The organism is Glutamicibacter soli (assembly GCF_052322135.1).
GTDB lineage: Bacteria > Actinomycetota > Actinomycetes > Actinomycetales > Micrococcaceae > Glutamicibacter > Glutamicibacter soli.
In genome coordinates, this window is the sequence record NZ_CM125969.1 from 2,851,356 (window position 1) to 2,963,996 (window position 112,641).

103 protein-coding genes, 1 pseudogene and 1 riboswitch (2 of these 105 running past the window's edge) are annotated in these 112,641 nt (G+C 65.0%); of the genes and pseudogenes, 37 read left to right on the forward strand and 67 right to left on the reverse strand.

Features of this window, described 5'->3' with window-relative positions; all coding sequences use genetic code 11:
• The 10 genes from ACTX90_RS13540 to ACTX90_RS13585 form a co-directional block, all read right to left on the reverse strand.
• On the reverse strand, positions 1-478 hold the start of the coding sequence (locus ACTX90_RS13540) for an NHL domain-containing thioredoxin family protein (protein ID WP_443442238.1). Its footprint begins 1,430 nt before the window's first position; 478 of the gene's 1,908 nt are visible here — the first part of the coding sequence; the start codon lies at positions 476-478; its stop codon lies beyond the left edge, outside the window.
• Between the two features lie 176 nt (positions 479-654).
• Complete coding sequence (locus ACTX90_RS13545; protein ID WP_424573370.1) at positions 655-1,395, reverse strand: hypothetical protein; 741 nt, start codon at positions 1,393-1,395, stop codon at positions 655-657.
• Entirely contained in the window at positions 1,388-3,472 is a 2,085-nt protein-coding gene (locus ACTX90_RS13550; protein ID WP_443442239.1) for a bifunctional copper resistance protein CopD/cytochrome c oxidase assembly protein, read from the reverse strand. The genes ACTX90_RS13545 and ACTX90_RS13550 overlap by 8 nt, the downstream gene beginning before the upstream one ends.
• 98 nt (positions 3,473-3,570) lie before the next feature.
• Positions 3,571-4,737 carry a Dyp-type peroxidase gene (locus tag ACTX90_RS13555; RefSeq protein ID WP_424573368.1) on the reverse strand — a complete coding sequence of 389 codons (1,167 nt, stop codon included), beginning with the start codon at positions 4,735-4,737 and terminating at the stop codon, positions 3,571-3,573.
• Entirely contained in the window at positions 4,730-5,299 is a 570-nt protein-coding gene (locus tag ACTX90_RS13560) for a copper chaperone PCu(A)C (RefSeq protein WP_047119904.1), read from the reverse strand. The genes ACTX90_RS13555 and ACTX90_RS13560 overlap by 8 nt, the downstream gene beginning before the upstream one ends.
• Before the next feature lie 94 nt (positions 5,300-5,393).
• Positions 5,394-5,978, reverse strand: coding sequence for a copper resistance CopC family protein (locus ACTX90_RS13565; protein ID WP_161447463.1), 585 nt, complete (start codon positions 5,976-5,978; stop codon positions 5,394-5,396).
• Positions 5,979-6,028: 50 nt separating this feature from the next.
• Entirely contained in the window at positions 6,029-6,637 is a 609-nt protein-coding gene (locus ACTX90_RS13570; RefSeq protein WP_183043069.1) for a hypothetical protein, read from the reverse strand.
• 141 nt (positions 6,638-6,778) lie between these two features.
• The gene (locus ACTX90_RS13575; protein ID WP_047119907.1) at positions 6,779-7,063 is read right to left on the reverse strand and encodes an HU family DNA-binding protein; all 285 of its coding nucleotides are present in this window, start codon (positions 7,061-7,063) and stop codon (positions 6,779-6,781) included.
• 272 nt (positions 7,064-7,335) lie between these two features.
• Positions 7,336-7,620, reverse strand: coding sequence for an HU family DNA-binding protein (locus ACTX90_RS13580; RefSeq protein WP_047119907.1), 285 nt, complete (start codon positions 7,618-7,620; stop codon positions 7,336-7,338).
• A gap of 169 nt (positions 7,621-7,789) precedes the next feature.
• Positions 7,790-8,782: an SDR family NAD(P)-dependent oxidoreductase gene (locus ACTX90_RS13585; protein ID WP_443442240.1), complete on the reverse strand. Its 993-nt coding sequence runs from the start codon at positions 8,780-8,782 to the stop codon at positions 7,790-7,792.
• A gap of 134 nt (positions 8,783-8,916) precedes the next feature.
• Between ACTX90_RS13585 and ACTX90_RS13590 the strand changes: the two genes are divergently transcribed.
• Positions 8,917-9,564 (forward strand): DnaJ family domain-containing protein, encoded by a 648-nt coding sequence (locus ACTX90_RS13590; RefSeq protein WP_443442241.1) that lies wholly within the window; start codon positions 8,917-8,919, stop codon positions 9,562-9,564.
• A 60-nt stretch (positions 9,565-9,624) separates the two neighbouring features.
• Here ACTX90_RS13590 and rpsN read toward each other — a convergent pair whose 3' ends face one another.
• From rpsN to ACTX90_RS13635, 9 genes are all read right to left on the reverse strand, one after another.
• Positions 9,625-9,930 carry a 30S ribosomal protein S14 gene (rpsN, locus tag ACTX90_RS13595; protein ID WP_047119909.1) on the reverse strand — a complete coding sequence of 102 codons (306 nt, stop codon included), beginning with the start codon at positions 9,928-9,930 and terminating at the stop codon, positions 9,625-9,627.
• A 3-nt stretch (positions 9,931-9,933) separates the two neighbouring features.
• On the reverse strand, positions 9,934-10,104 hold the full coding sequence (gene rpmG, locus ACTX90_RS13600) for a 50S ribosomal protein L33 (protein ID WP_022874359.1): 171 nt from the start codon (positions 10,102-10,104) through the stop codon (positions 9,934-9,936).
• A gap of 2 nt (positions 10,105-10,106) precedes the next feature.
• Complete coding sequence (gene rpmB, locus ACTX90_RS13605; RefSeq protein ID WP_047119910.1) at positions 10,107-10,343, reverse strand: 50S ribosomal protein L28; 237 nt, start codon at positions 10,341-10,343, stop codon at positions 10,107-10,109.
• Positions 10,344-10,673: 330 nt separating this feature from the next.
• Complete coding sequence (locus ACTX90_RS13610; protein WP_053799457.1) at positions 10,674-11,174, reverse strand: MarR family winged helix-turn-helix transcriptional regulator; 501 nt, start codon at positions 11,172-11,174, stop codon at positions 10,674-10,676.
• 287 nt (positions 11,175-11,461) lie between these two features.
• Positions 11,462-12,253: an ABC transporter permease gene (locus ACTX90_RS13615; protein ID WP_047119911.1), complete on the reverse strand. Its 792-nt coding sequence runs from the start codon at positions 12,251-12,253 to the stop codon at positions 11,462-11,464.
• Positions 12,254-13,180 (reverse strand): ABC transporter permease, encoded by a 927-nt coding sequence (locus ACTX90_RS13620; protein ID WP_113607529.1) that lies wholly within the window; start codon positions 13,178-13,180, stop codon positions 12,254-12,256.
• Entirely contained in the window at positions 13,177-14,316 is a 1,140-nt protein-coding gene (locus ACTX90_RS13625) for an ABC transporter ATP-binding protein (RefSeq protein ID WP_113607530.1), read from the reverse strand. The genes ACTX90_RS13620 and ACTX90_RS13625 overlap by 4 nt, the downstream gene beginning before the upstream one ends.
• Entirely contained in the window at positions 14,313-15,536 is a 1,224-nt protein-coding gene (locus ACTX90_RS13630; protein ID WP_443442243.1) for an ABC transporter substrate-binding protein, read from the reverse strand. Before ACTX90_RS13630 ends, ACTX90_RS13625 begins: the two co-directional genes overlap by 4 nt.
• Before the next feature lie 16 nt (positions 15,537-15,552).
• A complete protein-coding gene (locus ACTX90_RS13635; RefSeq protein ID WP_443442244.1) occupies positions 15,553-16,782 on the reverse strand; it encodes an ABC transporter substrate-binding protein in 1,230 nt (409 codons plus the stop codon).
• A 220-nt stretch (positions 16,783-17,002) separates the two neighbouring features.
• On the opposite strand from ACTX90_RS13635, the gene ACTX90_RS13640 reads away from it, so the two are divergent.
• The 4 genes from ACTX90_RS13640 to ACTX90_RS13655 all read left to right on the forward strand — a co-directional run bounded on the left by ACTX90_RS13640 (position 17,003) and on the right by ACTX90_RS13655 (position 22,033).
• Complete coding sequence (locus ACTX90_RS13640; protein WP_053799458.1) at positions 17,003-17,470, forward strand: Lrp/AsnC family transcriptional regulator; 468 nt, start codon at positions 17,003-17,005, stop codon at positions 17,468-17,470.
• Positions 17,467-18,846, forward strand: a complete 1,380-nt coding sequence (locus ACTX90_RS13645) for an aspartate aminotransferase family protein (protein WP_047119916.1) — start codon at positions 17,467-17,469, stop codon at positions 18,844-18,846. The genes ACTX90_RS13640 and ACTX90_RS13645 overlap by 4 nt, the downstream gene beginning before the upstream one ends.
• A gap of 108 nt (positions 18,847-18,954) precedes the next feature.
• Positions 18,955-20,013, forward strand: coding sequence for an ImmA/IrrE family metallo-endopeptidase (locus ACTX90_RS13650; protein ID WP_443442245.1), 1,059 nt, complete (start codon positions 18,955-18,957; stop codon positions 20,011-20,013).
• A 91-nt stretch (positions 20,014-20,104) separates the two neighbouring features.
• The gene (locus ACTX90_RS13655) at positions 20,105-22,033 is read left to right on the forward strand and encodes an acyl-CoA dehydrogenase family protein (protein WP_443442246.1); all 1,929 of its coding nucleotides are present in this window, start codon (positions 20,105-20,107) and stop codon (positions 22,031-22,033) included.
• Between the two features lie 19 nt (positions 22,034-22,052).
• Here the strand turns inward: ACTX90_RS13655 and ACTX90_RS13660 are convergent, their stop codons facing one another.
• The gene (locus ACTX90_RS13660) at positions 22,053-22,793 is read right to left on the reverse strand and encodes a glucose 1-dehydrogenase (protein ID WP_047119920.1); all 741 of its coding nucleotides are present in this window, start codon (positions 22,791-22,793) and stop codon (positions 22,053-22,055) included.
• A gap of 235 nt (positions 22,794-23,028) precedes the next feature.
• Here ACTX90_RS13660 and ACTX90_RS13665 point away from each other — a divergent pair, with 235 nt between their 5' ends.
• Positions 23,029-23,667: a TetR/AcrR family transcriptional regulator gene (locus tag ACTX90_RS13665; RefSeq protein WP_443442247.1), complete on the forward strand. Its 639-nt coding sequence runs from the start codon at positions 23,029-23,031 to the stop codon at positions 23,665-23,667.
• Positions 23,668-24,419: 752 nt separating this feature from the next.
• On the opposite strand, the gene ACTX90_RS13670 is transcribed toward ACTX90_RS13665, so the two are convergent.
• Entirely contained in the window at positions 24,420-26,276 is a 1,857-nt protein-coding gene (locus ACTX90_RS13670; protein WP_047119921.1) for an HNH endonuclease signature motif containing protein, read from the reverse strand.
• A 126-nt stretch (positions 26,277-26,402) separates the two neighbouring features.
• The gene (locus ACTX90_RS13675) at positions 26,403-27,932 is read right to left on the reverse strand and encodes a PucR family transcriptional regulator (RefSeq protein WP_052772468.1); all 1,530 of its coding nucleotides are present in this window, start codon (positions 27,930-27,932) and stop codon (positions 26,403-26,405) included.
• A 122-nt stretch (positions 27,933-28,054) separates the two neighbouring features.
• On the opposite strand from ACTX90_RS13675, the gene ACTX90_RS13680 reads away from it, so the two are divergent.
• The 3 genes from ACTX90_RS13680 to ACTX90_RS13690 all read left to right on the forward strand — a co-directional run bounded on the left by ACTX90_RS13680 (position 28,055) and on the right by ACTX90_RS13690 (position 31,534).
• Positions 28,055-29,557: a CoA-acylating methylmalonate-semialdehyde dehydrogenase gene (locus ACTX90_RS13680; RefSeq protein WP_047119922.1), complete on the forward strand. Its 1,503-nt coding sequence runs from the start codon at positions 28,055-28,057 to the stop codon at positions 29,555-29,557.
• Positions 29,558-29,562: 5 nt separating this feature from the next.
• A complete protein-coding gene (locus ACTX90_RS13685) occupies positions 29,563-30,927 on the forward strand; it encodes an aspartate aminotransferase family protein (protein WP_443442248.1) in 1,365 nt (454 codons plus the stop codon).
• A gap of 148 nt (positions 30,928-31,075) precedes the next feature.
• Positions 31,076-31,534 (forward strand): HtaA domain-containing protein, encoded by a 459-nt coding sequence (locus ACTX90_RS13690; protein ID WP_443442249.1) that lies wholly within the window; start codon positions 31,076-31,078, stop codon positions 31,532-31,534.
• Positions 31,535-31,592: 58 nt separating this feature from the next.
• On the opposite strand, the gene ACTX90_RS13695 is transcribed toward ACTX90_RS13690, so the two are convergent.
• The 4 genes from ACTX90_RS13695 to ACTX90_RS13710 form a co-directional block, all read right to left on the reverse strand.
• Positions 31,593-32,405 carry a shikimate 5-dehydrogenase gene (locus tag ACTX90_RS13695; RefSeq protein ID WP_443442250.1) on the reverse strand — a complete coding sequence of 271 codons (813 nt, stop codon included), beginning with the start codon at positions 32,403-32,405 and terminating at the stop codon, positions 31,593-31,595.
• A gap of 156 nt (positions 32,406-32,561) precedes the next feature.
• Complete coding sequence (locus ACTX90_RS13700; protein WP_047119925.1) at positions 32,562-32,765, reverse strand: CDGSH iron-sulfur domain-containing protein; 204 nt, start codon at positions 32,763-32,765, stop codon at positions 32,562-32,564.
• Positions 32,762-33,790, reverse strand: a complete 1,029-nt coding sequence (locus tag ACTX90_RS13705) for an iron-containing redox enzyme family protein (RefSeq protein ID WP_443442251.1) — start codon at positions 33,788-33,790, stop codon at positions 32,762-32,764. The genes ACTX90_RS13700 and ACTX90_RS13705 overlap by 4 nt, the downstream gene beginning before the upstream one ends.
• A 136-nt stretch (positions 33,791-33,926) precedes the next feature.
• Positions 33,927-35,039, reverse strand: a complete 1,113-nt coding sequence (locus tag ACTX90_RS13710) for a carboxylate-amine ligase (RefSeq protein ID WP_443442252.1) — start codon at positions 35,037-35,039, stop codon at positions 33,927-33,929.
• Positions 35,040-35,343: 304 nt separating this feature from the next.
• On the opposite strand from ACTX90_RS13710, the gene ACTX90_RS13715 reads away from it, so the two are divergent.
• Positions 35,344-35,835, forward strand: a complete 492-nt coding sequence (locus ACTX90_RS13715) for a hypothetical protein (RefSeq protein ID WP_047119927.1) — start codon at positions 35,344-35,346, stop codon at positions 35,833-35,835.
• 33 nt (positions 35,836-35,868) lie between these two features.
• Positions 35,869-37,308, forward strand: coding sequence for a phytoene desaturase family protein (locus tag ACTX90_RS13720; protein WP_443442253.1), 1,440 nt, complete (start codon positions 35,869-35,871; stop codon positions 37,306-37,308).
• Positions 37,309-37,315: 7 nt separating this feature from the next.
• Here ACTX90_RS13720 and ACTX90_RS13725 read toward each other — a convergent pair whose 3' ends face one another.
• Positions 37,316-38,290, reverse strand: a complete 975-nt coding sequence (locus ACTX90_RS13725) for a cation diffusion facilitator family transporter (protein ID WP_443442254.1) — start codon at positions 38,288-38,290, stop codon at positions 37,316-37,318.
• A complete protein-coding gene (locus tag ACTX90_RS13730) occupies positions 38,287-38,730 on the reverse strand; it encodes a transporter substrate-binding domain-containing protein (RefSeq protein ID WP_053799459.1) in 444 nt (147 codons plus the stop codon). The genes ACTX90_RS13725 and ACTX90_RS13730 overlap by 4 nt, the downstream gene beginning before the upstream one ends.
• A 328-nt stretch (positions 38,731-39,058) precedes the next feature.
• Between ACTX90_RS13730 and ACTX90_RS13735 the strand changes: the two genes are divergently transcribed.
• Positions 39,059-39,277, forward strand: a complete 219-nt coding sequence (locus ACTX90_RS13735) for a DUF2188 domain-containing protein (RefSeq protein WP_053798661.1) — start codon at positions 39,059-39,061, stop codon at positions 39,275-39,277.
• 167 nt (positions 39,278-39,444) lie between these two features.
• Positions 39,445-39,903: a hypothetical protein gene (locus ACTX90_RS13740; RefSeq protein ID WP_047119931.1), complete on the forward strand. Its 459-nt coding sequence runs from the start codon at positions 39,445-39,447 to the stop codon at positions 39,901-39,903.
• Positions 39,904-39,960: 57 nt separating this feature from the next.
• Here ACTX90_RS13740 and ACTX90_RS13745 read toward each other — a convergent pair whose 3' ends face one another.
• The 4 genes from ACTX90_RS13745 to ACTX90_RS13760 all read right to left on the reverse strand — a co-directional run bounded on the left by ACTX90_RS13745 (position 39,961) and on the right by ACTX90_RS13760 (position 44,574).
• Complete coding sequence (locus ACTX90_RS13745) at positions 39,961-41,373, reverse strand: aldehyde dehydrogenase family protein (protein ID WP_047119932.1); 1,413 nt, start codon at positions 41,371-41,373, stop codon at positions 39,961-39,963.
• 30 nt (positions 41,374-41,403) lie between these two features.
• On the reverse strand, positions 41,404-42,834 hold the full coding sequence (locus ACTX90_RS13750; RefSeq protein WP_047119933.1) for an APC family permease: 1,431 nt from the start codon (positions 42,832-42,834) through the stop codon (positions 41,404-41,406).
• Positions 42,835-42,945: 111 nt separating this feature from the next.
• Entirely contained in the window at positions 42,946-43,875 is a 930-nt protein-coding gene (locus ACTX90_RS13755; RefSeq protein WP_047119934.1) for an AraC-like ligand-binding domain-containing protein, read from the reverse strand.
• A 105-nt stretch (positions 43,876-43,980) separates the two neighbouring features.
• The gene (locus tag ACTX90_RS13760) at positions 43,981-44,574 is read right to left on the reverse strand and encodes a TetR/AcrR family transcriptional regulator (RefSeq protein WP_047119935.1); all 594 of its coding nucleotides are present in this window, start codon (positions 44,572-44,574) and stop codon (positions 43,981-43,983) included.
• 130 nt (positions 44,575-44,704) lie between these two features.
• Here ACTX90_RS13760 and ACTX90_RS13765 point away from each other — a divergent pair, with 130 nt between their 5' ends.
• The 4 genes from ACTX90_RS13765 to ACTX90_RS13780 all read left to right on the forward strand — a co-directional run bounded on the left by ACTX90_RS13765 (position 44,705) and on the right by ACTX90_RS13780 (position 50,401).
• Positions 44,705-46,627 carry a primary-amine oxidase gene (locus tag ACTX90_RS13765; protein WP_113607538.1) on the forward strand — a complete coding sequence of 641 codons (1,923 nt, stop codon included), beginning with the start codon at positions 44,705-44,707 and terminating at the stop codon, positions 46,625-46,627.
• Positions 46,602-47,069 (forward strand): hypothetical protein, encoded by a 468-nt coding sequence (locus ACTX90_RS13770; protein WP_146956053.1) that lies wholly within the window; start codon positions 46,602-46,604, stop codon positions 47,067-47,069. Before ACTX90_RS13765 ends, ACTX90_RS13770 begins: the two co-directional genes overlap by 26 nt.
• A 358-nt stretch (positions 47,070-47,427) precedes the next feature.
• Positions 47,428-48,873, forward strand: coding sequence for an NAD(P)/FAD-dependent oxidoreductase (locus ACTX90_RS13775; protein ID WP_443442255.1), 1,446 nt, complete (start codon positions 47,428-47,430; stop codon positions 48,871-48,873).
• Between the two features lie 37 nt (positions 48,874-48,910).
• A complete protein-coding gene (locus ACTX90_RS13780) occupies positions 48,911-50,401 on the forward strand; it encodes an aminobutyraldehyde dehydrogenase (RefSeq protein ID WP_443442256.1) in 1,491 nt (496 codons plus the stop codon).
• 9 nt (positions 50,402-50,410) lie between these two features.
• On the opposite strand, the gene ACTX90_RS13785 is transcribed toward ACTX90_RS13780, so the two are convergent.
• From ACTX90_RS13785 to ACTX90_RS13795, 3 genes are read right to left on the reverse strand one after another with little or no spacing between them, the layout of a single operon-like run.
• Entirely contained in the window at positions 50,411-51,529 is a 1,119-nt protein-coding gene (locus ACTX90_RS13785; protein ID WP_052772472.1) for a CDP-glycerol glycerophosphotransferase family protein, read from the reverse strand.
• Positions 51,530-51,549: 20 nt separating this feature from the next.
• Entirely contained in the window at positions 51,550-52,530 is a 981-nt protein-coding gene (locus tag ACTX90_RS13790) for a metal ABC transporter solute-binding protein, Zn/Mn family (protein ID WP_443442257.1), read from the reverse strand.
• 45 nt (positions 52,531-52,575) lie between these two features.
• Positions 52,576-53,853, reverse strand: a complete 1,278-nt coding sequence (locus ACTX90_RS13795; protein WP_047119941.1) for a YibE/F family protein — start codon at positions 53,851-53,853, stop codon at positions 52,576-52,578.
• A gap of 151 nt (positions 53,854-54,004) precedes the next feature.
• Here ACTX90_RS13795 and ACTX90_RS13800 point away from each other — a divergent pair, with 151 nt between their 5' ends.
• Entirely contained in the window at positions 54,005-55,183 is a 1,179-nt protein-coding gene (locus tag ACTX90_RS13800; RefSeq protein WP_183043067.1) for a CPBP family glutamic-type intramembrane protease, read from the forward strand.
• An 86-nt stretch (positions 55,184-55,269) separates the two neighbouring features.
• Here the strand turns inward: ACTX90_RS13800 and ACTX90_RS13805 are convergent, their stop codons facing one another.
• The 10 genes from ACTX90_RS13805 to ACTX90_RS13850 form a co-directional block, all read right to left on the reverse strand.
• A complete protein-coding gene (locus tag ACTX90_RS13805) occupies positions 55,270-56,400 on the reverse strand; it encodes a baeRF2 domain-containing protein (RefSeq protein WP_047119942.1) in 1,131 nt (376 codons plus the stop codon).
• A gap of 139 nt (positions 56,401-56,539) precedes the next feature.
• Positions 56,540-57,649: an NADH:flavin oxidoreductase/NADH oxidase gene (locus ACTX90_RS13810; RefSeq protein ID WP_443442258.1), complete on the reverse strand. Its 1,110-nt coding sequence runs from the start codon at positions 57,647-57,649 to the stop codon at positions 56,540-56,542.
• A gap of 82 nt (positions 57,650-57,731) precedes the next feature.
• Entirely contained in the window at positions 57,732-59,087 is a 1,356-nt protein-coding gene (gene mgtE, locus ACTX90_RS13815) for a magnesium transporter (protein WP_047119944.1), read from the reverse strand.
• Between the two features lie 419 nt (positions 59,088-59,506).
• Positions 59,507-60,916, reverse strand: coding sequence for an L-serine ammonia-lyase (locus tag ACTX90_RS13820; RefSeq protein WP_047119945.1), 1,410 nt, complete (start codon positions 60,914-60,916; stop codon positions 59,507-59,509).
• A gap of 177 nt (positions 60,917-61,093) precedes the next feature.
• Positions 61,094-62,416: a serine hydroxymethyltransferase gene (gene glyA, locus ACTX90_RS13825; protein ID WP_443442259.1), complete on the reverse strand. Its 1,323-nt coding sequence runs from the start codon at positions 62,414-62,416 to the stop codon at positions 61,094-61,096.
• The gene (gcvH, locus tag ACTX90_RS13830; protein ID WP_113608166.1) at positions 62,416-62,796 is read right to left on the reverse strand and encodes a glycine cleavage system protein GcvH; all 381 of its coding nucleotides are present in this window, start codon (positions 62,794-62,796) and stop codon (positions 62,416-62,418) included. Before gcvH ends, glyA begins: the two co-directional genes overlap by 1 nt.
• 59 nt (positions 62,797-62,855) lie before the next feature.
• Entirely contained in the window at positions 62,856-63,977 is a 1,122-nt protein-coding gene (gene gcvT / locus ACTX90_RS13835) for a glycine cleavage system aminomethyltransferase GcvT (protein WP_047119949.1), read from the reverse strand.
• Positions 63,978-63,987: 10 nt separating this feature from the next.
• Positions 63,988-66,834 (reverse strand): aminomethyl-transferring glycine dehydrogenase, encoded by a 2,847-nt coding sequence (gene gcvP / locus ACTX90_RS13840; RefSeq protein ID WP_443442260.1) that lies wholly within the window; start codon positions 66,832-66,834, stop codon positions 63,988-63,990.
• A 165-nt stretch (positions 66,835-66,999) separates the two neighbouring features.
• A riboswitch (glycine riboswitch) is annotated at positions 67,000-67,097 on the reverse strand.
• Between the two features lie 106 nt (positions 67,098-67,203).
• On the reverse strand, positions 67,204-67,992 hold the full coding sequence (locus ACTX90_RS13845) for an SGNH/GDSL hydrolase family protein (RefSeq protein WP_053798675.1): 789 nt from the start codon (positions 67,990-67,992) through the stop codon (positions 67,204-67,206).
• Positions 67,993-68,002: 10 nt separating this feature from the next.
• Positions 68,003-69,160: a serine hydrolase domain-containing protein gene (locus ACTX90_RS13850; RefSeq protein ID WP_443442261.1), complete on the reverse strand. Its 1,158-nt coding sequence runs from the start codon at positions 69,158-69,160 to the stop codon at positions 68,003-68,005.
• Positions 69,161-69,422: 262 nt separating this feature from the next.
• Between ACTX90_RS13850 and ACTX90_RS13855 the strand changes: the two genes are divergently transcribed.
• Positions 69,423-70,865 (forward strand): APC family permease, encoded by a 1,443-nt coding sequence (locus tag ACTX90_RS13855; protein WP_047119952.1) that lies wholly within the window; start codon positions 69,423-69,425, stop codon positions 70,863-70,865.
• An 87-nt stretch (positions 70,866-70,952) separates the two neighbouring features.
• Here the strand turns inward: ACTX90_RS13855 and ACTX90_RS13860 are convergent, their stop codons facing one another.
• On the reverse strand, positions 70,953-71,843 hold the full coding sequence (locus ACTX90_RS13860) for an RNase H family protein (protein ID WP_113608165.1): 891 nt from the start codon (positions 71,841-71,843) through the stop codon (positions 70,953-70,955).
• A gap of 116 nt (positions 71,844-71,959) precedes the next feature.
• Between ACTX90_RS13860 and ACTX90_RS13865 the strand changes: the two genes are divergently transcribed.
• Positions 71,960-72,271 (forward strand): putative periplasmic lipoprotein, encoded by a 312-nt coding sequence (locus ACTX90_RS13865; protein WP_047119954.1) that lies wholly within the window; start codon positions 71,960-71,962, stop codon positions 72,269-72,271.
• Positions 72,272-72,286: 15 nt separating this feature from the next.
• Here the strand turns inward: ACTX90_RS13865 and ACTX90_RS13870 are convergent, their stop codons facing one another.
• Both ACTX90_RS13870 and ACTX90_RS13875 read right to left on the reverse strand, forming a co-directional pair.
• Positions 72,287-73,405, reverse strand: coding sequence for a glutathione S-transferase C-terminal domain-containing protein (locus tag ACTX90_RS13870; RefSeq protein WP_053798679.1), 1,119 nt, complete (start codon positions 73,403-73,405; stop codon positions 72,287-72,289).
• A 137-nt stretch (positions 73,406-73,542) separates the two neighbouring features.
• On the reverse strand, positions 73,543-74,118 hold the full coding sequence (locus ACTX90_RS13875; protein ID WP_053798680.1) for an NADPH-dependent FMN reductase: 576 nt from the start codon (positions 74,116-74,118) through the stop codon (positions 73,543-73,545).
• Positions 74,119-74,277: 159 nt separating this feature from the next.
• On the opposite strand from ACTX90_RS13875, the gene ACTX90_RS13880 reads away from it, so the two are divergent.
• Positions 74,278-74,802, forward strand: a complete 525-nt coding sequence (locus ACTX90_RS13880) for a MarR family winged helix-turn-helix transcriptional regulator (protein ID WP_047119957.1) — start codon at positions 74,278-74,280, stop codon at positions 74,800-74,802.
• Here ACTX90_RS13880 and ACTX90_RS13885 read toward each other — a convergent pair.
• On the reverse strand, positions 74,799-76,634 hold the full coding sequence (locus ACTX90_RS13885; RefSeq protein WP_113608163.1) for an ABC transporter ATP-binding protein: 1,836 nt from the start codon (positions 76,632-76,634) through the stop codon (positions 74,799-74,801). The two genes, ACTX90_RS13880 and ACTX90_RS13885, sit on opposite strands and share 4 nt — an antisense overlap.
• 111 nt (positions 76,635-76,745) lie before the next feature.
• Here ACTX90_RS13885 and ACTX90_RS13890 point away from each other — a divergent pair, with 111 nt between their 5' ends.
• Positions 76,746-77,234, forward strand: coding sequence for a MarR family winged helix-turn-helix transcriptional regulator (locus ACTX90_RS13890; protein ID WP_047119959.1), 489 nt, complete (start codon positions 76,746-76,748; stop codon positions 77,232-77,234).
• A gap of 88 nt (positions 77,235-77,322) precedes the next feature.
• Here ACTX90_RS13890 and ACTX90_RS13895 read toward each other — a convergent pair whose 3' ends face one another.
• The 3 genes from ACTX90_RS13895 to ACTX90_RS13905 are packed head-to-tail and all read right to left on the reverse strand — an operon-like array spanning position 77,323 to position 81,368.
• Entirely contained in the window at positions 77,323-79,260 is a 1,938-nt protein-coding gene (locus ACTX90_RS13895) for an SIP domain-containing protein (protein WP_443442262.1), read from the reverse strand.
• 3 nt (positions 79,261-79,263) lie between these two features.
• A complete protein-coding gene (locus ACTX90_RS13900) occupies positions 79,264-80,322 on the reverse strand; it encodes a FecCD family ABC transporter permease (protein ID WP_053798685.1) in 1,059 nt (352 codons plus the stop codon).
• Complete coding sequence (locus ACTX90_RS13905) at positions 80,319-81,368, reverse strand: FecCD family ABC transporter permease (RefSeq protein ID WP_047119961.1); 1,050 nt, start codon at positions 81,366-81,368, stop codon at positions 80,319-80,321. The genes ACTX90_RS13900 and ACTX90_RS13905 overlap by 4 nt, the downstream gene beginning before the upstream one ends.
• A gap of 20 nt (positions 81,369-81,388) precedes the next feature.
• Between ACTX90_RS13905 and ACTX90_RS13910 the strand changes: the two genes are divergently transcribed.
• The gene (locus ACTX90_RS13910) at positions 81,389-82,186 is read left to right on the forward strand and encodes an MBL fold metallo-hydrolase (protein ID WP_047119962.1); all 798 of its coding nucleotides are present in this window, start codon (positions 81,389-81,391) and stop codon (positions 82,184-82,186) included.
• Between the two features lie 3 nt (positions 82,187-82,189).
• Here ACTX90_RS13910 and ACTX90_RS13915 read toward each other — a convergent pair whose 3' ends face one another.
• From ACTX90_RS13915 to ACTX90_RS13925, 3 genes are all read right to left on the reverse strand, one after another.
• Positions 82,190-83,245, reverse strand: coding sequence for an ABC transporter substrate-binding protein (locus tag ACTX90_RS13915; RefSeq protein WP_047119963.1), 1,056 nt, complete (start codon positions 83,243-83,245; stop codon positions 82,190-82,192).
• A 188-nt stretch (positions 83,246-83,433) separates the two neighbouring features.
• Positions 83,434-84,759, reverse strand: a complete 1,326-nt coding sequence (locus ACTX90_RS13920) for an FtsX-like permease family protein (RefSeq protein WP_443442263.1) — start codon at positions 84,757-84,759, stop codon at positions 83,434-83,436.
• Positions 84,756-85,493, reverse strand: a complete 738-nt coding sequence (locus ACTX90_RS13925; RefSeq protein ID WP_047119965.1) for an ABC transporter ATP-binding protein — start codon at positions 85,491-85,493, stop codon at positions 84,756-84,758. Before ACTX90_RS13925 ends, ACTX90_RS13920 begins: the two co-directional genes overlap by 4 nt.
• Before the next feature lie 130 nt (positions 85,494-85,623).
• Between ACTX90_RS13925 and ACTX90_RS13930 the strand changes: the two genes are divergently transcribed.
• Both ACTX90_RS13930 and ACTX90_RS13935 read left to right on the forward strand, forming a co-directional pair.
• Complete coding sequence (locus tag ACTX90_RS13930; RefSeq protein WP_052772476.1) at positions 85,624-85,884, forward strand: glutaredoxin family protein; 261 nt, start codon at positions 85,624-85,626, stop codon at positions 85,882-85,884.
• 64 nt (positions 85,885-85,948) lie between these two features.
• Complete coding sequence (locus tag ACTX90_RS13935) at positions 85,949-86,593, forward strand: YqaJ viral recombinase family protein (protein WP_231735906.1); 645 nt, start codon at positions 85,949-85,951, stop codon at positions 86,591-86,593.
• Between the two features lie 95 nt (positions 86,594-86,688).
• Here ACTX90_RS13935 and ACTX90_RS13940 read toward each other — a convergent pair whose 3' ends face one another.
• A complete protein-coding gene (locus ACTX90_RS13940) occupies positions 86,689-87,786 on the reverse strand; it encodes a mechanosensitive ion channel family protein (protein ID WP_052772477.1) in 1,098 nt (365 codons plus the stop codon).
• 204 nt (positions 87,787-87,990) lie between these two features.
• Between ACTX90_RS13940 and ACTX90_RS13945 the strand changes: the two genes are divergently transcribed.
• From ACTX90_RS13945 to ACTX90_RS13955, 3 genes are all read left to right on the forward strand, one after another.
• Positions 87,991-88,530 (forward strand): AMIN-like domain-containing (lipo)protein, encoded by a 540-nt coding sequence (locus ACTX90_RS13945; RefSeq protein WP_443442264.1) that lies wholly within the window; start codon positions 87,991-87,993, stop codon positions 88,528-88,530.
• Between the two features lie 94 nt (positions 88,531-88,624).
• Positions 88,625-89,623, forward strand: a complete 999-nt coding sequence (locus ACTX90_RS13950) for a PhzF family phenazine biosynthesis protein (protein ID WP_231735905.1) — start codon at positions 88,625-88,627, stop codon at positions 89,621-89,623.
• A gap of 61 nt (positions 89,624-89,684) precedes the next feature.
• Positions 89,685-91,148 carry an MFS transporter gene (locus ACTX90_RS13955; protein ID WP_047119970.1) on the forward strand — a complete coding sequence of 488 codons (1,464 nt, stop codon included), beginning with the start codon at positions 89,685-89,687 and terminating at the stop codon, positions 91,146-91,148.
• Between the two features lie 131 nt (positions 91,149-91,279).
• Here ACTX90_RS13955 and ACTX90_RS13960 read toward each other — a convergent pair whose 3' ends face one another.
• Positions 91,280-91,519 (reverse strand): hypothetical protein, encoded by a 240-nt coding sequence (locus tag ACTX90_RS13960; protein ID WP_053798690.1) that lies wholly within the window; start codon positions 91,517-91,519, stop codon positions 91,280-91,282.
• Between the two features lie 101 nt (positions 91,520-91,620).
• Positions 91,621-92,055: a hypothetical protein gene (locus ACTX90_RS13965; RefSeq protein WP_113608156.1), complete on the reverse strand. Its 435-nt coding sequence runs from the start codon at positions 92,053-92,055 to the stop codon at positions 91,621-91,623.
• Positions 92,056-92,208: 153 nt separating this feature from the next.
• On the opposite strand from ACTX90_RS13965, the gene ACTX90_RS13970 reads away from it, so the two are divergent.
• Positions 92,209-92,898 carry a TetR family transcriptional regulator gene (locus tag ACTX90_RS13970; protein WP_053798691.1) on the forward strand — a complete coding sequence of 230 codons (690 nt, stop codon included), beginning with the start codon at positions 92,209-92,211 and terminating at the stop codon, positions 92,896-92,898.
• 112 nt (positions 92,899-93,010) lie between these two features.
• A complete protein-coding gene (locus tag ACTX90_RS13975) occupies positions 93,011-94,243 on the forward strand; it encodes an acyl-CoA dehydrogenase family protein (protein ID WP_053798692.1) in 1,233 nt (410 codons plus the stop codon).
• A 59-nt stretch (positions 94,244-94,302) separates the two neighbouring features.
• Here the strand turns inward: ACTX90_RS13975 and hrpB are convergent, their stop codons facing one another.
• Genes hrpB through ACTX90_RS13990 form a run of 3 tightly spaced genes read right to left on the reverse strand, consistent with a single transcriptional unit; the run spans position 94,303 to position 97,658 of the window.
• Positions 94,303-96,876, reverse strand: a complete 2,574-nt coding sequence (hrpB, locus tag ACTX90_RS13980; protein WP_443442265.1) for an ATP-dependent helicase HrpB — start codon at positions 96,874-96,876, stop codon at positions 94,303-94,305.
• On the reverse strand, positions 96,873-97,307 hold the full coding sequence (locus tag ACTX90_RS13985) for an alpha/beta fold hydrolase (protein WP_443442266.1): 435 nt from the start codon (positions 97,305-97,307) through the stop codon (positions 96,873-96,875). Before ACTX90_RS13985 ends, hrpB begins: the two co-directional genes overlap by 4 nt.
• Positions 97,308-97,658 (reverse strand): alpha/beta fold hydrolase, encoded by a 351-nt coding sequence (locus tag ACTX90_RS13990; RefSeq protein WP_443442267.1) that lies wholly within the window; start codon positions 97,656-97,658, stop codon positions 97,308-97,310.
• Positions 97,659-97,811: 153 nt separating this feature from the next.
• Here ACTX90_RS13990 and ACTX90_RS13995 point away from each other — a divergent pair, with 153 nt between their 5' ends.
• From ACTX90_RS13995 to ACTX90_RS14005, 3 genes are all read left to right on the forward strand, one after another.
• On the forward strand, positions 97,812-97,934 hold the full coding sequence (locus ACTX90_RS13995; RefSeq protein ID WP_272926234.1) for a hypothetical protein: 123 nt from the start codon (positions 97,812-97,814) through the stop codon (positions 97,932-97,934).
• 515 nt (positions 97,935-98,449) lie between these two features.
• Positions 98,450-99,511 carry an L-glyceraldehyde 3-phosphate reductase gene (gene mgrA / locus ACTX90_RS14000; protein ID WP_113608154.1) on the forward strand — a complete coding sequence of 354 codons (1,062 nt, stop codon included), beginning with the start codon at positions 98,450-98,452 and terminating at the stop codon, positions 99,509-99,511.
• Between the two features lie 271 nt (positions 99,512-99,782).
• Complete coding sequence (locus ACTX90_RS14005) at positions 99,783-101,165, forward strand: NAD-dependent succinate-semialdehyde dehydrogenase (RefSeq protein WP_161447348.1); 1,383 nt, start codon at positions 99,783-99,785, stop codon at positions 101,163-101,165.
• 81 nt (positions 101,166-101,246) lie between these two features.
• On the opposite strand, the gene ACTX90_RS14010 is transcribed toward ACTX90_RS14005, so the two are convergent.
• The 3 genes from ACTX90_RS14010 to ACTX90_RS14020 form a co-directional block, all read right to left on the reverse strand.
• The gene (locus ACTX90_RS14010) at positions 101,247-102,389 is read right to left on the reverse strand and encodes an HTTM domain-containing protein (RefSeq protein ID WP_082123969.1); all 1,143 of its coding nucleotides are present in this window, start codon (positions 102,387-102,389) and stop codon (positions 101,247-101,249) included.
• 2 nt (positions 102,390-102,391) lie between these two features.
• Positions 102,392-103,180: a DUF5819 family protein gene (locus ACTX90_RS14015; RefSeq protein ID WP_047119979.1), complete on the reverse strand. Its 789-nt coding sequence runs from the start codon at positions 103,178-103,180 to the stop codon at positions 102,392-102,394.
• A 186-nt stretch (positions 103,181-103,366) separates the two neighbouring features.
• Positions 103,367-107,017 (reverse strand): choice-of-anchor G family protein, encoded by a 3,651-nt coding sequence (locus ACTX90_RS14020; protein WP_443442268.1) that lies wholly within the window; start codon positions 107,015-107,017, stop codon positions 103,367-103,369.
• Positions 107,018-107,480: 463 nt separating this feature from the next.
• Between ACTX90_RS14020 and ACTX90_RS14025 the strand changes: the two genes are divergently transcribed.
• The gene (locus ACTX90_RS14025; protein WP_161447340.1) at positions 107,481-108,146 is read left to right on the forward strand and encodes a response regulator transcription factor; all 666 of its coding nucleotides are present in this window, start codon (positions 107,481-107,483) and stop codon (positions 108,144-108,146) included.
• Positions 108,147-108,149: 3 nt separating this feature from the next.
• Here the strand turns inward: ACTX90_RS14025 and ACTX90_RS14030 are convergent, their stop codons facing one another.
• From ACTX90_RS14030 to ACTX90_RS14040, 3 genes are all read right to left on the reverse strand, one after another.
• Positions 108,150-108,863: an SH3 domain-containing protein gene (locus ACTX90_RS14030; protein WP_082123973.1), complete on the reverse strand. Its 714-nt coding sequence runs from the start codon at positions 108,861-108,863 to the stop codon at positions 108,150-108,152.
• Positions 108,864-108,966: 103 nt separating this feature from the next.
• Positions 108,967-109,458 (reverse strand): ferritin, encoded by a 492-nt coding sequence (locus ACTX90_RS14035; RefSeq protein WP_047119984.1) that lies wholly within the window; start codon positions 109,456-109,458, stop codon positions 108,967-108,969.
• A gap of 144 nt (positions 109,459-109,602) precedes the next feature.
• A complete protein-coding gene (locus tag ACTX90_RS14040; RefSeq protein WP_443442269.1) occupies positions 109,603-112,017 on the reverse strand; it encodes a Tex family protein in 2,415 nt (804 codons plus the stop codon).
• Positions 112,018-112,110: 93 nt separating this feature from the next.
• On the opposite strand from ACTX90_RS14040, the gene ACTX90_RS14045 reads away from it, so the two are divergent.
• The 3 genes and pseudogenes from ACTX90_RS14045 to ACTX90_RS14055 all read left to right on the forward strand — a co-directional run.
• Entirely contained in the window at positions 112,111-112,467 is a 357-nt protein-coding gene (locus tag ACTX90_RS14045) for a hypothetical protein (RefSeq protein ID WP_113606925.1), read from the forward strand.
• Positions 112,468-112,506: 39 nt separating this feature from the next.
• Positions 112,507-112,614 (forward strand): annotated as a pseudogene (locus ACTX90_RS14050) (RNA-binding S4 domain-containing protein); the annotation flags it as partial.
• A gap of 15 nt (positions 112,615-112,629) precedes the next feature.
• Positions 112,630-112,641, forward strand: the 5' portion of a protein-coding gene (locus ACTX90_RS14055) for an RNA-binding S4 domain-containing protein (protein ID WP_443444060.1). It continues 261 nt past the right edge of the window; 12 of the gene's 273 nt are visible here — the first part of the coding sequence; its start codon is at positions 112,630-112,632; its stop codon lies beyond the right edge, outside the window.

Genomic DNA, 112,641 nt, shown 5'->3' on the forward strand with positions numbered 1-112,641 from the left:
TGGCCTCGTGCTCGGCGATCAGTTCCTCGATCAGCGAGCCCAGGCCCTGGGCGTGGCCCTCGCCGGAAAGGTGCGCGACGATGTAGCCCTCGGGATCCAGCACCACCAGGGTCGGCCAGGCGCGCGCGCCGTAGGCCTGCCAGGTCACCAGCTCCGGGTCGTCCAGCACCGGGTGGTGGATCTCGTAGCGCTCGACGGCGGCGGCCAGCGCCTCCGGGTCGGCTTCGTGCTCGAACTTCGGGGAGTGCACACCCACGGTGACCAGCACGTCGGAGTACTGCGCCTCCAGCGGTCGCAGCTCGTCGAGCACGTGCAGGCAGTTGATGCAGCAGAAGGTCCAGAAGTCCAGGATCACGATCTTTCCGCGCAGGGCTTCGAGGTCCAGCTGCTTGCCGCCGGTATTCAGCCAGTTGCGGCCCAGCAGTTCGCTGGCGCGGACCTTGTAGTTGGCTCGGACCGAATCGGAAGTGGCGCTCATGGGCATCCTTTCGCAGTTGCCTGGGTGTGGCAGATTGTCTTCAATTATCCGCCACCGCACCGGTGGGGACTAAAGGTGTTAAGCAACGTTGAGTGCCGCCCCGGCAGGCGCCGGATTCGACTCCTGCGCAGTGCAACCCGCGCGCGCCTGGCGGTATTCCCCGCGCGCCTGCGGCGCTACTGCACCTGGGTCATCGTGGTGTCCAGGATGCTGGTAGCCACCTGGTTGAAGGTCTTGTCGTCCAGCGGCTGGGAGGAGACGAAGGAGACCATGCCGGCGTAGTTCCCGGTGGCGGAGATCAGCACCAGCGAATCCTGCGGGTACTTCCCGTTGCGCGTGTAGTACAGCGCCGAATCCACCGAGTCCACCTTCGGGTCGGAGAACTTCAGGGTCTCGGAGTAGTCAAGCCCGTTGATCTTCACGCTCCGGCAGTCAGCCAGGATGGCCGACACGTTCGCGAAGTGCTCCTTGAGCTCCTGGCGGTCCTGGTCGTTCTCCAGCTTGGCGACCTCGATGGAACCGGTGATGTTCTGCGACTCGTTGGTGAAGTCGGTGCGGGCCGCCTCGGTGCCCAGCTGCACCGGGGACCAGTTCAAGTCGTCGACCGGGGCCGCGCAGCTGCCCGGCAGCACCACGATGTCCTTGAGCGTATCAGTCGGCTTTTCGGCCAGCGCCTTGAGGTCCTCGCCCTGGATCTTCGCGGAGTTCGGGAAGCCCAGCTTGGCGGCGATCACGGCGCCTGCGGTGGCGGCGACCTCGGCGGTGCTCAGGTCCGGCACCTCCGGGCTCGGGGTGGCCGACTCCCCCGAGGCGATCTTGTGCGTCTGGTCCTGCGGCATCTCGGCCGGTTCGGCCGCGCAGGCGCTGAGGGTGAGCAGCAAACCCGCTGCCATCAGTGCGGTGAACTTCTTAGCCACGGGTTTCCTTCTCATCGATCTTCTTGTAGCGCTCGAACATCTGGTTGTATGCTTCCAGCTCGGCATCGCCGTCGCGGTCGGCCTTGCGGTCGTAGCGTTTGGTGTCCTTGTTGTCCTGGCGCAGCCAGGAGACCGCGACCATGATGGCAAGCACCAGGGTCGGGACCTCGCCGATCGCCCACATGTAACCGGCGCCCAGCTCCTGATCGGCGATGGCGCTGCCGCCCCAGGTGCGGCCCATGTTGCCGAAGTAGTCCGGGGCCAGCAACTGGGTGGTGCTCATCAGCGCGACGCCCACGAAGGCGTGGAAGGCGACGGTGGCCAGCAGCGCCACCAAGCGGATCGGGTACGGGTAGCGCTTCGGGACCGGGTCCGCATCGATCAGCGAGAGCGCGAACAGGTAGCCGGTGAGCAGGAAGTGCAGGTTCATCAGCTCGTGGCCTGCGTGGTAGACCATGGCAGGTTCCAGCACCGGGGAGAAGTAGAAGATCACGATCGACCCGGCGAAGTTCACCGCAGCGAAGATCGGGTGGGTGATCACCTTCGAGTAGCGCGAGTGGATGACGTAGTTGATCCATTCGCGCGGCCCGCGGGTGCCGTCGGTGCGCGGGGTGAGCGCCTGCAGCAGCAGCGTCACCGGCATGCCCAGCACCAGGAAGATCGGCACGATCATGGTCAGCGACATGTGGTCGATCATGTGCGTGGAGAACTGCACCTTGCCGTAGACCGCGACGGCGCCGCTGGTCACGTAGAACAGCGCGGCCAGGCCGACGATCCAGCTGACCAGGCGCAGGATGCTCGGCTTGTCGCCGCGGCGGCGCAGCGTGATGAACGCCCAGAGGTAGAAGGCCAGGCCGAACAGGCACACCGCCACCCAGATCCAGTCCATGCGCCAGACGGTGAACCAGCTGGACATGGTCGGCGCCTCGGGCAGGTCGTACCCGGTCAGCAGCCGCGCCGGGGACACCACCGGTGGGGCCTCGTCGCTGGTCGGCGGCGCGGTACGGGCCAGCACGGTGGCCAGTGACATCACCGCGGCCATGATGGCGACCTCTGCGGCGATCACGCTCCAGGCGGCCTTCAGGACGCTGTAGTCGCCCGCCAGCAGCTTCGGGATCACCCGGCTGCGGTGCATCAGGCCCAGCGCGCCGAGCATCAGCGTGAGCAGCGCCTTGCCCATCAGCAGGAAGCCGTAGGTGGAAAACAGCTGGCCGACCTCGGTCACACGGATGACCGCGGAGGCCACGCCGGAGCCGATCATCAGGAAGATCGCGCCGGTGGCGACCGCAGAGAAGCGCTTGAGCACCACGCCAGCCAGCAGCTGGCCGCGCTGCCGGCCCGGGGCTTCGCCACCCATGGCAGGGGCAAGCAGGCCGAGCATCATGATGCCGCCGAACCACAGGACCACGGCCAGCAGGTGCAGGCCGATGGAGTTCACCGCGGCGAAGTGGTCGTCGCCCCCGGAGGCGTGGCCGATGAACGCCAGCGGGATGATGCCGGACATCGAGAAGACCGCGGCGAGCCCCACCCCGGTCTTGGAGCGCACTGCCAGCGCCAGCGAGGTGGTGATCGCGGAAATCACGACCATCCACGCCCAGGCGCGGCCGGTGGTGATGCCCATGATGTAGTCCAGCATCGCCACGGAGTACTCCGGGCGCAGGTTGATCGGGATGCCGGCCAGGTCCCAGAAGGTCAGCATCAGCACCCCGGCGGCGGACAGCGTCCACACCACGCCGGCGCCCGCGGCGATGTTCATGCAGCGGGTGAAGGCCGGGTGGTCGTGGGTCTGGTCCTCGGCCTCGCCGGCGGCCGCGCGTTTGGTCTTCACCGCGCGCGGCACAATGGCCGCCGCGAAGACCAGCGCCGCCACGGCCAGCGCCATGGAGGTGTGGTGGATGGCTCGGGTGGCGGGCAGCGCCCAACGCACGAACGGCCCGGGGTCTCCCAGCAGGCTCGGCGCGGCGATTCCGGCGAGGAGCACCGCCACCACGAAGGTGAGTGCCATCGCCAGGATCCCCGGCAGGATGAAGCGGGTGACTTTTGGCGCGCTCTCGCGCTGTGCAGTATCTATGGCCATAACCTTTCCATCATCTCACTTGCCCGCGCCGGAGCGGAGGCCGCTGGGCGGTTTTCTGCCGGTCGGCGGTGCATCTCACACCGCCGGCCGGCAGCGGCCTAGCCCAGCAGCTGCTGGCCCAGGTACATGCCCGGCTCGATGCCCGGCAGGATCGCGTATAGCGCCGATCCTCTCGGGGTCAGCCAGGTGTTCAGCAAGTCCGCCTCGGCCAGCCGACGCTGCAGCGGGATGAAGCTGGTCGCCGGATCACGCTGGTAGCTGGCGAACAGCAGCCCGGAGGCCTCGCCGTCGACGAAGTTATAGCCGCGGCGGTGGATCGCCTCCTGCGCGCTGCGCGGCATCGCGAGCGCCACGTGGGAGTTCGCACCGATCACCGGCAGCCCCACCTCGTTCACGGCATCCAGGTCCACCGGATCCTCCGGCACGCTGCCGGTCAACGGCGAGCCGTCGGACTGCCGGCGCCCCAGCGCGAAGTCGCGCCCCGAGGTGGCGACCTCGTCCCAGCCTTCCAGGTCCATCTCGAACCGGCGCAGCGCCAGCGTGGTGCCATTGGCGATCCAGCTGGGCTGATCCGGCGTGCCGAACACTGCCAGCTCGCGGGTCTCCCCCTGGGGGTTGTTGACCCCGTCGACCTGTCCGAACAGGTTGCGGAAGGTGTTGCCGGAGCCGCGCTGGTGCATGAATCCGCGCTGGATGAACTGCTTGTCCGCCAGCCCGCGCAGGTTCTTGGACACCGCGCGCACCGCGTGAGCCAGCACCGTGGGGTCCTGGCCGCAGAACTGGATGAGCAGATCGCTCTGCCCGTACCGCTTGTGCAGCTTGTCCCCCGCGAAGCCCGGCAGCGTGCCGACCTTTGCGCCGCCCATGACATCCAGCAGGCTCTGGCCGACCCCGACCGTGAGGGTCAGGTCGCTGGGGCCGGCTGCCATTTCGGCCTCGGTGTCAGCCAGCACTCCGCGCCCGGCGGTCAGCCGCTGCGCGTCGTCGGTGATCATCTTCAGCAGCGAGCGCAGCTGGTCCTTCTTGCCGCCGTCTCGCCAGTTGAGGTTCCAGCCGACGAAGACCGCGTGGGCCTGCGGCGCGTCCAGGATCCCGGACTGGTACTTCCCGTGGAACGGGAGGTACTGCGGGCCCTGCTGCGCGGGCGCCGCGGCAGTGGCTGGCCCGGCCACGGCCTGCGAGGTGCCGAAGCCGGCGAGCACGCCGCCCAGCGCCGCGGCCGCCGAGGTGCCCAGCAGCATCCGGCGGGTTGGTGCATTAGCCATCGTGGTTCATCGATTCATGATCCATGGAGCCGTGGTCCATGCCGCCGTGATTCTCGTAGCTCTCCTTGGCGCCCGTGAAGTTGCGGACTTCGAACGGCACCTCGGTACTCGATCCGTCGCTGAAGCTCAGGGTCAGCGACGCGGTTTCCGAGGCGACCAGCGGGGCCTTCAAGTCCATGTACATCAGGTGGGTTCCGCCGGGCTCAAGGACTGCATCCTTGCCGGCCTCGATCTTCAGCGCGCCGTCCAGCTGCGACATCTTCGCGTCGGTGCCGGTACCGGTGGTTTCGTGGATCTGGATGACGTTGCCTGCCTGATCCTCGACCTTGGCCAGTTCGATGTCGGTGCTGCCGGCGTTGTGCAGCACGCCGAAGGCGGCGGTCATGCCCGTCTGGGCTGCCTTGGCCCAGGTTTCGCTGGCCTGCAGGGAAGATGCCTGGGTGGCCGGGCTTTCGGAAGCCGCCGCCCCGGTGGCGTTCGCGCCGTCCTGGGCGCAGCCGGTGAGCAGCAGTCCCAGTCCGAGCAGGGCGGCGGTGGTCTTCAGGGTGTTCTTGGTGTTCATGGGTTTCTCAAGCTTTCGGTGTGCAACCGGCGGCACGATTTTCCGGCGTGCGCAATCACGGCACGTCGGGCGCGCCGGTTAGGAATGGGGAAGATTATTTGGTGTTGCGCATGAACTTGACCAGTACGGCGATGACGCCGCCCAGCACCACGACGCCAGCAATGATCCAGACGACCGGGTTCATCCCGGCGCCCAGGTCCTGCACCGGCTGGACCGGCTGCACGGTGGGCTGATCCGCGCTCGGCGACGCTGGAGCGCTTTCCGAAGCGGTTGCGCTCGGCACGGCAGAGGCAGGTGCGTCGACGGTGAAGTTGATGGAGTCCTCCACCGGGTGCCCATCGGAGGAGATCACCCGCACGGCCAGGGTGTATTCGCCGGAGGCAAGCTCGGCGTCCGGCACCACGGTGACGGTGGTGCCCTTGGTGCTGGCGGTGGTCGCGACCTTCTTGCCCGCTTGGCTCAAGGCGACGACGGTCGAGTCGGTGCCCGAGAGCTGCTGCAGTTCCGCGGAGAAGGTCATCGTAATTTCCTTCGGCGAGCTCTTCACGCTCGCGCCGTTCTCCGGGCTGGAGCCGGTGAGGAAGTCGTGGGCGTTGGCCGCCCCGACGGTTCCCAAGGCCGCCAGCAGTGCGACCGCCGCGCCGGCGATCAGTCGGGAGATGTTGTTACGCAGTTTCACAGTGGTCCTTCCAGGTCCCCGGGGTCCGGGGAAGTACGTATTGATGGGGTTCAGGCGCTCAATACGAAGGAAGGCGGTCCGCGCCGTTCGGGCAACCTGCCCAGCTGCGCAAGCTTGAGTTGGAAACGCAGCGGGTAGTAGCCGGGAATCGGGCGCAGTTCCGGGACCGGAATGCGGATCAAGGACAGGAGCAGTCGGGCTGATCCCAGGGTAAGCACCCCGCGCAGCGGAACGAGCAACCGCTCGGCGCCGTTCAGCACGAGGATGCTGGTTGCGGCGGCCAGCACGTGGGCGTAGAGCATCGATTCGCTCTGCACCTGGGCGTATTGTTCGACGATCTGGCCCGAGAGATCCACGGGACCGTGATGGGCCGCGTGTTCCATTGCGGCCAGCGGCCCGGTCTCGCCATGGCTCATCACCGACAGCGACAAGTGGAACAGCCCTTGGCTGAGCACAACCACCAGGCTGGTGGCCCACAGCGAGAATTTGCGTCCCAGCATAGCCATGGCGATCACGGCCGAGACGCAGGTGATCAGCAGCATTACCATCAGCGACATCTTGGTCGGTGCCTGGTGCGCGTGGGCGGCGAACGCGGTCCAGGTGCACACTGAAGCCGCGAGCCAACCGCGCACAACGCGGATCGCTGGGTTCTTGGGCACGTGGTTCAGCCGTTCGTCGACGGGTAGGTGATCACCGCTGATTCTACGCGAAGTAGAAGATTGCCTCAAAGTCCGGGGCATGCCAAAGGCCCGGGTCCGCGACATCGCGTGGAACCGGGCCTTCAGGAAAGCTTGCGGTGCTTACTTCTTGGCGACAGCGGCCTTCAGCTTCGAACCAGCGGTCAGCTTCACCGAGTGGCCGGCAGGAATCTCGATGGCTTCGCCGGTCTGCGGGTTGCGGCCGGTGCGAGCTGCACGGTCGGTGCGCTCCACTGCCAGCCAGCCTGGGATCGAAACCTTCTCGCCCTGCGAGATCTGCTCAACGAAAACGTCGAAAACAGCATCCAGAACACCGTTGACGGCAACCTGGGAGTTTTCGGTCTTCGCTGCAACAGCGGCAACAAGTTCGCTACGGTTCATAGCCAATGTATGTCCTCCTGGACTAGTGGTCCAAGGCCCGGTTCAGACCTCGAACGCCGCGCGGTCGCACGGACTTATCAGTCAAGAACATACCAAACCTGAGGGAGAGAAACGCCCGAAAACAGCGTATTCTCCGGGATTTTTTCAGCTATTGCCCATTTTTTGGGCCCAAAGGCGGCAATTCTTGACCCGAACGGCGTTAAAACGCTTAACGAAGCCGCCCGCCGGGCCGAAGCGGAGCTTCGTTCCGGCGGGCGGCTGCGGGAAGGATCGGGGTACTACTTCTTGGCGACAGCGGCCTTCAGCTTCGAACCAGCGGTCAGCTTCACCGAGTGGCCGGCAGGAATCTCGATGGCTTCGCCGGTCTGCGGGTTGCGGCCGGTGCGAGCTGCACGGTCGGTGCGCTCCACTGCCAGCCAGCCTGGGATCGAAACCTTCTCGCCCTGCGAGATCTGCTCAACGAAAACGTCGAAAACAGCATCCAGAACACCGTTGACGGCAACCTGGGAGTTTTCGGTCTTCGCTGCAACAGCGGCAACAAGTTCGCTACGGTTCATAGCCAATGTATGTCCTCCTGGACTAGTGGTCCAAGGCCCGGTTCAGACCTCGAACGCCGCGCGGTCGCACGGACTTATCAGAGATGAACTTACCAGCAATAACCGTCAATTCCTGCATCAATCCGCGGATTGCATGGAGTTTCTCCTGCCATTCGAGGTGTGAAAGTTCACGAAATCAGCCGTGTGCGAACGGGTCGAATCCGTCGTTAGCCGCCGTGAACAGTTGCCAGGCGCGCTGCTGCAGTTGCTTGCTGCGGGTGCTCTTTGCGGGGCTGGCCAGTGTAATCGGGCCCTTCGAGACGTATTTGGGCCCCAGGTACACGCCGGTCGGTGCGGAGCCGAGGTCCGGGTTCAGCGCCGCCTCGACGATGGCGACCGCGCCTTCGTGTTTGCCCTGCGCGAAACCGGCCTGCAGCTGCCCCTGCAGGCGTTTGGCGTAGCCGGGCTCGTTGACGCCGGCGATCTGCGGAGTCAGCCCGGACACCGAATAACCTGGGTGCACGGTGATGGAGCGTGCCGGCCAGGACAGCTGGCGCAGGCGCCGGTCCAGAGCCAAGCCGAACCCCTGCAGCACGGCCTTGGACTGCGCATAGGCCCGGTAGGGGTGGTAGTCCCGCTCGAGTTTCAGGTTCTGCGGGTCGGCCTGCAGCATCAGGGTGGACATCGAGCCCAGCGCGATGAAGCGCAGCGGGTGGGACGCGAAAGTTGCTGCGAGCTCCCCCACGAGCCGCGCATGGCCGAGCACGTTGGTCGTCATCACACGCTCGTAGCCGAGCAGCCCGGGCTGGCGCGTACGCGGGGTGTGGATGATGCCGGCGTTGGCGACCAGCACGTCGATGGTGCGGCCGCGCAGTTCGGCGGCCAGACCCACCGCGGAGGCCATGGAGTCCGCGTCGAACTGCATGAATTCGAGTTGCGCCTGCGGCACGCGTCGGCGGATCTGCGCGGCGGCGTGTTCGGCCCGCGCCTGGTTGCGGCAGGCCATGAGCACGGTGGCCCCGCTCTCGGCCAGGGCCAGCGCTGTGAAGAAGCCCAGCCCGGCGTTGGCCCCGGTGACTACCGCGGTCCTGCCTCGGCCCAGGCCGGCCCAGCGGCCGCGGTTTGCATGGACGTCGCCCAGCGGTTGCGTGTACTGGGGTGCTGAATGTCTACCGGTGGCTTGCTGCATGGCTTCCACGCTACTATGCGCCCGCTGCGGGTTCCGGAAGGCTCGGGCCGGTTCGGCTGTGAATACGCCATGCCCGCCCGCACGGCGCAGGGGTCATCCTTGAACACGCGGTGGCACGGTGGGAAAATAGAGCCATGGGTGCCCCGAAACCTGACGAGAATGCGGCACTGAACGCCGCCCGTTACAAGTTGAGCCAATCGGCTGGCGAACAGTTGCCGGTGGACGAATACGCCGAGGCCACCGGCATGGCCCCGGTGGACGAATACGCCGAGGCCACCGGCATGGCCCCGGTGGACAAGGCTCCGAGCACTCCCCTGCAGTTCTACGCCGAGGACGAGGCCTGGGAGGTCGCGAACTCCGTGCTGGACGAGGCCTTTGCTCGCGGCGACTTCGACAACCTCGCCTTGGCGGGAAAGAATATCGACCACATCACCAACACCACCGATCCGGACTGGTGGCTGAAGTCGATGATGCACCGCGAGAAGATCTCCGGTCTCGGCCCGCCGGCGCTGACGCTACGAGTGGAGGACGAGCATATGGACCAGACGCTGGACCAGCTGCCTACCGAGGCGGCGGTGCGCGAACATATCGAGGACTTCAACCAGCGTGTTATCGAGGCCCGGCGCCAGCTGCTGGGCGGCCCTCCGGTGATCACCGCCCTGCGCGATGCCACCGCCGAGGTCCTTGCCTGGCAGCAGCGACGTCGCGCCGCCGCCCCGGCCCATGAGGAACAGCCCGACCAGGCCACGCGCCGCTGGTGGCAACGCAGGAAGCGGGCTTAACGGCGAAAGCCGCCCTCCCGAAGGAGTGCGGCTTTCGCTAAGTCAGAAGACTTGCAGGTCTTACCAGGAAGACTTGGTGATGCCCGGGAGCTCACCACGGTGTGCCATGTCGCGGAAGCGAACACGGGAGATACCGAACTTCTGGAAGGTACCGCGTGGGCGGCCGTCAATGGCGTCGCGGTTGCGAACGCGCACTGGGGAAGCGTTGCGTGGCAGCTTCTGCAGGCCAACGCGGGCTGCTTCGCGAGCCTCGTCGGTGGCGTTTGGATCGATCAGGGTCTTCTTCAGTTCGAGGCGCTTTTCAGCGTAACGCTCGACGATGACCTTGCGCTGTTCGTTCTTTGCGATCTTGGACTTCTTGGCCATGTCTTAGCGCTCCTCTCGGAATTCTACGTGCTTGCGGACTACCGGGTCGTACTTCTTCAGAACCATGCGGTCTGGGTCGTTACGACGGTTCTTACGGGTTACGTAAGTGAAACCGGTGCCGGCGGTGGACTTCAGCTTGATGATCGGACGTACGTCCTTATCCTTCTTTGCCATTTTTAGAGCTTCACACCCTTCGCAATCAGGTCTGCAACAACAGCGTCGATACCGCGGGCATCGATGACCTTGATGCCCTTGACCGACAGGGTCAGGGTCACCTTACGGCGCAGCGAAGGCACGTAGTAGGTCTTCTTCTGGATGTTCGGATCGAAACGACGCTTGTTGCGACGGTGCGAGTGGGAGATGCTATGTCCGAAGGCCGGAGTAGTACCGGTTACCTGGCAAACAGCTGCCATGATCACTCCTCAGTTAGTTAGTAGTAAAAATTCGACGGTACTCGCGCGTGCTGCCCATAAGTGAATATCGACAGCACATCTGCGTTATGAGTCCCGCCAACCAGTGAAACACCGTTATTACTGCACACTAGGAAGAAACCAGGCTGGGTGAGAACCAACCGAAGAGCCTTAAAGTATGTAAGACGGTGAACTTCGCAGCCGATCGAGCATTTTCCCCGTACTCAGTGGGTTGCGACATTCGGTATTACGGGCTATTCGTGCATGCCAAGATCCCAAAAGATGGCATTACGGCATGCGCGATTAACGCCAGATAAGCTTATCGAGAATTTCTCAGGGTTCCAAATCCTTGGAAGGGTCCTGCAGGATCCAATGCTCCGGGTCCATCCCCGCGGTCAACTTGCGGGTAATTCGTCGAAGATCGTTAATGTCCTTGTCACTCAGGGATTCGAAGAGCAGCGCACGGACAGTTGCCACATGGTGGGGTGCCATGCGCACCACAGCCTGCCAACCAGCGTCGGTTAATGAGGCGATTTTCACACGGGCGTCTTCTTCGGACTGCTCGCGTGCCACCCAACCGCGGACCTCCAGTTTCTTCACCACGTGCGACAGGCGCGAGAGCGAAGCGCTGGTGCGCGATGCCAGCTTGGTCATGCTCATCTTTCGCCCCGTGGACTCCGAGAGCATCGCGAGCATGTGGTAGTCGAAAAGGGTAATGCCATCCAGAACCTGCAGGTCCGAATCGAGGGCGGCAGGCAGCAGCGTCAACACCGCATTCAGCCCCAGCCATGCTTCGCGCTCCTGCTCCGAAAGCCAAACCGGTGTCTCGCCCATGAAGTTGTCCCCTCTGTGGTCGTGCATCGCTCCCGCAGCATCAGCGGTGCGACGGTATTAATTTGCGGGCCGCAAGCGACCCACAGCAGCCCTTCCAACATTCCAAGGATGCGAAGCACCTCGCACTAAGGGGGAAGCATTTTGTCACTCTCTTGGAAAGAACGGTGCTGAGGGCTCCATAGTATGCGAATTTCTCCTCGGGTGACAGCGCAGAACAACGACAGATTCTCGCCGGGACGCCACAGAGGGAACCCGGGCGTGCCAGGTTCCCTCTGTAGCAGGCGTGTTTAGACCTTTTCCAGTTGCTTCTTCTTGCGGTAGCTGATGATCTGCCCGATGATCACCACCAGCAGGGCGACGATGAACATCGCCGAGCCGATCACGTTGGCCTGGGCGGGGATGCCGCGGGTGGCCGAAACGTAGATGAACTTCGGGAAGGTCTGGAAGTTGCCGGAGTTGAAGTTCGTGATGATGAAGTCGTCGAAGCTCATCGCGAAGCTCAGCAGCGCGGCGGCCACGATGCCCGGAAGCAGCAGCGGGAAGGTCACCTTCCAGAACGCCAGCCGCGGCGAGGCGTAGAGGTCGGCGGCGGCTTCCTCAAGCCGCGGATCCAGCGAGGACACCCGGGCGCGGACCGTGACGATCACGAAGGACATGCAGAACACGGTATGCGCGATCACGATGGTCCAGTAGCCCAGCTCCCATCCAAGGTTCAGGAACTGCGCCAGCAGCGAGGCGCCGAGCACTACTTCCGGGGTGGCCAGCGGCAGGATGATCAGCACGTCGGTCAGCTTGCGGAAGCGGAACTTGTAGCGCACCAGGCCCAGCGCGATGCAGGTGCCCAGCGCGGTGGCGATCAGGGTGGCGACGATGCCGACCTGCAGCGAGTTGGCCAGCGACTCGCACACCGCCGGGGCGCCGCACGGGTTCGCCCAATTATCCCAGGTGAAACCGCGCCATTCGAGGTTGGTGCGGCCCGCATCGTTGAACGAGAACACGAAGATGTAGACGATCGGCACCAGCAGGTAGACGAAGGCCAGGCCTCCGACGACGGGAACAAACCAGCGTCCCAATTTCATTTACATCAGCTCCTTGGTGCCGAAACGCCGGATATAGATCGTGACCAGGACCAGGATGGAGACCATGAGCACGAAGCTCAGCGCCGCCGCCCCAGGGTAGTCGATGACCTTGAAGAACCTGGAATCGATCACCTGGCCGATCATCGTCGTATTGCGGTTGTTGCCCAGCAGTGCGGAGTTCACGTAGTCGCCGGCCGCCGGGATGAAGGTCAGCAGCGTACCGGCGAAGATGCCCGGGGCGCTCATCGGCAGCGTGATCCTGAAGAAGGAGTTCATCGGGCTGGCGTACAGGTCGCCCGCGGCCTCCAGCAATCGGGTGTCCAACCGGCCCAGGTTCGCGTAGATCGGCAGCACCATGAACGGCAGGAAGTTGTAGGTCAGGCCGGCGACGACGGCGAAGGGCGTCGCGGTCAGGTGCCCGTCGGCTGGAAGGATCGCCACGAACTTCAGCGCCTGGGCGATGAAGCCCTCGTCGGCCAGGATCTGCTTCCACGCCTGCGTGCGCAGGATGAAGCTGGAGAAGAACGGGGCGATCAGCAGCACCAGCAAGATGCCCTGCAGCAGGGGCTTCTCGCGCAGCCGCACCGCAACCAGGTAGGCCATCGGGAAGCCGATCAGCAGCGCCAGCACGGTGGCGATCAGCGCGAACCAGAAGGAGCGCAGCAGCTCAGGCCAGTAGGCCGAGAGCACCGTCATGTAGTTGCCGATCTCGAAGCCCGGCACGAATTCGCCGATCTCAGCTCCCGGCGGCTTCACGTACAGGCTCATCGCCAGCAGCACCACCACCGGCAGCGCGAAGAACAGCGCCAGCACCAGCAGCCCCGGGGCCACCAGGTAGATGCCGGTGCGCCCCTTGCGGCGCTCGGCGCGGATCTCGTCCTTGCTGCGCAGGTCGCTCAGGCCCGACTTGCTGATGGTCTGCGTCATTGCTCCACCCCCGCGTCCATGCGCTCGTCGCCGGCCAGGCCGAACGAGTAGTCGGCCTCCCAGTACAGGTAGACGGTGTCCCCCACGGCCGCCGGCTGCTGCCCGCGGTTCTGCGAGAAGGTGCCGATGCGCCCGATGCCCGGCACGTCCACCAGGTATTCGGTGGTGGTGCCGGTGAAGGACACGTCGATCACGGTGCCCGACAGCTCGTTGTGCGCCGCCCCGGAGGAGGTGCGGTCGATGGTGATCTTCTCCGGGCGCACGCCCACGACCACCTGCCCGCTGGTCTGCACCGCGCGGTCCTCGGGCAGCAGCACGCTGTGCCCGGCGACGTCGACCTCCAGCAGCCCGGCGCGCTTGCCGGTGACCTCGCCGCGCATCAGGTTCGACTTGCCCAGGAAGTTCGCGACGAACGCGGTGCGCGGCAACTCGTAGAGCTCGCGCGGCGGGCCCATCTGCTCGATCCGCCCCTCGTTCATGACCGCGACGGTGTCGGCCATGGTCATGGCCTCCTCCTGGTCGTGGGTCACGTGGATGAAGGTCAGGCCCACCTCGGTCTGGATGGTCTTCAGCTCCAGCTGCATCTGCCGGCGCAGCTTCATGTCCAGCGCACCCAGCGGCTCGTCGAGCAGCAGCACCTGCGGGCGGTTGACCAGCGCGCGGGCCAGGGCCACTCGCTGCTGCTGGCCGCCGGAGAGCTGGGCCGGCTTGCGGTTGGCAAGATGCGCCAGCTCCACCATTTCCAGCCCGGCCTGCGCCTTGGCCATCGCTTCGGGGTCCTTCTTGCGCTTCAACCCGAACGCGACGTTCTCCAGCACGCTCATGTGCGGGAACAGCGCGTAGGACTGGAAGACGGTATTCACCGGCCGCTTGTGGCTGGGCAGCGAGGTGACGTCCTCGCCGCCGATCGAGATGCTGCCCTCGCTGGGTGCCTCCAGGCCGGCGATCATGCGCAGCGTGGTGGACTTGCCGCAGCCCGAGGGGCCCAGCAACGCGAAGAACGTGCCGGAGGGGACCAGCAGGTCCAGGTCCTTGACGGCGACGAACTCGGCGAAGCGCTTCGTGATGCCGCGCAGCTCAAGGTCCGCCCCCGAGGTGCGGGTTTCTGGCAGGGTGGGTGCAAGATTGGCGTTCATACCCCGATCACTTCCTGGAATTGGTTCTGGAAATCTGTTTCTTCCTCCACCGACAGCTCGCGCTCGGAGCTGGTGTTGGAAAGGAATTCCTCGGTCGGGAAGATCAGCGGATCCTCCACGAGCTCGGGATCGAACTTCTCCATCTCCTCTTGGGCGCCGAGAACCGGGCAGAGGTAGTTCACGTAGGCGGCGACCTCCGCGGCCACGTCGGGCTGGTAGTAGAAGTCCATGAGCTTCTCCGCGTTCTTCTTGTGCGGCGAGCCCATGGGCACCTGGAAGTTGTCGCTCCACAGCAGGCCGCCGCGCTCGGGCAGCGCGAACTCCCACTTGCCGCCCTCCTCGAAGTTCAGCTGCGTGATGTCCCCCGAATAGGCCAGGCCGGCGATCGCGTCGCCGCTGATCAAATCCTGCTTGTAGGCATTGCCCTTGACCTGGCGGATCTGCCCGTTCCGGATATTACGGTCAAGCACTTCCAGGCTGCGGCCGAACTCGACCTGTCCCCAGGACCCGGCGATGTCCACGCCGTCGTCGAGCATCAGCATCGGCATCGTGTCGCGCATCTCGTCGAGCATGAAGATGCGTCCCTTGAGCTCCGGATCCCACAGGTCCTCGACGTTGCGCAGCCCCTTGGGGAACGCCTCCTTGTTCCAGACCAGGCCGGTGTAGCCGGACTGCCAGGTCAGGGACTTCTTGCGCCCCGGATCGAAGCGCACCTCCTGCAGCGCCGGCAGCAGGTTCTTGATGTTCGGGATGTTGTTGTGGTCCAGCTCCTGGGCGTAGCCCTGGCGGATGATGCGTTCGGTCATCCAGTCGCTGAAGACCATCAGGTCCTGGCCGATGTCCTGCCCGGCGGCCAGCTGGGCCTGCACCTTGCCGTAGTAGGAGTCGTTCGAGTCGATGTCCTCCGCGTACTTTGCTTTCAGCCCGCTTTCCTTCATGAAGCGCTGCAGCGACGGGTAGTTCTTGGCCTTCTCGTCGTAGTCCAGGTACAGGGTCCAGTTGGCCCAGTTCACCACGGCTTCGCTGTCCGACAGGTCGGTGGCCGGGGCCAGCGCCGCGGCGTTGCCCGAGCTGGTGCCCTTGGTCCCGCAGGCGGACAGCAGCCCGGCCAGGGCCAGGCCCGCCGCTCCTGCCAACACCGAGCGGCGCGAAGCCTGCGCCTGCTCGATGCCCTGCAACAGCCGTCGGCGCTGGTTATTGATAGCGCGTTGGCGCGTCATGCCATGCTCCTATGAATCATGCGCCGATGGCACTTTGGAAATCTGCGGCGAAACTCGATTCCTCGTCCGCCTCCAGCGACCGGAAGACGTGGGCCTTGGCCAGATCCTCCTCGGCCGGGAAGATGAGCGGGTTCTTCATCAGCGACGGATCGATCTTCTCCATCGCCTCCTTAGCCCCGGTGACCGGGCAGATGAAGTTCACATAGGCCGCCACCTGGGCGGCGATCTCCGGCTGGAAGTAGTAGTCCATCAGCTTCTCCGCGTTCGCCTTGCGCGGGGAGCCGACGGGAACCATCAGGTTGTCGCTCCACAGCGTGCCGCCGGCCTCGGGGATCACGAATTCCCACTGGTCGTCGTTCTCGAAGTTCATCTGGACCAGATCCCCTGACCATACGATGCCGGCGATGGCGTCTCCTGAGATGAAGTCCTCCTTGTAGGAGTTGCCCTTGACCTGTCGGATCTGGCCGCTGTCGATGTTCCCGCGCAGCACCTCCAGCGCCTTCTGGAACTCGTCCTGGCCCCACTGGCCGGAGATGTCCACGCCGTCTTGCAGCATCAGCAGGCCCATGGTGTCGCGCATTTCGTCGAGCACCGTGATCCGGCCTTTCAGCGCCGGATCCCACAGATCCGAGACGCTCTTCAGTCCCTTGGGGTACTTCGCTTTGTTCCAGGCGATGCCCGCGTAGCCGGACTGCCAGGTCAGCGAGTGCTCGCGGCCCGGATCGAAGTCCACGCCCTGCAGGCTCGGCAGCAGGTTGGAGCTGTTGGGGATGTTCGCCAGATCCAGCGCCTGAGTGTAGCCCTGGCGGATCACGCGCCCGGCCATCCAGTCGGTCAACGTGAAGATGTCCTGGCCGATGTCCTGCCCCGCCTTCAGCTGGGCCTGCACCTTGCCGTAGTAGGTGTCGTTGCCGTCGACGTCCTCGGAGTAGTTCACCGTAATGCCGCTCTGCTTGCTGAAGGCTTCGAGCGTCGGATAGGTCTTGGATTTGTCGTCGTAGTCCAGATAGAGCGTCCAGTTGGCCCAGTTCAGCGTCGGATCCGATGCGGATACGTCGGTCACGGCCGGAGCAGGGCCCACCGTGGCACCTCCGCCGCCACCGGTGCCGCAGGCGGCAAGCAGCCCGCCTAGGCCCAGTGCGCCGGCGGCGCCGAGCACCGAACGGCGGCTGAGGCTGCGCTGGCTCATGGCGTTGACCAGTGCTCGAATTTGTGGATCCTGCGGCGTCTTGTGCGAGTGCGACATCGGACCATCTCCCCCATTTCTCATCGCTGCATGTGCGATCGATCACACGATTCGTGTTGAGGAACATCCTGTCAGGTCGAGGGGGCGCTGACAAGACTCCGGCAAAAGATTCCACATTAAAATCCTCCCCATAGCGTCGAAAACTTTATTGATAAACCCCTTTCGCAACTGATTCGGTGGCGGTAGTGTCGTGGCTAACGCTGTTGAGACGAGGATGATCATGACACTGCCGCCACCGGCGAGCGCCGGCATCGACGAGATTTCCAAGGAGATCATCGAGCAGCTGCAGGAAGACGGACGCCGCTCCTACGCCGCCATCGGCAAGGCGGTGGGCCTGAGCGAGGCGGCCGTCCGCCAGCGTGTGCAGAAGCTCGCCGACAGCCAGATCATGCAGATCGTGGCCGTCACCAACCCGCTGGAGCTGGGTTTCACCCGGCAGGCGATGATCAGCATCGTCGCCGCATCGGACATCAGCTCCACCGCCGACAGGATCGCCGAACTGCCCGAGGTCGACTACTGCGTGGTCACCGCCGGCAATGCGGACATCCTGGCCGAGGTGATCTGCTCCAGCGACGAAGACCTTCTGCGGGTTATCAGCACCATCCGCGGCATCGAGGGTGTGCTCAGCACCAACACCTTCACCTACCTTTCACTCAAAAAACAGGAATACAACTGGGGAACACGATGAATACTCCACTTGGCACCGACCGCCAGCAAGCCGCCCGCGACCACCTCTGGATGCACATGGCCCGGCACTCCGGCCTGCACAACGGGGGCAAGGTGCCGATCATTTCGCGCGGCGAGGGACACATGATCTACGACGACGCCGGCCGCGGCTACATCGACGGCCTGGCCGGGCTGTTCGTCGTCAACGCGGGCCACGGCCGCGCCGAGCTGGCCGAGGTCATGGCCAAGCAGGCGGAGAAGCTGGCGTTCATGCCGCTGTGGTCCTACGCCCACGAGCCGGCCATCGACCTGGCCGAGCGGTTGGCAGGCTACGCCCCGGGCGATTTGAACCGCGTCTTCTTCACCACCGGCGGCGGCGAGGCGGTGGAATCCGCGTTCAAGCTAGCCAAGCAGTACTTCAAGCTCAAGGGCCAGCCGGGCAAGACCAAGGTCATCTCCCGCGCGCTGGCCTACCACGGCACCCCGCAAGGCGCGCTGGCGATCACCTCGCTGCCGGGGATGAAGACCCCGTTCGAGCCGCTGGTTCCCGGCACCTTCCGCGTGCCGAACACCAACTTCTACCGCGCGCCGGAGATGTTCTCCGAGAACGAGAAGGACTTCGGGCTGTGGGCCGCCGAGCGCATCCGCGAGGCCATCGAATTCGAGGGCGCCGACTCGGTCGCCGCGGTCTTCCTGGAACCGGTGCAGAACTCCGGCGGCTGCTTCCCGCCTCCCCCGGGCTACTTCGACCGGGTGCGCGAGATCTGCGACGAGTACGACGTGCTGCTGGTCTCCGATGAGACCATCTGCGCCTTCGGCCGCATCGGGGACATGTTCGCCTGCAACGACTTCGGCTACACCCCTGACATCATCACCTCCGCCAAGGCGCTGACCAGCGGCTACGTCCCGCTGGGCGTGATGATCGCCTCCGAGAAGCTGTTCGAGCCGTTCACCAAGGGCGACACCACCTTCTACCACGGCTACACCTTCGGCGGTCACCCGGTGGCCGCGGCGGTGGCGATGGCGAACCTCGACATCTTCGAACGCGAGGACCTGAACGGCAACGTGCATCGCAACGCCGACGCCTTCAAGTCCACCTTGGAGAAGCTCAAGGACATCGACATCGTGGGCGACGTGCGCGGCGCCGGCTACTTCTACGGCATCGAGCTGGTGAAGGACAAGTCCACCAAGGAAACCTTCAACGACGAGGAATCCGAGCGGCTGCTGCGCGAGTACCTCACCCCGGCGCTGTGGGAGGCAGGCCTGTACTGCCGCGCCGACGACCGCGGCGACCCGGTCATCCAGCTCGCGCCGCCGATCACCATCGGCCAGCCCGAGTTCGACCAGATCGAGTCGATCCTGCGCTCGGTGCTCTCCGAGGCGTCCAGCAAGATCTAGTTTCCACACCCTTCGGGCGCGGCCGGTGTAACCTGGCTGCGCCCGATTGGTGCTTTGTGGCCTGTGACACTACTGTGTGGATTAAGCAGCCATGGAAGCAGGAACGTCATGCTGGAACCGACCCGAATCACGCTCGCCCGCCACGCGGCGGGGTATAGCACCCTGGATCTCGCCCGCCTGGTTCAGGTCGGCGAATCCACCGTCCGCCGCTACGAAACCTGCGGCGCCCCCGAGGCCCTGGCCGGGCAGCTGGCCGGCGCGCTGGGCTGCGCCCCGGGCTACTTCCACCGCCCGCCGGCTGCCGGGATCGATGTCGAACGCATCTTCTTCCGCACCCCGCGGCGCATCAGCCGGGCGCAGAAAACCGCCTGCTCGGCGCTGGGCCGCACCGGGGTCGAACTCTACAACCTGATCACCGCCGACTACACGCTGCCGGACACCGAGGTGCCCGACTACACCGGGTTCGACCCGGAGGCCGCCGCCGCGCAGTTGCGCCTGGACTGGAACCTGGGCTGCGGGCCGGTGCCCGACCTGATCTACGTGCTCGAATCGCGCGGCGTGCGGGTGCTCAGCCTGGCCTCCGGGACCAGCTTCAGCTTCTGGGAAGAGGGGCAGGCGTTCATCTTCCTGGCCGCCGGGGACCGCGCCGAACAGCGCCACCAGCTGGCGCACGAGCTGGGCCACCTGCTGCTGCATTCCGCGCTGGGAGCCGACGGGCATGCGGCGGCCGAAGCCGAGGCGGAGGCGGAGCAGTTCGCCGCGCGCCTGCTGCTGCCGGCGCTGTCGCTGCAGGCGCGCATGGGCGACACCCTGCAACTGCCGCAGCTGCTTGACCTGCAGGAGCTGTTCGGCGTCCCGGCCCGGATCATCCTGTCCCACGCCCGCGAATGCGGCATGCTCGGCGACGCCAGCTACAGCTGGCTGGTGCAGGAACTGGCGCTGGAACCGGCGCCGCGCCGCGCCCCGCTGGCCTCGCGGGTGTTCTCCCTGGTGTTCCCGTCGCTGCGCGGCGAAGACCGGCTGGATACCGCGCGGATCGCCGACACCCTGGGGGTGCCTGCCCGCACCCTGCACGAGCTGACCTTCGGACACGCCTTCATGGTGCTGCCGGGGCTGCGGGACGCCGCGCCGCGGGGCATGCCCGGTCACCTGCGCGCGCTGTCCTAGCGCGGGCGCCACCCTAGCGGTGCACGCCTGCCCGGACTAGGCTGGGCATTCCAGGCGGTGGCCTGCCGCCCGGTCTCGAAAGGGTACTGCCATGGACATCAACGCCGCCAAGGCCCGCGAACTGGCCGAAGAATCCCGCGAACAGGGCTGGCAGCGGCCGAGCTTCGCCAAGGGCATCTACATGGGCGAGGTCGACTTCTCGCTCATCGAACCGCTGCCCGCCCCCGATCCGGAAGCCGCCGCCCGCGGCGCGGCCTTCATCGCCGAGCTGGAGACGGTGCTGGACGGGTTCGACCCCGGGCGCATCGAGGCGGATTCCCGGGTGCCCGACGAATACATCGCCCAGCTGCGCGAGGTGGGCGCGTTCGGCATGAAGATCCCCACCGAGTACGGCGGGCTGGGGCTGAGCCTGCTGGACTACGGCCGCGCACTGATGCGGGTGGGCTCGGTCAGCCCCGCGATCGGCGCCCTGCTCTCCGCCCACCAGTCCATCGGCGTGCCCGAGCCAGTCAAGTCCTTCGGCACCGAGGCGCAGAAGCGCGAGTACCTGCCGCGCTGCGCCGCCGGGGCGATCAGCGCCTTCCTGCTCACCGAGAACGACGTGGGCTCGGACCCCGCGCGGCTGGGCACGCGCGCGACGCTGAGCGCGGACGGCGCCTACTACACCCTGGAGGGCGCGAAGCTGTGGACCACCAACGGGGTGGTCGCCGAGCTGCTGGTGGTGATGGCCGCCGTCGAACCCCACGAGGCCTGCGGCGAGGTCCCGGCCGGCAAGGGCGGGATCACCGCGTTCATCGTGGAGGCCGACGCGCCGGGCATCACCGTGGAGAACCGCAACGCGTTCATGGGCCTGCGCGGGATCGAGAACGGCGTGACCCGCTTCGCGCAGGTGCGCGTGCCGGCCGCCAACCGGCTCTCGCGCGAGGGCACTGGCCTGAAAATCGCGCTGAGCACCCTGAACACCGGGCGCCTGTCCATCCCCGCGATGTGCGCCGGCGCCGGCAAGTGGGCGACGAAGATCGCGCGCGAATGGTCCGCCGCCCGCGTGCAGTGGGGCCACCCGATCGGCGAGCACCAGGCCGTCTCCTCCAAGCTGGCCTACATCGCCGCCAGCACCTACGCGCTGGAGGCGGTGTTCGAGGTCAGCGCGCTGCTGGCGGACGCGGGCATGAAGGACGTGCGCATCGAGGCGGCGCTGGCCAAGCTGTATTCCTCCGAGGTCTCCTGCCGGATCGCCGACGAGCTCGTGCAGATCCGCGGCGGGCGCGGCTACGAGACCGCCGCCTCCCAGGCCGCCCGCGGCGAGCGCGCGGTCCCGGTCGAGCAGCTGCTGCGCGATCTGCGCATCAACCGCATCTTCGAGGGCTCCACCGAGATCATGCACCTGCTGATCGCCCGCGAAGCCGTCGACGCGCACCTGCAGGCCGCCGGCGCGCTGGCGGTGGCCGACTCCACGCTGGCGGAAAAGGCCGCCGCGGCGCGCGAGGCCTCCGGATTCTACGCCCGCTGGCTGCCCAAGCTCGTCGCCGGCGCCGGCAGCCTGCCCGGCACCTACTCGGAGCACGGCCCGCTGGCCAAGCATCTGCGCTACATCGAGCGCACCAGCCGCAAGCTGGCCCGGCAGACCTTCGCCGGCATGGCGCGCTGGCAGGCAGGGCTGGAGAAGCAGCAGGTGTTCCTGGGGCACATCGTGGACATCGGAGCCGAGCTGTTCGCCATGGCAGCGGTAATCGCCAAGACCTCAGCTCTGCTGGATTCCACCGCACCCGAGCGCTTCTCCGCCGAGACCCTGGCGCAGGCGTTCTGCGAGCAGGCCACCCGGCGCTGCGAGGACCATTTCGAGCACCTGTGGGACGGCACCTCGCACGACGACAAGGTCGCCGAGGACCTGCTCGACGGGGCCTACCTCTGGCTTGAGGAGGGTGTGCGCGACGTGTCTGAGGGCACCGGCCCATGGATTGCGCCGTGGTCCGAGTCCGGGTGCGCGGACGTCCGCCGCCTCTACGGAACGGCGGACTAGCTGCCACGCACCTGGCCGGCTAGTATCTGGTCCCGGCGGAGATGCCTCCGTCGACCGCGTACTCTCCGCCGGTGCAGAAACTCGATTCGTCGCTGGCCAAAAAGAGGATCAGGCCGCTGACCTCCTCCGGCCGGGCGAAGCGCTCCAGCGAGTTGCCGGCCAGGTCCTCCTCGGTGAGCGGGCGCAGCGCCTGGGTCAGCGCCGTCGCGACCGCGCCGGGGTGCACCGAGTTGACCCGGATACCGAAGTCGGCCAGTTCCAGCGCCGCGGACTTAGTCAGCCCGCGCAGGCCCCACTTCGACGCGCAGTAGGCGTGCCGGTTCGGGTAGCCTTCCAGTCCGGCGGTGGATGACACGTTCACGATCGAGGAAGCTCCTGACTTCTTCAGCTCGCGCACCGCCGCGCGCATGCCCAGGAAGGCGCCGGTCAGGTTGATGTCCATGACCCGGTTCCAGCTTTCCAGCGTGGTGTCTTCCAGCGGCGCGTCGTCGTGGATACCGGCGTTGTTCACCAGCACGTCCAGCCCGCCGAATTCCGCCACGGCTTGCGCCACCGCGGCCTCCCAGTCCCCGGCGTCCGCCACGTTCAGGTGCGCGTAGCTGGCGCGGTCTCCGAGCTCGGCCGCCAGCGCACGTCCTGCTTCGTCGTTGATGTCAGCGAGCAGCACGGTGGCGCCTTCCGCGATGAAGGCGCGTGCGTGCGCGGCACCCATCCCCGAAGCCGCTCCGGTAATCAGTGCGCGTTTTCCTGCAAGTCTCATGCGTTGCTTCTTTCCGTGTGGAGTTGCCGTCGTTCCGGCGGGAAGGCCCGGCGCCCGTCCGGTCCTTGGCGGCACCGGAATACCCTGCAGCGGGAAGGACGCCCGCCGTCTTTCCGGTTCCGCACGCCCGGGCACGTGGTGTGTTCCACCAAACCATCCACCTGAGACACGGTCAATCCACCCGGCGCGGCGTCGAGTGACTAGACGAAAACCGGAATTTGTCTAGCATGGGGTCATGCCACCGTACCGAAATGCCGTTGCGACTCCGTCCCTGCGCGCACGCCAGAAGGCAGCGACCCGTGAGCTGATCATCGACGCGGCAGTGGTGGTTTTCGCTGCCAGGGGCTATGAGAACAGCCGGATCGACGAGGTGGCTTCCTGCGCCGGAACAAGCCGGGCGACTTTCTACCTGCACTTCCGCCGCAAGAGCGATCTGCTTTTCGAGCTGAGACACCGAGCGGAACAAGATTTCGAACCTGACTACCGGAAACTTATTTCGCTGCTGCGCGATCCCCGGGTTGAAGAAATCCAGCAGTGGCTGCTCCGGGGATTGTCCCGCTGGGCCGAAGCAGCGGTGCTGATGCGCCCGGTCTTCGACGCCGCAGACCAGGACCGGATGCTGGCCAAACAGCTGCTGCCGGAGACTCTTCCCGGCTCGAAGCCGCTGGCCCGGGCCCTGGTCGATGCCGAGGTGTGCCCCGATGAATCGACCGCCGACGCCATGGCCATGGTTTTCATGGCACCGCTGTTCATTGCTTTCCGGCGACGGGCGTTCGGCACGCCGGTCAATGAGGAACGGCTGGCGGTTCTCACCGCGCAAAGCTGGACCGCCATGGCCGTGGAACATCTTCGGCCGGGCTCGGCGAACCACTAACGAATGCCTTGGCCACTGCCTGGGACGCGGTCACCCCGTAGTTCTAACCAGCCGCCATCTGATCGGAATAGTAAACTTTTCAGAAAAACAAGATAGTGGGTCGGTGTCCATATCCATTTGTGCGAGCTACCGGCGGGAATAGGCAGGTTAGCGGTTCTCCGCTCGCGCGACTTTCCTTGATCGTCATTGCTTCGCTGGATGATTCGGTTCTCGCCAGAGTTGTCACGTTCTCCCGGGGGCGCCTCGGATCACTGCCATCGTCCCGTCTTCAGGAGCATATGCCCGTGTCCGGCAATCGAGCGATCTATTCGGGATGCCCGCTTCGTAGCAAGGTTTGCACTGACTGAGCGCGTCTTGCGGCCGACTAGCACCGCACTCACCGAATCGGCAGCTTCTACCGCTTCGGGCTTCCAGACGGCGTTTGGGGTCGCACCGTCGATGGTATCCACACCCACTGCCATGCGCGCTGTTGTGCCCTTCGAAGCCGGTCAAGCTTTGCGCCTTCGACTTTGCTCGGCCGGGGCGGTAGCTGGGCGCGATGTGTTCGTGCACCGATTCACTGCCGCGACGTTGGACCAGTTTACCCCCGGACGACGTGCACGGGCATTCCCCCGAATGGCTGGACGGGTTCGAGGGCACCGGCATGACCACGAGCGCCGGGTCCCTTCTGAAAAGTTGATCCGGGATTTTCCGAGTCCGGCCGTGCAACCCCGGTTCCGTTGCGGGGCCAACGTCAGCGATCCTTTCAGGACCTACGGGTCAGCGATGCTGGCGTCCAGTCTGCCCGCCCGCCACAGCACCGTGGCCTGCCGCGCCCACTCGGCCAACCGCAGGGCTTCAGAGGGCGAGAAGAAGTAGGTGTTGAACTGCAGGCGCTGCTCTGGGTCCAGCTCCCTGGGCAGCAGCACCATGGGACGCGAGCCCTTGACCTTCACCGCGTGGAACAGCCCGCAATGCCGGGCGATATGGTGGATTTCGCAATACAGGTCGCTGGTCTCGATGTCGGTGCGGCCGCCGAGCTCCCACTTGTCCAGATGGTCCAGCTCGCAGCGGTGCGCCGGCATGCTGCACCCCGGATAGGCGCAGCCGCGGTAGGCGGCGCGGATCGCCCGGGCCTGGGATTTGGAAAACAGCCTTTGGGTGCGCCCGAGATCCAGGATGCGGCTCTTGCCGTTGAGCACCACCGGGTACAGCCCGGCGTTGCACACCATGGCGCGTGCCTGGCCCGCCGGAATCGGGATGCCTGAGGTGCTGACCGCGAAGTCCCGGCCGGTTTCGAGCATCTTGTCGTAGTCCAGCAGCACACCGATCTGCGGGGTGATCACCGCGTGGCCGTCGGCCGCCAGGGCGCCCGGTCCGTTGGCCTGCAGCACCGCCATCAGACCCAGCAGATGCCGCAATTCAGGGCGCAGATCCTCGAAGGGACCGGGAACCGCCGCGTCATTCGCAGCCGTTCGCGCCGTGCCGCCAACTGCGCCGGGCGGGGTTCCGGAAGGTGCCTCGGCGTCCGTGCCGGGTTCGCGGTCTGCTTCCCGGCGGTTTCCGCACTCGTTGTCGTCATCCTCGGGGCAGATATCCGCATCGAAGCCGCTGGGGCAGTCGTCGTCGGGCGTTTCGTCTCCGGTGCCGTCGGTGAAGTGGTCGCCGGCGGAGTGGTCGCCGGTGGGGTCGTCGTCAGCGGAGTCGTCGGCTGCGGAGCCGGCCTTGGCCCAGTCCGGCATGGTGGACTCGTCGTCCCAGCCGGGGGCGGAGTCGTCGTCGGTGAGCGCGGCGGCCTGCTCGGCGAGCGCGTCGCGGTTGCCGGCCATGGTTTTAGGGTTGTCGACGGCGCGGAAGATGGCGTGCATGGTTTCGCCCTGCGAGGGCAGCAGCTTGACCAGGAAGCGCTCCAGCCCGTTGCGGATGCCCAGCGGGTAGACACCGATCTGCGAGAGCAGGGCCTCGGGCGGGCGCCGCTCCCCCACCGCCTGGGCGACCAGCGCGGAGATGTGCTTGCGCGCGGTGGCCGGCTGGCTGCGGATGAGTTCCAGCGAGAGCTCCTGGAGTTCGGCCCGGGTCTGCTCCGCCTCGGGCCCGGTCCCCAGGTCCTTGTCCGCGGCCCTGATCTTGCGGGCAGCGGAGATGACCAGGCGTGGGTCGGTGTCCGGATCGTCGAAAGCTGCGGCCAGCACCGGCAGCGCGGGGCCGGCCGGCTCGCCGGCGTCGGTGACCTGTGCGATCAGGCTGTCGGCGGCGGCCAGGCGGTCGCGGGCGGTGGAGACCGGCACGTTCAGCCAGCCGGCCAGCAGGTCCAGCGCCTTCTTGAAGTGGGTGCGTGCGACGGTGGTGCGGCCGGCGGCGGCCTCGACGTCCTGGGGCGTGGGCTCCAGGCCCCCGTCGGCGATGGCCTGCAGCGAGTCCGTGTCGAGCTTGTGGGCGCCGGTGCGGCGCACGGCTTCCGCGGCGCGCAGCTGGGCGCGGCTGAGCTGCTGCGCGAGGTGCTCGATGAGCAGCGCCGCATAGGCGGCGTGCCCAGCGGGGACGTCGGGGTCGGACAGGGCGCTCACCGCCGATCCGAGCAGCCTGTCCGCCTGGGACAGGTTCATCAGTGCTTCGCTGCTGGTGCTCATGGATCCAGCGTGCCCGGGCGGCGGCAGGCTCGGGGCGACAGTACTGCACGGTGGGGATAACCCGGTGCGCGGTGATTTCCGGCGTGCCTCGCCCTGTAACAGGCGTGCGGGCTTGGACACGTACGCTTAGCCGTGCATGCGGTACCAGAGCAGCGCCACCTGCAAGCTGGCGCGGGACTCGGCGGATTCCAGCGAGACCCCGAGCTTGTCCTCCAGCTTGGCCAGCCGGGCGTAGAGCGTGGGGCGCGAGAAATAGCCGGCCTTGGCCAGGGCGGACTTGTTGCCGCCGTGGGCCAGGTAGAGCTCCAGCAGCTGCAGCCCGTCCTCGTCGAGCGGGGAAAGCAGGCCGTCCAGCTCGGTGTGCGCGAAGGCGCGCAGCCTGGCATCGGCGCCCATCGCGGAGAGCACCCCGCGCAGGCGCAGGTCGGCGAAGCGGTAGTAGGGCTGGGCGCGGGTGGGCAGGTGCGGGACGATGTGCGCGACGTGGGCGGCCTCGTCCAGCCGGGCCAGGCAGGCGGCCAGCGGTCCCTCCGCGGCGACGCCGATCGCCACCGGCTCGGCCAGCTGCTCGGCCAGCCGGCGGGTGAAGCCCTGCAACGCGGAGTCCACCAGCTCGCGGGCGCGCACCGGCAGGATGACCGCCAGGTAGCCGGGTTTCAGCGACCCGGCGAGCACCCCCAGGTGCAGGGTGTCGGCCAGCTGCTCGATGACTTCCAGCGCGGCGCGCTCGGCCAGCTGGGTCTCCGTGGGGGTGCGCTCCCCGGCAGCCAGCGAGAGCACCAGCGGAACGTAGTAGGGCGCGGCGTCCAAGCCCAGGGACTGGGCGCGCACCGCGATCTCCTTGTCGCCGTAGCCGTGCGCGGCCTGCAGCTCGTGCAGCATCGAGGTTCGCGCCTGGTAGAGCAGTTCGCGGTCGTCGCGCCCGGAAAGCCGGGCGATGGTCAGCGCCTGGCCGGCGCGCTCCAGCACCAGCGCGGCGTTGGCATCGTCCTCCAGCGCGGCCGGGACGATGAGCCGGCCCCAGCGGCGGCGGGCCGCCCCCACCGGGGTTTGCAGCCAGTTCTCGGCGCCCGCCGAGCGCCCGGTGTGCTCCAGGTAGCCGACGAAGCGGGAGCGGGAAATCCAGTCGTCGAGATCCGCGTTCGCGTGGGCGAGGACCAGGTGGCGCACGTCCTCGAGCACCACCGGAGCGTCAAGCAGCTCGGCGGTGCGCTCGACGATGGCCTGCTCGTCGGCCTCTGAGAGCGAGAGTTCGGTGTAGATCTCGTGCACGCTGCGCGAGAACTGCAGGTCTGCCAGCTGCTGGGCGACCAGCTTCTGGTGGATGACCTCGGTGATGGCCACGAAACGGACCTTGCGGCGCAGCCTGATGACGGGGAACCCGAGCCCTGCCACCTGCAGTTCCGCTTCGCCCGGTGCCTCGATGATCACGCCCGCCGCGCCGGCGTCGCGCAGTTGTTCCAAAAAGCCGCGAACGTCGGTCACGTTGCGCAGCGTGGTGAGCACCAGCTCGCGGCCGAAGAGCAGGTCAACGTTGGATTCCGACTCGGTGACGTGCACCCAGCGCAGCTCCGCGTCCAGCCCGTCGGCGCACAGCAGCTGCGGATCGGCCTCCTGCACCACCGGCAGGGCCAGCACGTCGTTGACAGTCAGCATCCTCGCACCTTTACACATCGTCGCAGCGTCACGATAAATCATTACATACTGCCTGTGTCGCAGGCCATGTTCGTGCCCGATGATGGATTCAGGAATCCATTCAAGGACAACAAGGAGCCACGATGAACACGACGCTGACATCAACCCTGCAGCACTGGATCGACAACGCCAACTACGTTGCAGACGACCGCACCGGCAAGGTCTACAACCCTGCCACCGGCGAGGTCGCCCGCGAGGTGGCACTGGCCTCCAAGGCAACCACCGAGGCAGCGATCGCCTCCGCGCACGCAGCCTTCCCGGGCTGGCGCGACACCTCCCTGGCACGGCGCACCGCCATCATGTTCCGCTACCGCGAGCTGCTCACCGAGCGCAAGGGCGAGCTGGCGGCGATCATCACCGCCGAGCACGGCAAGGTGCTCGACGACGCGCTGGGCGAGGTCGCCCGCGGCCTGGAGGTCGTGGAGCTCGCCTGCAACGCGCCGTACCTGCTCAAGGGCGAGTACTCGGAGAACGCCTCGACCGGCGTCGACGTGCAGTCCATGCGCCAGCCGCTGGGCGTCTCGGCCATCATCTCCCCGTTCAACTTCCCGGCCATGGTGCCGCTGTGGTTCTTCCCGGTGGCCATCGCCTCGGGCAACACCGTGGTGCTCAAGCCTTCGGAGAAGGACCCGTCGGCCGCCAACTGGATGGCCGAGCTGTTCGCCGAGGCAGGCCTGCCTGCCGGCGTGCTGAACGTCGTGCACGGCGACAAGGAGTCGGTCGACACCCTGCTGAACGACGAGCGCATTTCCTCGGTCTCCTTCGTGGGCTCGACCCCGATCGCCCAGTACGTCTACTCCACCGGCACTGCCAACGGCAAGCGCGTGCAGGCCTTCGGCGGAGCGAAGAACCACATGCTGGTGCTTCCCGACGCAGACCTTGACCTGGCAGCCGACATGGCGGTGAACGCCGGCTTCGGCGCCGCCGGCGAGCGCTGCATGGCGATCTCCGTGGTCGTTGCGCTGGAGGGCATCGCCGATCAGCTGGTCGCCAAGATCGCCGAGCGCGCCAAGACCCTGCGCGTGGGCGATGGCACCCGCGGCTGCGACATGGGCCCGCTGATCACCGGCGAGCACCGCGACAAGGTCGCAGGCTACATCGACGCCGGCATCGCCGCCGGGGCCACCCTGGCCCTGGACGGCCGCACCGGTACGGTGGACGCCGACGGCGAAGGCTTCTTCCTGCACCCGACCATGTTCGACAACGTCACCACCGACATGAGCATCTACACCGACGAGATCTTCGGCCCGGTTCTGTCCGTGGTCCGCGTGGAGTCATTCGACGAGGGCGTCGAGCTGATCAACTCCTCGAAGTACGGCAACGGCACCGCGATCTTCACCAACGACGGCGGCGCCGCCCGCCGCTTCGAGAACCGCATCCAGGTGGGCATGGTCGGCGTCAACGTGCCGATCCCGGTACCGGTGGGCTACCACTCCTTCGGCGGCTGGAAGGCCTCGCTGTTCGGCGACCAGCACGCCTACGGCCCGGAGGGCTTCAAGTTCTTCACCCGCAACAAGGTTGTCACCAAGCGCTGGCTGGACCCGAGCCACGGCGGCATCAACCTCGGCTTCCCACAGAACGACTAGGACCAATGACTACCGAAATCAGCGACATCACCAGCGAGCAGATCGCAGCCGGCCAGCGTGCCCACGAACTTGACCGCGAGCACGTTTTCCACTCCTGGCAGGCGCAGGGCCCGTTCAACCCGATGACGATCCTGAAGACCGAGGGTTCGTACGTGTGGGACGGCGAGGGCAACAAGCTCATCGACCTCTCCAGCCAGCTGGTGAACACGAACGTCGGCCACCAGCACCCGAAGGTCGTCGCGGCGATCATCGAGCAGGCGGGCAAGATCGCCACGATCGCCCCGCAGCACGTGAACGACGCTCGCTCCGAGGCGGCGCGGCTGATCGCCTCGCACACCCCGGGCGACCTGGACAAGATCTTCTTCACCAACGGCGGCGCCGACGCCAACGAGCACGCCATCCGCATGGCCCGCGTGCACACCGGCAAGCACAAGGTGCTCTCCGCGTACCGCAGCTACCACGGCGGCACCCACCTGGCGGTGAACGTCACCGGCGATCCGCGCCGCGTGGCCTCGGACAACGCCTCCGACGGCGTCGTGCATTTCTTCCCCGCCTACCCGTACCGCTCCTACTTCAACTCCACCACGGAGGCCGAAGAGACCCAGCGCGCGCTGAAGCACCTGGAAGACACGATCATCCTCGAGGGTGCATCGAACATCGCCGCCTTGGTCCTGGAGTCGATCCCGGGCAGCGCAGGCATCTACGTGCCGCCGGCAGGCTACATGGAAGGCGTGCGCGAGCTGACCCGCAAGTACGGCATCGTGTTCATCGCCGATGAGGTCATGGCGGGCTTCGGCCGTTCGGGCGAATGGTTCGCGGTGAACCACTGGAACGTTGTTCCGGATCTGATGACCTTTGCCAAGGGCGTGAACTCCGGCTACGTGCCGCTGGGCGGCGTGGCGATCTCCCCGCAGATCTTCGAGACCTTCCGCGAGCGCGTCTACCCGGGCGGGCTGACCTACTCGGGCCACCCGCTGGCTTGCGCGGCGGCGGTTGCCACCATCGAAGCGATGGAGGAAGAGGACCTGGTTGCCAATGCCAAGCGCTTGGGCGATGAGATCATCGGCCCGCGCCTGGCGCAGTTCAAGGCCGACCACCCGTCGGTGGGCGACGTGCGCGGAACCGGCGTGTTCTGGGCGATCGAACTGGTCACCAACCGCGAAACCCGCGAACCGCTGGCCGCCTACGGCGGCAGCTCGCCGGAAATGAACCAGGTCATCGCCGCGGCCCGCGCCGCAGGCCTGCTGCCGTTCGCGAACTTCAACCGCCTGCACGTGGTGCCGGCGCTGAACATCCCGAACGACGTGCTCATCGAGGCGCTGGACAAGCTGGAACAGGCGCTCGTCGTCGCCGACGGCTTCGTCAAGTAGCCGACCCCGCACAGCTGGCAGGAATCCCCCTGCCAGCTGTGCTTTTTAATATTCGGTATTAACAATTCGCTGGCAGATGAATGGGCCGCAGGCTCCCGCTGGTGCTGTGAAATACTGGGGTCAACCGCAAATCTTTATGGAGGAACTCATGGCAGGCGACGCTTTCCAGCCGCATCTTCAGTGGGGTGTCAAGGCCTCGTTCGTTGGATACATTGCATCGCTGGCTGACGGCCGCATCGAGGCCTCGAATGGCGTGTGGCAGGTCGGCAACGCGCTGGCCTTCCCCGTGCACCCGGCGGTGGACGTTCCCGACAACGAGATCTGGTTCAACGGGCGCGTGTCTTTCTCGGGCCACGGCGGGATGATGAAGCTCGTGCTGAACGAACCGCGCATCGAGAACCAGGGCGAGTCGATCTTCCTGACCATCGACACCCCCGAGGGCCGCACCGCCATCGCGGAACTGACCGAGACCGGAGTTTCGCACGCCATGGGCATGACCCGAACCCGGTTCTCGGCCGTGGTGACTGAAGACGGCTCCAAGATGTTCAACGGGCAGTACCCTGCCGGGCAGGCGATGGAAGAAGTCGAAGTCACCCTGCGCGGCTAGAAAACGCCTATTACAGGGAAACCCTGCACCGCACGCGCGGTGCAGGGTTTTTCAGTTCCTACTGTCGGGAGAACTCGGAGGCGCGGATGACCTGATCCTCGCTGAGCCCATGTCCCGTGTACTTCTCGAACTGCGCGGCGGCCTGCAGGGCAATCACCTCGGCCCCGGTGATGACCTGCTTTCCGCGCTCCCGTGCGGCGGCGACCAGCGGGGTCTCGCTGGGGAACGCGACCACGTCGAACACCGTTTCCGCCGCGGCGATCTGCGCATCGCTGAATGACTGGATAGCGGCCTGTTCTCCGTCCATGCCCAGCGGCGTGACGTTGACCAGCACCTGGTGGCCCGGTTCCGGATCGGCATCGATGAATGCGTAGCCGTACTTCTGCGCCAGTGCCCCTCCCGCGGCGATGTTGCGCGCGAGCACCGTGAGGTTCTCGAAGCCGGCATCGCGGAATGCCGCGACCACCGCCTTGGCCATGCCCCCGGAACCGCGGACCAGCACGTTCGCCGACGGGTCCAGCTCGTGGCGCCCGATCAGCGTGGCGATCGCCTCGAAGTCGGTGTTGGAGGCGCTGAGGTGGCCGTCGGTGTTCACGATGGTATTCACCGAGTCGATGGCCGCCGCCGAAGGCTCGATGGTGTCCACCAGCGCCATGACGTCCTCCTTGAAAGGCATGGACACCGAGCAGCCGCGGATGCCCAGGGCGCGGACGCCGGCAATCGCACCGGCCAAGTCGTCGGTGGAGAACGCCTTGTAGATGAAGTTCAGCCCCAGTTCCTCGTACAGGTAGTTGTGGAAGCGGGTGCCGATATTCGACGGCCGGCCGGACAGCGAGATGCACAGGGTCATGTCTTTATTCAGGATGGGCATGCAGAGCTCTTCCGGAGTCGGGGGGACGAGGTCTTCACCTAATATACGGCGGCTGCAAGCGACCCCGGGGCATTAAAGATGTTTTTTGCGCTCCGAGTCCTCCGGCTCCATCGATCTGGCCGCATCAGCTCCGCCGGGCTTGGAGGGGACTCGCCGTCAGTCACGTGGCATTTCGAACTTCTTGAGTTTGTGCGTGCCGTCGCAGAACGGTTTGATGGCCGAGCTTCCGCAACGGCACAACGCCACGGTTTCACGGCTTGTCGGAACAGCTTCGCCCTCCGCGTCGAGAATCTCGAAGTCGCCACGGAGAATCAGCGGCCCCTGCGGGCAGACCACGATCTGCGCTCCCTCCGCGCTCATGCCTCGACCTTTACTTTCGGCTGGCGCAGGGACGAACGGCCCCGGCCCCACGCCTCAAGCTGGTGGGCTCCCACCAGCGCGTCGATGGCGCAAGCCGCCTGCGCGCCGAAGAACACCGCTTCGGCGATGCTGGGATCCTGCTCGATCAATCCGCCCGCCAGATCGCGACCGGCGATCTGCTCGTGGACCGCATCGGCTTCCACATGCTCATCGAAGTAGTCTGTCACCGGGGAGTCGAAGCCCAGGCGCCGGAATCCGCGTGCATACCTGGCATTGGGGATCGACGATGTCATCTCGTAGATGGCAAGGTGGCCGGCGATGCTGCCGCGCAATCGACGATGCAGGCCGAAGAACGACATCATGTTGACCGACGCCAGCGTGATGGCAGGCAGCGACTCGATATAGGCTCCGAACTCGGAGTCGAGCCCCAGCCCCCGCATGGTGGTCTCGAACAGCTCGGAGTGCATGGCGCCGGGCCTGCCTGCCCCGTACTCGTCGAACTGGATCTCCATCAATGCGGACTTTCCGCGCCCTGTCAGGCGTGGAATCGCCCACGAATGCGGGTCGGCTTCCTTGAGCTGGTAGATGGACTTGTGCATGACGAATTCACGCGCCTGCTCAACCGTCGCATGCCGGGATATGTAGGTCGAGACCGATGGTCCGTCGTCCGCGCTGGCAAGGGCGAAAAGTTGTCGAGCCGTATCCTGGGCAGATCCGAGCGAGAAACTTGGATCCCCGGCGATCTGCCGCAATCGTGCCTCAAACTGTTCTTCGATCTTTGCCCGAAGGCCCAGCAGAGGCGGGTTCCATTCCCAGCGTGCATCGATGCCATCGAATCCGCGGTAGTGCAGTTCGTAGAGGACGAATAGGACAATCTGGATGTCCTCGTTATGGAGGATGTCTTCCGAGTCCAGGACTTTGAAGGCCTCATGTTCCAAACCTGACAGATCGACATCGGGGTCGTAGGTTCTCAGCACCTCGAAAAGAGATTCGCTGATCCGGCCGCGGTCTTCTGGAAGCTCCACTTCTCCACCTGCTCCTTAATGCACACATACTGAAAAAACGACTATAGGCAATGGCCAACCGGTTGACCGGGCCGGGGTACGGATTACCAGAGAATTCACACGAGGCATTCGAGCCAGCTCGAAACGCGCCAGCCAGTCATGGGTTGCTGCGGAGTTCCGAAATCGTTTCCCGGGCGAATTCCTGCTGGGCGTCGTGGACGAGTGCCGTGCCTCCCCCGCGTGCCCAGCTTGCGCGCTGCCGTTGCGCGCCGTTCCCGACAGAGGTGATCCGCGCGAAGTAGTTCTGCACGAAATCGAGATCGCCGTTGTCCGCCAGATGTTCGCCGGCATAGTCGAGCAATTGCCCCAGCACTTGCTCCGGCTCCAGTCTGGTTTCGGTTCCCGCATCGAATAGCGGTCCTGACAGGCCCATTTTGGAGGCATGCCACAGACCGAGATCCAGCAGCCGGTCCTCCACGGTCTTGGCCACGCCTCCCTGCGCGAGACCGGTATCCACCAGAGCCCTAACCAGCATGGCTATGGCCACCGATTCGTCGGCCGTCAACTGCCCGTCGGCCGTGCGCACCTCTATGGTGGGGTTGCGCTCGGACAGGCGCACGGCCCAGCCGATATGTCCAGCGTCGAGCAGGGCGCCGGAATCGAGCATTATCCGGCGCATCCGCTGGTAGTGCTCCATGGAGTCGAACGCCGGAGGAACGCCTGTCACGGACCAACGGCGGTAATGCACCATCCTCCAGGACTCAAATCCGGAAAGCTCACCGTTCCAGACCGGCGAGTTCGCCCCAATGGCAGTCAGTGCTGGAAGCCACGGGCGCAGCACGTTCATGGCCTGCAGCCCGGTTGGGGCGTCAGGGATATGCACATGGATATGCAGCCCGTTGATGTAATGCTCGCGCACGATCCCCGGCACGAACTGGCGGATATCCTCGTAACGCTGCCCTTCGGACACCTCCGTCATTCCGGGAAGGAAGGGCGGCGTGCCAGTTGCTACTGCCGCCAGGCCTGCACCCGCACACGCTTCCTGCAGCTTCTGTCGACCCAACAGCAAGCTTTCCAAGGCATCGGATGCCCTGGTGCAAATTCCGGATACAAGTTCCACCTGGGGACGGAGGAGCTCCGGGACAAGCGTTGCCCCAGCCAGGTTCTCGCCCTGCAGATCCCCCAGTAAGCCGGGCGGGAGCGTAGCCAAAGTCGCGGTCTGGGGATTCACGAGGAAAAACTCTTCCTCGATCCCGAAAGTTCTGGGCATGCACTATCCTTCCGGGATGTCGATTCTGCTTCAGCTGGAGTTTATGCGGGCTTGCGGCTCGGCTCGGCATGCCGGCTCCGAATCACAGGAAACGCAAAGAAGAACGCAACATTTCCGCGAACTGCGTCTTCCTCCACATCGCCCGAATTCCACCAGAGCTGCCACGGGTTTCTGGTGATTTCCCATGAGTTCGCGTCGCATGCATAACATCGCCACCGGACTCTCCCTACGCTGGTGCACAAGGGACCGGATTAAAAGCTTTCCGGGTGGATGAAATCGCCTAGTTTCTTGAGGATGCCACGTAGTGAAGAAGCCAATTGATCACGAGAAATTGCATAAATACCTCAGTGAACACCATTTGGGTTCCGCTGCCGGGCTGGAACATTTCGCCAGCGCCAAACGGATGTGGGCCGATACTCAACATGCGGACGTCTTCCACTCCCTCTGGTTGCAGGTTAAGGAAGACCAGCAGGATCTCGAGCGCATCTTGCAAAAGCTGGGCCGTGAGCCCCACGGCCTTGCATTGCTTGCCGAGCCATGGGCTAAGCTTCTGGGCAAGATCAACTTGCTCAATCCCCTGCGGCAGCGCCGCAAGACGCTGGCTCAGACACAGCTCGATGTGCTGACCGGCCTGCTGAATGCCAAGCACAGCATGTGGCGCACCCTGCTGCTCATGGTTGGTGAAGAGCCGACGCTGGACCAAGCCTTGCTGAGCGATCTGAAGTTGCGTGCCGAATCGCAGATTCGCCAACTATCGGAGTTCAGCGACAGTTCATGGGCCGAGCGCTTTCGCTGAGTTTGACCGAACTGAGATACGGAAACAAATTATATGACACTGCGCGCCCATGTTATTGGCTCCGGCCCCAATGGCCTGACCGCCGCTGCGATCCTTGCCGAAAACGGAATCGAAGTGGATGTCTACGAACGGAACGAGGAGATCGGGGGTGCCGCCGCAAGCGCCCGGGCATTTGATGGCGAGGCCTTGATCGATCTGGGTGCGGCGGCCCATCCTTTTGCATACGGCAGCAAGGCGTTCCGGCACTTGGACTTGCAAAGCCACGGCCTGAGCTGGGATTTCCACGACATGCCGCTGGCTCATCCGCTCGATGACGCACCGAGCGTGTTCCTGCACCAAACGCTCGCGGCTACCACCGCCCAATTCGCAGCGGATCGGAAAATCTGGACGGCCCTGCACGGCCCCTTCGTCAAGCGTGCGCAGCAGCTGCTGGACAACGTGACCGGCCCGCTGTTGCGCGTGCCACCGAACCCTGTGCTGATGGCACGCTTCGGTCTGCGCTCACTACCTCCAACGGCCGTCATGGCCTCCAGCGTCTTGCGCAGCCGACAAGCCCGGGCCCTCTTCTCCGGAACCAGTGCGCACTCCATGCTTCCCCAATCCCATCCATTCACCTCGGGGTTCGGGATCATCTTCGGGTCGCTGGGCTCAAGTTGGGGCTGGCCGGTAGCGCATGGCGGCACCGGATCGATTATCCAAGCCCTGGGCCGCGCCGCGAAATCCCGCTCGGTACGCATCCATACCGGTCATGAAGTCAGGAGCCTCGGCGAGCTTCCGCCCGCGGACATCACGATCATGGACCTGACACCGCGACAGATCCTGTCGATCGCACGCGACAGGTTGCCGGCGCGTTATGCCCAACAGTTGTCCCGATGGCGATACGGAACTGCCGTATACAAGGTCGACTATCTGCTGGACGGACCAATTCCGTGGACCGATCAGCGCACACAACAAGCCTGCACGGTGCACGTCGGCGGCGATGCACCCGAGATCGCCCGGGCGGAGGGAGAGGTCAACCGGGGACGCATGCCGGACAAGCCGTTCGTGATGGTTGTCCAGCCTTCCAGCGCGGATGCCACCCGCGCTCCCGAGGGCAAGCACGTCATCTGGTCGTACGCGCACGTGCCCAATGGCTATGCAGGCCGTGCCGGTGCTCTTATCGATGCGCAGATCGAACGCTTCGCCCCGGGATTTACCGACCGCGTCATTTCGCGCCGCGAGAGCAGCCCAGCGGATTTGGAGCGCTGGAATCCGAACCTCGTCGGCGGCGATATCGGCGGAGGCTCGCTGCGCGGACTGCAGCAGTTCCTGCGCCCTACCGTCTCCCTCAATCCCTATCGACTAGCCCCGGACGGCTTGTATCTTTGTTCCTCGTCCACGCCCCCAGGAGGGGGCGTTCACGGCATGGGCGGTTGGCATGCCGCGTTCGCCGCCCTGCAGGACCACGGCATTCGTGCCACGGGTGCCCATTAGCAGGGCTTCACACCCTGGCCGGAGCCTTGCTTAAATAGTCCGGGATCGAACTCACGGGGATCATCACTACGTCGTAGGCCGGCCAATCGAGCTCCTCCAGCTCAGCACAGGCCTCAGCGACCTGCTTGACACCGACCTGCCCCGAATGCGGAACCACGAAAACCTCGATGTGCTGAACCTGGCCTAGTTCACGAGCCCTGACCGCTGATTCCTCGACCCAATTCATTCGGGCCAGCTGCTCCTCGATCCTCGACACCAGCGGATGCGGATCGGTGCCGTCAAGGTCGGATGCTCGGCTGTCGAGCAGGTCGGAGGTCGCTGAGCGTGTGCTGTCCCAGCCGTCCTTGAGAATTCCGAGCGAGATGACCAATGCGGCCACGGCATCCAGCCACCAGATTCCCAGACCAATTCCGGCAACACCCACGATGGAAGCTGCGTTGGTCTGCCAGTCGGCCTTGGCCATCTTTGAATCTGCGTACAGCAGCTTGTTGTGCAGTGGCTTGGCGACCTTGATCTTCAGCCGACCGAGGATGAGCGCGGGGATGACAATAACCGTCATCACCGCAATCATCGGCCACCCCTGCCAGATTGTGTGGCCGAACAGATTGACCGTTCCGATGGTGGGATGTTCCGTCTTAACCAACGCGGTAATCGATTCGTAGGCCAGCATGGCGCCTACCACCAGCAACGCCACGCCTGCGACGAGATGTCCGGCACCCATGGAACGGTGATAGCCGTACGGCTGGCGTGGCCTGCGTGGCTTGCGCGTCCAGCGCAGAGCGATGAGGAAGGCAAGCTGCGGAAGCACCGAGAGCATGTCCTCAACCCAAGCCGTCCTCATAGCCTGCGAATTCCCAACAACCAGGGCGACGACTGTGATCGTGCAAACCGCGTATCCAACGCTGATCCACTCCAGCTTGGCGGCGCGGCGCATCAGTCGCTTCTGTTCCTCGGGCAAATGGGTTCCGGGCGAGCTATTCATGGCATCTGTGTCCGGTCGAGAAAGCGTTCCACTTCAAAGAGGAAAGCATTCTCGCCGGGCGGCACCAGCATCACGATTTTGCTTTCCTTGCCATCAACATCCACGTGAGTCGTATAGGGCCGTGTCATCCCGACTTGTTCGGCCCACGGAGTCTTGGAACTGATCCCTCCGGCCACGAGGTCCAGATCACCGTTTTCCAAAGCCGAGACGAGTTGTTCCTCGCCTCCCACCGTCCATTCCACCTCAGCATCGAGATTTTCGGCGAAATTCTGGATGATCTGGATTTCGGAACCTTGCAACGGCCCGTTCGAAACCTCCACGAAGTCCGCATTCGGTGATACTCCGACGCTGATGGTCCCCGATCTGACGTCCTCAAGCGTTCCCTCGGGATCCACGGGAATCTGTGCGCCGCAGCCGGCCAGCAAGGGCAGCACGGCCATGCCCGGTAGGAGTTTCTGCAATGTCCTTGTCTTAACCCGCACTACTTTCTCTCCTTCTCGTGCCGTCCAGTGGCGACCGAACGGTGATGTGCTCAATGTAGGACGGAAAGCGAGACAGTTCATGCCCGATCTGGATATCAGAGGAAATATCCAGAATCCTCGATCATCGCGCGAGGGGTCTACTCTGGATATTCCCTGAACCATCTGGAAGCCCGGAAATCAGCATGGAATGGTGGAGGCAAGGCCGATCTTTTCCGGCGTCCCACCCAGTGACCAGATCTCACATCGAAGCAAACGCTTCCCCATGGCCCCCGAGAAAGGAAAGAGCATGAGCGCCAACCACTTCCAAATTCTGGCCAACAGCGAGGCCTGGGTCGTGACTCTCAGCGGGAAGCACCTGGCAACTTGCCGCTCACGAGCCGAAGCCTATGACATTGCCTGCAAAAAAGCCGAGGAGCTCGGTTCGGGCGAAATCTTCGTCCATGACGCGACCGGGGAACTCGAATTCCGTGAGAACATCCATACCCCACGGCGCGAAGACCGATAACCCGGATGCTGCTCGGCTGTCTGCGCCTGGCACCGAGAAACGGCAGCTCTTCGGCATGCTCGGCACGCGCCGGAAAGGTCCGATCGCCTCCGGGCACTTTCGATGCCAGCGGAGAAATCATCCAAAATGAGGTCGCACAAGGGAAAGTACCGTCATAACGTGGGGTTATGGAGGAGCGATACCTGAACGTGGATTTCATCACCCCGGTGCTGGGCTTCGGGGTGGCCGCCGTGCTGCTCATCGGAGGCGTGCCGCTGCTGCTGCACGGCTGGTACCGTCGGAAGAAGTTCGAGCAGCTGGCAGATGGCTACCAGACCTACAAGTTGCGCTCTTCCATCCGTGCCGAACTCGTCGCTGGCGGGTTGGTGCTGTCACTGATGGCGGCACTCGGCATTTTTGCGGTGCTCGGCTACACCTCATCGGCCCGGAATCTGCAGTCGAACATCGAGCAGCTCTACAATCCGGCGAAACTCGAGCTCGGCACGTTCAACGGCTCGTGGATGAGTGCGGACATCACGCTGGATGACGGCACGAGCTTCAGCAATGCGCGGGTGGACGTCCGCGCAGGCAACGAGCCATTCATCGAGGACCTCTGGTACCACTACCACCCGAAGCCCCGGGGATGACGCGTTAAAAAATGCCAGGGCGCCGAACCTTGCGGTGCGGCGCCCTGGCAGCGGTTGCTAGCCCTTGATGACCTGCGGCTGGGCCAGGGACTTCAGGCCGTCGAGACCGAATTCGAGGCCGTAGCCGGACTGCTTCGCACCGCCGAACGGGATGCGCGGGTCGATGGTGCCGTGGGAGTTGATCCACACGGTGCCTGCCTGCAGCTGGGCGGCAACTTCCAACGCCTTGGCACGGTCCGAGCCCCAGACCGAGGCTCCCAAGCCGACCTCCAGGGCATTGGCGTGCTTGATGGCCTCGGCGCTGTCCTTGACCTTGATGATCGGCAGCGCCGGGCCGAACTGCTCCTCGGTGACCAGGCGGTTGCCCGGGTCGATGTCGCTGATCAGGGTGGTCGGGTAGAAGTAGCCGGCCGCCGAATCATCCGGGTTGGCGCCGAGCAGCACGGTGGCGCCGGAGTCCACGGCGTCCTTCACCAGGTCGGCGACGATGTCGTACTGCGCCTTGTTCTGCAGCGGGCCGAGCACGTTGTTCTCGTCCAGTCCCACGCCCATCGGCATGGCCTTGGCGACCTCGGTCAACGCGGAGCAGACCTGGTCGTAGATGGATTCCGGCACGTAGAGGCGCTTGAGGGCGGCGCAGGTCTGGCCGGTGTTGATGAAGGCGCCCCAGAACAGGTCCTGGGCGATGGCCTGCGGATCGGCGTCCTCCATGACCACGCCGGCGTCGTTGCCACCGAGCTCAAGGGTCAGGCGCTTCACGGTGTCGGCCGAGGAGCGGATGATCGCCTTGCCGGTGCGGGTGGAGCCGGTGAACATGATCTTGTCGATGTCCGGGTGGGCGGAGAGCTTCTCGCCGACCTCGCGCCCGCCGGCCACCACGTGCAGCACGTCGGCCGGCAGGACCTCGTTGAGGATGTGGCCCAGGGCGATAACCGACAGCGGAGTGTATTCGCTGGGCTTCATCACCACGGTGTTGCCCATGCGCAGGGACGGGGCCAGCTGCCAGATCGAGATCATCATCGGCCAGTTCCACGGGCCGATGGCGCCGACCACGCCCAGGGCGCGGTAGTGCTTGGCGGCGTAGGTTTCACCGTCGTCGACCACGACTTCCGGGTCCACGTCGTAGGCGGTGGCGGCGCGCAGCCAGGCGGCTGCTCCCCCGACCTCGAAGCGGGCGTTCGGGCCGTTCAACGGCTTGCCCTGCTCGCGGGAGAGCAGTTCGGCCAGGGCCTCGGCGTTGGCCTCGATGTTGTCCGCGGCGGCGTTCAGCAGGCGCTTGCGCTCATCGTGCCCCAGCGCGTCCCAGGCCGGCTGGGCGGCGCGGGCCGCGGCGACGGCGGAGTCCAGGTCGGAGACGGACTTCTCCGCCACGCGGCCGACAAGCTCGCCGGTGGCCGGGTCGAGGACTTCGGTGCCGCCGGTCGCCGGCGAGATTGCCGCGAGCAGTTCCTGGGCATTTGCGTAGGCCATTGATTTGGCTCCTTTACGTGGGTGGTGTGGTTAGAGGACTGGGACTTGGTCGGCGTCGGTCTTGATGACGGCCTTGGATCGGGCCGCGGTGGTCACCAGGAATCCGATGATGCCCGGCACGATGACGATGGCCATCAGGATGTACCCCAGCATGCCCGGTTCTTCCATGCCGAGCAAAACGTCGAAGTTGATGACGATCTGGATGAAGATAAAGACCAGTGCGGCTCCGGAGAGCAGCGGGGCGATGACCCGGGTGAGCAGCGAATCGCTGGTGCGGTGCGTGGCGAAGTATCCGATGATCGCGAAGGAGGTCAGCGCCATGAGCAGCACCAGGCCGAAGGCCGCGGAATTGGTCAGCCAGGTGAACATGGTGAACACGATGAACATCGGGTCTTCGCCGGTGGAGATGACAGCGAAGACCGCGATCACGATCAGCGCCAGCATCGACTGGGCCAGCGAGCCGGCGACCGGGGCGTGGGTGCGGCGGGAGGTGCCGGCCAGGAAGGCGGGCAGTGCGCCGCCGCGGCCCATGGAGTAGAAGTAGCGGGCAACCACGTTATGGAACGCCAGCAGCGCGGCGAACAGGCTGGTGATGAACAGCAGGTTGGCCAGGTCCACGAACCAGGCCGGGCCGTGGGTGGCGAAGAAGACGAAGATCAGATCCGGGCCGAATTCGGCCGAGGCGCCGAGCACGTTCGAGGCGCCCTCGCCCACGGAGATCGCGAATGCGGAGAAGGCGTAGAAGCAGGCGATCACGATGACTGCGATGATCGTGGCGGTGCGGGCGGTGCGCTTGGGGTCCTTGACTTCTTCGTTGTAGATGGTGCCGGATTCGAAGCCCATGAACGCGGCGATGGTGAACGCCATGACAGCGCCCATGCCGGGTGCGATCGCGTCCGAGAGGTCGAAGGCGGCACCCGGGGCCGGGGCCTCCGGGGAGATGACGAAGGCCATCACGTTGTAGATGACAACCACCAGGAACTCGGCGGCCACCACGATGCCCAGCACCTTGACCGAGAAGTCCACGCGGTTCACGCCCAGCAGGCCGACCAGCACCCAGGCCGCCAAGGCCATGACCCACCAGGGGATCTGCGTGCCCATCATGGAATTCGCGAAGGAGGAAGCGGCAAAGCCGAACATGCCGTAGATGCCGATCTGCATCAGGTTGTAGCTGACAACCGCGATCATCGCGGCGCCCACGCCGGAGGCCCGGCCCAGGCCCTGGGCGATGTAGGCATAGAACGCGCCGGCGTTGGGAATGTGGCGGCTCATGGCGGTGTAGCCGATGCTGAAGACCAACAGGATCGCGCCGACCACGAGGAATGACAGCGGCACGGACTGCATGCCGGTGACCGCATAGTTGGTGGTGACGCCGCCGGCGACGGCGGTGAGCGGTGCACTGGCCGCGATGATCATCACGACCAGGGCCGGCACGCCCAGTTTGCGTTGTTCGAGTCCCATTGGATCCCCCATTACGAGTAGGTAACTCTAGGATCCCCCGGTATGGCGTGGATCACCTTGGCATTGCGTGCAGCGCTCTTGCGCTTGGGCGCAGGTTCGCCGCCTGTGCGTTCAGGCGGCCTGCTGCTGGCGGAAGCGGCCCGGGGTGAGGCCGAATTCACGGGAGAACATGCGGCTGAAGCCCGCCGCGTCGGGGATGCCCACCTTCGCGCCGATGCGCTGCACGGAGACCTGCCCGAGCAGCGGATCGCGCAGCAGCGTGCGTGCCTGCTGCAGCCGGCGGTGCCGGATCAGCGCGGCGACGGTACGCGGCTCGTGCTCGAACAGCGCGTGCAGCGAACGCACCGAAATGAAATGCGCGGCGGCGATGCGCGCCGGATCCAGTTCGGGTTCGTCCAGGTGCGCGTCGATGTAGGCGGTGATGCGCTGGCGCTGCGCGGCCTTGGAGTCGGCCTGGTTTTCCCCGCCCAGCGCGCCGGCCAGGGCGGTGGCAATCAGGTCAACGGTGTTGCGGGCCAGCGAGTAGCCGCCGAATTCGTCCCAGGCGGCCAGGTTGTTGCCCAGGTGGCGCAGCAGCGGGGTGACGGTGCCGGCCAGCGGGTGCTCGTGCTTCAGCGCGACAGCGGTGATCTGCCCGACCTGCTGCGGGGACAGCCTGAACTGGTCGTGCGGCACCAGCGCCACCATGACGGAGGCAGGCTTGTCGAAGGACAGGGTGTAGGGGCGCTGGGTGTCGTAGATGGCCAGATCCCCCGGGGACAGCACGGTTTCGCGCCCGTCCTGGATGAGCAGGCCGTGCCCGTCGAGCTGGTAGGAGACCTTGTAGTAGTCCCCGTCCCCGCTGGTGCTCAAGTCCTCGGTGCGCAGCACGGCGTGCGGCTTGGCGGTGATGCGCATCAGGCCGATGTCCCCAAGCATGTTGGCCCCGAGCGTGGCGGCGAAGTGGCCGCGGGAGACCTGTTCGCTGCGCAGCTGCACGAAGGCGTCGGAGATCAGCGCCGACCATGCGGAAAACGAGTCAACATGCTGCACCTGATACATCCACGCCCCCTGTGCTCTGCGCCCGCGACTGTGCCGGGCGACACGTTCGAGGGTAGCCCACAAAGACCGAAAAGTCACGGTTTTTCTTCCTACGTAGAGGAAAGATCAGCGGGCTTCGGCTAGCCGCGACAGCCCGGCCAGATGGTGCTCGAGCTGTTCAAGCAGCGATTGCACGGTATTGGCCTGCTCGTCGAGCACGCTTCCGGCCTGGGCGCCCATCAGGAAGTTGATCAGCGCATCGCGCGCCGCCGAAGCCTCCGGGTGCCCGGCGCCCAGCAGCTGCTCCAGCCAGGCATCCAGAGCGTCGCGCCAGCCCTGCATGGTTCGGGCATTGGCCTCGGCCAGCGCCGGATCACCCAGCGCCAGGTGCCAGAAGTGCACGGCAACCCGGGCCTCGTCGCGGCGCAGCTCGTCCAGCGGCAGCACCTCGTGGGCGAAGGCCTCGATGGCCGCCAGCCCTTCCAGCGAGCCGGCGCTGCGCTCGATCCGCGCATCGGTGGACTCGGCGACGTAGGTGAAGGTGGCCGCGAGAATCGCATCCTTGGTCGGGAAATAGATTTTCAGCCCGCCGTTGGCGTAACCGGCGGCCGCGGCCAGGTCGCGCAAATTCAGCTTCGCGATGCCCTCGCGGGCGATGAATCTCCACGTGACTTCTACGATCTCGCGACGGCGCTGGTCATGGTCGACGATTTTCGGCATGGCTTAAGCCTAGGCGCAATGACGCGTTTCACCGCAGGGCTTGCGTCGTGGGTCACAGCACCGTATTCTCTACACCCAGAGAACAAAAAATGTTGTGGATCACATCCCATCACCGAAGGGCTCCAGCATCATGACTGAAACCACCTCCGTGGACACCAACTTCACCCTGCTCGCCGAGCAGGAAATCGCCGCAGCCAAGGCGCTGCTGGTCGAGAACCGGCTGTTCACCGAGCACACCCGCATCGCCTACATGGGCCTTGAGGACCCGAGCGAGCAGAACGCCGACCGCCTGGTGCGCGTCATGCTCATGGACAAGCTGCGCAACGAACCCAAGGACGTGGTGCTGGACTTGACCCGGGGCGAGGTCGCTTCGGTCATCAACCTCGACCCGGCCGCGGTGGGACAGCTGCCGGTGCTGGTCGAGGAATTCGAGATGATGGAAGCGATCCTGGCCGAGGACGAGCAGTGGGCCGCCGCGCTGGCCAAGCGCGGGCTGCGCACCGACCAGGTGCGCGTCGCCCCGCTGTCCGCCGGCGTGTTCGAGTACCCGGAGGAATCCGGGCGCCGCATCCTGCGCGGCCTGGCCTTCCGCCAGGACTTCGCCGAGGACTCCGCCTGGGCGCACCCGATCGACGGCCTGGTCGTCTACATCGACACCATCGCCGCGAAGGTCGACCAGCTGCTGGACTTCGGCAATGTCGAGATCCCTGCCACCCACGGCAACTACACCGATCCCGAGCTGACCGGCCCGGTCCGCACCTCCCAGAAGCCGATCGAGATCACCCAGCCGCAGGGCGCCAGCTTCACCGTGACCGAGGGCAACCACGTCGAGTGGGAGAAGTGGTCGCTGGACATCGGCTTCGACATGCGCGAAGGCCTGGTGCTCTACAACATCGGCTTCGACGATGCGGGCGAGCGCCGCCGCATCCTTGACCGCGCGTCCATCGCCGAGATGGTGGTCCCCTACGGCGATCCGTCGCCGGTGCGCAGCTGGCAGAACTACTTCGACACCGGCGAGTACCTGGTCGGCCGCTTCGCCAACTCCCTGGAACTGGGCTGCGACTGCCTGGGCGAGATCCACTACATCTCCCCGGTGATCACCGACGCCGACGGCAACGCGCAGAGAATCACCAACGGCATCTGCATGCACGAGGAAGACGCCTCGATCCTCTCCAAGCACTCGGACGACTGGTCGGGCGTGAAGTACACCCGCCGCAACCGCCGCCTAGTGATCAGCTTCTTCACTACCGTGGGCAACTACGACTACGGCTTCTACTGGTACCTGTACCTGGACGGCACCATCGAGTTCGAGGCCAAGGCCACCGGCATCGTGTTCACCTCCGCGATGCGCGACGAGCGCTTCGCCTCGGAGATGGCCCCGGGCCTGGGTGCGCCGTTCCACCAGCACCTGTTCGGCGCCCGCCTCGACTTTTCGCTGGACGGCGGGCCGAGCCAGGTCATCGAGGAAGAAGCGGTACGCCTGCCGATCAGCGAGGAGAACCCGCGCGGCAACGCCTTCACCCGCAGCCACACCGTGCTAGCCACCGAGAAGCAGGCGGTGCGCGACGCGAATCAGGCCGCCGGGCGCACCTGGGTGGTCACCAACCCGGAGAAGAAGAACTACCTGGGCAAGCCGGTGGGCTTCAAGCTGCTGCCCCAGGGCCTGCCGACCCTGCTGGCCGCCGAAGGCTCCTCGGTGCATCAGCGCGCGCAGTTCGCCTCCAAGGCCCTGTGGGTCACCCAGCGCAACGCCGCCCACCGCTACCCGACCGGCGACTTCGTGAACCAGAACCCGGGCGTGGACGGCATCGGCTCCTGGATCGAGGACGACAAGAGCATCGACGGCGAGAAGATCAGCCTGTGGCACACCTTCGCGCTGACCCACTTCCCGCGCACCGAGGACTGGCCGATCATGCCGGTGGACACCGTCGGCTTCAAGATCCGCCCCGAGGGCTTCTTCGACCGCTCGCCGGTGCTGGATGTCCCGGAGCCTGCCAAGCACGGCTGCTGCGCCACCACCGAAGCCGATGGCTGCTGCGGTTCTAACGGCTAGCGCCGCCCCGGCAGCACCGGCCCGGGTGCAGCTCGGGAACCGCGTGCTGGGCGCGGCCGTGCTCGGCTCGGCCGTAGTGCATCTGGCGGTACTGGCGCTCATCCCGCACGCGCCGCTGTGGACGGCGCTGTTGCTGGCCATGACCGCCTGGTGCCTTAAGTGCGCCTGGTGCGTGCTGCGCGGCGGGAACGCGCTGGAACTGCTGGGCATGTGCGCGGCCATGGGAGCGGCGCATATCGCGATGGTTGTCGGGATGCCTTGGTTCACCGGGCATCACGATGGGCACTCGGGGCACCCAGGAAGCCATGCGGTCCCGATGCTGCTGATCGCGCTCATGGAGTTCGCGCTCATGTTCGCCTCGGCGCTAGTGGTCCGCCGCCGGCATGCCGGGGCGGCCAACGCGGCGAATCTTCCGGTTCCCGCCGCGCTCAGCCGACCTTGATACCCAAGCCCCCGAGCTGTTTCATTCGAAACAGCCCGGGGGCTTTTGCCTGCCTGCAACAGGGCACATCTGAAGTCGCTAAAAGACTGGCTCGTCACAAACCGACCAGTTGGTCGGGTTTGGCTTGACACCGCTACCGCGGAACGATTGAATATGTAATGAATCACATTCTATTCGTGATCTTGACCTTGAGAAGAGGGATACCCTTGACTGCCCCTTGGCAATCTTCCGAGATCACCCGCGCTCAGTTCACCGCGAAGGCCCAAGGTCCCCTGGTCGTACCACTGGAATGCGCCACGCACCGCGCCTGAACCCGCATTCCTTCCCGACCCCATACCTTTCAGACCAAGGACCATCCATGGCTATCACCAACCCGATTTCATTCGACCGCCACGAGGCCAAGGCCTCGCGCGCGCACATCTCCGCCTCGCTGGCCGACGCCAAGCACACCAGCTACTGGCTGGACACGGACAAGCGCCCGGCGCCGAAGTCCGCGCTGCACGGCAGCGTCGACACCGACCTGCTGGTGGTCGGAGGCGGCTACACCGGCCTGTGGACTGCGCTGCAGGCCAAGGAGCGCGACCCGCAACGCGAGGTCGTGCTGCTCGAGGGCCAGCGCATCGGCTGGGCCGCCTCAGGACGCAACGGCGGCTTCTGCGAAGCCTCGCTGGTCCACGGCGAAACCAACGGCGAGAACCACCTGCCCAGGGAGAACGCGCTGCTGGCAAAGCTTGGCGCGCAGAACCTCGACGAGCTGCAGGCAACCGTCGAACGCTACACCATGGACGTTGACTTCACCCGCGACGGCGTGCTGAACGTTGCCACCGAACCCCACCAGATCGAATGGGTCACCGAGGAAGCCGGATCCGAGGGCGTCGAGGTCCTGGATGCCGCCGGTACCCGCACGCTCATCAACTCCCCCGATTTCCTGGCCGGCGCCTGGGACAAGGACAGCTCCGCGCTGGTCCACCCCGCCAAGCTGGTCTGGGAACTTGCCCGGGTTTGCACCGAGCTTGGCGTGAAGATCTACGAGCACACCCAAGTCACCGAGCTGGTCGAGGACGGCGCCACCATGCGCGCGCTGACTGCCGACGGACAGGTGACCGCGAAGCACGTCGCACTGGCCACCAACGTCTTCCCCTCGCTGCTCAAGCGCCACCGCGCCCACGTCATCCCGGTCTACGACTACGCATTGATGACCGAGCCGCTGACCGAAGAACAGCGTGCCGCCATCGGCTGGGATCCGATGGTGGGACTGGCTGACATGAACAACCGTTTCCACTACTCCCGCCCGACCATCGACGAGCAGGGCGGATTCCGCATCCTGTACGGCGGCTACGACGCGGTTTACCACTTCGGCGGCAAGGTGCGTTCCAGCTACGACACCAACCAGGAAACCTTCGAGAAGCTCGCCTCGCACTTCTTCGGCAGCTTCCCTCAGCTGCACGAGGTGAAGTTCTCCCACGCCTGGGGCGGGGCAATCGACACCTGCTCGCGCTTCTTCTCCTTCTTCGACCTGGCCTACGGCGGCAAGGTCGCCTACTGCGCCGGCTTCACCGGGCTGGGAGTGGGCGCCACCCGCTTCGGCGGCAAGGTCATGCTGGACCTGCTCTCCGGCGCGAAGACCGAGCTGACCGAGCTGGAACTGGTGCGCACCAAGCCGATCCCGTTCCCGCCGGAGCCTGCCGCCTGGGTCGGCGTGAAGCTGATGACCAGCCACCTGGTGAAGGCCGACCGCAACGAAGGCAAGCGCTCGCCCTTCCTGAAGCTCATGGACAAGATCGGCATGGGCTTCGATTCCTGAGCCCGCCGCCAGCCACTACCTATCCAAGGAACCACCTATGACTACCTTTGAATTCACCGAGGGCCACCAGTTCATCAACGGCGCGTTCGTGCGCGGCGAAGGCCCTGCCATCACCCGCACCAGCCCTGCCACCGGCCAGAAGCTGATGGACGTGGACACCGCCACCGCCGCCCAGGTCGACCAGGCAGTGCAGGCAGCGGCCGCCGCGTTCTCCAGCTGGTCCAAGCTCACCCCGGGCGAGCGCTCCGACCACCTGCTGGCCCTGGCCCGCGAGCTGCAGGGCAAGGCCGACCTGCTGGCACAGGTGGAAACCGCGCAGACCGGCAAGACCATCCGCATGTCCACCGAATTCGATGTGCCGGGCTCGATCGACAACGTGAACTTCTTCGCCGGAGCGGCCCGCAACCTGCAGGGCCTGGCCGCCGGGGACTACGCCGGAAACACCACCTCGATGGTGCGCCGCGAGGCCATCGGCGTGATCGGCTCGATCAGCCCGTGGAACTACCCGCTGCAGATGGCCGCATGGAAGGTGCTGCCGGCGATCGCCGCGGGCAACACCATCGTGCTCAAGCCCAGCGAGCTCACCCCTGGCACCACCTTGCTGTTCGCGCAGGCCGCCAAGGACGCGGGACTGCCCGACGGCGTCATCAACGTGGTGGTCGGCGGCGGCGTGGAGGTCGGCGAGCCGCTGGTGCGCCACCGGTTGGTGAAGATGACCTCCTTCACCGGGTCCACCGCGGTGGGCCTGAAGATCATGTCCATGGCCGCCGAGAGCGGCAAGCGCGTGCATCTGGAACTGGGCGGCAAGGCGCCGTTCGTGGTTTTCGACGACGCGGATATCGAGGCAGCAGCTCACGGCGCGGTGGCCGGTTCCACCATCAACGCAGGCCAGGACTGCACCGCCGCCACTCGCGCCTACGTGCACTCCTCGGTGTTCGAGAAGTTCACCTCCCGCGTGGCCGAGCTGATGGACGCCATGGTGGTCGGGGATCCGACCGACGAGGACACCGACATGGGCGCGCTGATCAGCGAGCAGCATGCGGCCAAGGTCGCGGCCATGGTCGAGCGCGCCGTCGCCGCCGGGGCCACCGCCCTGGCCGGAGGCGTGCGCGTTGACCGTCCGGGCAACTTCTACCGCCCGACCCTGATCACCGGAGCGGCGCAGGATTCGGAGATCGTGCAGGACGAGGTGTTCGGCCCGGTGCTGGTGGCGCTGCCGTTCGACACCGACGAGCAGGCCATCGAGCTGGCCAACGACACCCCCTACGGCCTGGCCGCCAGCGCCTGGACCAAGGATGTGAACCGCGCCATGCGCGCCAGCGCCGAGATCCAGGCCGGCTGCGTGTGGATCAACGAGCACATCATCATCGTCTCGGACATGCCGCACGGCGGCTACAAGGCCTCGGGCATGGGCAAGGACATGAGTCAGTACTCCTTCGACGAGTACACGAACGTCAAACACGTGCTGATCGCCCATGACACCGCGGCCCACCGCAAATGGCAGGACACGGTGTTCAAGCAGCGCTAGCCCGAAGCGTCAGACACTGCGCAGCAGCTGGCCCAGTTTTTCCGTCGCGCCCCCCGGTTCGGTGGTGGCGAAGAAATACTGGGCCAGCTGCTTTTGCCGTCCGGACACCCCGGAGGCCGCCAGCGCGGCCACGCGGTCGGCCAGCCCGTTGGCGTGGCCGAGCAATTGGTCCGCCGGCAGGCCCTGGCGCAGCTTGCAGTCCCGGTCCCCGGCCAGCAGCAGCGGCACATTCAGTGCCACCGCGTCGTAGGACATGGCCGAGATGTCGCAAATCGCCACGTCGGCCCAGACCAGCGACTGGCCGGCGTCCGCGGTGGGATCCAGCAGCGAGGTGTAGTTGGACTTCAATGCGGTGATGGACTTGCGGGCTTCGCCCGACACGTCACCGGTCTTGGGGTGCGGGCGGAAGCGGACCTCGAAGCGGTCGTCGGCCTGCAGTTGGGCGAGGATCCGCTCCCCCAGCGCGGTGATGGAGGAATAGGCCATGGCCTGGGAATCGCCTTCCCAGGTCGGCGCATAGAGCACCCGGATCCTGGCGCTCGGGCCGCTGGGCGTCAGCGCATCAAGCTGCGGGCGGCCGATCTGCACCAGGTGGGCGAGGTCGAAGCGCGGGATGGCCTCGCGGATGCGCTCGACCGCCGCCGGGCCGGCGACGCAGGCGTAGTCGTAGGCCTTGAGCTGGTTGGAGACCATGGAGGCCTTTTCGCTCTCGCCGTGGTTCAGGTGGATGTGCGCCGGGCCGTTGAAGCGCAGCATGGTGAAGTTGCGCTGCGAATTGTTCACGTAGCAGATGGCCTTGGTGCCCATCGCGGCCAGCTGCTTCTCGATCTGCTCCATGGAGCGGGTGAACAGCAGCGGCAGGCTGGTCGAGTCCAGCGCCTGCCGCGCGCTGAGCGCGTCCATGAGCACCACCCCGGTGCTCATCCCCTGGTCGGCCAGCCGTTCGAAGGTCTCCAGCCAGGTGTCCAGCTGGTAGATCTGGCCCGGGCCTTCAGCGAAGAACAGGACCACATCCGCCTGTTCCAGTCCACGGGAGGCTTCGGCGATCTGGGCTCGCACCGAGCGCTCGGCCAGCAGGGACTTGGCTTTTCCAGCGGCTTGATTGATTGGGGATGGAATCAACGGCATGCGTTAAGTCTACGTAAGCGCTAGCCCTTCAGCGCGGAGGCAAGGGATTCGATGTTTCCCTGCATCCATTCCAGGTAGGTCGAGCCGTCGGTGATCGTCTCGGTCAGTTCCACCACGGGCACCCCGGCGTCTTTCGCCACCGAGCTCAGGGCCTTGGTTTCGGTGCCTTCGGTCTGCACGTTGTAGACCATCACGTCCGCGCCCTTGCCGGCCAGCAGGTCCTCGGCGTTCTTGAGGGTCAGCGGGGCGATGCCCTCGCCTTCCTCGATGGCTTCGCTCAGCCCGGCGGGGGTCTTGTTGACCATGCCGGCGTCCTCCAGCAGGTGGAACGGCACCGGTTCGGTCATCAGGTAGCTCTTGCCCTCCAGCCCGGCGGCGGACAGCTCGCCAGCCAGTTGCTCGATGTCGGCGTCGAATTCCCGGGCGTTGCGCGTGTAGTCGGCGGCGTTGGCGGCGTCCTGCTTGCCCAGCTCGGCGGCGAGGGCATCGGCCAGCGCGCTCATGGAGTCCAGGTCGTACCAGACATGCTCGTTGTACTCGGCGTGCTCGTGCCCGTGCTCCCCGCCCTCGTCGTGGGCGTGCTCATCGGCTTCGTCCCCGTGGCCTTGGGCTTCCTCGGCGGCGACCGGCGAGGAGTCGACCACATGCAGCAGCGAGAGGTTGTCGCGCTGCTCCTGGGGCAGCGACTGGACCAGGGTGTCCATGAAGGAGTCGTATCCCCCGCCGTTGGCCAGCACGATGCTGGCCTGGGAGAGGGCGAGCTTGTCGCGGGCCGTCGGCTCGTAGGAATGCGGGTCCTGCGCGGTGGAGGCGATGATCTCGCTGACCTCCGCATGCTCGCCGGCTACCGTCTGGGCGATTTGCGCGTAGACGTTCGTGGTGGCCACGATGCTCGGGCCCGAGGTCTCCGGCGCGCTCTGCGCATCGGAGGAGCATCCCGACAGCAGCAGGCCGGCGACGGGAACGAGGGCAAGTGAGGCGAGAATTGAGCGGTTTTTCACGAGGAAGCTTTCTAGTTCAGGTTCGCTATTGAGAACTATTCTACATTACTCGTGAGAATGATTCGCACTTAGCGCCGCCCGGCGGCCGCTGCCGCCCAGCGATTTGCCGTGTGCTCCCCCGGTTCCGGTGGCCTTGACCACCAGCACCGCGATGGCGGTGGTCACCGGAATCGCCAGCACCAGGCCGATGGAGCCGATCAGGATCCGGATGACTTCCTCGGCCATTTCCCCGGAGCTGAGCGTGGTGCCGAAGCCCTGGTTGCTCAGCGCGGCGATGGCCAGCACCGGCAGCGCCGCGCCGGCATAGGCGAAGGCGATGGTGTAGACCGTGGAGGCGATGTGGTCGCGCCCGATGCGCATGCCGCGCAGGAAGAGCTCGGTGGCGCTGGCCTTCGGCGCGGACTCTGCCAGCTCCCAGACCGTGGCCGACTGGGTGATGGTCACGTCGTTGAGCACACCCATGCCGCCGATCAGCACGCCGCAGATCAGCAGGCCCGGCAGCGAGATCTGCGGAGCCACGGTGGACAGCGTCATGGCGGCCTCGTCGTGCGCCCCGGTCAGCGCCGCCGCGTCGGTCAGCCACAGCGCCAGTCCGGCCGTCACCCCCAAGCCGAACAGCGTGCCCAGCAGCGCGGTGGAGGTCTTGGCATTCAGCCCGTGCGCGAAATACAACGCCACGAACATGATGGCAGTCGAACCGGTCAGGCCCACCACAATCGGATTGCCGCCTTCCAGCAGCGCCGGGACCATGAACACGATCATGAAGGCGATGCCGCCGACCAGCCCGATCATGGCGCGGGCCCCGCGCCATCCTGCCACGAGCACGACCACTAGGCCGTAGGCGATCGCCAGCAGGGCCATCGGGAAGGTGCGCACGAAGTCAACGAACACGAAATCCGTCCCGGAGTTGGAGCCCACCTTGGACAGGTCCAGGTAGCGCAGCGAATCCCCCGCCCGCGCTTCGCGCGACTGCAGCGTCTCCTGCGGGATCTCCAGCTGGATCTCGGCGCCGCCGTCATCGGGCATCACGTAGGTGACGGTGCATTCGAGCACCTTGCCGCCCACGTCCTCCAGGCCCTGCGAAGAAGGGCAGTCCTGGAACACCGAACGGGTCACGGTGCCGGTGGCCATCACCGCGCCGCCGGTGGTGTCAGTGGATCCCGACAGGGCGAACTTGTCGTAGTTCCCCTGCGGCCACAGCGCGATGACCATGACCAGCGCCAGGGCGCCGACCGGTGCGAGCAGGGCCCAGAGGATGATCGAGGCACGGCGGCGTCGCTTGGGGTCCTGCAGGATGGGTTCGTCGTGATGGTGGTGGCCCACGGGTGCGTTCTCCGCATCGCTCGAGTCGAAGTTGTCGTCCCCAAGTCTAATCAGCCAGTGGCAAGCCCGGATGCCTGCCCCTTCGGAATGAGCGCAGAGATCCTCCGGAAGGTTCATGCGTTTGGGTGGGCCTCACCGGGAGAATGGAAGCATGAGCATGACATCAAATGCGGGGCTTCCGGCCCCGACGGAAAACGTTGATGAACCGCGCTACGAGTTCCACAGGCTCCTGCGGCGCGACGAGAACTACCGCTGGTGGCGTCCGCTGGCGCTGCTGGGCACTGCCTCCGGATTCTTCGCGGTGCTCTCCATCGTGGTTGGCGTCATCGCCTTCGTGATGATGATGTCCAATCCGGCGTTCTGGAGCGGCGACACCGCGGCGCTGGAGCAGCTCACGGTGATGAACATGGCTGACCCGATGATGTTCTCCATCGTGATGATCTCGCTGATCGTGATGATCCCCTCGGTGTGGTTCGCCTACCTGCTGCTCGGAGCCAAGCCGGTCTGCCTGCTGGTCTCGGTCGCCGGGAAGATCCGCTGGGGCTGGATGGGCACTGCGTTCGCGGTCAGCGGCATCGTGTACGCCGCCTACTTCGCGCTGACGTTCATCCTGGACGCCCTGGATGCGGGCGGCGGCGTCGAGGTGCCTGCCAGCAGCATCCCGCCGAGCCCCTTGTTCTACGCCCTGCTGGTCATCCTGCTCACCCCGCTGCAGTGCGCAGCCGAGGAACTTGTTTTCCGCGGGGCGTTCATGCAGGTCATCGGCAGCTGGCTCAAGCACCCGCTCTTCGCGATCCTGCTGCCGGTGCCGCTGTTCACCGCTGGGCACCTGTACGACGTCTACGGCCTGCTGGACGTGGCGATCTTCGCCATCGCCGCCGGCTACCTGACCTGGCGCACTGGCGGCCTGGAAGCCGCGATCGCGATCCACGTCGTGAACAACACCTCGCTGTTCCTGCTCGGTTCGGTCGGCCTGGTCGACCTGAACGCCGAGGGCTCGGACCTGGTTTCGCTGCTCATCTCCGGCGCGATGACCGCAATCCTGACGGTCCTGCTGGTCAAGCTCGCGCAGAAGAAGGACATCCAGCGCAGCGTCGGGCCGGCGCCGCGCCGCCGCGCCGAGCAGCACCTGCTGCAGCCGTGGCCCATCGCCTACCCGATGGGCCCGCAGCAGCAGGCCTACTGGGCGCCGCAGGAGAACGGGAACTTCGCCGGACAGCACCAGCCCGGGCCGGACGGATTCCCGCAGACGCCGATGGAACCGGGGCAGCCCGGAGCGCAGGGGCCGGACGGACCAGCCGGACAGGACCCGGACCGGAACTACCGGTAGCCGCCCCGCATACGCGACGGCAGGCATAGGCAAGCGTGGGATCGCCGAGGCGTTCCCACGCTTGGTTGGTTAAGTGCGGTTGGCTCCTAGGACTTGGCCCACCGAAGCAGCGCGGCGATGCCGGCACCGTCGGGCATGGCCATGTCCGGGACGTAGCGGATCGTTGCGTCGGTCAGGGCAGTGGCCCGCAGCAGGACTTCCGGGGCCGGCCATTCGCCGACTACCAGGTCTGCGTGATCATCTCCTTCTTGGTGTGCGACCCATGGCTCGGCGCTCAGCGCGCGCAGGGTGTGCTCGTCCTGGTACTGGCCGACCAGCACCACTTCGGCCTGGGCCGACTGCAGTGCGGTGACGACTTCGTCCAGCCCCACGGCCAGCAGCGACCTCCCGTTGCCTGCCTGCGCCGTGACCTTGGCCTCCAGGTCCGCGACGGCCGCCGATTTCACCTCGTCCACGAGTTTCGAAATATGCTGCTGCACCTGCTTGGTATCCGCGCCGCCGGTGCGCGTGTGGGCGTCGATGACTTCCACATAGTCCTGCAGGTTGGCCGGCAGCGCGCTGGCGACCGCTTCGCGGGCCTTGATGTCCCCGGAGAGGACGATCAGCCGTACGTAGTTGTCGCGGCACATGTCCTCAATCAGCTCGGCGACTTCCTCCGTGTTCCGCCGAATCATTTCATCCGCAGCGGCCTGGGCCTTGGGCTGGTCGTATTCCCCGGGCACCTTGCGCGCGTGGCGGACTTCCTCCGGTGCGCCGACGATGCCGCGGCTGGCGATGCGTTCGGGTGAAGTGGTGTTGTAGAGATGGACTTCTCCGCCGTCGCGTCCGACCTCTGCCACGAGGTAGGAGAACGAGCCGCCGCGGGATCGCGCCAGCGCAGTGAAGTTCGGGAACGGTCCGACGTCGACCGACGGCGATTCAACCTTCAGCCCGGGGAGCAGTTCGTTCAACAGCACCTCGCCGTCATGCACTGCGATGAAACGGGCTACCGGTGCGCGCATTCCCTGCGCTGGCTCAAGTGCACCGGTGACGGCGCTGATATCCCCAGCGCTTGCCTGCTGGCTTTTGAGCAGCTTCGCCACCTTGTCGGGAAGATTATCTGCTGCCTCTTGGGCGGATGTGTTTCCCAGCGAAGCATCGACCAGTGCGGTGCTCCACGGGCCGGGCTTTCGGTAGAGCGAAGCGTCGATTCCATTAGAATCCGCGCGTAGTGCCATGCTGACTCCCTTCCGCACGCGACTCTCGCCGCGATGCGACTTGATCCGTGGCACTAACCTAACATCACTATTCAGATGCAGGAAGAGGTAAGCGCAAAGTAAGCCGCGGATCCGCGCAAATCAGCATGGCCCCCTCAATCTACCAGCGGCCGCGCCAGTACTGCGCCGGGGATGCCATGGCCGCGCCCAGCTTCTTGGAAGCCCGGTTGGGCCACTGTGGGTCGCCCAGGGCGGCGCGTCCCACGCTCACGCCGTCGGCCTGGCCGGTCACCAGGATCTGCTCGGCCTGCACTGGATCGGTGATCCCGCCGACGGCCGTGACGAACGCGTCCTCGGGCAGCGCCTGCTTGACAGCTTGGGCCAGCGGCACCTGGTATCCCGGTCCGCTGGGACCGCGGAAGGGCCCGATCCCCGCGCTGGACAGGTCGAAGGCCCGCACGCCCGCCGCGTAGAGTTCCGTGGCCAGCCGCACCGTGTCATCGATGCGCCAGCCGCCCTCGACCCAGTCGTCTCCGGAGAACCTGATGCCCAGGGCCTTCTCCTGCGGCCACACGGCCGCGACTGCCTGCACGATCTCACGCAGGTAGCGGGTGCGGTTCTCCCAGCTGCCGCCGTATTGGTCGGTGCGCTGGTTCACCAGCGGGGAGAGGAACTGGTGGATCAGGTAGCCATGCGCTGCATGGATCTGGATCAGGTCGAATCCAGCTTGGTCCGCACGCTTCGCGGCCTCGGCCCAGTCCTGCACCGAGTCGGCGATCTGCTGCCCGGACATCTGGGCTGCCGGAGCCAGTCCGTGCAGGTCGCTCGGGGTCGAGGTCAGAGTCTGCCAGCCGCCGTCCTCCGGGGCGAGGCTTCCGGTCTTCCCGGCGTCCTCGTATTCCTTGAGCCAGCCGTAGGTTGAGGCCTTGGCTCCGGCGTGGGCCAGCTGCACGCCGGCGGCGGCCCCCTGGGAATGGATGAACTCGGTGACCGGCTTCCAGGCTTCGGCCTGCTGCTCGTTCCACAAACCGACGTCCAAGTCGGAGATCCTGCCTTCGGGCGCCACCGCCGTGGCCTCGGCGATGACCAGCCCGAATCCGCCCTGGGCGTGGGCGCCCAGATGGACCAGCTGCCAGGCGGTCGGGATCCCGTCGCGCTGCTCGATGGAGTACTGGCACATCGGCGGGAGCACCGCGCGGTTGCGCAGCGCCAGGCCTTCTCCGGCGCGGGTAGGGATGGTCGTGGGAGCGAAGAGTTTACTTTGAGGCATGCTAGGTATGACGTTCCGGCCCGGCCGCTTATTCCGCCGCCGAGATGCGGCGTAACATTTCGCCCCGGCGCGGGCCGGAGCCTCAGCCCAGGACCAGCACCGCGATGCTCAGGTAGACAACCAGCCCCGCGGCGTCGACGAAGGTCGAGATGAACGGGTTGGAGAACACCGCCGGATCGGCCTTGATCGACTTGCCGATGATCGGCATGATGCCGCCGACCCCTGCCGCCACGGTGCACAGCACCATCAAGGTCAGGCCAATCACCCAGGCGACCTGTTCCTCAAAGATCACCCGCGTCAGCAAGAAGCCAAGCAGCCCGAGGCTGAGCCCCAGCACGAAGCCCACGCGGACCTCGCGCAGCAGCACGCGGCCGATGTCGGAGATCCGCACCTCCCCCATGGCCAGGGCTCGGGTGACGGTGGTCGCCGCCTGGTTGCCGGTGTTGCCGCCGATACCGACGATCAGCGGAATGAACAGGCTGAGCACCACCATGGATTCAAGGGTTTCCTCGAAGCTGGAAAGCACCTGCACGGTCAACGTGGCGCCGATGGCCAGTACAAGCAGCCAGAGGATGCGCGAGCGGACCATGCCGCCGATCGGGGTGCTCAGGTACGGCCGGTTCAGCGGTTCGGAACCGGCGGTGCGTGCGGTCCGCGCCTCGTCGGCGTCGTCCAGGATCTCCAGCGCCTGAGCCCAGCTCAGGACCCCGACCAGCTTTTCTTCCTGGTCGAGCACCGCGCCGATTTCGAGCTGGCGGTTGACCACACGGCGCGCGGTCTGCACCGCGGGATCCGCGACCGTCGCGGTGAACATCGGGGTGAGCAGGTCCCCGACGAGGCTCTGCGGATCAGCGGCGATGAGCTGGCTGAGCTCCACTCCGCCGAGCAGGCGGCGCTCGTGGTCCACCACGAGCACCAGGTTTGCGCTGGTGCGCTCGGCCACCTGCTGACGGACGCGCTCAAGGGTCTGCTCTGCGGTCAGCTCCGGGTAGGTCTTGATGTAGCGCGTCGAGACGAAGCGTCCCGTGGAGGCCGCGGAGTAGCCCAGGAGCACGCGGGTTTCTTCGCGGGTCGTGGAGTCCAGTGCCTGCAGCAGGCTGGAAGCCACCGTGGCAGGAAGCTCGTCGAGCAGCGCCGCCCGCTCGGTGGCTCCGATACCGGCCAGCGTCTGGGCAACCGCGTCCTGCTGGAGGCCCTTGATGAGGTCGGCCTGCAGCGGGGCGTCGAGCTTTTCGAACACCCTCAACGCCCGCGGCTTGTCCAGCAGGCGGAAGGCGATGGCGGCTTCGGAGAGGCTGAGCGTGTCCAGGTGTTCGATGATTTCCGCCGGTTCCAGCCGGCGAAGCTGCGCGGCCAATGCGCCGAGCTCCTCCGCTTTCAAGGCTGCGTGCAGTTCCCGAGAATTAGTTGAGAAGTCTACTTTTGGAGTGGTGTACATGGCAAGTCGTCCAAACGTGTTGTTTGGCGCGGAAACATCAGCATTCTGCCCCGTAAGCCGAAGGCCGGAAGCATCAAAAAAGAGGAGATAAATCTCCTGATTTGGCTGGTGTTCTGCGCACGTGAATGAGAGCCGGTCGCGAACTCGCAGACGTGCACGCAGGGAAGCCGAAAGAGGCTTGGGCGCTACGAATCGTCCCGGAGAGATCGCGTGAACATAGATCGGCTAGGGCCGTCGTCCATGTGATCACCTCCTTGCGGACAGGGTGGCGCGTGGGCCACCGTCTATCTCCAGTTCTATCATCCTTGCCTGCTGATGTCCCGCCATGGTGCCTGAGCTCATAGGGTCCGGAAGCCCGACAGGGCGGAGCTTCGATGAAGCTCCGCCCTGCCGGCGCATGGTGCACGATTGTCAGTGCGTCAGCATTCGACGACGTTGACGGCCAGTCCGCCCATCGCGGTTTCCTTGTACTTGTCGCTCATGTCCTTGCCGGTTTCCCGCATGGTGATGATGACTTCGTCGAGGGTGACGTGGTGTTCGCCGTCGCCCATCAGCGCCATCTTCGCGGCGTTCACTGCCTTGGAAGCGGCGATCGCGTTGCGTTCGATGCATGGGATCTGCACCAGTCCTCCGATGGGGTCGCAGGTCAGTCCGAGATTGTGTTCCATGGCGATCTCCGCGGCGTTCTCCACCTGTGCAGGGGTTCCGCCCAGGATTTCGGCCAGCCCGCCGGCGGCCATGGAGGAGGCCGAACCGACTTCGCCCTGGCATCCGACCTCGGCGCCGGAGATCGAGGCCTGTTCCTTGTAGAGCACGCCGACCGCGCCGGCGGTGAGAAGGAAGTTCACGACGGCGTCGTGCTTTTCTTCCGCGTTCCAGTACTTGGCCCCCGGGGCGTAGTGGGTTGCGTAGAACAGCACGGCGGGGATGATGCCGGCGGCGCCGTTGGTCGGGGCGGTCACCACCCGGCCGCCCGAAGCGTTTTCCTCGTTGACGGCCAGGGCCACGAGGTTGATCCACTCCTGCCAGAACACCGGATCGCGGTCCTTGTCTTCCTTGCGCAGGCGCTTGTGCCATTCAGGCGCGCGTCGGCGGACCTTCAGGCCGCCGGGCAGCACGCCGGTTCGCTCGAGGGCGGAGTTCTTGCACTCCTCCATGACCTCGTAGATGTGGATCAGGCCGGAGCGGATTTCTTCGCGGGTGCGGTAGGTTTCCTCGTTGGCCATCATGATTTCAGCGATCGACTTGCCCGTTTCGCGGCAGTGCTCCAGCAGCTTGGACGCGGTGGTGAACGGATAGGGCTGCTGCTTGAGCTTCTTTTCCAGGCTCTTTTCGATGCGTTCCTCGGCGCCTTCACGCACAATGAAGCCGCCTCCGACGGAGAAGAAGGTCTCATTGGACAGTTCGGCGCCCTGGGCGTCGAAGGCGATGAACTTCACGCCGTTGGTATGGCGGGGCAGCACGGTCAGCGGGTGCTGGATCATGTCCTCGACCCGGTAGTCCAGGTCCTTGCGGTGCCCCAGCTGCTCGGCCAGGCGCAGCACGCCGCTGGCGTCCATGTCCGCCAGGCGGGAATCAACCTGGGTCGGCAGGATGCTTTCCGGCTCGAAGCCTTCCAGCCCCAGCATGATGGCGGTGAAGGTTCCGTGCCCGCGGCCGGTGGCGGCCAGCGAACCGTAGACGTCAACGCGGATGCTCTCCACCGCGGGGAGCTGCCCCTCGCGCACCAGATGCGCAATGAAAGCGTGGGCCGCACGCATTGGTCCCACGGTGTGGCTGGACGATGGTCCGATGCCTACCGAGAAGAGATCGAATACGCTTACCGCCATAGCGGATCACATCCTTAGATCTTGGGATCCGGGTGAAACCCGGATCGGCTTGTCTGTCATGCAGGGTTCTTCCCCCTGCCGTCCTTCTTGTGCCGCGTATTTTCGGCAGTAGAGAGACTGAGGGCCCGAAAAGCGCTTTTTCGCCGCTTTCCGGGCCCTCATCTTCGTTTGAAGATGCTACTCGGAAACCTTGGCCAGCTCCGGGTACAGTGGGTGGGCTGCGGCCAGCTCCAGAACCCGGGCCTTCAACTCCGGCAACACCCCGGTGTTGCCTTCGGCCCCGGCAATCAGGGTCTGCGCAATGATCTCCGCAACCTCGGCAAACGCCTCCTCGGAGAACCCGCGGGTCGCCAACGCCGGGGTGCCGATCCGCAACCCGCTGGTAGTCATCGGCGGACGCGGATCAAACGGCACCGAATTGCGGTTCACCGTGATCTCCACCTGCGCCAGCAGATCCTCGGCCTGCTGCCCATCCAGCTCGCTGTGGCGCAGGTCCACCAGCACCAGGTGCACATCCGTGCCGCCGGTCAACACGCTGATGCCCTTGGCGGCCACATCGGCCTGGGTCAACCGCTGCGCCAAAATCCGCGAACCGGCCAAGGTGCGCTGCTGGCGCTCCTTGAACTCCGGCGACGCGGCGATCTTGAACGCCACCGCCTTGCCCGCGATCACATGCTCCAGCGGGCCACCCTGCTGGCCAGGGAACACCGCCGAGTTCAGCTTCTTGGCGATCTCCGCATCACTCGACAGGATGATGCCGCCGCGAGGGCCTGCCAGGGTCTTGTGCGTGGTCGAGGTGACCACATGCGCATGCGGCACCGGCGACGGGTGCAGCCCCGTGGCGACCAGGCCGGCGAAATGCGCCATGTCCACGAACAGGTACGCACCGACCTTGTCCGCGATTTCGCGGAAGCGGACGAAGTCCAGCTGGCGAGGGTAGGCCGACCAGCCGGCCACGATCATCTTCGGCTGGTGCTCGATGGCCAGGCGCTCGACCTCGTCCATGTCCACCAGGTTCGTCTCCTCGTCCACGCCGTACGGGACGATGTTGAACAGGCGGCCGGAGAAGTTGATCTTCATGCCGTGGGTCAAATGCCCGCCGTGGGCCAGGTTCAAGCCCAGCACGGTATCGCCCGGACGCACCAGCGCGTGGTAGACCGACGCGTTGGCCTGGGCCCCGGAGTGCGGCTGGACGTTGGCGAACTTCGCGCCGAACAGTTCCTTGACGCGCTCGATGGCCAGGGTCTCGATGACGTCGACCTCTTCGCAGCCGCCGTAGTAGCGGCGGCCCGGGTAGCCCTCGGCGTACTTGTTGGTCAGCACCGAACCCTGAGCCTGCATCACGGCCTGGGCCGTGTGGTTTTCCGAGGCGATCATTTCCAGGCCGCGCTGCTGGCGGGCCAGCTCGGCATCGATACGCTGCGCGACCTCTGGATCCAGCTCGGCCAGGGACTGGGTCAGCGATGCCGGTGCCAGTGATTCATAAGTCTTGTTGCTCATTACTCGACGTTTCCACCGTTCGCGCTTGCGTAGTCGGCTGCGGAAAGCAGCGGGCCTTCGGACTCGACCTCGACGGTGAACAGCCAGCCTGCGCCGTATGGATCCTCGTTCAGGATGGCAGGGTTGTCCGCTGCTTCCTGGTTGACCTCGACGATGGTGCCGGTGACCGGCGAGTACAGGTCGGAGACCGACTTGGTGGACTCGACTTCGCCGCAGGTCTCGCCGGCGGTGACGGTGTCGCCGACCTCTGGCAGGTCTACGTAAACAACGTCGCCCAGCGCGTCGGCAGCAATCTGGGTGATGCCGATCTTGGCTGGGGACGATGCGTCGATCCACTCGTGCTCGGCCGAGTAGCGCAACGATGACAGAACTTTACTCACGATTTTTCCTCTCCCAAGGGGAAATAGGGGGCGTTAGGCTATGCCCTCTTTGTTTAACGTTACTTGGCGCGCGTGTAGAACGGCAGTTCCACGACAACAAATGGCAAAGTCTTACCTCGCAGGTCGACTTCCAGCTCGGTGCCCACTTCGCTGAAGGCCGCATCGACATAGCCCAGGCCGACCGGGTAGCCCAGGGTCGGCGAAGGCTGGCCGGAGGTGATCTCTCCGATGACGGCGCCGTCCTTGACGATGGCGTAGCCGCCGCGGCCTGCGCGCTTGCCCAGGCCCTTCAGGCCCACCAGCTTGCGGGCAGGGGTCTGCTCGCGCACTGCCTCCAGCGCGGAGCGGCCGACGAAGTCCTCTTCCTTCTTGAAGGAGACCACCGCGCCGAGGCCCGCGTCGAACGGGGTGCGCTCCAGCGAGAGCTCGTTGCCGTACAGCGGCATGCCGGCTTCCAGGCGCAGCGAGTCGCGTGCGGCCAGGCCGCACGGAACCAGCTCATGGTCCTTGCCGATCTCCACGATGGTGTCCCACAGGCCGGCGGCGTCGGCGTTCTTGATGATCAGCTCGAAGCCATCCTCGCCGGTGTAGCCGGTGCGGGCCAGGATGGCGTCCACCCCGCCGAGCTTCGTGTAGGCGGCCGAGTAGTACTTCATCTCGGTGACGATAGCTGCGCCGGCCTCGTCGGCGGCGAGCTTGGCCACGATGGCCTCGGCGTTCGGTCCCTGGACCGCGATCAGCGATTCATCAGCGGAAGCGTCCTGCACCTGCGCGTCGAAGCCCTCGGCGCGCTTGGCCAGCTCGGCGGCGACCACCGGGGCGTTGCCGGCGTTCGGCACCACCAGGTACTTTTCGTCTTCCATGCGGTAGACGATCAGGTCGTCGATGATCTTGCCAGCTTCGTTCAGGATCAGCGAGTACTTGGCCTTGCCGACCTTCATCAGGGCGAAGTTGCCGGCCAGCGCGGTGTTCAGCGCGCTGGCTGCCTGCGGGCCGGAAACCCAGACCTCGCCCATGTGGGACAGGTCGAACAGGCCCGCGGTGGAGCGCACCGCCTTGTGCTCTGCCAGTTCCGAACCGTACTTCAGCGGCATGTCCCAGCCGCCGAAGTCGGTGAAGCTCGCGCCCAGGGCTTCGTGCTTGCCGTGCAGCGCGGTGTGCTTGGTGATGGTTTCAGTCATTGCGATGTTCCTAGACTTCGAAGGCTTCTGGAGCAGGGCAGGAGCAGATGAGGTTGCGGTCGCCGCCGGCGCCGTCGATGCGGCCCACCGCAGGGAAGTACTTGTCCACCTTGAGGCTGGCGACCGGGAAGGCTGCCTGCTCGACGGTGTACTTGCGGTCCCAACCACTGTTGACCACTGCCGCCACGGTGTGCGGGGCACGGCGCAGCGGGGATTCGGCCAGCTCGTAGACGCCGGCCAGCACTTCTTCCATTTCCTGGCGGATGGTGATCATGGCTTCGATGAAGCGCTCGATCTCTGCCAGGTCCTCCGACTCCGTCGGCTCCACCATCAGGGTGCCGGCGACCGGGAAAGCCAGGGTCGGTGCGTGGAAGCCGAAGTCGATCAGTCGCTTGGCCACGTCTTCTGCGGTGACGCCGGTCTTGGCGGTGACTTCGCGCAGGTCCAGGATGCACTCGTGCGCAACCAGTTCCTTGTTGCCGGTAAACAGGATCGGGAAGTGCTCATTCAGGCGCTTGGCGATGTAGTTCGCGTTCAAGATCGCGTGCTTGGTGGCGCTGGTCAGGCCCTCGCTGCCCATCATCGCGATGTAGGCCCAGGAGATCGGCAGCACACCGGCCGAGCCGAAGGCGGTGGCGACCACTGGCACGCCGTCGCGCTCGGAGTAGGTGCCCGAGGCGTCGCCCGGCAGGAACGGCACCAGGTGCTCGCCCACGCCGATCGGGCCGACGCCCGGACCGCCGCCGCCGTGCGGGATGCAGAAGGTCTTGTGCAGGTTCAGGTGCGAGACGTCGCCGCCGAACTTGCCCGGCTGGGCGAGACCCACCAGGGCGTTCATGTTCGCGCCGTCGATGTAGACCTGTCCCCCGGCGTCGTGGATCTTGCCGCAGACCTCGCGCACGTCGGCGTCGTACACGCCGTGGGTGGACGGGTAGGTGATCATGATCGCGGCCAGCACGTCCTTGTTGGCCTCGATCTTGGCATCCAGGTCGCCGGCGTCGATGGTGCCGTCGGCTGCGGTCTTGACGACCACAACCTTCATGCCGGCCAGCACTGCCGAGGCGGCGTTGGTGCCGTGGGCCGAGGCGGGGATCAGGCAGACGTTGCGCTGCGACTCGCCGCGCGAAGCATGGTAGTCGGAGATCGCCAGCAGGCCTGCGTACTCGCCCTGGGACCCGGCGTTCGGCTGGATGGAGACGCCGGCGTAGCCGGTGATCGCGGTCAGGCGGCCTTCCAGGTCGGTGATCAGCTCGCGCCAGCCGGCGGTCTGCGCTGCCGGGGCGTACGGGTGGATGGAGGCGAACTCAGGCCAGGTGATGGATTCCATCTCGGCGGCCGAGTTCAGCTTCATGGTGCACGAGCCCAGCGGGATCATGGTGCGGTCCAGGGCCAGGTCGCGGTCCGAGAGGCGGCGCAGGTAGCGCATCATCTGGGTCTCGGAGGAGATGGTGTTGAAGATCGGGTGGGTCAGGTAGGCGCTGGTGCGCACCTGGCCCTCGGGGATCTCGAAGCCTTCCGGTGCTGACAGTTCCACGCCGAAGACGCCGGCCAGGGCCTTGACGGTGGCGGAGGTGGTGGTCTCGTCGGTGGAGATGCCGACCTGGGTGCCGGAGACCTTGCGCAGGTTGATGCCTGCATCGTTGGCCTTGGCAATGACTTCCTCGGCGTCCTTGACGGTCACGACCACGGTGTCGAAGAAGGCCTGCGATGCCAGTTCGAAGCCGCCGGCGACCAGGGAGCTGGCCAGCACGCGGGCGTGGTTGTGGGCGCGGGTGGCGATCTGCTTCAGGCCTGCAGGGCCGTGGTAGACGGCGTACATCGAGGCGCAGATGGCCAGCAGCGCCTGGGCGGTGCAGATGTTGGAGGTGGCCTTCTCGCGGCGGATGTGCTGCTCGCGGGTCTGCAGGGCCAGGCGATAGGCGTTGGTGCCGGCGTCGTCGGTGGAGACACCCACCAGGCGGCCCGGCATGGAACGCTCAAGTCCCTTGGCCACGGCCATGTAGGCGGCGTGCGGGCCGCCGAAGAACAGCGGCACGCCGAAGCGCTGGGTGTTGCCGACCGCGATGTCGGCTCCCTGCTCGCCCGGGGCAGCGATCATGGTCAGCGAGAGCAGGTCGGCGATCACGGTGACCATCGCGCCGGCGGCCTTGGCGGCGGCGATGACCTCGGCGTGGTCGGCGATCGAGCCGTCGTTGCCCGGCTGCTGCAGCACGATGCCCGAGATGTCGCCTTCCGGCAAGCCCGCGGACAGGTCGGCGACCTCGACCTCGAAGCCCAGCGCATCGGCACGGCCCTGCACGACCTTGATGGTCTGCGGGAAGATGTTGGAGTCCAGCACGGTCTTGCCGTTGGACTTCTTCTTGTTGGCGCGGCGCATCATCAGCACGGCTTCGGCGGCGGCGGAGGATTCGTCCAGCAGCGAGGCGTTGGCGATCGGCATGCCGGTCAAGTCCATGACCATGGTCTGGAAGTTCAGCAGGGCTTCGAGGCGGCCCTGGGAGATCTCAGGCTGGTACGGGGTGTAGGCGGTGTACCAGGCCGGGTTCTCGACGATGTTGCGGCGGATGACTGCCGGGGTGATGGTGTCGTAGAAACCCTGGCCGATCATCTGGGTCTTCATGACGTTCTTGGATGCCAGCTCACGCAGGTGGGCCAGTGCCTCGGTCTCGGTCAGTGCATCCGGGATGTCCAGAGCGGCATCTTGGCGGATGTCGGCGGGAACTGCCGTGTCGATCAGCTCGTCCAGGCTGTTGTAGCCAAGGGTCTGGAGCATGGTCTCGACGTCGGACTGACGCGGGCCGATATGGCGGGACACGAATTCGCTGTTCGTGTTAGCAGAAGTCTGCGTGATGGTCATGGTGCAGGTGTCTCCATGGGGATCTGTCTTGGCGCATGCCAAAGGAAGGTCGCTGTCCCTCCCCATCCCTGTTGCACAACCTGAGAGTTTTACGCAGCCGGCCTACCAAACCGGTTGCTTGCACCTTCGGTGAACCGGAACAGGCCGGTTACTTTCCAGAGTTGCCTCTTGATGGCGGTACGGGTGCCTGAGAGTTTCCTGGGGAGGAATTGCTCCTACGGCGCCCGTCCATGGTGTGAACGGGACTCTCCCGCCATCCTTCTATGGCGTCGGTTGCGGGCCAATGACCCACAACACACCTCCCATGGTACCCGCCCCGGGGCCAACTGCAAACAATCTTTCGGCCCCGGAGCCCCTGCATGACGCGCGCTAGCTGCTTTCCGCGCCCAGCCGGATGTAGTCCGGGTATTTTGCGCTCAGGCTGTCCCCCGAGGAAGTGCCTGTCAGGCGGCGTTTGACCCATGGAGCCAGGTATTCCCGGGCCCAGCCGAGGTCCTGGCGCAGTTTCTGACCGCGGGCGTTCACCGCAGCCGCTGGCAGCACCGGAACTTCGATGTCGGAGGACCAATTGCCCTCGGTGACGCCATGGGTTCCGAGCACGTCCAGCACCTTGGCGGCCATGAGCGTGTGGCCGGCGGTGCCCATGTGCAGGCGGTCCACGGCCCAGTAGCGCACGTCCGAGAATTCGCGCCAACGCCAGTAGTCGGCGACCAGCGTGTTGTAGCGGTCGGCGATCTCGCGCACCTTTTCGTTGTAGATCGCGGTGCGCGGGCGGGTCTTGGAGAACAGCGGCGAGTCGACGGTGTCGAAGCCGGTGAACAGCAGCACGGTGATCCCGGCATCGGCGAAGCGCTTGACCATGCTGTCGTAGCTGCGCATCAGCGCCTCGAGGTCGGCCTTGGGCCGCAGGATGTCGTTGCCGCCGGCGTAGAGGGAGACCACGTCGGGCTTCATGGACAGCGCCTGGTCCATCTGCTGGTTGATCACCTGCCCGATCTTCTTGCCGCGGATCGCGAGGTTCGCGTATTCCCAGTCGCCGCGGGCGCACAGCACCTCGGCCACCCGGTCCGCCCAGCCGCGCACTTGGTTGGGGCGCAGCGGATCGTCGTCGCCAACGCCTTCGGTGAAGGAGTCCCCCATTGCCAGAAACTTTGCCATGCTCTTCCTCCTAGCCCTTGGCCTGCATCATTTTGCCGATAACCACCTGGCGCGCCAGCTGGCTGAGCTGCACGCCCGTGGAAATGCTCTTCTCGCCCTCGTTGCGCGACGGAATGTAGGCGAAGCCGAGCTGGTAGGCCGGATCGGCGAAGGCCAGCGAGGAGTTCGCCCCGTCGTGGCCGTAGGCGAAGATCGAACCATAGTCGTTGCGGGCGGTGGCCTTCATGAATCCCAGGGCAAAGGCCTGGAGCAGCCCGTTGGTGCGGTCGTGCCCGTAGACGAGCTCCGCGGATACCCGGGACCAGGTGTCCTCGCTCAGGAACCCCCGGGCGGCGCCAAGTGAGGGCACCGGGCCGAAGGAGGCCGCGTAGATGGCCGCCAGCGACTGGGCATCGGCGACGCCGCCCATGGAGGCCGGGCCGAGCCTGCGGACCTGCCGGGAGTTGGCCAGCTCGTGCCAGTTGTAGACCGGACCGCTGTCCAGCGCGAACCCGGAGGCCGAGTTGACTGCCAGGCCTGCCGGGGAGAAGGGGTCGAAGAATGCCGGTTCGGCCGGGGCGGCGGGGAGCACGTCACGGTAGCGCGGTTCCAGCGAGTCGTCCTGCCCGATATACGCGTCCACGCCCAGGGGCTTGCGGATGCGTTCCTCGAAGACCTCTTTCAGCTCTTTGCCGGTGACCCGGCGGACCAGTTCCTCCATGAGCACACCCATGGTGATGGCGTGGTAGCCCACGATGTTCTGGCCCAGCGGCCAGATGCTCGGCATGGTGGCGAGGATCTTGGCATATTCCGAGGAGTTCAGCAACACCTGACTGGGCACCCCGCCGGGGACGCCCAGCACTCCGGCCTGGTGGCTGAGCACTTCCCCGACGCTCAGTTTGCCCTTGCCGTGGGTGCCGAATTCGGGCCAGTAGTCGGTGATCGGGGCGACCGGATCGATCAGCCCGTCCTGGACCAGCAGGGCGATGACCAGTGCGCTGAGCCCTTTGGTGCAGGAGAACACGCAGGTGAGCGCATCCCCCGAAAGGTGCTCCCCCACGCTGTGGCTCAACACCAGGGCGCCGCGGTGGTACACGGCCAGCTGCGCCGAGTAGCCGTCCTCCACTGCGGCACGGCCCTGCAGCGCCTGCGCGAGCGGGGCAAAGTCGTCAGTTATGACCGATTCCATCTAAATCCTTCGAAAGCATGTCTCTTTGCAACTAACACTAGTAGCCGCAGCGGAAATTCGCGTTCTCCGGCGAAATCATGCCTGAACCATAAGTTCCTCAAAGAGCCATTCTCAATAAACGGAGGAATAACCTCCGAAAAGGCCGGAACGACAAGCATTTATTGCTGTTAGCATAGTGATCGATTTCGCCCATTGAATAGACGACGACAAAATATGTCGCATTCTTCAGCTCGAATCGAAGATTGGAAAGGCTCATCCGCCTATGACTGCAACCCGAGAAGACTCAACTCCAGGCGGACAACCCGCCGAACTCAAGCGGGTCATCGGCCCCAAACTCCTGATGTTCCTCATCATCGGCGACATCATCGGCGCAGGCATCTTCGCGATCACCGGCAAGGTCGCCGGACAGGTCGGCGGCGCCGCCTGGCTGCCGTTCCTGATCGCCTTCGCCATTGCGACGCTGACCGCCTTCAGCTACATGGAGCTGGTCACCAAGTATCCCCACGCGGCGGGCGCTGCTTTGTATATTCACAAGGCTTTCGGCATCCATTTCGTCACCTTTCTGGTGGCCTTCACGGTGGCCTGCTCCGGCATCACCAGCGCCGCGACCTCGGCCACCCTGGTTGGGCAGAACCTGCTGATCGGCTTCGGCCAATTCATCGAGGGCGTGCCGACCACACCCGAAGCCGGTATGTTCGCCGCCATCGCGATCATCGTGATCCTGGCCCTGATCAACCTGCGCGGCGTCGGGGAATCGGTCAAGTTCAACATGGTGCTCACGGTGATCTCCCTGGGCATCATGGCAGTGATCATCTCCATCGGCATCGGCGCCATCGCCAGCGGCCACGGCGACATCAGCCGACTGGTGGTCTTCGAGGCCCCCGAGGACCGCAGCCTGTTCGCAGCGGTCACCATGGGCACCGCCATCGCGTTCTTCGCGATGGTCGGCTTCGAGGATTCGGTGAATCTGGTCGAGGAAACCAAGAACCCCAACAAGACCTTCCCGCGCATCATGCTCATCAGCCTGGGCATCTGCGCCGTGATCTACATGCTCGTCGCGGTCACCATCATCATGGTGATCCCCACCGGCGACCTGCTGAACCCGAAGAATCCTGACGCGGGCATCCTGCTCGATGTCGTGCGCATCGGCGCCCCGGGCCTGCCGGTGGACGCGATCTTCCCGTTCCTGACGGTCTTCGCCGTGGTCAACACCGCCTTGATGAACATGCTCATGGCCAGCCGCCTGCTCTACGGCATGGCCCGCCAGGGTGTGCTGCCGCAGGTGCTGGGCAAGGTGCATTCCAAGCGTCGCACCCCGACGCTATCGATCATCTTCACCACGCTGCTGGCCATCGCGCTGGTGGTCTACGTGAACCTGGATACCGAAAGCGGGATCGTCGGCTCGCTCGGCGGCACCACCGCCCTGTTGCTGCTGGTGGTCTTCACGATGGTCAATATCGCACTGCTGGTGCTGCGCCGCGACAAGGCGCCGGAGGATTCCTTCCGCGCACCGACGATCATCCCGATCCTCGGCGCCGCCACCAGCGCTTTCCTGATCGGGCCATGGGCCCGCTCGCGCGCGGACTGGGTGCAGTATGAGATTGCGGGGCTGCTGCTGGCCCTTGGCGTCGCGCTCTGGGCGGTCAACTGGCTGGCCAACCGCATCAACTACAAAAAGGGCAACATCTCCTCGGGGCACTTCTAGCAATCCGCCCCGGCAAAACGGCAAAGGCACGAACCGTGCGGGGTTCGTGCCTTCGCCGTTTGGGGCGGGATGCCCATCGCCTTGCGGCTACTGCTGGACGGTTTCCTGGCGGAAGCGCAGCTTCCAGCCGCTCTCGGTGCGCTGCCACCATGAGGAGACCACGAGGATCGTCGAGCCCTCGACCTTCATGCGGTAGGCCAGCAGGGCCAGATCCCTGTCGACCTCGCGGGCGGTGAGCACCTGCACCTCGCCGGTGGCAGGCAGCTGCGCCCCGGCTTCGAGCTGGGTGCGCACCGTGGCGACATCCAGCAGCCCGCCACCGCGGGTGACTTCCTGGTATCCCGGATGCAGGAAATCGCTCAGCTCGGCGAAGCTGGTGCGGATCTGCGGGTCGAGGAAGCCCAGTTCAAGTTCATAGATCGTGGCAGCCGTATCCTGGGCGGACTTGGGAGCGGTTGCTTCAGCGGGGGCGGCAGGGGCTGCGGTGGAAGCTGCCGCGGCAGATGCCGCTCCGGCGGTGTAACCGGGGCCCGGGTCCGGCGCAGTGCCTTGCTGGTGCGCGGTGGCGGCGGCACGGGCACGGTCGTCGGCAGCTTCGTTCAGGTCATGCCCGGCGTGGCCCTTGACCCATTCAAAGGTGTACTTGCGGTCCTTGATCGCCGCATCCAATTCCTTGAGGATCTCCTGGTTCAGCACCGGTTTGCCGTCGGCCTTTTTCCAGCCGCGCTTTTTCCATCCCGGCATCCACTTGCTGATGCAGTTGATGGCGTACTGGGAGTCGCACAGGATCTTCAGTTCCTGCTCCGGGTACTGGGCGGTGGCGCGGAAGAGTTCGAGGACCGCCTGCAGCTCGCCCATGTTGTTGGTTCCATGGTCCCAGCCGCCGGAGGCCCAGTTCGCCTCGTCGATGTACCAGGCCCAGCCTGCCGGGCCGGGGTTTCCTAGGGCTGATCCGTCTGCCGCTGCGGTGATCGTCATGGCTTTAATCCTGCCACCTGACCTCCCCCGCCGCCTAAAGAGACGTGCGAAGGCTCCGGAGTCCTTGCGCCGCGCCAACGCCGCGGCGCTGGCGATGGTCCGTAGGATGGTGAACTGTGAAAAAGATTCTGCCGCTCCTCGTTGTTGCGACCCTGGGCCTGGCCGCCTGCTCGGGTCCGTCGCCCGACGACCTGCGCCGCAGCGATCCCGAGGGCAGCACCGCGTGCATCCACTACGGCGGCAGCCTGACCGCCCCGGGCGATATCGGGCAGACGAATCGGCAAAAGGCCGCCGAGCATGGCTCGGCGGCCTCCACCGATTCGATCCGCAACGCGGTATCGACAGATGCATCAGGTCAGCCCGTGATCACCGACGACGAGGCGTTTGCCGCGGCGTGCGAGCAGCAGGGCTTCGACTTCAAGAGGTAGCCCGACCGCTGCCGGCTATTTTCCTTCCAGCGGGTACAGCGGGTTGTGGCCTGCTGCGACGCGTTCCTCGGTGCGGACTTCGCCCGGAGCGGTGCCGCCCAGGAATGGGCCGTTGTCCGCCAGCTCGTCGCGGTTATGGGATTCGAGCCAGTTGGACAGGTCCGGGCCTTTGGGCACGATCTGCGTTGGATTGATGTCCTCGTGGACCTTGTAGTAGTGGTCCTTGATCTGCTCGAAGTCCACGGTGTCGCCGAAGCCCGGGGTCTGGAACAGGTCGCGGGCGTAGCCCCAGAGGTTCGGCATCTCGATCAGCTTGTTGCGGTTGGCCTTGAAGTGTCCGTGGTAGACCGGGTCGAAGCGGGTCAGCGTGGTGAACAGGCGCACGTCGGCTTCGGAGATGTAGTCGCCCATGAGGAAGCGGCGGGTGGCCAGGCGTTCTTCGAGGTAGTCGAGGGTGGTGAAGATCCGGTCGTAGGCGTCCTCATAGGCGGCCTGCGTACCGGCGAAGCCCGCACGGTAGACGCCGTTGTTGACCTCGGTGAAGATGCGCTTGATCAGCGGGAGCATCTCGTCGAGCTGGTCCTCCATGACCAGGTCCGGGGCTCCTTCGCGGTGGAACTGCTTCCACTGCGTGGAGAAGTCCCAGGTGATCTGCGGGTAGTCGTTGGTGACCACCGCGCCGCTGGGGATGTCCACGATGGCCGGGACGGTGATGCCACGGGGATAGTCGGCGAAGCGCTTGAAGTAGTTCTCCTGCAGGCGTTCGGTGCCCAGCACCGGGTCCTTGCCGCCCTCGTCCAGATCAAACCGCCAGCTGCGCACGTCGTGGGTCGGACCTGGCAGGCCCACCGAAATCGCATCCTCCAGGCCCAGCAGGCGGCGCACGATCAGCGTGCGGTTGGCCCACGGGCAGGCGCGGGCGGCCACCAAGCGGTAGCGCCCTGCTTCGACCTGCCAGAGCTGGGCGCCTTCGCCCAGGGCCGCATTCGGGTGCCCGATCTTGCTTACCGGCTCCCCGTGGGAGAACGCCTCCGGCCGCGGATCGGCAACGATGCGGTCCTGGATGTAGTTGGTATCGCGCGTGAATTCACTGCCCGTGACGTACGCGCCCTTGGTTGAATAGTCCTGCGACATGCTCGATCCTCCACAATCTTTGGCTTGGTTGCCCGCTCTGGGGCAAGTTCTCGGGTGATACGGCAAACGGCGGGAAGGCCTGGTACAAGCTTCCCGCCGTTTGCACTTGAACGCTAGGCCGTTCAGGCAGCGTGCAATTAGGCGCTGACGGATGCGGCGGCGCGCACCGAATTCATGGCTTCGGTCCAGGCCAGCAGCTGCTCGAACATCGGCTGCACCGAAGCGGCGCCCTCCGCGGTCGGCTTGAAGTTCGAGAAGTTCTCGAAGTCGGTGAACAGGGAGAACAGGCCGGTCTTCTGCACGTGGGCTACCTGCAGCTCGGAGAGGATGCCGCGCAGGTGCTCGATGGAGCGGGCGCCCAGGGCCGAACCGTAGCCCACCAGGCCGGCGGCCTTGTTGTTCAGCTCGACGTTGATGTAGCTCAGCGCGTTGGCCAGCGCAGGGGAGACCGAGTGGTTGTACTCCGGGGTGACGAAGATGTAGCCGTCGAACTCGTTCATCTTGGCGGCCCAGGCCTTGGCATGCTCGCCCTGGTAGTTCTGGTAGGCGGCCGGGAAGGCTTCGTCCAGCACCGGCAGGTTGAAGTCCGCGATGTCTACAAGCTCGAAGTCGGCGCCGCCAAATGCCTGCGCCTGCTCCAGCACCCACTGGGCAACGCTGATGTTGTTGCGGCCTGGACGAGTAGAACCGGTAACGATGGCGATCTTCGACATAGTATTTTCTCCTTGGGGAAGTTCGTGCGCCGAACTCTTTAGTTGATGCGTCATCAACTCTTGCTAAATCCAACAATACCAGAGATAATTGATACGTCAACAAATGAGCGCGGACCCGCAGCATGCCGGGTACGCCACGTAGAGAAGGAGCGCCCACGGATGGCTGCCGATGAGACCCGCTGGCTCGATGACAAGGAACAGGCCCTCTGGCGGATTATCCGCGAGTTCCTGTGGCAGTTCCCCAGCGCCATGGACCGCCAGTTGAGCGTGGATTCGAGCATGCAGACCGGCGAGTACTCGGTGCTCGCGGTGCTCTCCGAAGGACCCGCCACCTCCCTGCGCCCGGCGGACATCGCCGACAACCTGCGCTGGGACCGCTCGCGGCTGTCCCACCTGCTGCGCCGCATGGAAGCCAAGGGCATGATCACCCGCTGCTCGGATTCAACCGACCGCCGCGGGCAGCAGATCGAACTGACAGAGGCCGGATGGAAGACCATCCGCGAAGCCGCCCCGAGCCACGTCACCTTCATCCGCGAAAAGCTGTTCGACTCGCTGGACCAGCACGAACGCGCAGCGCTCGAAACCGCGCTGCCCAAGATCCTCGGCGCCCTGGAGACTTGCGAGTCCGACCCGTCCTGCAAGGCGTCCGTCCCCGGCGGCCCGCAGGACTGCGAAGAGGACTAGCCGACCCTGTCGGCGAACTCGCTGTTCGCCACGAGCCGGGCGAAGCGCCCGCCCTGCTCCACCAGCTCGGCGAAGGTTCCGGATTCGACAATCCGCCCGCTATCGAGCACCACGATGCGGTCGGCCCGCAGCACCGTGCTCAGCCGGTGCGCGATCAGCAGCGTAGTGCGCCCGACCGCCAGCTCGTCCAGCGCCTGCTGCACCAGCGCCTCGGTGACGGTATCCAGCGCACTGGTCGCCTCGTCGAGGACCAGCACCTTGGGCCGGCGCAGCATGGTGCGCGCGATGGCAAGGCGCTGCTGTTCCCCGCCGGAGAAGCGGTGTCCGCGCTGGCCCACCGCGGTTTCCAGCCCGTCGGGCAGCGAGCGGATCAGCTCGGCGATCTGCGCCGCTTCCAGCGCCTGCCACAGCTCGGCCTCGCTGGCCCCCGGCGCCGCCCACAACAGGTTCTCCCGCACCGTGGTGTGCAGCAGGTAGCTTTCCTGCGCCACCACCGACACCGCCCGGGAAACCTGCTCGGGGTCCAGCTCGCGCAGGTCGACCCCGTCGAGCAGCACCCGCCCCGAGGTCGGATCCAGCAGCCGCGGAAGCAGCGAGCCCATGGTGGATTTGCCCGACCCGGTCGCCCCGACCACCGCTGTCATGGTTCCCGGCTCCAGCACCAGGTCCAGCGCCTCCAGCGTCGGCGCGGCAGCCCCGGGGTAGCGGAAACCTACCCGCTCCAGCACCACTTCCCCGCGCATCGCCGCGGGATCCAGCCGGCGCGGATGCTCGGGCAGCGGCAGCGCCTGGTCGGTATCCAGGTATTCGAAGACCCTGCCGAACAGCGCCATCGCGGAGATCCACTGCACCGAGATCTGCATCAGCCCCATGACAGGCCGGAAGATGCCTGCCTGCAGCCCGGTGAAGGCCACCAGCGTGCCGATGCTCATCCCGTCGCCGGTGGCCGGCAGCCCCGCCACCAGGTACAGGACCGCGGGAATCACCGCGAAGATGATGCTCATGGCCGCCATGCGCCACCGTCCGGCCAGCGCGCTTTTCATTTCAAGGTCGATCAGCCGGTGGCTGGACTGCGCAAAAGCCGACGCGTCGGCGGCGCCGGTGCCCATGATCTTGGACAGCCGCACCCCGGAGATGCTCAGGCGTTCCTCGATCAGCGAGGTCAGGTTCGACATTTCACGCTGGCGCCGGCCCGTGACGGCGCGGCGCAGCCGGGCGGTCTGCCGGGCCAGGATGATCGCCGGCGGCAGCACCACCAGGGAGATCAGGCTCAGTTTCCAGGAGATCGCGACCATGGCGCAGGCCGTGGCGACCACGGTGGTCAGGTTGGAGGCGATGCTGGTCGCCGAGTTCGTGATCACCGACTGCATCTGGCCAACGTCGTTGATAAGCCGCGACTGCACGTCGCCGGATTTGGAGTTGGTGAAGAATCCCAGCGACTGCTTCTGCAGGTGGGTGAAGAGCCCAGTGCGCAGCCCGTGCATGACCCTCTGCCCCATCAGGGTGGCGCGCCAGGTCTGGACCACCTCCAGCACCGAGGAGACCAGGGCGATCAGCACCAGTCCCCCGGCGCCGGCGAGCAGCAAGTCCACCTCCCGGTTCGGGATGGCGACGTCGATCAGCTCGCGGATGATGAAGGGCTGGGCCAGTCCGATGAGCGAGGAGGCGACGATCAGCAGCACCACCACGATGACCGTGCCCAGATGCGGGCGGAAGAGCGCGGCGATGCGCTTGACGGAGACCGGGTGCTCAGCCAGCCACTTCTTGTCGTCGGCGCTGCGCGCCGCCGAAGCCGGCGGCCTTCCGCCGCCCATTGGCGCCATCGGGTGCATGGGTGCTCCCTTCCACTGGTTGTTCCACTGTGGATTACAGAATAGCAGAGGTTACCTCACTATGTGGTTACATCTTGAAACTGTTCGGGAAAACACACTATCCTTGACCCTATGCACACCGATGAGTCCAAGCCTGACTTGACCGATCTATTCCTGCAGGCGTCCCGGACCATCCGCGGCCGCTGGCGCGACAGCCTGATCCCCGCGGGCGTCACCCCGCACCAGTCCCGGGTGCTGTCCATCCTGGGCCGCGCCGAGGAGCAGGGGCTACGCAACTCCCAGCTGGCTGAGCGCCTGCACATCGCTGCGCGTTCGACCACCGAGGTGGTGGACCAGCTCGCGGCCAAGTCACTGGTGCTCCGCACCCCGGATCCGGGCGACCGCCGCGCTACCTTGATTGTGCTCAGCGACGCCGGCCGGGAGCTGCTCGGCGAGCTCTCGGCGCTGCGCAAGAGCAGCATGGACGGCTACTTCGACAAGCTCGGCGCCGAGGACCGCGAGGAGCTCACCCGCCTGCTGGGCATCCTGAACCGAGAGAACCCCCGCCCTCCGCGCGCCGGGACCTGCAAGCCGGGCACCGCAGACCGGACCGCCAACTGACCCCGTCCCGGCGTGGAATGCGCAGAGGCCCCCGCCTGCCGGCGATGTTTCCGGCGGGCGGGAGCCCCTTCCAGCGTGCGGAGGAAGGCTAGTTCTCCTGCTTGCCCCGGCGCCAGTAGCCCATGAACGCCACCTGCTTGCGGTCGATGCCCGCGTCGCGCACCAGGTAGCGGCGCAGCTCCTTCACGGTGCCAGCCTCCCCGGCGATCCAGGCGTAGAACGGGGCGGACTGGGCCTGGCCGGTTTCCCACAGGATGTCCTCGTCCACGTTGATGTCCTCCGGGTCCGCGGTGGTCTGCACCACGCCGGCGCCCGGGATGGCCACGGCGCCGCGGACCGCGTCGCGCAGCAGCGAGCCGTGCTCCGCGGTGCCGCGCGTCAGCCACTGCACGGAAATGCCCGAGCGGGTGGTGGTGCCCAGGATGTCGGTGGTTTCCGGCACCTCGATCAACGCGTGACCGGTGACGTTGGCCGGCAGCGATTCAAGGATCGCGCAGATGGCCGGGGCCGCGGTCTCGTCGCCGGCCAGCACGATGCGGGACGCGGCACCCGGGCGGAATTCGATGCCGCCATAGCTGTCGTCGGTCAACGCCTTGTTCGGACCCAGCAGCAGCAGCGGGTCGCCCGGCTGCGCGCGGTCGCCGAACTCGGTGGCAGGACCGCCCTGCAGCCGCCCGTCCACCACCTTGCCGTGCAGCACGAAGTCGATGTCCAGCTCCGGGGTCGTCCCCAGGTTGTCGCGGTGCCCGGCTTCGCGGAACGCGCGCACGGTGTAGGTGCGCATGTAGCCGCGCTGCGCGGGGTCGATGGCCAGCCAACGCTGGTACCAGCCCAGCTGCTCGGCTGGGCTGGTCAGCGCATCCGGGCGCAGGCTGGCGATTTCGCTGTTCGGCCCGAAGCCTGCCTCCGGCGGCAGCAGCAGCTTGATGCGCATGTCCAGCGGGTGGCTGTTGGTGCCGAAGTCCTCCAGGTCCGCGCCGCCCACGGTGAGCCGGCGGAAGGACGGGGATAGCTGCTGGCTGCGCAGGACCGTGGTCTGGAAGGCCAGGGTCTGCAGATGCTCGCGCGCCGGGCGGGCGAGGTTCGGGTCCGTCTCGGCGACGGCCCGGGTGGCGGCCTGCGCCTCCTCCTCGACCACCGCGGAGTCCTGCTCCAGGCCTTCGGCCAGCGCCCGCGGCTCGTTGACCGGCGCGTCGCCGCGGAAGATGCCGTTGGCGGCGAGCACCGATTCGGTGCGCAGCACACGCTGGCGGCCGATGGGCAGCACCAGCGGGGTGCCTGCCACCGGGTCCGGGATGACGCGGCTGGGCATGCCGAACACCGCCTTGACCGTCTTCTCCGTGACCACCTCGGTGGGGTGCCCGGCGGCGTAGATCTTGCCGTCCTTCAGCGCCACCAGGTAGTCGGCGTAGCGGGCTGCCAGGTTCAGATCGTGCAGCACGATGACCACGGTGATGCCGCGGGTGCGGTTCAGCTCGCTGACCACGTCCAGCACTTCCAGCTGGTGGGCCACGTCTAGGAAGGTGGTGGGCTCGTCGAGCAGCAGCAGGTCGGTTTCCTGGGCCAGGGCCATGGCGATCCATACGCGCTGGCGCTGGCCGCCGGAGAGCTCGTCCACCGGGCGGTCGGCCAGGCCGGCGGTGCCGGTCAGCTCCATGGCGCGGTTCACCGCCGCCTCGTCCTCGGCCGAGAAGCGCTTGAACAGGCCCTGGTGCGGGTAGCGGCCGCGGCTGATCAATTCGCGGGAGGTGATCCCGTCCGGGGCGGTGGGCGACTGCGGCAGCAGGCCCAGGGTCTTGGCGACCTCCTTGGCCGGCTTGGAGTGGATGTCCGCACCGTCCAGCAGCACCTGTCCCCCGGCCGGCTTCAGCAGCCGAGACAGGGCGCGCAGCAGCGTGGACTTGCCGCAGCCGTTGGCCCCGACCACGATGCTCACCTGCCCGGCGGGGATGTCCAGTGACAATTCATCGACGATGGTGACCTTGTCGTAGGCCAAGGTCAGCCCGCTAGCCTGCAAAGTGGCCATGGGTTATCCCCCGTTTCCAGTAGAGTTGGCGCGCACCAGCACCCAAATGAGGAACGGTGCGCCGAATGCGCCGGTGATAACGCCCACCGGCAGGTTGATCTGCGCGAACAGGTTCGCGGCAAAGAAATTGGCGACCACTACCAGTGTCGCACCGGTCAGCCCGGCGAGCGGCACATGGATCGCAGAGCGGGACAGCGCGGCGGTGATCGGGCCGGCCAGGAAGGCAACGAAGGCCAGCGGCCCGGTGACGGCGATGGGGATCGCACCCAGGGCCACCGCGGTGAAGACCAGCAGCACGCGGGCCCGTCCCACGTGCAAGCCCAGCGCCGCCGCGGCGTCCTCGCCCAGCTCCAGCAGCTTCAGCTGCCTCAGCACCACCGGCAGCAGGAAGATTCCCGCCGCGCCGACGCCGATGCCCAGCACCGCCGCGCGTTCCCAGGTGCTGGCGGACAGCGAACCGGTCAGCCAGCGCATCGCGTCGCTGGCGGTGTTCACCTCAGTCTGGGTCAGCAGGAACTGGATCAGCGCCTGCAGCATGGCCCCGATGGCCAGGCCGGCCAGGATCAGCCGAGAACCGGTGCGCTGGCCCGAGGCCGACAGCCAGTAGATCACCGCGGCCACGGCCAGGCCCCCGGCGAGCGCGAAGGCGCTCAGCTTCCAGTCGTTCACGCCGAAGACGATCATCGCGGCGATCGCGGCGGCCGAGGCGCCGAAGCCCACGCCGATCACGTCGGGGCTGGCCAGCGGATTGCCCAGCCAGCGCTGGAAGAGCGCGCCGGAGATGCCCAGCCCGGCCCCGGCCAGCGCCCCGACCACCAGCCGCGGCAGCCGGTCCTCCATGAGGATGAAGCTGGTGCCGGGCACGCTCGCCCCGCCCAGCACCTGCAGGACCTCGTCCACCGGGAGCCGGTCGCGGCCCCAGAAGATGTAGGCGGCGGCGGTGGCCAGCAGCACCAAGAGCATCCACAGCGCCGCGATGCGCACCCGCGCGGAGCGGCGGGCCGCGACGCCGGTGGGCCGCCCCGGCTCGTGCCGCCGCGTGGACTGCTCGATGGCGCTCATAGCTTCACCGACTTCATGCCGCTGCGCATCATGATGATGAAGATCGGCCCGCCGAGCATGGCGCACATGACACCGACCTGGATCTCGCTTGGCGGGAGGACCAGCCGTCCGGCGGTGTCCGCGAGCAGCAGCAGGATCGGCCCTGCGAGCAGGCTGGCGGGCATGATCCAGCGGTAGTCCCCGCCCACCAGCAGGCGCACCGCATGCGGGATCATCAGGCCGACGAAGGCGATGGGCCCGGCCACGGCGGTGGCGGTGCCGGCCAGCAGCACCACGCCGACCGAGCCGAGCAGGCGCGCACGGTTCACGTTGATGCCCAGGGCGATCGCGGTGTCCTCGCCCATGGCCACGGCGTTGCAGGCGCGGGCGGTGGACAGCACAACCAGCGCGCCGACGGCGATGACCGGCACTGCCAGCAGGTAGGTTTCCAGGCTTCCGCCGGACAGCGAGCCGATCTGCCACATGCGGAATTCATCCAGCGTGGACTTGGAGATCATCAGAATGGTGTTGGTGATCGAGCCGACGCCCACGGCCAGCGCCGCACCGCCCAGGGCGAGCTTGATCGGGGTGGCGCCCTCGCGCCCCACGCTGGCGACCACGTAGACCAGCGTCATGACCAGCGCCGCGCCGAGGAAGGCCGCCGCCATGACCAGCGGCAGCGAGGCCGCCCCGGCGAGCGCGACCACAACCACCACGGCCAGCGAGGAGCCGGCGTTCAGGCCCAGGATCCCGGTGTCCGCCAGCGGGTTGCGGGTCAGCCCCTGCAACCCGGCGCCGGCCAGGCCCAGGGCGGCGCCCACCACGATGGCCCCGACGGTGCGCGCCATTCGTGATTGCACCACCACTTGGTCCCCGTCTGCGGGGTCGACATTGGACAACGCGGCCAGCACGCTGTCCAGGCCGACGTTGCGGGCCCCGAGCAGCAGCGAAGCGAGGACGGCAGCTGCCAGCACCAGCACCAGCAGCGCGAGGGCACCGAGTTTGCCTCCCAGCCCGGGGCCGGAACGTTGCGCTGCGGGGCGCAATGTACTTTCGGTTGCGGTCATTGCTTCCTACACTCGTTGTCATGGATCATGTTTCTGCGCCCACAGTTCTGGCGCCCGGCATTGCCGTGCTGCGTGCCGACAACCCTTCGGAAATGACGCTCGACGGGACCAATACCTATCTGCTGTTCGCCCCCGAGGCGAGCCTTGCGCCCGGGACTCCGGTGATCGTGATCGATCCCGGCCCCGAGCTGGAGCCGCACCTGCAGGCGCTGGCCGCCTACGACGTGCAGCTGGTGCTGATCACGCACCGCCATCCGGACCACACCGAGGGCATCGACCGCCTGAGCGAACTGACCGGGGCCCCGGTGCGTGCCTTCCTGGAGCAGTTCTGCCGCGGGGCCGAGGTGTTCGCGGACCGGGAGGCCATCGAGGCTGCCGGCACCGCGGTGCGGGTGGAATTCACTCCCGGGCATACCTCGGACTCGGTCTGCTTTGTGCGCATCGGCGCCGAGGAGCACCTGTTCACCGGGGATACCGTGCTGGGCCGGGGCACCACCATCCTGGAGCACCCCGATGGAACGCTGTACGACTACCTGTCCTCGCTGGAGCGCCTGCTGGAGCTGCCGGACATGCCGCTGCATCCCGCCCACGGCGAGCAGCACCGGCAATCCCACCCGCTGCTGGAGGGATACCTGGCGCACCGGGAGGACCGGCTGAACCAGGTGCGCGCCGCGCTGGAGAAGCTCGGCAAGGCCGGGGCGGACGCAAAGCCAGCAGAGCTGCTGGATCTGGTCTACCCCGACCTTGACCCGCGCCTGGCCGGCGCGGCGAGTCATTCCCTTGAGGCGCAATTGCACTACTTGTCGCGAACTGCCTAAGGGCTACTTGGCGGCCGCCGCGTTCTCGGCGGCCTTCACGATATTCGGCACCACGTGCTCCAGCGCCCATTCGATGGACAGCGGGGAGGCCGCGGAGATGGACAAGGTGGCCTGGTCGGTACCCGGCAGGGCCACCGCGTCATTCTTCACGGCGGGGATCTGGCCGTACAGCGGCTGGGCCTTGACGATGTCGTCCACGGTGTTTCCTGCCACGGCGGAGGCGAAGACGACGTCCGCGTCCCATTCGTTGACCTTTTCCGGGGAGACGGTGAAGTAGAAGGCGTCCTTGGCGGCGTTCTCATCCACGTACGGCGCCTGCTTCATGCCCAGCGCGGTCAGGAATCGCGGACGGGTGTCCCCGGTGGAGTACACGTAGGAGGTCTCCGGCGAGGAGAGGTCGGCCGCGATGAAGGTGGAATCCTTCAGCACCGGGTTCTGGTCCCCCACGGCCGCCATCTTGCCCTCGATCTCCGAGATCAAGGCGGTGGCCTGGTCCTGCTTGCCCAGCATCTGGCCCGCCGCTTCGGTGGCGTCCTGCCAGCTGGTGGTGTAGTTGGCTTCGATCGGCCCGACGACCTTGGCGATCTTTTCCAGCTTTTCGTATTCTTCCTGCGTCATGCCCGAGTACGGGGCGAAGATGACGTCCGGCTTCAGTTCGGCGATGCCGGTGAAGTCGATGCCGTCGGCGATGTCGAACTGCTTCGGGGCCTTCTCGGAGCCGATGGACGCGCCCAGCTCGGCCAGCGCGGCGTCCTTCCAGTCCGTGGAGTTGTTGGCGTTCTGCCCGTAGGTGTCGGTGTCCATGCCGGCCGGCACGGTGTCCAGTGCCAGCAGGGTGTCGGCGTTGACCCAGGAGATGGTCGCGATGGTTTCCGGCACCTCGGTGATTTCGGTTTCCCCGTAGATGTTCTTGATGGTCACCGGGCTGAAGTCTGCCGAGGCCGACGGCGCGGCCGAGGAATTGGCGCCGGGTTCGGCGCTGGAGCCGCAGGCGGTCAGGCTCAGGGCGAGGATGGCGGCGGAGGCGGCGAAGATGCCGGTGCGGCGCGAGATATTCATGGGCGGGGTTATCCAGACTATGCGAGGTTCCGTGAACTGTGAATTCGAATAGGTAAGGCATGCCTACCCGAACCACAGGTCACAATACGCGTTTTCGTCCGCATTACGCAACACGGTTAATCCCTAATCGGAGAAAATCTGGGCTTTTCGGGTATCCGTCCCCTACCTTGGAGCCCCGGAAATACCTGCTAGGCGCGCTCGGCGAGCAGCCGGCGGGGGTTGGCCACGCTGATGGCCGCGCGGATCAGCACCAGGCCCAGCACCACGGCCAGGATGACCACCAGCACCGTCAGCGGCTTGATCAGCACCGCAACGCCGGCCAGCGGCAGGACCAGCACCACCGAGGCGATGGCAAAGCCGATCGAAGCGGTCAGCGCCGGGATCATCAGCGATTTGGTACGGGCCGCATTCATCACCTCGTAGCCCATGCCCAGCTTGTGCAGTCCGTCGTAGAGGTCCGCGCGGTCCAGGGTGCTGGCGCTCTGCGAAATCGAGGCCGACGCGGCCACGCAAACAAAAGTAATAACCAGGGTCAGCAGCACGCCGGTGAGGATGTCCTGCGGCAGGTAGTCGAACCAGGTGCCGGTCGACTCCTGACCGTTGCCCATGCTCATCAGCGCCGCCCCGCTGCCGCCGACCACGGCGACGAAGGAGGCCATCGCGACGCCTGACACCTGGCGCCAGGATTCGCCGGGGTTCTCCAGGATCATGCGGGCCGCCAGCAGCTGCTCCGGCTTGACCGCCTTCTTCAGCTTGCTCCGCCCGACCGTGGCCACCAGCCACGGCCCTGCCAGGTTCAGCACCAGCAGGCCGAAGCCGAAGCCCAGGATGATCACCGCGATGATGGTGCCGAATTCCTGGCTCACCACACCGATGTTGGTGAAGACGAAGTAGAGCAGCGCCACCGAGCCCACCGTGACCAGCACCCGGATCCAGCTGGGCACCGGCACGCTTTGCCGGGTGGCCACGGCCAGCGGGGTGATGATGAGCTTGCGCAGCCCGGCCAGCGAGCTGATCACCGCCAGCAGCACGATGATTACCACCGCGATGGCCACCGCCCACCAGGGCAGGTAGATGGCGTCACCCAGCGGCGCGCCCTGGAAGCGGGTCATCGCCACCAGCGGCGAGGAGGCCAGGTACAGCACCACGCCCGCCAAGGCCCCGGCCAAGGCGGTGCCGGCGGCCTGCAGCAGCGAGACGCTGCGGATCTGGCCGCCGGTCGCGCCCAGCAGCCGCAGAGAGGACAACGCGCGGTCCTGCGTGCGCGCCGACAGCCGGGCAGCGGCCGAGCCGAGCACCATCAGCGGCACGGCCAGCAGCACCACCGCGAATCCCGCCAGCGGCAGGTAGGTCGCCTGGGCTTCGCGTTCGAAGCTGGTGAACGAGTAGGCGCCGCCCAGCACGATCAGCAGCATCGCGCTGACCATGGCGTAGGCGCTGACGGTCAGGATCTGCGACGAGCTGCGCGTCGAGGAGGGACGGCCCAGCATCCAGGCCAGGTGCACCGAATTCATGACCAGGCTCCTGCCTGGCGCTCCTGGCGCGCCGTGCCGTCCAGCAACCGGCCGTCGCTCAGGTGCACGATCCGGTCGCAGCGTTCGGCCACCGTGCGGTCGTGGGTGACCATGACCAGCGACTTGCCGGCGCCGACGGTGCAGTCCAGCAGGGTTTCCAGCACCTCGGCGCCGGTGGCCGAGTCCAGCGCTCCGGTCGGCTCGTCGGCGAAGACCACGCTGGCACCGGTCACCTGGGCGCGGGCGATGGCCACACGCTGCTGCTGGCCGCCGGAGAGCTGCCCGATGCGGCGCTCCTCCATGCCCGCCAGCCCCAGCTGCGCCAGCGCCCGGGCGGCGCGGTCCATCGCGTTGGAACGCGGCACCGCGTTGATCATCAGCGCCATGGCCACGTTCTCGATGGCTGTCAGCTCCGGGATCAGCAGCCCGGATTGGAATACGAAGCCGAAGGCCTCGCGGCGCAGCTTGGTGCGGGGCTTGTCCTTGAGCGATTCGATCTGCACCGGGGCGCTCCCCGGCAAATTCAGCGTGATCTGCCCGGAGTCCGGCAGGTCGATTCCGGCCAGCGCGTGCAGCAGGGTGGACTTGCCGGATCCCGACGGGCCCATGATGGCCAGCGACTGGCCCAGCTGGATGTCGAGGTTCACGTTGTCCAGGGCAGCGGTGCTGCCGAAGTTGCGGTACAGGCCGCGGGCGGAGATGACTGCCGGGCGTCCCAAGGAATTTTCTAGCATGCTTCCATGTTTTCAATGTCGGCGGCCGGGCGCATCGTCTCGGGGAGCGAAACCGGCCGGCCCGGGCACATACCCTGGTATGAGGCCCGCGCCTCGCGCTCCATCCCCCGGCAGGAGGAACACCGGATCCATGAAGCTGGAACTGTACTCGCAGCCGTTCTGCGCGCCCTGCGTCAGCACCAGGTCGCTGGTCCGCCGCGTCCAGCGGCTGCTGCCGGACCTGGAGGTCGAGGAAATCAACGTGGTCGAGCAGGTGCGGCGCGGCGAGGAGCTGGGCATCACTTCGACCCCGGTGATCCGCCTGCTGGTCGACGGGCAGGAGCGGTTCCGCGGCGGGCAGCCGCCCACCCTGAACCAGCTGCTGGCCGCCATCGCCCGCGCCAGCGACTAGCCTCACGCGGGATTGGATGCGCAGATGCACGGTTGCGCTCCTTTTGTGGGGGAGAATAGAGCACGTGATTACAGTGCCCGGTGTCAGCCATGAATGCTTCGAACGAGTTCTCGCCGATTCGTCCAACCGCATCGAGTGGCTCCGGGCCCGGTCGCAGGGCATCACCGCGACCGACGTGGCCAAGCTTTCCACCGAGAAGTCGATCAAGAACGCCGCATGGGACAAGCTCTACGGCAACGGCTTCTCCGGGAACCCCTACACGGACCACGGCCGCAAGCGCGAGCCGGTGATCGCCGCCTGGGTCCAGGAGAACTTCAACATCTTCCCTTCCACCCAGCTGTTCCACGCCCAGCACTCCCGACTGCACTTGGCCACCCCCGACGGCCTCGGGTTCGACGCGGCAGGGGTGCCGGTGCTCGCGGAAATCAAGACCACCAACAAGCCGTTCAAGAAGATCCCGAAGAACTACCTGCGCCAGGTGCTCTGGCAGCAGCACGTCATCGGTGCCGAGCGCACCCTGTTCGTCTGGGAGGAGCACGACAACTTCGTCCCGCTGCGCGACACCCCGGAGTACCTGTGGGTCGAACGCGATGACGACCTCATCCGGGACCTGATCGACAAGGCCGAGTCGCTGATCTCGGCCCTGCGCGACGCCACCGCCCGGCAGCAGCGCTACAACGACTACGGGCCGGCCGCGCTGCGGCTCTAGTCCAGGCCGGCCGCCTCAGCCGTCCTCGTAGCCGCAATGGCCCCGTGGAACGCACCGCAGAAGCGGCGGTTCCACGGGGCCATCTGCATATATCGCTACACGGTCGGGGCGTTTGGCAGCGTGCGCGGATCCGGCAGGCATTCGGGATAGCTCTGCACCAGTTCGCCCAGCAGCTTCTCGCGGACCATGTTGCGCAGCTCCCACAGGTCCGAGGGGTTGCGCGCCGATAAAAATATGGTCAATGTCTGCAGGCCGCCCTGGACGTCGGTCACGTTTAGGGCATTGGTGCGGCCGTCCCACCAATCGGAGGATTCAAGCAGTTCGGTGGTGCGCTGGCGCAGGTACTCGATCGGGGCGTTCAGCTTCAGCTGCAGCACCACATTGCCGGAGATCTCGCTGCTGCGGCGCGACCAGTTCTCGAACGGGGTGGTGGTGAAGTAGGTGGAAGGCAGGATCATGCGACGCCCGTCCAGCAGCAGCACCACCACGTAGGACAGGGTGATTTCCTCGACCGTGCCGCGTTCTTCTTCCACCACCACGGTGTCCTCCACACGGATCGAATCGGTGAACGCGATCTGGATGCCGGCGAAGACATTGGCCAACGTGGACTGCACGGCCAGGCCGACAACCACCGAAGCCAGGCCGGCGGAGGCGAGAATACCGGCGCCCAGCGCCCTGACCTGCTCGATGGACAGGAGCACCGCCCCGATCGCCAGCACACACAGCACCGCGGTCAGCACCCGGCGCAGCAGGCCCACCTGGGTGCGCACCTTGGCCAGCTTGCGTCCCGGACCGAACCTGACTTCCACCCGGGTCAGCACCGAGGTCTCGATGACCTTGACGACGCTGATGATGAACCAGGTGAGGAAGAAGATCAGCAAGGCGAGGATGACAAACTGCCAGGCGTTGTACCAGGGCCTGTCCCGGTAGAAGATCGAGAACACCGATTTGACGACGATCGAGGTCATCGTGGCGAAGAACGGAGTCCTGGTCGGTTTCACGGTCCCGGCCGGAATGCCCATGCGCGAAAGGATGCGGCGCGCGACGCCGCTGAAGACGACCGTCAGGATCCCGGCAACGACTGCACCAATAGCTATAACCACCCAGAATTGCAACGATTCGGGTAGGAAGCTTGAGGCCTGAATGACATCTTCAACAGTTTCGTCGATGGGTGCGGTAGGTGTTGGAGTCATCCTTAAAGCATGTCATAGGGCTCTGGCCGGGAGCTGTGTAGCCGCTTGTGTCATTCCGAACTTCTCGGCCTCCGTCACAGATCAATATCGGTATCGTTCCGTTTTCTCCAGACTCTTGCCTTTTCCCCGGCCGCGGCGCTTTAGTAGTGTGACCGGCCACGTGAATCGGCCGGCTGGCGCAACCACAGAAAGCCGGTGATCACCGTGCGCCGAACAAAATTCGGAATCGTCGCCGCCACGGCGACGGCAGCCATGCTGGCAATGACGCCCGCAGCAGTAGCAGTACCCACCTCCACCGCAGCCTCGACCTGCGCAACCGTTTACTGGGGTTCCTTGGCCAAGACCAAGACCTTGTCCACCACGTCCGCCCTGACCAACGTGCGCACCGGCCAGCACACGTGCTACGACCGCATGGTCATCGACCTGAAGTCCAAGCCGGCCGGCTACACCGTGAAGTACGTCGACAAGTTCGTCGGCATCGCTTCCGGAATTGAAGTGAAGACCACCGGCGGGGCGAAGCTGCAGATCCAGCTCCATGCCCCGACAAGCACCTCGTACAATCCAGGTGCCCAGGTCAAGACCCTGAACTACAAGACGTTCAAGCAGCAGGTCTGGCTGGGAAGCTTCGAAGGGGAAACCCTGCTCGGCGTCTCCACCCGGGCACGGCTTCCGATGCGTGCATTCCTGCTCAACGGCCCGGGGACATCCTCCCGGCTCGTGATCGACGTCGCCCACCAGTGGTGACCGCAAAAAATATTCGGTGCGGTTCGGCACTTTTTGCATGACGTTCCGCGTAACACCCCGTCAACCTGCTGACGAATGTGCCACGATGCTATGTATGAGCAGCACATTTGCCTATCAGCAGGTTGACGTTTTTGCGGCCACCGAATTCAACGGCAACGGCTTGGCCGTGGTCTTCGACGCCGACCATCTCAGCGACGACCAGATGCAGCGTTTCGCCAAGTGGGTCAATATGGCCGAGACCGTGTTCTTCGTCGAGCCGACCGAGGAGGAGGCTGACTACGCGATCCGCATTTTCACCCCGACGACGGAGCTGCCCTTCGCCGGCCATCCCACGCTCGGGGCCGCCCACGCCTGGCTGGAATCCGGCGGCGAACCGGGCCCCAGCGGCTCCCTGATCCAGGAGTGCCGCAGCGGCTTGATCCGGCTGCGCGTCGAGCGGAAAGGCACCGCCGAGCACTCCCAGCGCATCGCCTTCCTCGCTCCCCCGCTAACCCGTTCGGGCCCGCTGGAGCCCGACGTCCTGCAGTGGGCAATCTCCGGCCTGGGCCTGCAGCCCGAGGACGTCATCGACCATTCCTGGCTGGTCAACGGCCCCCAGCCGGCAGGCCTGGTGCTGCGCGACGCCGACGTGGTGCTGGCCATCGAACCGGATTTCGACGCCTTGGAAGGCCTCGAAGTCGGAGTCATCGGCCCGTACACCGCATCCAGCGTCTCCAACGGCAGCTGGCAACCGCGCCAGTCGGTCCTGCCGCGCCTGGCAGGCACCCGCGAGGAGCTGCTCCCGCTGGACTCCTCGGACCTCGAACGCTCCGAGGAACGGTTCGGCTCCGTGGTGATGCAGCCGCCGGCGGATTTCGAGGTCCGCAACTTCGTTCCCGGCGAAGCCGTCCCCGAGGACCCCGCCACCGGCAGCCTGAACGCCGCCTTCGGCGTCTGGCTGACCGAGACCGGCTACGCCCCGCAGCGCTACACGGTGCGCCAGGGCACCCGGGTGGGACGCGATGCGATCCTGCACGTCGAGGCCGACGACCAGGGCGTCTGGGTCAGCGGCGACGTGGTGACCAGGGTCTGCGGAACTGTGAGCTTCGACTGATTCAGCTTCAATAGTCTTCCTATTTATTTCGCATTGCGCCCGAACGCACTAGTCTTGACCAGTGCCACAAACAGCGAACACCCCCACTGAATTCAACAAGAAAGCCGCGTGGAACGCCCTCTGGGCGCTGGTCATCGGCTTCTTCATGATCCTTCTCGACACCACCATCGTCCATACGGCCATGCCGGCGATCATGGAGGACCTGGACTCCGACATCTCCAGCATCCTGTGGATCAACAGCGCCTACCTGCTGACCTTTGCGGTGCCGCTGCTGGTCACCGGGCGGCTGGGCGACCGCTTCGGCCCGCGCAACATCTACCTGCTGGGCATGGTCATCTTCACCATCGCCTCGCTGTGGAGCGGCCTGTCCACGTCGCTGGCCTCACTGATCCTGGCCCGCGCCGTCCAGGGGCTGGGCGCCGCCCTGATCTCGCCGCAGTCCATGACCATGATCACCCGCCTGTTCCCCTATGCCCACCGCGGAGCGGCCATGGGAGTGTGGGGCGCGGTGGCCGGCATCGCCTCGCTGGTCGGACCGATCGCCGGCGGCCTGCTGGTCGACTCGGCCGGCTGGGAATGGATCTTCTTCATCAACATCCCGATCGCCGTGGTCAGCATCGCCATGGTGTTCAAGTTCGTGCCCAAGCTCAAGCCGCAGGCGCACTCCTTCGACTGGATCGGCGTGGCGCTGTCCGCCATCGGCATGTTCAGCCTCGTCTACGGCATCCAGGAAGGCGACGCGACCAACTGGGAGCCGTTCATCGGCCCGATCAGCGCCTGGCACCTGATCATCTTCGGCATCCTGATGATGGCGCTGTTCGTCTGGTGGCAGTCCAAGACCAAGGCCGAGCCGCTGGTCCCGCTGCGCCTGTTCACGGTGCGCAACTTCTCGCTGGCGAATATCGCGATCACCTTCATGGGCCTGGCGATCGCCACCATCAGCCTGCCCATGGTGTTCTTCCTCCAGGAAGTCCGCGGACTGACCCCGACCGAGTCCGCGCTGATGATCTCCCCCATGGCCGTGGTAGGCATCATCATGGCGCCGATGATCGGCAAGCACATCAACAAGTTCAACCCGCGTACCTTCGCCCTGCCAGGCTTCTTCCTGATGGGCGGCGGGACCATCGCCTACGCGTTGATGATGCACGCCGATATTCCGCTATGGCTGCTGCTGATTCCTTCCGCGATCCAGGGCTTCGGCTCGGCCATGATCTGGCCTTCGCTCTCGCTGGCCGCCACCCGGGACCTGACCGCCGTCGATGCGGGCGCAGGCTCCGGCATCTACAACACGACCAGGCAGATCGGTTCGGTGCTGGGATCGGCGCTGATCGCGTTCATGATGGATTCGAGGATCACCGCGCAGATCGGTGAACTGAATCAGCCCGCCGACCAGTCCGCGATCTTCGAAGCCACCTCGGTCGGGCTGGGCCAGGCGCTGATGCTGCCTGGCATCGTGGCACTGGCCGCGATCTTCTCGGTGCTCTTCTTCAAGTCGCATCCGTCGGAGAGGAAGCTGCGCGGATAACGCCCCGGCTGGCTAAACCTCGCTTCACGCACACCGCCCCTGGACACGAGTTCGTACTCGTGGCCAGGGGCAGTATGTTCTGCTCGATTCCTGATCAAAAAATTTGATCAGGACAATGCCGAAAAACAGGTTCAGGCTTCGCCGTTCGGCTTGTTGCCGCCCTTGAATTCCTCGACTTTCTCGCCGATCTTCTCCTGCGCGTCGGCGGCGAACTCCTTGACGTTCTCGGTGGCGCCGGCGGCGAACTCCTTGACATTTTCCGTCGCGTCCTCGGCGAACTCCTTCACGTTCTCCGCAGCGTCCTCCGCGAATTCCTTCACGTTCTCGACGGCCTCGCCCAGCTTCTTCTTCGCATCATCCAAGAAACCCATGCAACTCTCCTCATCACTAGAATCGGTTGTGACCACGGAAAATTAGTAGCCCAAGTATCAACTTATGCTGTCGCTCCGGGGCACCCAAGAACTTTGGCGAATTACTTCTTCTTGTTCTTGGCCTTCTTGGTCGAACGACGCCCGAAAATCAGCGCCACTGCCATGCCCGCAAGCCAGACGTCCTTGGCGAGGGCCGTGCCGTCCTGGGTCGGGCGGATGCCGTCGGATTCGGTGAGCCCCGGGGTGCGCAGATAGGAAGCCAGGATGACTCCGGAGAACGCTCCCAGCCCCAGGCCGGCGAGCCGCGAAGGAATCAGCGGCAACAGCAGCGCGCTGCCCAGCGAGATCTCTCCGATCGAGAGCATCTTGCCAAAGGCCGCCGGCTCCATTTCGCCCAGCTGCGGGACGCCGTTGGCCGCCATCTGCTGCAGGCCTGCGGCGCTGGCCTCGTCCAGACGCAGCTTGTTGATGCCGCTATTGAGAATGAATGCGCCACTGACCAAACGTAGCGCTGCGTTTGCGATCGAGATTCCCATGGGGCCTCATTCCTTAGGTTCGTCATTGGCCGCCCGAACGGGTTGCCTTGTTGCTCAGCGTAGTCATCGACTTGGGTGTTCACAATCTTTTGCGTGTCGTTTTCAGCCAAGGGCAAGAATCCCGCTGCGGGAATCATGCTAGATTTTTGAATCATGATCCCCTCCTCCGCCGTGCCTTCCGCCGCCCTGAATCTGCTGATCACCCAAGGCTTCGATGCCACGAGTGTCGACGAGTTGGCGACCGCGGCGGGAATCTCGCGTTCAACCTTTTTCCGCCGTTTCGGCTCCAAGGAGAACATGGTGTTCGCGGATCAGGAAATGATCATCACGCATGTCGAAACGACCCTTGCCGCGTCCTCCGTGGATGCCACGCAGACGCTGATCGATGCCGCGCACGTGGTTTTCGACCAGTACACGGCCAATCCGGAGGCCGCCCAATTGCGCCACAAGCTGCTGTCCTCGGTGCCTTCGCTGCGCGAGCGCGAACTGGTATCCACGCATCGCTACGAACGGGCGTTCTACCAGTTCCTGGCCCGCCGCGATCTGGTGTCCACCCCGGCCGCCCACGCCCTGGGACTGGGGATCAGCGCCGGCCTGGTGGCGATCCACAACGACCACCTGCGCATGTGGCTGCGCGAGCCGCACAGCACCGACCGCACGAAGCTCGCCCACGACGTTTTGATCTTCCTTGAACGCTTCTCCGACGTGCTCAATCCGAACGACGAATTGCGCAAACCAGCCAGCCCCGCCCCGAGCGTGGTGGTTTCAGTGCTGCCCGCCGGCGCGGACGAGCAGTCGATCCTGGACGCCGTCGCCAAGGCCCTGCGAGAACGCCAGCACTGACCTCGTCTCCGACGCAACACACCACATTTGAAACCTAGTATCTTGACATGACACTGCGTTCCACTACGCTTGAGGTAGAACATTTTCTCCCAGGCCCCTAAGGAGCGCCCACATGACCCAGCAGCAGACCGGTTTCGCCTTCCCTTCCGGAGTCACCGAGCCGCAATACGACCTGTGGTCAGACGGGGTCAACATCGATCCCACCGGCATCTTCTCCGAGCTGTCCGAGGCTGACGCGGCCTGGCGCGCCAAGGCCCGCAAGTTCGTGCTCGACGAGGTCAAGGACGACATCCACGAGTACTGGGACAAGGCCGACTACCCGCTGCACCTGGTCAAGAAGCTGGGCGACGCCGATCTGCTGCGCGACGGCCTGGCGATCGAGGGCCGCCAGGAGATGAGCCCGCTGGCCGCTGGCCTGATCAATATGGAGATGGCCCGCGGCGACGGCTCGGTTGCCACGATCATCGGCGTGCAGGGCGGCCTGGCCCTGCGTTCGGTCATCTACTGCGGCAGCCCGGAGCAGATCGCCAAGTACGGCATGCCGATGCTCGCCGGCGAGCTGCCCGGCGCCTTCGCGCTGACCGAGCCGACCCATGGTTCGGACTCGGTGTCGCTGGAGACCGCAGCGCGCAAGGTCGAGGGCGGCTACGCCCTGAGCGGCGAAAAGAAGTGGATCGGCAACGGCTCCATCGGCGGGGTGTCCATCGTGTGGGCCCGCGACGAGGAGGGCAAGGTCCGCGGCTTCATTGTCCACCAGGAGGCCGAGGGATACCAGGCCGCCAACATCGAGAACAAGCTCTCTCTGCGCGCCATCTGGCAGGCGCACATCCGCATGGACGAGGTCTTCGTCCCCGACGAGGACGTGCTGCCCGAGGCCAAGAGCTTCAAGGACACCTCGCGCGTGCTGTTCGCGACCCGCCTGGGTGTCGCCTGGGCCGCCGTGGGGCACGCCACGGCCTGCTACGAAAGCGCGGTGAACTACGCCAAGCAGCGCATCCAGTTCGGCCGCCCGCTGGCCGCCAGCCAGATCGTGCAGGAGCGCCTGGCGCGCATGCAGTCCGAGCTGGCCACCATCCAGCTGCTGGTCATGCAGGCCACCAAGCGCGAAGCATCCGGCGAGCTGACCGGCCCGCAGGCTTCGCTGGCCAAATACACCGCGACCCGCACCGCGCGATCGATCGCCTCCAACGCCCGGGACCTGCTGGGCGGCAACGGCATCCTGACCAGCAACCGCGTGGCGCGCCACTTCGCCGATGTGGAGGCAATCCACACCTACGAAGGCACCGAGACCGTCCAGGCCCTGATCATGGGCCGCGACATCACCGGCATCTCCGCCTTCGCCTAAGCCGCCTACGGCACACCGGTTTCCGGGCTCCGCGCACCTCGCGCGGGGCCCGGCTCGCTTTAAGCGTTGCCTCCGGCCTCGCGCTTCAGCCTGTTCTTGGTCGACGCGGTCGCCACGTGCTCCCAGGGGTTCTCCGGCCAGGGGTGGCGCGGATAGCGCCCACGCATTTCGGAGCGGACCTGCGCATAGGGGCCGTTGAAGAAGCTGACCAGGTCGTCGGTGACCGCCAGCGGCCGTCCCGCGGGCGAGAGCAGGTGGAACTGCACCGGCAGCTTCTGGCGCACCAGCTTGGGCGACTTCTCCATCCCGAAGCATTCCTGCAGCTTCACCGAGACCACCGCCGGTCCGGCGTCGCCCACCGGCGGGTAGGCCACGGTGATCCGCGATCCGGAGGGCACCTGCAGGCGCTGCGGCACCAGCTCATCGAAGTCGTGGGCGTGCTCCCAGGGCAACAGCGTGCGCAGCGCGGAATGCAGCTCGATCTTCGCCGCGCTCTTGCCGGCGGCCAGCTGGCGCAGCGCCGGGGTCAGCCAGTCCTCGGCGCGGGCGATCAGCGAGGCCTCGTCCATCGGGGCGAAGGGCTCGCCCAGCAGCCGGTGCGCCACCGCCATCCGCCGGCGCAGCGCCTCGAAACCTTCTTGCGTCCCGAACACCGCCAGGCCCTGTTCGGCGAGCGCTGCCTGCGCCGCCTGCAGCCCCAGCTCCCCGGTCACCTTGATCGGCTTGGAAGACAGTTCGATCTCGCCGAAGGACTCGATCCTGCGGGCGCTGATCCTGCCGTCGAGCAGCTGCGCGGTGTCGCGGATCCGGTGCATTTGCGGCAGCAGCTCGCAGGCCGTATCGAAGTCGATGCCCGCGGCCTTGCGGATCATCGCTCCCCCGCCGGTGCGGGAGACCTCGGCCACCGCCAGGTATTCGAAATGCTCCAGATGGCTGCCGCGCGGCAGCGAGGCCCTGGTGCCGGAGGCCAGCAGGTATTCGGCCGGCCCCATGCGGCGCGCGATCCACTGCGGATAGGCCAGTGCGCAGATCCCAGCCACGGCGTCCGCCGCCGCCTGCGGCCGGGCCGCGTTGCCGTCTTTCCCTGCCGGGGCCAGCGCGGCCAGCCGCTTGGCCTCCCGGGCCCAACTGCGGTGCCCGGGGTGGGAGGTGCGCCGCAGCGCCGCGAGCAGCTCGCCGAGGTCGGCGCTGGCCACCCGTTCGGATCCCGCCAGCATCGCGACCACCTCTGCGGCGGCCTTCGCGCCGAAGCGCGCGGTGCCTTCCAGCAGCGCCCTGGCGGTACGGGGATCGGTGGGGATCTTGGACATGCGTTCGCCCAGCGCGGTGATCCGGCCGGATTCGTCCACGGCGTCCAGCGCGTGGAGCACCCGCTGGTCGGCGCGCATGGTCGCGGCCGGAGGTTGCTCCCACATGGACAGTCCTTCCCCGCGTGGAGCTCCCCAGGCGGCCAGGGTCAGCCCGGCGTCCACCAGGTCCGCGGTGCGGATCTCGGGGGTCGAGTGCGCCGGGGCCGCGGCGAAGGACTTCGCATCCAGGGTGCGCACCACCGTGCCGGGTCCCAGGCGTCCGGCGCGGCCGGCCCGTTGGGTGGCGGCGGCACGGCTTGACACCACAGTGACCAGGCCGCTGAAACCGCGGCCTTCGTCACGGCGCGGTTCCCGGGAGTAGCCTGCATCCACCACCAGGTGCACCCGCGGCACGGTCACCGAGGATTCGGCGATGGAGGTGGACACGATGATGCGCGCAGGTTCCGCAACGTCGGGGACGCCGAGGATCGAGTCCTGCTCGCGGGAAGAGATCTGCGAGTGCAGCGCGAAGCTGCGCGCGCCGGAGGCTTCGAGGTACGAGCAGACCCGCTGCACCTCCCCGGCGCCGGGCAGGAACACCAGGGTGTCCACCGGCTGCCCGGCAGCGCGGTTAGCCAGCTCGGAGTGCTTGAGCGCGCTGCGGGCCACATGCCTCAGGTAGTCGTGGGAGAGCCCGCGCTCGGTATTGCGCTGGCCGGAGAAGCTATCGAACAGTTCCTGGACCGGGAACTGGGCGCTCTGGGCGCTGAGCACCGGTGCCGGGGCGTCCCGGGCGAGCAGCTGGGAGAGCTCCTGCGCGTGCAGGGTGGCGCTCATGACCACCAAGCTCAGGTCGTCGCGCAGTTCGGAGACCTGGTTGGCCATGGCCAGCAGCAGGTCTGTGTCAATGGAGCGCTCGTGGACCTCGTCGATGATCAGCGCGCTGACGCCATCCAGGTCCGGGTCCGCCAGCAGGCGGCGCAGCATCAGGCCCGCGGTGGCGAATTCGATCTTGGTGCGGTCGCTGAGCATGCGTTCGCCGCGCACGGAGAAGCCCACCCGGTCCCCGAGCTTGGAGCCGTCGAGCTGCGCCAGGCGCCGGGCCGCGGCGCGTGCTGCCACGCGGCGCGGCTGGGTGACGACGACCCGTCCATCAAGCCCGCGGCCTGCCAGCGCATTGGCCGCGGTGGGCGGCACGATGGTCGTTTTGCCGGATCCCGGCGGTGCCTGGATCACCAGCGGCTGGGCCGGGTCGGCCTTGACGCTGTTGAACAGCTCGTGGCGGCTCGGGCCGAAGGCCAGGCCGCGGGAGACCGCGTCGAGGTCGAACAGCGCGGAACTCATCGCCGTCGGCCGTTCCAGAAGGACTCGATGGCTTGGACCACCGGTTCGATGGGGAACAGCGTGCTGCCGTGGGTGCGCCCGGGCAGGGCGACCATGCGCGCGTTAGGCAACGTGTGGGCCATGATCTTGTTCTGGTCGAAGCGCGGCTGGTCGCGGGTGCCAATCAGCAGCAGGGTAGGGACGCGGATCTGGGCCAGCTCGGCCAGCTCGACGTTCTGGACCGTTTCCGCCGCCTCGTAGTAGGCGGCCAGGGCCAGCGGGTCGTTGGACTTGAACGCCATCCGGGTGGCGGGATCCAGGCGTCCGCGCGTTTCCTGGCCGGTGACGAAGCCTTCAATGTCTCCGTCGCGCAGCACTTGAAGGTAGCCGGGGAAAAAGAGCTTGCCGATTTCGCCCGGGGTGATTTCGAAGGTGCCGCCGAGCATGATCAACTACAGCACCGAGGCCGGAGAGGTCATCGCCAGATGCAGCCCGGTGCGCGCGCCGAACGAGTACCCGACCACGTGGACGGATTCCAGGCCGAGATGGTCCAGGAGCGCATGGATGTCCCCCATAACCTTTTCCATCGTGTAGTCGGCGACGTCGTGGGACTTGGAGGAGCGGCCGTGGCCGCGCAGGTCCATCCGGATGTTGCGATGACCCGCGCCCAAGGTCTTGGTGTAGCCCAGACCGCGCCAGATGGATCGCGAAAGGGCGGAACCGTGCAGGTACAGGATCGGCTCGCCATCGGAAGCATCGTCGTCGAAGAAGATTTCTGCACCGTCAGCGGGGTTCTTGATCATCGGCATACCCTCGATTAAATCCCTTCCTTTCCTCCGAAGGAAATCGCCTGTCCTTCCCAGCCCTCGACAACCTGGGCTAGAAGGAGAACACTGAGGTTACAGTGGCTTGGCCATTTGCCGGCCACGCGTTGAGAGCTATGAAAGGGGAATGACATGAGCGAGCAACCCAATGGAGAGGATCTCGAGAAGAAGCTGCACGACGAGCATGACGAGCAGCTGGTCGAGGAATGGGAAGACGAGTCATTCCCGGCCTCCGACCCACCCTCGAATTACTAGGCACCAATCGTTCAAGCTGTCGCACACGCGACTCTCAGGTTATCTCAAGCCTTCGCTCCTAGTCTTGGTACTACCTTCTCAAGGTGCGAGTGATCTGGAAGAACCGATCTGTGCAGGCGTTACCTCCTTGGCCTGACAGATCGGTTCTTCATTTAATCCGGCAACCAGCCCCGAACCAATAGCCAACTGGTTAGAATCATCGGTCCACCAGCCACTCTTGGTTGTCATAAAGCCCTAGCTGATCTGCACAAAGATAGACTTCAAGAACCGGCTAAGCCGGCCGTGGCTGCATGGTACCCCCATAAACCATGCAGTTGCGGGATACGGAAGCACCCCCAAGCTTTCGTATCGCAGGGCCCATCGCATGCCACGCGCAGGCGGTGGGTCCGCTCATCTCCACATTCCTTCCGAGCGATTCGGTTTCCACCCAGAAATGTCTCAAAAATCTGACATATGGTGGAGCAGAGAGATTTCTCCATCGCACTGATCGGCTTCAGCCGGCAGAAAGGTTTTTCATGGAATACGAGATCGTCAACCCCGTGAACGACACCCACCGCCCCTATGTGGCCGCGGCTGACCGCTACGAGCACTTCGGATACCGCCGCGTCGGCGATTCGGGCCTCATGCTCCCACCCCTCTCCCTCGGTCTGTGGTGGAACTTCGGCGACAACCGGACTTTTGATTCGCAGCGCGAGATCCTGCGTCATGCGTTCGACCACGGAATCACGCACTTCGACCTGGCCAATAACTACGGTCCGCCGGCGGGGGCTGCCGAGGAGAACTTCGGACGCATGCTGCGCAAGGACTTCAAGCCTTACCGCAACGAACTGGTCATCTCTTCCAAGGCCGGTTGGGACATGTGGGCCGGCCCCTTCGGAACCCTGGGATCACGCAAGTACCTGATCGCCTCCTGCGACGCCTCGCTGGAGAAACTGGGTCTGGACTACGTGGATATCTTCTATTCCCACCGCTTCGATCCGAAGACGCCACTTGAGGAAACCATCGGGGCGCTGGATACGCTGGTACGTTCCGGCAAAGCGCTGTACGTCGGCATTTCGTCCTACTCGGCCGAGCGCACGGCCCAGGCCAAGGCGATCGCGAAGGATCTGGGGACCCCGCTAGTGATCCACCAGCCGTCCTACAACATCCTGAACCCATGGGTGGAGCACGGTCTGCTGCAAACGCTGGCAGAAGAGAACATGGGAGCCATCGCCTTCACCCCGCTGGCGCAGGGGCTGCTGACCGACAAGTACCTGACCACGACCGACGTCGAGCGCCAAGGCGGCCGCCGGGCGCTGACCGAGCAGCTGACCGATGAGAACCTGACCAAGATCCGCCGCCTGAACGACGTGGCGCAGCGCCGCGGCCAGTCGCTGGCCCAGATGGCCATCGCCTGGCTGCTGCGCGACGGAGCCGCGACCTCGGTGCTGATCGGAGCTTCCTCCACCAAGCAGCTGGACGAGAACCTCGGCGCATTGAAGAACGTCGATTTCACGCAGGCCGAGCTGGACGAAATCGCGCAGATCGCGCAGGGCGATGCAGGCATCGACTGGTGGCGCAGCTCCGCCATCGGCTAAATGAGGACTGCGCGAACCCGCATGGTGATCTGAAAGTGTCGCACTGGTCTGGAGAATTTTCCAGGCAGTGCGGCATTTTCTGTCTCTCCAACACTTCCTAGTGAAAGTTCGTTTAGCGCAGCGATTCCATGCTGGCAGATTCTGCATTGTATGGATAAGCTCAGAGTGGACGCGATATGAAGTGAATTACATTCATTTATTGGTTATAGTTCAATAACAACCAGCTACGTTCGCGTAAAACCGACCAACATGCACAAAGACAGGAGCATCGATGAGCGCCCCAACCTACAAGGTCTTGAACCCGGCGACCGGCGAGGTAGTCGAGGAATTCGACGTTGCCACCGATGAGCAGATCGAGCAGGCACTAGCCTCCGCGCAGTCCGCATACGAGTCCTGGCAGGACGTTGACATCAACGAGCGCGCCAAGATCGTTTCCAAGGTCGGTGCGCTCTTCGCCGAGCGCGCGGAGGAACTGGGCAAGATCATGACCACCGAGATGGGCAAGCCACTGTCCGAGGCAGTGGGCGAGGCCCAGTTCTGCCAGGAGATCTTCGAATACTTCGCTTCCGAGGGCCCGACCCTCGCGGCGGACCAGGAGATCAAGTCCTTCTCCGGCGGCAAGGCCATCGTCCAGAAGCTGCCCGTAGGCCCGCTGCTGGGCATCATGCCATGGAACTTCCCGCTGTACCAGGTCGCACGCTTCGCCGCTCCGAACCTGATGCTGGGCAACACCATTCTGCTGAAGCACGCAGAGTCCTGCCCACGTTCAGCTCTGGCCATCCAGGAAATCATGGATGAAGCAGGCGTTCCGGCAGGCGTGTACAACAACGTGTTCGCCACCCACGACCAGATCTCCACCATCATCGCCGACAGCCGTATCCAGGGTGTTTCCCTGACCGGTTCGGAGCGCGCAGGCGCCATCATCGGCGAGCAGGCAGGCCGCAACCTGAAGAAGGCAGTGCTGGAGCTCGGTGGTTCGGATCCATTCGTGGTTCTGGATTCGGATGACGTGTCCGGGATCGCCGAAGCCGCATGGGGCTTCCGCATCGACAACACCGGCCAGGCATGCAATTCGAACAAGCGCATGATCGTCATGGATGACATCTACGACGAGTTCGTCTCCGAGCTGACCAAGCGTGCCGAGGGCCTGAAGCCCGGCGACCCGATGAAGGAAGAGGACGGATCGTTCGCGCCGATGTCCTCGCGCAAGGCCGCAGAAGACCTGCACGCACAGGTTCAGGACGCAGTTTCCAAGGGCGCAACCCTGCATGCCGGCGGTGTGCTGCATGACGGTCCTTCGGCGTACTACTCCCCTGCCGTGCTCACCGGTGTCACCAAGGAAATGCGCGCCTACTACGAGGAGCTGTTCGGCCCGGTCGCAGTGGTCTACAAGGTCACCAGCGACGAGGAAGCTGCAGAGCTGGCCAACGACACCATCTACGGCCTGGGCGGATCGGTGCACTCCACCGACGAAGCCCGCGCCGCAAAGGTTGCCCAGAAGCTGCAGGTCGGCATGTCCAACGTCAACGCCGCCAGCGCAGAAGGCGCTGAAATGCCATTCGGCGGAGTCAAGCGCTCGGGCTTCGGCCGCGAGCTCGGCCCGCTGGGCATGGAAGAGTTCGTCAACAAGCGCCTGTTCTACGTAGGCGAGTAATCGTCTAATCAACTAAGGGGAAGCACCATCAGGTGCTTCCCCTTAGTTGTGCCAGTCTTAATTTGTGCCAGCTTTGTTTTCTTAGACGCCAACGGTGATTCGCTCGGTTTCCCGGTCCCCGGTGTCGACCAGTTCGTCTAGAACAGGCATCGGCGGTGCTTCTTCGACGGCGTGTGCCGAACGCTTAACCCAGTTGGCCATGCGCTCCCAGGTGACATCACGAATGAAGATCGCATCGATACCTACCATGGCCAACGAGAACCAGGGCAGGCCCATCAGAATCGCGATGCCTGCATGGAATGAGATCATCGCAAACAGGACCGGAATCCGGGTCCATCTGAACAGCAATGCACCGGGGAAGCAGACTTGGAGCATCACTGATCCAATGCTTCCCAGCGCCACGACCCAGCCGAAGGTTGTGATCAGTTCGCTCAGCTCGGGCCATGGCCCGAACCTCATGGTGTGCAGGGGGCCGTAAATGGCCGTTCCGTTCTGCCATGGTTCGCCGCCGGCCTTGAACAAGGCGCCGGAAACATAGATCATGAACACCTGGCAGGCCAAAGCAACCAAGGCCAAGTTGTGCCACAAGTTGGTCAAGCCAGCAGGCAGGATTCGCGTGCCCCGCCACAGTTTGGCGGGAATTGTACCCGTCGAGTTCGCGTTGCGTCCACGGCGGCGGGCATCGAATGACCAACGCGCCGAATGGTCGGTAAACAGCATCAGGAACAAAGCGATACGCAGTGCGTTGTCTCCCTGGTCGCCGCCGAAGTACGGAGTCTCGATCAAACCGATCCAGAGAACCAGGAAAACCGGCAGAACGAGTCTGGCCCGATATCCGACAAGCAGGGCGGAAGCGAGCACCATCAGCATCAGGAAGTAGACGGTAACTGCTGCATCATTATGCGCAATACTGAAAAATAGCTCGAACAGCGGATTCCCTGCGAAACTACCGTTGGCTTCCTCCAGCTGACCGCTCCAGGCCGCACCGCTACCGTAGGTGTAGTGGCGCGTGCTGAAGTTGGTCAGTAGAAGACCGAGTGCAGCGGCTGCAAAAATCATTCGTGCAACGGCGATACCGTACATCGCGTGTTTACTGTCCAAGAGCCAACCGTCAATCGTGGCGATCACGCCCTTGGCGGCTTGTGCCAAATGTGCTGGCCCTTCCTTCCAGAATGCGGACCAGACCCGCGCCAGGGGAGCAACGAGGTTCGATTTTCCTGCCATGCTTATTGCACGCCTTCCAGTGAGTTGAAGACTTCGGCAAAGTTCTGTTCGTTCTGGTCCTCGATAACTGTCAGTCCACGCCAGCCGGAGTCGATGGTCACAGCATCAGGCCGCTGTGCGTCCGGGTCGTTGCGCTGCTCGAATGGGATCACTCCCTGACGCCCGGCACGGAATTGCACCGAGCTGACATCTTGCCCCCACAGGGATTTGGCGACTTGCGTAGCGTAGGCACTGGCTACGCGTTCTGATTCGATGAACGACTTGGTATTCTTTTGCGAGCTAGCGCTCTGGGCAGCACGCTCGACTAATTCTTCATCAAGTCGGTTGGACCAGTCGTCACCTTTGAAATAACCGAGTTCGACAACATCTTTCTGCTCGTCGTTCAGTTTCTGCCATCTGTTCCGATAATCGCTGGCAAGCTGGTTGCCAGCAAGTGACGCCCGTGGCGGGAAGGGATTGTGATGGATCATGTCCATTTCCAAATTGACCGCATCCACCCATTGCGTCGCTTCGCCCTTTCCATCGGCATCTTCCAACGTGGCGCGGACTTCGAATGAATAGTCTCCATCAATCGGCTTAGGAGCGAAAACTGACCAGCTCTGTCCGAACATCGGCTGCATGTAAGCCCGGAGTGCATTGCCGGGCACAGCGTTGCGCAACTCGCTTGAGGGCGAAACCCAGAGGAATGTCGCAAAAACATGCCATGCCGTCAGTCCTACGCAGGCAACCGCCACTAGGCGAAGCCACATGGGTCGCTTTTTGATCTTGGGCTTGCTGTCAGTTTCGGTCATATCCCTGTCCTGTCAGTTCGGGAATCCGGTTGGGTGGAAGCGAAAAGCTGCCCCAGCCAATCGGGGAAGTACAAAGTCGTGAAGCCGGATGCCAACAGTCTCTTGACTGCTGGCATCCGGCGCTTGATAAGCCGGGTTGCTCACGAGGTCAACCCGGCTTATCGTCAAGCTCGCGTCATGACGCTGCTATGCTTTCTTGCGGCGTGCGAACAAGATACCCGCACCGGCCAGGGCAAGCATGAGTGCAGCACCTGCCGCAATCAATACGCCATTGGCACCAGTGTCAGCCAGCTCGTCCTTCTTGCCGTCGGAATCATGCTTGGACGAGGAGTCGTCGTCCTTTCCATCGGCCGACGCGTTGGCTTCGGTGGACGATGAGTCGCTGGCACCTTCAGTAGCCGACGAATCACTGCCACCCTCAGTAGCCGACGAATCACTGCCACCCTCAGTAGCCGACGAATCACTGCCACCCTCAGTAGCCGACGAATCACTGCCACCCTCAGTAGCCGACGAATCACTGCCACCCTCAGTAGCCGACGAGTCGCTGTCACTTTCCGCAGACGGATCGTAGACAACGAAGGTCGTCGTGTCTTCGGTACGGCCATCAGCTGCGTGAGCCGTGTACTTGCCTGCTTCCACACCGGCAACCGTAACGGACCAGTTCCCCTGGTCGTCAGCATCAATCTGTTGCTGCGGATCAGTCAAAGCGGCCTTGGCTGCTGCGCCTTCAGATACGCGGGCAACGGTAACGGTTACCTTGGCGTTAGGATCCGAGACTCCAGAAATCACAATGCTTGGACCCTCAACCTCAGAGTTCTCCTTCGGCGAGGTGATGCCAACCGGCTCGTAATTTCCGTCCGTATCGCCATCAGCTTCGGACTGGGCGTCAGAGTTGGCGTCAGCAGCCGAAGCAGCATCTGCCTGGGCATCAGCACCAGCAGAATCAGCATTGGCATCAGCGTTGGCATCAGCGTTGGCATCAGCGTTGGCGTCAGCAGCCGAAGCAGCATCAGCCTGAGCATCAGCCTCAGCACCAGCCTCAGCGTCTACGTTTGCATCAACATTGGCCTCGACGCTGGAGTCAGCACCAGCAGAATCAACACCCGTTTCAGCGTCAGCAGCCGAAGCAGCATCAGCCTGAGCATCAGCAGTATCCGCGCCAGCCTCAGCATCAGCGTTGGCGTCAGCAGCCGAAGCAGCATCAGCCTGAGCACCAGCAGTATCCGCGCCAGCCTCAGCATCAGCGTTGGCGTCAGCAGCCGAAGCAGCATCTGTCTGGGCATCAGCGTTCGCGTCAGCACCAGCAGTATCCGCGCCAGCCTCAGCATCAGCAGCCGAAGCAGCATCAGCCTCAGCACCAGCCTCAGCGTCTACGTTTGCATCAACATTGGCCTCGACGCTGGAGTCAGCACCAGCAGAATCAGCACCCGTTTCAGCGTCAGCAGCCGAAGCAGCATCAGCCTGAGCATCAGCAGTATCCGCGCCAGCCTCAGCATCAGCGTTGGCGTCAGCAGCCGAAGCAGCATCAGCCTGAGCACCAGCAGTATCCGCGCCAGCCTCAGCATCAGCGTTGGCGTCAGCAGCCGAAGCAGCATCTGTCTGGGCATCAGCGTTCGCGTCAGCACCAGCAGTATCCGCGCCAGCCTCAGCATCAGCGTTGGCGTCAGCAGCCGAAGCAGCATCTGTCTGGGCATCAGCGTTCGCGTCAGCACCAGCAGTATCCGCGCCAGCCTCAGCATCAGCAGCCGAAGCAGCATCAGCCTGAGCATCAGCGTTCGCGTCAGCAGCCGAAACAGCATCAGCCTGAGCATCAGCGTTGGCATCAGCAGCCGAAACAGCATCATCCTGAGCATCAGCGTTGGCATCAGCAGCCGAAACAGCATCAACGCTAGCGTCAGCACCATCAGAATCAGCACCAGCAGCGTCCTGAACCTCGAAGCTCACCTCAGCAGTGCTCTCAGCATCGGCATCACCATCGGTAGCAACCACCGTATGAGCGCCCGACTCAAGCCCCTCGAACGACGTCGACCAATCACCATTCGCATCAACAACGACAGACTTGGCAGTACCGGCATCGCCGTCAACAGTCACCGTAATCGTCTTGCCAGGCTCACCCTTGCCGCTCACGGCAACAGGATCACCATTGGTGAACTTCTGGTCAGCCGTCGGAGAAGAAATCGTCACCGCCGCTTCCGTGTCTGCCGCCTTTACGGACGAAGATCCTAAGTCGACACCTACATTCAGCGAGTTTGGAAGGACATCAATAGCCAATGCCCGGACTGTACTGCCATCCGCGCCAAGATCGCTTTCATCGGGTTTTTCGTTAATCGTAATTTGCAGCAAGTTCGTCAATACTGGAGTCAGCGCGTCATCAAGTAATCGATTAACGATTGGCTCTAGAGCCGTCGTCAGGTTTGGCTGCAATCCCCCGACTACGTCATTCACTACTGGGGTTAACGCTTGCCCAATTGATGACACTAGATCACCGAGCAAGTTGGCGATTGGTTGAACAATTTGGCCGACAGGTATACCTGCAATTTCAATTCCGCTAGTATCGATTTTCGGTGCGTCATGATTTTGTTGCCCGAGGAATCCTCCTAGCGTGCCACTAACAGTGAGGGGTGCATCGGCCAACTCGATGACGCCCAAGACCTTGATGCTTGCCGCGAGCTCAATGTCGAGCTTGAGGTCATAAATACCTTCCGTAGCAATCGAGATAACCTTGGAAATCAAGGAATTAGGTCCATCGCCAATGAGCGCATCGGTAACTCCAGCCAAGATTCGATTCACAACGGCCCCCGAAAGGACCTTCGTGTTTTCGTCTAGGCTATTAAGATTTTCTTTCCCCTCAACATCCAACACCAGCTGGGCCAAGTTGACGTCAATCGTGCCGGCGTCCAAGTCCACTGAAACGCTACCATCGGTACTTGTCAGTGGTTCGGATAGGAGCTTGGTGCGTACCGACGTCAACAATGGTTCGGTGTCCAGAGACAATGAAGTTAGTTTCGCATCTGTCTGTGCTACCAACGGCACATCAATGGCGTCAATAGCATCCACGACCCCCGCAACTAGCTTTTCGACAGCCCCACCAGAAGAGACTAAACCTGAAATTGGCTCAATTGCAGTTTCCAAAACTGAATTAACATCAGTCACCAAACCACCAACCAGCGGGCTATCGATGTTGGCTTTCAGGTCAGCAACGGTGTATTTGGAATCAAGAACGCCTTGCTTTTCAGTAATTGTTGATCCGACAGCACCTGTAGTGATCTTGGCGTCCTTGAGGACTTCTCTGATCAAGTCCTCCGACAATACTTGAGATAGCAAGTCCGACAAGTTGATTTCGGCCGGCCCGCTTTCACTTGGAGACGGGCTTAGATCCAAAGCGCCTCCATTGCCCAGAATCCCTGAAGATGCTGTCGATTCAGTGCGATTAGGAGAAGTAGCATAACTTTCTAGCGCACCAAGTTCGCCCAGATGCAATAGACCTGTGTCTTGTCCAGGCTTCTTGATCAAGGGAAGTTGAAGCTCACCGAGATTCAGATTCAGTGATTCAAGTAGCTCAGCGCTTATCGGCGCTTCGATTGGCCCGGTGGAAGTCGGATACTCCGAATTCGCAATTGCGCTTTCGGCTACACCCAGTCCAAGTCCTTCGACAAAGATTCCGTGCCCATGAGCAGCCGATTCGCTCTCTGTGGCCTGAGTGTCCGCCACTGCGGCTGGCGCACACAAAAGTGAACCAAAAACTACGGCCGCCGCCGTACTTAGTGCGAGCGGCTTACTGCCCCTACTTCGATTTCGAGTCGGCTTTAGTGAGTCATTCACAATATCGGACCTCATAACTTTTGGCTGAACGTTTGTACGCTGTCTTTCCGTGCCGGCAGCCTCGCTGCAAAACAACCTCGCGCGGAAAATACGTATTGCTTCCCCAAGGAGTCCCCATCCTCGACCTTATGTTTGGGCTGCATGGACGTTCAGGTTTCTTTCAGCTATTTCTTGGCAGATTGAGGTCATATTTTCTATCCAGTTGGATAATTTCCATCACTAATGGGATAAACTGCGCGGTAACTTATTTCTCTGCTTGCGCGTACCTTCGGCGTTCTCGCCGGTTAACAGAATTCGTAAAGAGGATTGGCTCACTCTGCAACTGGTCAAGTGAACAATTAACATTTGCCGATGGGGTTATTTCCTCTAACTGCTTGGCCATAGAATGAACCTAGTTGCAGCACGGGATCACGCGGGGACGTGAGGGGCAAGATGCTGCAGGCCTGAGTTGACGGAAGCCAAGCCAAGGATGCCCCCAATGACTGGAATTCGAGTTCATCTTGCCGACAGCGATCATTTTTCGCGTGCCGGAATCGTAGGTGCACTGACAGCAGAACGAGATATCGTCGTTGAATCTATTGCAGGATCGATGGCTGAAGCGTTGGAGAACGCATCGCAGACAAAGCCAGACATTATTCTGCTGGAGACTTCGCTGAGCGGAGACAGCCTTTTCAAGTCCGTCCGCCAAATCGTAGCCGCGGCGCCAAACAGCAAAGTGGTCGTGTTGGCTACCAGGTACAACCGCGACGAAGTGACACAGGCCTACGATGCGGGAAGCTCAGGAATCATCTCCAAGAGTTCCATCAGCACGGAATTGCCCAGTGCGCTGCGCATGGTGGCCGCCGGGTACCAGTTGTTCGCTCCGCCAACGGATGGCTGGGAGTACCCGGTTCGCATGGAGAAGCGCACGGAAAACCAGACGATTATCCGGGCATTGTCCGGACGCGACCGGCAGCTGGTCAGCCTGGTTGCCGCGGGTCTGACCAATGTCCAGATTTCCCGTGCGGTGCACATCAGTGAGGGCTCGGTGAAACTCTATCTGGCACGCATCATGGATGAGCTTTCGGTGACAAACCGGGTGCAGCTTGCAGTCATTGCGGCGGAAACCGGCCTGATCACGTCCGCTGATCTGCAGATTGCCTGAGTTCTAGTAGACAGTGCGCAGCTGGCTGGCCGGGATCCACATTTGTTCACCGTCGCGGTCGATCTGTCGCCAGGCACCCTGTCGGGCGACAATCACCACGGCGGTGTCCGCCTGGAGGATGCGCGCCAAACCGTAGTGGTCGCCCGGTCCACGGCGTGCATTCAAGCCGATCGTAGTCAGCGCACGCTGATTGGGAACTGCCATCAATCCGCCCTTTGCAGGTCGAGCCGGCAGCTCGTGAAGATACATGCTCGGCACCCAGCCGTGCAGCTTTCCGCATTGGATCTGGGACCACAGCCCCTGCTGGAGCAGCAGACGCACCTTGACGCCCTGATCGATCACCATGAGCACCGGATATCCGGTGCCGCTGCCCTTGCGCAGATTGAGGGTCGCGGTGGTTGAGTGAGTCGTCTCGACCAAGGAGTAGCGTGAGAGGGTTCGTTCGTCGTGATCGTCGTCGGACTGGGTAGCCACCGGCTCGTCGAACTCCGCCGGAATCGGTTCCAGATAAATGTTCGGCACCCATCCATAAATCTTGTGAACATAGACGTGCGCCCACGAACCGTGCACCTTGACCAAGGTCAGCTCGGTTCCCTGATCCAAATTGCTTTGCACCAGGTAGTGCCGGCCTGCGCCCTTGCGCAGTTTCAGTGGTGCCGTGGTTCGATGCGTACGCGATGCCGACGACGAACGAGCCGTTGACTGCGAATAACCCATCTGATTCACGAGCACCTCAAAAAGAAAACTTAGGGGAAGCAACAAATGTCGCTTCCCCTAAGTTTATTCCATTTTTAGAAGTTGGTTCTTCTGCGTATTAGTCTCACTTGCGCGCGCCCAATTCGGAATCCAGGCGAAGCAGTCCGTTGCCGTCGTTTCCGATCAAGTTGACACGGTCTAGGATCTCGGAGACCGTGGCTTCTTCTTCGACCTGTTCGTCGATGAACCAGTGTAGCAACGGAAGCGAGTCAATATCCCCCTCGGTCTGCGCCAAGCGGTACAGCTCGCGGATCGCTTCCGAGACCTTCTGCTCGTGGGCCAAGGATGCAGCGAAGGCATCCGCAACGGATTTCACGTTGACTACGGGAGCCGACTGCTCGCCGATCCTCGGGTGTGCCGATCGGTCGGTCATGTGGTCCATGAACTTTTCAGCATGGACGATTTCTTCAGCGGCCTGGGCTCGGAACCAACCGGCGATGCCAGGAAGGCTCATGATATCCATTTCAACTGCCAGCTGGCGGTAAACCGTTGCAGCAGTCAGTTCGAGGGTTACCTGCGTGTTGAAGGCTTCTGCCAGTTTTCCTGTAAGTTCCATGTCTTTAGACTAGAACGCTTTAAAACCGTTGTCATCGAAGTTTGGACTCACTTAGTAGTACTGGAATTAGGCAATAAACCCTAGTTGGGCCCGGGTTGACATAGCCCGCACTAACCTAACTTAGGGAAGGCGAACATGCACGTCCTATTTGCCCAATCCCGCCCGCCGCAGGGCTTCTGCCATGGCCGTGTTTCCCGAAGGAGCTTCGGCCCGGTTGCCGCCATTCGGCCGGCCCCGGTTGCCCGAGCGCTGCTGTCCGGAGCGGAAATTCTGTCCGTGGCCGCGCGGGCTGCGCTCGCGCGGCCCGTTCGGCTTGCCGGATTCGCCGGCGGCCGGCAGCTCATCATCCAACCGCAGGGTCAACGAGATGCGCTTGCGGTCCGTATCCACCTCCAGCACCTTGACCTTGACGATCTGCCCGGAGCTGACCACTTCGCGCGGATCCGAGATGAACTTGGTGCTCATCGCCGACACGTGGATCAGCCCGTCCTGGTGCACACCCAGATCGACAAAGGCGCCGAACGCCGCCACGTTGGAGACTGTGCCTTCCATGATCATTCCCGGCTTGACGTCGCCGATTGATTCAACGCCTTCCTTCAGCGTCGCAGTGACGAATTCGCCGCGCGGGTCGCGGGCCGGACGCTGCAGCTCTGCCACCACGTCGCGGATGGTCGGTTCGCCGAACTGCTCGGTGACGAAGTCCGCAGGCTTCAGTTCCTCAAGGCGGCGGCCCTGCTGCGCGGCGGCCTTCTGCAGTGCGCGGGCCAGGTCGTAGGCTTCCGGGTGCACCGAAGAGGCGTCAAGCGGTTCCTTGCCGCCGGTGATGCGCAGGAATCCAGCGCACTGCTCGAATGCCTTGGCGCCGAGGCGCGGCACCTTGAGCAGGTCCTTGCGCGTGGCGAAGGGCCCGTTGGCGTTGCGGTGCTCGACGATGTTGCGGCTCAGCAGCGGTCCGACGCCGGCCACGCGGGCCAGCAGCGACGGGGACGCGGTGTTCACGTCGACGCCCACGGCGTTCACGCAGTCCTCAACCACGGCGTCCAGCGCGCGGTCGAGCTTCGAGGCGGTAACGTCGTGCTGGTATTGGCCCACGCCGATGGACTTGGGGTCGATCTTGACCAGTTCAGCCAGCGGATCCTGCAACCGGCGGGCGATGGAAACCGCGCCGCGCAGCGACACGTCCATGCCCGGCAGCTCCTGGCTTGCCAGTTCGGAAGCCGAGTACACCGAGGCACCGGCCTCCGAGACGATGACCTTGCTGACCTCGGCGGTACCCAGTGCCTTGATGACTTCGGCGGCCAGCCGGTCGGTTTCGCGCCCTGCGGTGCCGTTGCCCACTGCGATCAAGGTGGTGCCGTGCTTCTGCGCCAGCCGGGTCAGGATCGCGACCGATTCGTTCCACTTGTTCGCCGGTGCGTGCGGGTAGATGGTGGCAGTCTCGATGGACTTGCCGGTCAGGTCCACGACTGCGACCTTGACGCCGGTGCGCAGTCCCGGATCCAGCCCCAGAACTGCCTTGTTGCCGGCCGGTGCGGCCAGCAGCACGTCGCGCAGGTTCGCGGCGAAGATCTTCACCGAGGCGTCCTCGGCTTCCTCGAACAGGCGCGAACGCAGATCCGATTCGAAGCGGGTGAGCAGGCGGGCCTTCCAGGCCAGGCGCACGGTCTGGGCCAGCCACTTGCCGGCCGGGGCGTCAGCCGGGGCATTGATTCCCAGCGAAGCGGCGATCGCGTTCTCGTAGCCTGCGCGGGCCTGGTCAACGGCTTCCGCGTCGCGCGGGTCCGCCTCGGCCAGCTGAAGGTTCAGCACCCCGTCGCGTTCCCCGCGCAGCAGCGCGAGCACGCGGTGGGATGGCAGGTTGTCCAAGTCCGCCACGTAGTCCAGATAGTCGGAGTACTTGCCTTGGCCTTCCGCTGTGGCTCCGGCGGCGACGCTGGCGCCGATCTTGCCGTTGGTCCACAGGCGCTCTCGCAGGTCTGCCGCCAGCACGACATCCTGGGAAACCCGCTCGGTGACGATTGAACGGGCTCCGGAAAGCACCTCCAGATCTGTCGGGAATCCGGCGTCGGCGTTGAGATAGTCGGCGGCAGCGGCCGCCGGGTCGGTCTGCGGATTGGTGAGCAGCAGGTCCGCCAGCGGCTCCAGGCCGGCTTCGCGGGCAATCTGGGCCTTGGTGCGGCGCTTGGACTTGAACGGGAGGTAGATGTCCTCCAGCTCGGATTTGGTGCTCGCTGCGGTGATGGCCGCATCGAGCTGGTCGGTCAGCTTGCCGGCTTCGGAAATAGCTTCGCGGACCACCACGCGGCGGTCTTCGAGTTCGCGCAGGTAGCGCAGGCGTTCTTCGAGCAGTCGCAGCTGGCTGTCGCTGAGCATGCCGGTGACTTCCTTGCGGTAGCGCGCAATGAAGGGCACCGTCGATCCGGAATCCAGCAGTTCAATAGCGGCCTTGACCTGCCAGGGCTGCACCATCGATTCGACGGACAGTTCCCGGGCCAGCACCTCGATGATGCGCTGTTCGGTGGCATTGCTGACTGCGTTGTTCTTCTGATCGCTACTCACCGAACCATTGTGCCCCATGAGCGTTTCGGTTCTAATGATCGACTCGGCTGGCTTTCAGGAGATCCCAAAAGTTCGCGGCTAAGATTTATTGCCATGGGGAAAGTAAAGGTTCGGAACGCGGCAATCCTGCTTCTGGTGTCATCGGCAACACTCTTCAGCGCGGGCTGCTCGGTCATCCAGGACACGGCGAATTCGGCGGCCAACGAGCTCACCGATGCGGCGTCCAAGGAAATCGTCCGGCAGGCTTGCGCGCCGATCCAGGACGGTCGAATCGACGCGAGCGAACTGCGTGTACTGACATCGCTGGTCGGTGCGGTAGAAGGCGGGGGCCTGCCACAGGATCTGGTTGACGTCCTGAACGATCTGGCCGATTCCGGCGACTCGGTGTCCACCCGATTGCAGGAACGCCTCGTGCAGGCCTGCGACGACGCGACCGCCCAAGCCAACTAGTGCGCGCGGCGCGCTCAGGTCCTGACCTAAACTTTTTTCATGCTCGAAATTCCGACAACCGGCAAAATCCGAATTGATGCCTGGCTTTGGGCTGTCCGCGCCTACAAGACGCGGTCCGAGGCGACGGCTGCCTGCCGCGCCGGCCATGTGAGGCTGAATGGAGTGTCCGCAAAG

Excerpts from the sequence above, each read along its gene's own strand:
- ACTX90_RS13700 (WP_047119925.1), bottom strand. The coding sequence starts at position 32,765 with ATGAGCGCGGAGGGAGCGCAGATCGTGGTCTGCCCGCAGGGGCCGCTG.
- ACTX90_RS13640 (WP_053799458.1), top strand. The coding sequence starts at position 17,003 with ATGACACTGCCGCCACCGGCGAGCGCCGGCATCGACGAGATTTCCAAG.
- ACTX90_RS13820 (WP_047119945.1), bottom strand. The coding sequence starts at position 60,916 with ATGGCGGTAAGCGTATTCGATCTCTTCTCGGTAGGCATCGGACCATCG.
- mgtE (WP_047119944.1), bottom strand. The coding sequence starts at position 59,087 with ATGTACACCACTCCAAAAGTAGACTTCTCAACTAATTCTCGGGAACTG.
- ACTX90_RS13630 (WP_443442243.1), bottom strand. The coding sequence starts at position 15,536 with ATGACGCGCCAACGCGCTATCAATAACCAGCGCCGACGGCTGTTGCAG.
- ACTX90_RS13695 (WP_443442250.1), bottom strand. The coding sequence starts at position 32,405 with ATGCCCATCCTGAATAAAGACATGACCCTGTGCATCTCGCTGTCCGGC.
- ACTX90_RS13850 (WP_443442261.1), bottom strand. The coding sequence starts at position 69,160 with ATGGAATCGGTCATAACTGACGACTTTGCCCCGCTCGCGCAGGCGCTG.
- ACTX90_RS13615 (WP_047119911.1), bottom strand. The coding sequence starts at position 12,253 with ATGAAATTGGGACGCTGGTTTGTTCCCGTCGTCGGAGGCCTGGCCTTC.
- ACTX90_RS13920 (WP_443442263.1), bottom strand. The coding sequence starts at position 84,759 with ATGAATTCGGTGCACCTGGCCTGGATGCTGGGCCGTCCCTCCTCGACG.
- ACTX90_RS14030 (WP_082123973.1), bottom strand. The coding sequence starts at position 108,863 with ATGGGTTATTCGCAGTCAACGGCTCGTTCGTCGTCGGCATCGCGTACG.
- ACTX90_RS13765 (WP_113607538.1), top strand. The coding sequence starts at position 44,705 with ATGACTGAAACCACCTCCGTGGACACCAACTTCACCCTGCTCGCCGAG.
- ACTX90_RS13895 (WP_443442262.1), bottom strand. The coding sequence starts at position 79,260 with ATGGCCACTTTGCAGGCTAGCGGGCTGACCTTGGCCTACGACAAGGTC.
- ACTX90_RS14005 (WP_161447348.1), top strand. The coding sequence starts at position 99,783 with ATGAGCGCCCCAACCTACAAGGTCTTGAACCCGGCGACCGGCGAGGTA.
- ACTX90_RS13950 (WP_231735905.1), top strand. The coding sequence starts at position 88,625 with ATGAGCAGCACATTTGCCTATCAGCAGGTTGACGTTTTTGCGGCCACC.
- ACTX90_RS13990 (WP_443442267.1), bottom strand. The coding sequence starts at position 97,658 with ATGATCAAGAACCCCGCTGACGGTGCAGAAATCTTCTTCGACGACGAT.
- gcvP (WP_443442260.1), bottom strand. The coding sequence starts at position 66,834 with ATGACCATCACGCAGACTTCTGCTAACACGAACAGCGAATTCGTGTCC.
- mgrA (WP_113608154.1), top strand. The coding sequence starts at position 98,450 with ATGGAATACGAGATCGTCAACCCCGTGAACGACACCCACCGCCCCTAT.
- ACTX90_RS13810 (WP_443442258.1), bottom strand. The coding sequence starts at position 57,649 with ATGCCTCAAAGTAAACTCTTCGCTCCCACGACCATCCCTACCCGCGCC.
- gcvT (WP_047119949.1), bottom strand. The coding sequence starts at position 63,977 with ATGACTGAAACCATCACCAAGCACACCGCGCTGCACGGCAAGCACGAA.
- ACTX90_RS13900 (WP_053798685.1), bottom strand. The coding sequence starts at position 80,322 with ATGAGCGCCATCGAGCAGTCCACGCGGCGGCACGAGCCGGGGCGGCCC.
- ACTX90_RS13610 (WP_053799457.1), bottom strand. The coding sequence starts at position 11,174 with ATGGGCGAGACACCGGTTTGGCTTTCGGAGCAGGAGCGCGAAGCATGG.
- ACTX90_RS13855 (WP_047119952.1), top strand. The coding sequence starts at position 69,423 with ATGACTGCAACCCGAGAAGACTCAACTCCAGGCGGACAACCCGCCGAA.
- ACTX90_RS13670 (WP_047119921.1), bottom strand. The coding sequence starts at position 26,276 with ATGAGCACCAGCAGCGAAGCACTGATGAACCTGTCCCAGGCGGACAGG.
- ACTX90_RS13785 (WP_052772472.1), bottom strand. The coding sequence starts at position 51,529 with ATGCCGTTGATTCCATCCCCAATCAATCAAGCCGCTGGAAAAGCCAAG.
- ACTX90_RS13995 (WP_272926234.1), top strand. The coding sequence starts at position 97,812 with ATGAGCGAGCAACCCAATGGAGAGGATCTCGAGAAGAAGCTGCACGAC.
- ACTX90_RS13635 (WP_443442244.1), bottom strand. The coding sequence starts at position 16,782 with ATGTCGCACTCGCACAAGACGCCGCAGGATCCACAAATTCGAGCACTG.
- ACTX90_RS13550 (WP_443442239.1), bottom strand. The coding sequence starts at position 3,472 with ATGGCCATAGATACTGCACAGCGCGAGAGCGCGCCAAAAGTCACCCGC.
- ACTX90_RS13760 (WP_047119935.1), bottom strand. The coding sequence starts at position 44,574 with ATGCCGAAAATCGTCGACCATGACCAGCGCCGTCGCGAGATCGTAGAA.
- ACTX90_RS13890 (WP_047119959.1), top strand. The coding sequence starts at position 76,746 with ATGCACACCGATGAGTCCAAGCCTGACTTGACCGATCTATTCCTGCAG.
- ACTX90_RS13720 (WP_443442253.1), top strand. The coding sequence starts at position 35,869 with ATGACACTGCGCGCCCATGTTATTGGCTCCGGCCCCAATGGCCTGACC.
- ACTX90_RS13930 (WP_052772476.1), top strand. The coding sequence starts at position 85,624 with ATGAAGCTGGAACTGTACTCGCAGCCGTTCTGCGCGCCCTGCGTCAGC.
- ACTX90_RS13750 (WP_047119933.1), bottom strand. The coding sequence starts at position 42,834 with ATGGGACTCGAACAACGCAAACTGGGCGTGCCGGCCCTGGTCGTGATG.
- ACTX90_RS13745 (WP_047119932.1), bottom strand. The coding sequence starts at position 41,373 with ATGGCCTACGCAAATGCCCAGGAACTGCTCGCGGCAATCTCGCCGGCG.
- ACTX90_RS13780 (WP_443442256.1), top strand. The coding sequence starts at position 48,911 with ATGACTACCTTTGAATTCACCGAGGGCCACCAGTTCATCAACGGCGCG.
- ACTX90_RS13845 (WP_053798675.1), bottom strand. The coding sequence starts at position 67,992 with ATGGCAAAGTTTCTGGCAATGGGGGACTCCTTCACCGAAGGCGTTGGC.
- ACTX90_RS13665 (WP_443442247.1), top strand. The coding sequence starts at position 23,029 with ATGCCACCGTACCGAAATGCCGTTGCGACTCCGTCCCTGCGCGCACGC.
- ACTX90_RS13735 (WP_053798661.1), top strand. The coding sequence starts at position 39,059 with ATGAGCGCCAACCACTTCCAAATTCTGGCCAACAGCGAGGCCTGGGTC.
- ACTX90_RS13885 (WP_113608163.1), bottom strand. The coding sequence starts at position 76,634 with ATGCACCCGATGGCGCCAATGGGCGGCGGAAGGCCGCCGGCTTCGGCG.
- ACTX90_RS13680 (WP_047119922.1), top strand. The coding sequence starts at position 28,055 with ATGAACACGACGCTGACATCAACCCTGCAGCACTGGATCGACAACGCC.
- ACTX90_RS13880 (WP_047119957.1), top strand. The coding sequence starts at position 74,278 with ATGGCTGCCGATGAGACCCGCTGGCTCGATGACAAGGAACAGGCCCTC.
- ACTX90_RS14010 (WP_082123969.1), bottom strand. The coding sequence starts at position 102,389 with ATGGCAGGAAAATCGAACCTCGTTGCTCCCCTGGCGCGGGTCTGGTCC.
- ACTX90_RS13710 (WP_443442252.1), bottom strand. The coding sequence starts at position 35,039 with ATGCCCAGAACTTTCGGGATCGAGGAAGAGTTTTTCCTCGTGAATCCC.
- ACTX90_RS13925 (WP_047119965.1), bottom strand. The coding sequence starts at position 85,493 with ATGCTAGAAAATTCCTTGGGACGCCCGGCAGTCATCTCCGCCCGCGGC.
- ACTX90_RS13755 (WP_047119934.1), bottom strand. The coding sequence starts at position 43,875 with ATGTATCAGGTGCAGCATGTTGACTCGTTTTCCGCATGGTCGGCGCTG.
- ACTX90_RS13625 (WP_113607530.1), bottom strand. The coding sequence starts at position 14,316 with ATGAACGCCAATCTTGCACCCACCCTGCCAGAAACCCGCACCTCGGGG.
- ACTX90_RS13915 (WP_047119963.1), bottom strand. The coding sequence starts at position 83,245 with ATGAATATCTCGCGCCGCACCGGCATCTTCGCCGCCTCCGCCGCCATC.
- ACTX90_RS13590 (WP_443442241.1), top strand. The coding sequence starts at position 8,917 with ATGGGTGCCCCGAAACCTGACGAGAATGCGGCACTGAACGCCGCCCGT.
- ACTX90_RS13655 (WP_443442246.1), top strand. The coding sequence starts at position 20,105 with ATGGACATCAACGCCGCCAAGGCCCGCGAACTGGCCGAAGAATCCCGC.
- ACTX90_RS13960 (WP_053798690.1), bottom strand. The coding sequence starts at position 91,519 with ATGGGTTTCTTGGATGATGCGAAGAAGAAGCTGGGCGAGGCCGTCGAG.
- glyA (WP_443442259.1), bottom strand. The coding sequence starts at position 62,416 with ATGAGCAACAAGACTTATGAATCACTGGCACCGGCATCGCTGACCCAG.
- rpsN (WP_047119909.1), bottom strand. The coding sequence starts at position 9,930 with ATGGCCAAGAAGTCCAAGATCGCAAAGAACGAACAGCGCAAGGTCATC.
- ACTX90_RS13690 (WP_443442249.1), top strand. The coding sequence starts at position 31,076 with ATGGCAGGCGACGCTTTCCAGCCGCATCTTCAGTGGGGTGTCAAGGCC.
- ACTX90_RS13685 (WP_443442248.1), top strand. The coding sequence starts at position 29,563 with ATGACTACCGAAATCAGCGACATCACCAGCGAGCAGATCGCAGCCGGC.
- ACTX90_RS13560 (WP_047119904.1), bottom strand. The coding sequence starts at position 5,299 with ATGAACACCAAGAACACCCTGAAGACCACCGCCGCCCTGCTCGGACTG.
- ACTX90_RS13910 (WP_047119962.1), top strand. The coding sequence starts at position 81,389 with ATGGATCATGTTTCTGCGCCCACAGTTCTGGCGCCCGGCATTGCCGTG.
- ACTX90_RS13645 (WP_047119916.1), top strand. The coding sequence starts at position 17,467 with ATGAATACTCCACTTGGCACCGACCGCCAGCAAGCCGCCCGCGACCAC.
- ACTX90_RS13740 (WP_047119931.1), top strand. The coding sequence starts at position 39,445 with ATGGAGGAGCGATACCTGAACGTGGATTTCATCACCCCGGTGCTGGGC.
- ACTX90_RS13620 (WP_113607529.1), bottom strand. The coding sequence starts at position 13,180 with ATGACGCAGACCATCAGCAAGTCGGGCCTGAGCGACCTGCGCAGCAAG.
- ACTX90_RS13805 (WP_047119942.1), bottom strand. The coding sequence starts at position 56,400 with ATGGCACTACGCGCGGATTCTAATGGAATCGACGCTTCGCTCTACCGA.
- ACTX90_RS13730 (WP_053799459.1), bottom strand. The coding sequence starts at position 38,730 with ATGGCCGTGCTGCCCTTGCTGGCCGGCTGCGGCGCACAGATTCCCGTG.
- rpmG (WP_022874359.1), bottom strand. The coding sequence starts at position 10,104 with ATGGCAAAGAAGGATAAGGACGTACGTCCGATCATCAAGCTGAAGTCC.
- ACTX90_RS13965 (WP_113608156.1), bottom strand. The coding sequence starts at position 92,055 with ATGGGAATCTCGATCGCAAACGCAGCGCTACGTTTGGTCAGTGGCGCA.
- ACTX90_RS13660 (WP_047119920.1), bottom strand. The coding sequence starts at position 22,793 with ATGAGACTTGCAGGAAAACGCGCACTGATTACCGGAGCGGCTTCGGGG.
- ACTX90_RS13940 (WP_052772477.1), bottom strand. The coding sequence starts at position 87,786 with ATGACTCCAACACCTACCGCACCCATCGACGAAACTGTTGAAGATGTC.
- rpmB (WP_047119910.1), bottom strand. The coding sequence starts at position 10,343 with ATGGCAGCTGTTTGCCAGGTAACCGGTACTACTCCGGCCTTCGGACAT.
- ACTX90_RS13585 (WP_443442240.1), bottom strand. The coding sequence starts at position 8,782 with ATGCAGCAAGCCACCGGTAGACATTCAGCACCCCAGTACACGCAACCG.
- ACTX90_RS13975 (WP_053798692.1), top strand. The coding sequence starts at position 93,011 with ATGACCCAGCAGCAGACCGGTTTCGCCTTCCCTTCCGGAGTCACCGAG.
- ACTX90_RS13650 (WP_443442245.1), top strand. The coding sequence starts at position 18,955 with ATGCTGGAACCGACCCGAATCACGCTCGCCCGCCACGCGGCGGGGTAT.
- ACTX90_RS13875 (WP_053798680.1), bottom strand. The coding sequence starts at position 74,118 with ATGTCGAAGATCGCCATCGTTACCGGTTCTACTCGTCCAGGCCGCAAC.
- ACTX90_RS14020 (WP_443442268.1), bottom strand. The coding sequence starts at position 107,017 with ATGAGGTCCGATATTGTGAATGACTCACTAAAGCCGACTCGAAATCGA.
- ACTX90_RS13675 (WP_052772468.1), bottom strand. The coding sequence starts at position 27,932 with ATGCTGACTGTCAACGACGTGCTGGCCCTGCCGGTGGTGCAGGAGGCC.
- ACTX90_RS13770 (WP_146956053.1), top strand. The coding sequence starts at position 46,602 with ATGGCTGCTGCGGTTCTAACGGCTAGCGCCGCCCCGGCAGCACCGGCC.
- ACTX90_RS13970 (WP_053798691.1), top strand. The coding sequence starts at position 92,209 with ATGATCCCCTCCTCCGCCGTGCCTTCCGCCGCCCTGAATCTGCTGATC.
- ACTX90_RS13555 (WP_424573368.1), bottom strand. The coding sequence starts at position 4,737 with ATGGCTAATGCACCAACCCGCCGGATGCTGCTGGGCACCTCGGCGGCC.
- ACTX90_RS13725 (WP_443442254.1), bottom strand. The coding sequence starts at position 38,290 with ATGAATAGCTCGCCCGGAACCCATTTGCCCGAGGAACAGAAGCGACTG.
- ACTX90_RS14045 (WP_113606925.1), top strand. The coding sequence starts at position 112,111 with ATGGGGAAAGTAAAGGTTCGGAACGCGGCAATCCTGCTTCTGGTGTCA.
- ACTX90_RS13870 (WP_053798679.1), bottom strand. The coding sequence starts at position 73,405 with ATGTCGCAGGACTATTCAACCAAGGGCGCGTACGTCACGGGCAGTGAA.
- ACTX90_RS14035 (WP_047119984.1), bottom strand. The coding sequence starts at position 109,458 with ATGGAACTTACAGGAAAACTGGCAGAAGCCTTCAACACGCAGGTAACC.
- ACTX90_RS13860 (WP_113608165.1), bottom strand. The coding sequence starts at position 71,843 with ATGACGATCACCGCAGCGGCAGACGGATCAGCCCTAGGAAACCCCGGC.
- ACTX90_RS14015 (WP_047119979.1), bottom strand. The coding sequence starts at position 103,180 with ATGACCGAAACTGACAGCAAGCCCAAGATCAAAAAGCGACCCATGTGG.
- ACTX90_RS13800 (WP_183043067.1), top strand. The coding sequence starts at position 54,005 with ATGAGCATGACATCAAATGCGGGGCTTCCGGCCCCGACGGAAAACGTT.
- ACTX90_RS13905 (WP_047119961.1), bottom strand. The coding sequence starts at position 81,368 with ATGACCGCAACCGAAAGTACATTGCGCCCCGCAGCGCAACGTTCCGGC.
- hrpB (WP_443442265.1), bottom strand. The coding sequence starts at position 96,876 with ATGAGTTCCGCGCTGTTCGACCTCGACGCGGTCTCCCGCGGCCTGGCC.
- ACTX90_RS13775 (WP_443442255.1), top strand. The coding sequence starts at position 47,428 with ATGGCTATCACCAACCCGATTTCATTCGACCGCCACGAGGCCAAGGCC.
- ACTX90_RS14025 (WP_161447340.1), top strand. The coding sequence starts at position 107,481 with ATGACTGGAATTCGAGTTCATCTTGCCGACAGCGATCATTTTTCGCGT.